Raw genomic sequence first — 115,343 nt, forward strand, 5'->3', positions numbered from 1 at the left:
TGCGAGGCCTGCATGCCGCCGCGGTGGTGCGGAGCGCCCGAGATGCCCGCGCCGATGTACAGGCGGGGCGCCACGGTGACGCCCGTCTGCCCGACGAACTGGTCGTGCCAGCCCTCGTAGACGGCGTCGCGCGTCGCGCCCACGGCGGCGCCGAGCGCGTCGGCGAGCTCGACCACGGGGCCGAAGTCGCCGTTCGTGCCACGGCCCCCGGCCACGACGATCGCGGCCTCCCCGAGCGCGGGGCGCCCCGCGCCCGCGGACGCGTCGACCGTGCGGGACACGACGCGCGCCGCGGTCGCCGCCGGCGTCAGCTCGACGCGCAGCGCCTCGACCTCGGTCGCGACGGCGGCGTCCGCCGGCTGCGGCACGACCGAGTTCGCGCGGAGCGTCAGCACCGCCGGGTCGGTGAGGATCTCGCTGCGCACGTCCCACGAGCCCGCGAAGACGCGCTTGTCGGCCACGAGGTGGGTGCCGTCGTCGTGCAGCGCGGAGGCGTCGACGACGAGGCCGGCGCCCGTGAGGAACGCGAGGCGCGCCGCGGCCTCCTTGTTCGGGAACGACGACGTCAGCAGGACGGCGTCGGCGTGCGACGCGCGCGCGGCGGCGGCGAGGACCTCGGCGACGACGGGCGTCAGGTGCAGCGCGTCGCCGGTGACGACCTCCCCGCCCGACGACGGCTCAGCCTGGCGCACGAGCGCGACGCCGTGCGCGCCGAGCTGGGCGAGGACGCCGACGCTCGGCGCCTCGAGCGCGACGGCCTCCACGCGCCCCAGCGCGCGGCCGAGGGTGATCAGCTCCAGCACGGGCGTCCGCAGCTCGGTGGCCGCGGAGTCGAGGAGGACGAGGACGGTACGGGCCCCGGGGGTGCTCATGTGCGGACGCCTCTCAGACCAGGTCGTTGCGGATGAGGAACTCGGCGAGGGCGCGGCCGCCCTCGCCCTTGTCGACGACGATCTCGGCGTCGGGGCGCGGCGGCCGCGGCGACGCGTCGAGCACGCGCGTGCGGGCTCCGGCGTCGCCGACGAGCGCGGCGTCGACGCCGAGGTCGGCGAGGCTCCACGCCTCCACGGGGCGCGTGCGCGCCGCCATGATGAGCTTGAAGTTGGGCATGCGCGGGTCGTTCGCGTGGTCGGTGACCGACACGACGGCGGGCAGCGGCGCCTCGAGGACCTCCTCGACGCCGTCGAGCTCGCGCGTGACGCGCGCGGTGCGCGCGCCCGGCTCGCCCTCGACCTCGAGCTTCCCGGCCAGCGTGAGCTGCGGCAGGCCGAGCTCGGCCGACAGGAGCGCCGGGACGACGGAGCCCAGGCCGTCGAGCGCGGCCATGCCCGTGACGACGACGTCCACCGGGGCCTCGTCCGCGAGGCGGCGCACCGCGGCGGCGAGCACGCGCGCGGTGCCGAAGTAGTCGGAGCCCGCGATCGCGTCGTCGCTCACGCGCACGCCGCGGTCCGCGCCGAGCTGGAACGAGCGGCGCACGGCGCCGTCGGCGTCCGGCCCCGCGACGGTGAGCACGACCACCTCGCTGGTCTCGCGCTCCGCCTCCGGCAGCGCCTCCTTGAGGCGCAGCGCGGCCTCGACCGCGTTCTCGTCGAGCTCGTTGAGCGTGCCCTCGTCGGCCCGGCGCACCACGCGGCCGTCCTCGAAGCCCCGGTCGGCGTGGATGTCCGGGACGTACTTCACGGCGACGACGATCCGCATCGGCTGCTCTCCCTGTGCGCTGGGCGGTCGGCCGGAGAGGTACCCGGCCCGCTCCGCCGAAGCCTACCGGCGGGCGACCGGAGGAGCCGGTGACACCCGCCACAATGGACGGGTGCACGAGCCGTCGCCCGACCCGAGACCCGCCCCGCCGACCGCGCCCGGGAGCGTCGACCGGCACGCCCTCGTCCCGCCGCTCGGGGTGCGCCCCGCCGGGGACGGCGTCGACGTCGCCGTGCTCGCGTCGCACGCGACCGCCGTCGAGCTGTGCCTCGTCGACGTCGTCGACCCGGCGCTGCCCGCGCAGGACCCGGCGCGCTACCGCGAGCGCCGGGTCCCGCTCGCCGGGCCGGCCTACGGCGTCTGGCACGCGCACGTCCCGGGCGTCCGCCCCGGCCAGCGCTACGGCTTCCGCGTCCACGGCCCGTGGGAGCCCGCGGCCGGGCTGCGCCACAACCCCGCGAAGCTGCTCGTCGACCCGTACGCGCGGGGCCTCGTCGGCGAGCTCGTCGACGACCCGGCGATCCGCGGCCAGGTCGGCGACGACCCGTACGGCCCGCCCGACCCCCGCGACTCGCTGCCGTTCGTCCCGCACTCGGTCGTGGTCGCCGAGCCGGCCGGGACGCTCGCTCCCCGCCCCCGCGTCCCGTGGCGCGACACGGTGGTCTACGAGGCGCACGTGCGCGGGCTCACGCAGCGCCTGGAGGCGCTGCCCGAGCGCCTGCGCGGCACGTACGCGGGCGTCGCGCACCCGGTGACGATCGAGCACCTGCGGAGCCTCGGCGTGACCACCGTCGAGCTGCTCCCCGTGCACGCCAACGTGCCGGAGCCGCACCTGCTCGCGAGCGGCCGCACGAACTACTGGGGCTACTCGACGCTCGGGTTCTTCGCGCCCCACGCCGCGTACGCGACGCGCGACGCGCAGGACGCCGGACCGGCCGCGGTCCTCGACGAGGTGCGCGGCATGGTGCACCTGCTGCACGAGGCGGGGATCGAGGTCCTGCTCGACGTCGTGCACAACCACACGTGCGAGGGCGGTGCCGACGGGTACCACCTGTCGTGGCGCGGCCTCGACAACGCCGGGTACTACCTGCACGACGGCGGCACGCCCGCGCGCCTCGCGGACGTCACCGGGACGGGCAACTCGCTCGACTTCCGCCGCCCCGCGGTCGTGCGGGCCGCGCTCGACTCGCTGCGGTACTGGGCCGAGGTCGTCGGGGTCGACGGCTTCCGGTTCGACCTCGCCGTGACGCTGGGCCGCGGCGCGACCGGGTTCGACCCGGACCACCCGTTCCTCGTCGCGCTCCAGACCGACCCGGTGCTGTGCGGGCTCAAGCTCGTCGCCGAGCCGTGGGACGTGGGCCCCGGGGGCTGGCGCACCGGCCAGTTCCCGCCGCCGCTCGCGGAGTGGAACGACCGGTTCCGCGACGCGGCCCGCCAGTTCTGGCTCGCGGACGCGCGCGAGGCGTCGCACGGGCGCCCGGGGCACGGCGTGCGCGACCTCGCGACGCGCCTCGCGGGGTCGGCCGACCTGTTCGGCCACTCGGACCCGCCGCTCGTGCGCGGGCCGGTCGCGTCGGTGAGCTACGTGACCGCGCACGACGGCTTCACGCTCGCCGACCTCGTGGCCTACGACCACAAGCACAACCTCGCGAACGGCGAGAACAACCGGGACGGCACGGACGACAACCGGTCCTGGAACCACGGGCTCGAGGGCCCGGTCACCCCGGACGCCACCGCGGGCGGCGTGCTCGACGGGCTCGGCGTCGAGATCGCCCCGCTGCGGCGCCGTTCGATCCGCAACCTCCTCGCGACGCTCGTGCTCGCCGCGGGCACCCCGATGATCACCGCGGGCGACGAGATGGGCCGCACCCAGCGCGGCAACAACAACGCCTACGTGCAGGACGACGAGACGTCCTGGGTGTCGTGGGACCTGTCCCCGTGGCGCAAGGACCTGCTCGCCACCGCGCGCCACCTCCTCGCGCTGCGGCGCGAGCACGCCGCGCTGCGCCCCGACGCGTTCTTCACCGGCCGCCCGCGCCCGGCGGCGCCGGACGGCCCCGGCGGCGCGGCGTCCGGTGCGGGGGCTGGTGCGGCAGCCGGCACGGGGACCGGTGGGGAAGGCGGCACCGAGGCGGGTGCGGCAGCCGGCACGGCGGCCGGTGGAGAGGGCGGCACCGGGGCGGGCACGGCGGCCGGCAGCGGCCAGGGCCCCCGCCCGACGGCGGTGCCCGACCTGGCGTGGTTCGACGCCGACGGCGGACCGCTGGACCACGGGGCGTGGCACGACCCGGGCGTCCGGACGCTCCAGATGCTGCGCACCGCCCCGGAGCCCGGCGACGCCGACGTGCTCGTCGTGCTCACCGGGGCGCTCGACCCGGTCGACGTGACCCTTCCCGGTCTGCGGGCCGCCGCGGGCGGCGAGCCCGAGCGCTGGGAGCTCGTGTGGGACTCCGACTGGGAGCACCCGGACGACCCGGACCGCGCCCCGGGCGAGAGCGCCGCCCGCCCGGGCGACGTCGTCGGGCTCGAGGCGCTGAGCCTGCGCGTGTACGTGTCCCCCACCCCGCAGAGGGAGAGCCCAGGTCTCCCGAGGTAGAGCCGTGGTCTCGCGAGGTAGAGCCGTGGTCGCCCCTGCCCGCCGAGGTCTGGACACGTGCTCTACTCTTCCCGCATGAGTGACAGCGCGGTCGACTCCTCCCCCACCTCTCCCACGATCGAGGACCCCGAGGTCGTCGTCGTGGGGGCCGGGCTCTCCGGTCTCGTCGCGGCGACCGAGCTCACGGCCGCGGGTCGCCGGGTGGTCCTGCTCGACCAGGAACCGGCGGCGAGCCTGGGCGGCCAGGCGTGGTGGTCGTTCGGCGGGCTCTTCCTCGTCGGCTCTCCCGAGCAGCGGCGCATGGGCGTTACGGACTCCGCCGAGCTCGCGTTCGACGACTGGCTCGGGTCCGCGCAGTTCGCGCCCGGCGCGGACCGCGGCGAGGGGCCCGACCGCCACGGCTACGCGTGGGCGCAGGGCTTCGTCGACTTCGCCGCCGGGGAGATGCGCGGCTGGCTGCACGACAAGGGCGTGCGGTGGTTCCCGCTCGTGCAGTGGGCGGAGCGCGGCGGGTACCCGGTGCGCTCGGGCGCCGACGGGTCCGCCGCCGGCGCGCACGGCAACTCCGTGCCCCGCTTCCACGTCACGTGGGGCACCGGCCCCGGCATCCTCGAGCCGTTCGTCCGCGCCGCCCTGGACGCGCGCGCCGCGGGCCTGCTCGACGTCCGGTTCCGGCACCGGGTCACGTCGCTCGTCGTGACCGACGGCGCGGTGACGGGCGTGCGCGCGCAGGTGCTCGCGCCGTCGGACGCCGGGCGCGGGGTGCCGTCCTCGCGCGACGTCGTCGGGGAGGTCGAGATCGCGGCGAGCGCCGTCGTCGTGACCTCGGGCGGCATCGGCGCGAACCACGAGCTCGTGCGCTCGCGCTGGCCGCAGACGGCGGGCCGGCTCCCCGCACGCATGCTCTCCGGAGTGCCCGACTCGACCGACGGGCTCATGATCGGCGTCGCCGCCGACGCGGGCGCGGCCCTCGTGCACGAGGACCGCATGTGGCACTACCCGGAGGGGATCGCGAACCACTCGCCGGTCTGGACCGACCACGGGATTCGCATCCTCCCCGGGCCGAGCTCGCTGTGGCTCGACGCCGACGGCAACCGGCTGCCCGCCCCGCTGTTCCCCGGCTTCGACGCCCTCGGCGCGCTCCAGCACGTCACCGAGCGCGGCGACGACCACTCCTGGTTCGTGCTCAACAAGGCGATCATGGAGTCGGAGTTCGCGCTGTCCGGCTCGGAGCAGAACCCCGACCTCACGGGCAAGGACGTGCGGCTCCTCGCCCAGCGGGTGCTGCCCGGCGCCGTCGGGCCGGTCGCACGGTTCGCCGAGCAGTCGCCGGAGTTCGTGTGGGCGGACACCCCCGAGGAGCTCGCCGCCCGGATGAACGCGCTCGTCGAGGCGACGCCGGGCTCGCGCGGGCACGTCGACCCGGCGGCCCTGGCGCGCGTCGTCCGCCTGCGCGACGAGCAGGTCCGCACGGGGCTGGGCAAGGACCCGCAGGTCGTCGCGACGGCGATGGCGCGCCGCTACCGCGTCGACCGGCTCATCCGCGTGTCGCCGCCACGACCCCTGACGACGCCGAAGGACGGGCCGCTGCTCGCCGTCCGCCTCTCCGTGCTGACGCGCAAGACGCTCGGCGGGCTGTGGACGGACACCTCCGCGCGGGTGCTGCGCGCGGACGGGTCCGTGCTGCCCGGGCTCTGGGCCGCGGGCGAGGCGGCCGGGTTCGGCGGGGGCGGCGTGCACGGCCACCGCGCGCTCGAGGGGACGTTCCTCGGCGGGTGCCTCTACTCCGGCCGTGTCGCGGGCCGCGCGGTCGCCGCCGACCTGGGCTGACCCGGGTAGGGTCGGCGACCATGACCGTGCCCGACGACGCGTCCCCGGCCCCCGCGCCCGGCGCCCCCGCGGCGGTCGACCACCTCGACGTCCCCGCGTGCGAGCGCCTGTTCCGCCGCAACGGTCTCCCGCTGCTCGTCGAGGGGCACTCGCTCGACCGCGACGTGTTCGGGCGGTCGGCGCCGTTCCTGCTCGTCGTGCTGCTTGCCGAGCTCTCCGGCGCGGTGCGCTCGGGCTGGCCCGCGTGGGCGAACGCGCTCGCGCTCCTCGGCGCCGCGGCCCTCGTCGCGGCCGCGTACGCGGGGCTCAACGTGGTGCGCGGTCGGCCGTGGTTCACGCTCCCCCAGTCCGTCGGCGTCCCTGAGCTCGCGTTCTTCGTGCTCGTGCCCGCCCTCCTGCGGGTCATGTTCGGCGGGCAGTGGGGCGACGCCCTGCTCACCGTCGTCGGCAACCTCGTGCTGCTCGGGGTCGTGCGGGTCGTCGTCGGGTACGGCGTGCTGTCGTCGCTGTGGTGGGGGCTCGCGCGCGTCACCGACGAGCTCGGCGCCGCCCTGCTGCGGCTCGTGCGCCTGCTGCCGCTGCTGCTCGTGTTCTCCCTCGTGCTCTTCTACAACGCCGAGGTGTGGCAGGTGTTCGACCGCACGCACGGCGTCGCCGACCTCGTGCTCGGCGCGTTCTTCGCGCTGCTCGTCGTGCTGTTCGTCGGGCTGCGCTCGCCCACGGAGGCGCGCGAGGCGCTCGCGGAGACCGCCGCGCGCCACCCCGGGCACGAGCGTGCGGCGCGCTTCAGCCGCGGCCAGACGGCGAACCTCGCGACGATGATCGCGACGAGTCAGCTCCTCCAGGTCCTCGTCGTGAGCCTCGGCATGGGCGTGTTCTTCATGGCGCTCGGGACGCTCACGGTGACCCCCGAGGTCATGGCGCTGTGGGACGTCGACGGCGGCACCTGGCAGCGCACGCTCTCGCTCGTCGGCGGGGGCGGCGTCGGCGGCGCGGACCTCGTCGTGACGCAGACGCTGCTGCGCGTCTCCGTCGCGATCGCGACCTTCACCGGCCTCTACTACGCGATCTCCGTGCAGGTCGACGCCGTGTACCGCGAGGAGTTCGTGGACGGCATCGAGACCCAGCTCGCCGACGTGCTGCGCGCGCGCTCGCGCTACCTCGACCTCCTCGCCCCACCCCCGTCCGCGAGATAGAGGCCAGGTGGGCCGAGGTAGAGGCCAGGTACGCCGGAGTGGAGGCCAGGTTCACGACCACGCCTCTACCTCGACGGACCAGGGCTCTACCTCGGCGAGGAAGGTCGCGAGCTGTCTGCGCGGCGTCGGAGCGCGAGGCGGAGTGACTCCGCGAGACGACAGCCGACCGCCACCGGGTCGCCCAGGTCCTCCCAGGTGAAGCGCACGACCGTCCAGCCCGCTGCCACGAGCGCCGCCTCGCGGACGTCCTGTGCGCGCCGGACCTCTGCCGGGTCCCCGTACTCCCCGCCGGAGTACTTCACCGCCCCGTCGAACTCGATCACCAGCCGGGCGTCGAGCCAGGCCAGGTCGACGACGTACGTCCCGCGCGACGTCAGGACCGGTACCTGCGGGCGAGGCGCGGGCAGACCGCCGAGCACGGCCGCGAGCCGCACGAGCGTCTCCCCCGGGGACTCCGACCTCGGGTCCGCGAGCTCGAGAGCACGCCGCGCCCGCACGACGCCCCGCTTGCCGCGCGACTCCTCGACGATCGAGTCGACCACGTCCCGGTCCGCACCCAGGCGCAACGCAGAGTCCACCACCACGAGGCTGCGCTCGAGCGGCAGCGACCGCGCACAGTCGACCAAGGTGCGCTCGAGGCTGGTGACAGGGACGCCGTCGAGGACCGCGCGGTCACGGACCGGTAGATCGGTCCAGTGCCGACGCACGGCTGCGTCCCGTTCTCTCGTCACGTTCGGGTGGCCGAGCTGGGTCAGGTGCGCGAACGGCGGGAGCCGCCAGGTCCAACAGCCCCAGAGCAGAGCCGCGGTGTCGTGGCTCACCCAGAACGGCGTCACGAGCCGGTCGACCAGTCCGCGCACCTCGCCGAGCAGCCACTCCTCGCGCTCCGACGGCGCGGAGTGCGCCGAGGGAAGGTAGACACCACGCCGTACCCGCACGAGCTCACCGGTGCGCGCACGCGCCGCCAGCTCCGCGCGGCGTCGACGTACGTAGGGCACAGCAGACGGAACCCTCCGAGGGCCGTTGCTGTCCGCGGTGTAGCGACCGGAGGGGCGGGTCGGGACCGGATTAGCCCCGAGCCTGCGCCGTGCTGTCGGGTCGTGGCCGGCCCGGGAGCTGCCCGTCGTCTCGTCCATCAACCCAGCGTGCCGGTCGCCACCCCGTCGCGGGGCGAGTACGGCAGATCTGTGGATGACGAAGTCGCCGCCCCTGCACGACGGTCCGCCGCCGTCGACCTCCGTCCATGGACGGACGAGCCGAGAGGGCCTGGCCGACGACGGCCAGGCCCTCTCGCACTCGCATGACGCATCCGCCTCACGCGACCACGCCTCGACCTCGCGTGACCGCACCTCTACCTCGCGCGACCAGGGCTCTACCTCGCGCGACCGCACCTCTGCCTCGCGCGACCAGGGTTCTACCTCGCGACCGGAGGCTCTACCTCGGCGGGGGTGTCAGGCGTTGGTGACGAGGCCCAGCTCGGCGACGCTCGGGAGGCCGTCGTGGGTCGGGACGACGCGGACGGTGTAGCCGAACGGTCCGGACGCGTCGAGCACGACCTCGCCCGCGAACGCGTAGCGGCCGGCCTCGTACGTCTCGGCGAGCGCGAGCGGCTCGGCCGTGAACTCCTCGATGACGTCGGCCTCGCTGACGCGACCGTGCACGACCTGCACCTGGACGTCCTCGGGGCGCAGGTCGCCGAGCGACACGTACGCGCGGACCGTGAGGCGGTCGCCGACCTGCGGCACCTCGCCGATGCCGGCCGAATCGACGTGGTCGACGCGCACGCGCGACCAGCCGTCGCGCACGGCGTGCTTCCACTGCGCGAGCTCCCGGGCGGGCGCGAGCCCGTCGGCGGCCAGCGCGCGCCCGGCCGCGGCGGCCGGGGCGTACAGGCGCGTGACGTACTCGCCGACCATGCGCGTCGCCTGGACCTTGGGGCCGAGCGTCGCGAGCGTGTGCCGCACCATCTCGAGCCACCGGCCGGGCACGCCGTCGGCGTCGCGGTCGTAGAACCGGGGCGCGACCTGCTGCTCGACGAGGTCGTAGAGCGCGGCGGCCTCGAGGTCGTCGCGACGGTCCGCGTCCTCGACGCCGTCGGCGGTCGGGATGGCCCAGCCGTTCTCGCCGTCGTACCACTCGTCCCACCACCCGTCGAGGATCGACAGGTTGAGGCCACCGTTGAGGGCCGACTTCATGCCCGACGTCCCGGACGCCTCGAGCGGGCGCAGCGGGTTGTTAAGCCAGACGTCGCAGCCCGGGTAGAGCGACTGCGCCATGGCGATGTCGTAGTTCGGCAGGAAGACGATGCGGTGCCGCACCTCGGGGTCGTCCGTGAAGCGCACGAGCTGCTGGATGAGCCGCTTGCCCTGGTCGTCGGCGGGGTGCGACTTGCCCGCCACGACGAGCTGGACCGGGCGCTCGGGGTGCAGCAGCAGCGCCTTGAGCCGCTCCGGGTCGCGGAGCATGAGCGTGAGCCGCTTGTACGTGGGGACGCGGCGCGCGAACCCGATGGTGAGAACGTCGGGCGAGAGCACGTCGTCGACCCAGCCGAGCTCCGCCGGGGTCGCACCGCGCTCGCGCCAGGACTTGCGCACGCGGCGGCGCGCCTCGTCGACGAGCCGGCCGCGCATCTCGCGGCGGATCGCCCAGAGCTCGCCGTCGCCGACGGCGCCCTCCCCGTCGCCGCGCAGCCAGCGCGACGACGCGTGCTCGGCCGTGAGCTCGTCGAGCCCGAGCCGCTCGGCCTCGAGGGCCGCGAGCGCCGGGTCGACCCACGTGGGCGAGTGGACGCCGTTCGTCACCGAGGTGATCGGGACCTCGCGGGCGTCGAAGCCCGGCCACAGGCCCTCGAACATGCCGCGCGACACCTCGCCGTGCAGGAGGGAGACGCCGTTCGCCCGTCCGCCGAGGCGCAGGCCCATGACGGCCATGTTGAACACGGTCGGGTCGCCGCCGTCGTAGTCCTCGGCCCCGAGGGCGAGGACGCGCTCGACGGGCAGGCCCTCGACCGCCATGTCGCCGCCGAAGTACTGCGTGACGAGGTCGCGGCCGAACCGGTCGATGCCGGCGGGCACGGGCGTGTGCGTCGTGAAGACCGTCGCGGCGCGGACGGCCTCGAGCGCCGCGTCGAACGTGAGGCCCTGCTCGACGAGCTCGCGGATGCGCTCGACGCCGAGGAACCCCGCGTGGCCCTCGTTGGTGTGGTAGACCTCGGGCTCCGGCGCGCCGGTGAGGCGCGACCACAGGCGCAGCGCGCGCACGCCGCCCACGCCGAGCAGCAGCTCCTGCTGGAGGCGGTGCTCGCCGCCGCCGCCGTAGAGGCGGTCGGTCACCTTGCGCGCGGCCTCGTCGTTGCCGGGCACGTTCGAGTCGAGCAGGAGCAGCGGCACGCGGCCGACGGCCGCGACCCACACGTGCGCGTGGAGCGCGCGACCCCCGGGCAGGGCGAGCGAGACGCGCGCGGGCGTGCCGTCGTCGTCGCGCAGGAGGGTGAGCGGCAGGCCGTCCGGGTCGAGGAGCGGGTACGTCTCGACCTGCCAGCCGTCGCGCGTGAGCGACTGCTTGAAGTAGCCGGCGCCGTAGAGGAGCCCGACGCCGACGATCGGCACGCCGAGGTCGCTCGCGCTCTTCAGGTGGTCGCCGGCGAGGATGCCGAGGCCGCCCGAGTACTGGGGCAGCACGGACGTGATGCCGAACTCGGGCGAGAAGTACGCGATCGCGGCCGGCAGGGAGCCACCGCCCTCCGACGCCTCCGCGGCACGCTGCTGGTACCACAGCGCGTCGTCGAGGTAGTGGCGCAGGTCGGCCGCCGCCGCCCGCACGCGCTCGACGAAGGCGCCGTCGGCGGCGAGCTCCGCGAGGCGCTCGGGACCGAGCGCACCGAGCAGCGCGACGGGGTCGCCGTGGACCGCCGCCCACGTCTCGGGGTCGATACCGGCGAACAGGTCGCGCGTGGGCGCGTGCCAGGACCAGCGCAGGTTGTGCGCGAGCTCGTCCAGGTCGCGCAGCTCGGCGGGCAGCAGGGTGCGGACGGTGAACCGTCGGATGGCTCTCACGGGGACGAGACTACGCAGCCTGACGCCGGTGCACACCCCCGCGCCGCAACCTGTGTGTAACGCTTGCATGAAATTTCACCCAGGTATCGTGCGCGACCCGTCCGCGACGCGCCGACCCCTCCCCCAGGTGCCTGGCCCCCGTGCCCCTCGATACGTTGTGCGTGTGACGTCGACCCCTCCGGCCCTCGCGCCGCACCGCCCCCGCGCCACCGGTGCCCCTCGCCCCCGAGGCGGCGCCCCCGCCCCCGCCCCCGCCGCACCCGTCGGCCGCATCCCCGTGCTCGAGGTGTCGCCCGTCGTCGAGGGCGGCCGGTGGCCTGCCAAGGCCGTCGTCGGCGAGATGGTGCCGATCGAGGCGACCGTCTTCAGGGAGGGCCACGACGCCGTCGCCGCGACCGCCGTCCTCGTCGCGCCCGACGGCACCGAGCGCACGGCACCCATGGTCGACGTCGCCCCCGGGCTCGACCGGTTCCGCGCCACGCTCCACCCGGACGCGGTCGGCGACTGGTCGCTGCGCGTCGAGGCGTGGAGCGACCCCTACGGCACGTGGGCGCACGACGCGACGGTCAAGGTCGCGGCGGGCGTCGACGTCGAGCTCATGCTCGCCGAGGGCGTGCGGCTCTTCGAACGCGTCCTCGCCGACGCCGTCCCCCTCCCCGGGCGCGACGGCACGCCCGGCCGCCGGACCCCCGCGGACGAGCGCACGCTCGCCGACGCGCTCGCCGCGCTCGCCGACGCGACCCGCCCCGCCGAGGCCCGGCTCGTCGCCGCGACGTCGCCCGAGGTGCGCGACGTCCTGGAGCGCGCCCCGCTGCGCGACCACGTCACGGCGTCGGCCACGTACCCGCTGCGCGTCGAGCGCCCGCTCGCGCTCGCGGGCGCGTGGTACGAGATGTTCCCGCGCTCCGAGGGCGCCCGGCGGCTCAAGGACGGGCGCTGGCGCTCGGGCACGTTCACCGCGGCCGCGCGCCGTCTGCCCGCGATCGCGGAGATGGGCTTCGACGTCGTCTACCTGACCCCCGTCCACCCCATCGGCACGACGCACCGCAAGGGCCGCAACAACTCCCTCACCGCGCTCCCCGGCGACCCGGGCAGCCCGTACGCCATCGGCTCGAAGGACGGCGGCCACGACGCGATCCACCCCGAGCTCGGCAGCGAGCGCACGTTCCGCGCGTTCGTCAAGGAGGCCCGGCGGCACGGGCTGGAGGTCGCGATCGACCTCGCGCTGCAGTGCTCGCCCGACCACCCGTGGGTCACCGAGCACCCCGAGTGGTTCACGACGCGCGCCGACGGCTCCATCGCCTACGCGGAGAACCCGCCGAAGAAGTACCAGGACATCTACCCGCTCAACTTCGACAACGACCCCGAGGGCATCTACGCCGAGGTTCTGCGCGTCGTGCGCGTGTGGATCGACCGCGGCGTCACCGCGTTCCGCGTCGACAACCCGCACACCAAGCCGCTCGACTTCTGGGAGTGGCTGCTCGCCGAGGTGCGCGCGACGAACCCCGAGGTCGTGTTCCTCTCCGAGGCGTTCACGAAGCCCGCGATGATGCACACCCTCGCGCGCATCGGGTTCCACCAGTCGTACACGTACTTCACGTGGCGCAACACGCGCGACGAGCTCGCGGAGTACCTCACCGAGGTCTCGGGCGAGGCCGGCGCCTACATGCGCCCGAGCTTCTGGCCCACGACCCACGACATCCTCCCGCCGTACCTCCAGCACGGCGGCGTGGCGGGCTTCGCCGTGCGCGCGGTGCTCGCCGCCCTCGGTGCCCCCACCTGGGGGATCTACTCCGGGTACGAGCTCGTCGAGAACGTGCCGCGCCCGGGCGTCGAGGAGCAGATCGACAACGAGAAGTACGAGTACAAGCCGCGCGACTGGGCGCTCGCCGACGAGATCGGGATCTCGACGCTGCTCGCGCGGCTCAACGAGATCCGTCGGGACCACCCCGCGCTGCGCCAGCTCCGGAACCTCACGGTGCACCCGACGACGAACGACCAGGTGCTCGCGTTCTCGCGCCACCTGCCGGCCGAGCACTCGCCGACCGGCGAGGCGGACACGGTCGTCGTCGTGGTGAACCTCGACCCCCACTCCCCGCAGGAGTCGAACGTGCACCTGGACCTCGCGGCCCTCGGCCTCCCCCCGCTCGCGGACGGCCAGGACCCCTGGGCGCCGTCGTTCGTCGCGCACGACGAGCTGACCGGCGAGAGCTACGGCTGGGGGCAGGACGTGTACGTGCGGCTCGAGCCGCTGCGCCAGGTCGCGCACGTCATCCACGTGAGGGCCTCGTGACGCTCCCCCGGGACGCGGCCCCGGTCCCCGTGCGGGGGCCCGCCGCCGGTCCCGTTCCCGTGCCCCCGCTCACCGCGCCCGTGCCCGTCGCGGCCCTCCCGCCGCGCCGTCAGCCGGCGCCGCCCGTCGAGACGCGCCCCGGGCTGTCCGACGACCCGGACTGGTACCGCACGGCGGTGTTCTACGAGGTGATCGTCCGCGCGTTCTCCGACTCCGACGGCAGCGGGACGGGCGACCTGCGCGGGCTCATCGACCGCCTCGACTACCTCCACTGGCTCGGCATCGACGCGCTGTGGCTGCCGCCGTTCTACCCGTCGCCCTTGCGCGACGGCGGCTACGACGTGTCCGACTACACCGCGATCGCGCCGCAGTACGGCTCGACGTCGGACTTCGCCGAGCTCGTGAGCGAGGCGCACGCGCGCGGGATGCGCGTCGTCATCGACCTCGTCATGAACCACACGAGCGACCAGCACCCGTGGTTCCAGGCGTCGCGCGCCGACCCGGAGGGCCCGTACGGCGACTTCTACGTGTGGAGCGACGACGACACGCGCTACCAGGACGCGCGCATCATCTTCGTCGACACGGAGACGTCCAACTGGACGTTCGACCCGGTGCGGCGCCAGTTCTTCTGGCACCGCTTCTTCTCCCACCAGCCCGACCTCAACTTCGAGAACCCGCGCGTCGCCGACGCGATGCTCGACGTCGCGCGGTTCTGGCTGCAGATGGGGGTCGACGGGTTCCGCCTCGACGCGGTGCCGTACCTCTACGAGGCCGAGGGCACCAACTGCGAGAACCTCCCGCAGACGCACGAGTTCCTGCGCCGCGTGCGGCGCATGGTGGACACCGAGTTCCCGGGCCGCATCCTCCTCGCCGAGGCGAACCAGTGGCCGCGCGACGTCGTGGACTACTTCGGCACCGAGGAGGAGCCGGAGTGCCACATGTGCTTCCACTTCCCCGTCATGCCGCGCATCTTCTACGCGATCCGCGACCAGCGCGCGAACCAGGTGCTGGAGATCCTTGCCGACACGCCCGACATCCCCGCGGGCGCGCAGTGGAGCACGTTCCTGCGCAACCACGACGAGCTCACGCTCGAGATGGTCTCGACGGAGGAGCGCGCGTCCATGTACGGGTGGTACGCGCCCGACCCGCGCATGCGCGCCAACGTCGGGATCCGCCGTCGGCTGGCGCCCTTGCTCGACAACTCGCGCAAGGAGGTCGAGCTCGCGCACGCGCTCCTGCTCTCGCTCCCGGGCAGCCCGTGCCTGTACTACGGCGACGAGATCGGCATGGGCGACAACATCTGGCTGCCCGACCGCGACGCCGTGCGCACGCCCATGCAGTGGACGCCCGACCGCAACGCCGGGTTCTCCACCGCGGACCCGGGCAAGGTGTACCTGCCGCTCGTGCAGTCGCTCGTGCACCACTACGGCTACGTCAACGTCGAGGCGCAGCTCGAGCAGTCGACGTCGCTGCTGCACTGGGTGCACGGCATGCTCAAGGTCCGGCGCCGCCACAAGGCGTTCGGCACCGGCGACTTCGTGGCGCTCGAGTGCGACAACGAGTCGATCCTCGCGTTCCTGCGGCGCACGCCCACGGAGACGATCCTGTGCGTCGCGAACCTCTCGGCGACCGCCCGGTCCGCGGCGGTGCACCTGCCGGGGCACGCGGGCGCGCCGCTCACCGACGTGTTCGGCGGCGCGCACTTCCCGGCGGTCGGGGACGACGGGCGCGTCGTCATGACGTGGGGGTCGCGCGACTTCTACTGGCTCGTCGTCGGGGGTCCCGAGGGCACGACCCCCTGACGCCCGGCGAGATCGGGCGCGTCGTGGTCGGATGGAGGCTGCCGCCGTCGTGACCCGACGGCGGGGCCCCCGGGGCACGACCTGCCGACGATCCGACGACCCAGCCACAGGGAGGCGCGCATGACGCTCCGACGGACGGACCTTCCCTCCTCGGAGCTCATGACGCTCCTCGACGCGTGGCTGCCGGAGCGCCGGTGGTACCCCGTCAAGGGCGTCGCGGTGCGGCACGTGCCGTGGCTGTCGTTCGCGCTCGACGTCCCGGCGACGGCCGGTCAGGACCCGGCGCGGGCCCCGCGCGTCGTCCTCCACCTGCTGCGGCTGCTCGGGGACGGCGTCGACCTCGTCGTGCAGGTGCCGCTCGTCCTCGAGCCGGTCGACGCGGCGCCCGCGGCCCCGGGCGACGTGCGCACCCCGGGCGGCGCGACCCCGTCCGCCGGTCCGGGGCGCGCGCCCGCCACGCCGCTCGGGACGGTGCACGACGCCGGGGGCGGCGCGACCGCCGGGACGGCCTGGCTCGTGCACGACGGCGCCGCGCACCCCGCGTGCTGGGCGGCGCTCCTGGCCGTCGCCGACTGGGAGACGACCCCCGCGGCCGGGGGCGCGGGCACCGATCCGCTCGACCTCGCGGGCGGACGCGCTCTGAGCGTCGAGCAGTCGAACAGCTCGGTGCTGCTGCCCGGCGTCGCCGGCGGCACGATGCTCAAGGTCCTGCGGGCCATCGCGATCGGCCCGAACCCGGACGTGACGATCCCGCGCGCGCTCGCCGCCCAGGGGTGGGCGGGCGTGCCGCGACCGCTCGCCTGGCTCGAGGTGGGCTGGGACGCGACCGACGACCCGGCCGCTCCCGGGCACGCGCCCGACCCGGCGTCGCCCCGGTCGGCGCACCTCGCGATCCTCAGCGAGTTCGTCGACGGCGCGCGCGACGGCTTCGACCTGGCGTGCGCCTACGCCGGGCAGGGTTCCTCGTTCGCCGACCTCGCCGCCGACCTCGGCCGGGTCCTCGCCGACCTCCACGCCGCGCTCCGGCGCGCGTTCGACGTGGGCTCCCCCGTCGACGCGCGCTGGCTCGTCGCCGACCTGCGGCGCCGTTCGGACGAGGCCGTCGCGTCGTCGAGCGCGCTCGGCCGGCGCGCGACCGAGATCGCCGCGTTCTGGGACCGCACGGCAGCACGGCTCGCGTCCGTCACGCGCGTCCCCGACGCCCTCCCGCGGCTCCAGACCGTCCACGGCGACCTGCACCTCGGGCAGGTGCTGCACGCCCGCCGGTTCGGCTGGAAGGTGCTCGACTTCGAGGGCGAGCCGCTGCGGCCGGTCGCGGAGCGCACCCGCCCCGACCTCGCCCTGCGCGACGTCGCCGGGATCGTGCGCTCGTTCGACTACGCGGCCGCCGTCGGGCGTGCTCCCGACGCCGCGTGGGCCGTCCAGGCGCGCGCCGCGTTCCTCGACGCGTACGAGCGCGCGGACACCGCGGGCGTCGACCACGCGACCTCGGAGGCGCTCGTCCGCGCGCTCACGCTCGACAAGGCGCTCTACGAGGTCGTCTACGAGTCGCGCAACCGTCCCGACTGGGAGCCCATCCCCCTCGCCGCCGTGGACCGCCTCCTCGCGGGCAACGCCTGACGTGCGCGGTCGCCCGGCCGCACGTACCGGACCGTCCGGCGAGCCCGTCCTGTGAGGGTGCGCGGGACGTGGAAAGGTTGCCCCATGACCGGGCCCGCCGCTTCCGCCACCCCGCCCCCCGTCGTCGTGCCGCAGGACGCGCTCGCCGCGGCCGCGGGCGGGCGCACGTTCGACCCGCACGCCGTGCTCGGCCCGCACCTCGCGGACGACGCCGCGGACGCGCGGGCCGTCGTCCGCGTCCTGCGCCCGCTCGCGGACGAGGTCGTCGTCGTCGCCGCCGACGGCGAGCACCCGGCGGTGCACGAGCAGGACGGGGTGTGGGCCGCCGTCGTGCCGGTGCACCAGGACGCCGACGGCACCCGGCACGCCCCCGACTACCGCGTCCGCGCCCGCTACGGGCACGAGTCCACGACCGTGGACGACCCCTACCGGTTCCTGCCCACGCTCGGCGACGTCGACCTGCACCTGATCCGCGAGGGCCGGCACGAGGAGCTGTGGCGCGCGCTCGGCGCGAACGTCCGCACCTACCCGAGCGCGCTCGGCGACACGACCGGCACGGCGTTCGCCGTCTGGGCGCCCAACGCGCGCGCGGTCCGCGTCATCGGCGACTTCAACGGCTGGGGCCCCACGCACCCGATGCGCTCGCTCGGGTCCACCGGGGTGTGGGAGCTCTTCGTCCCCGGCGTCGTCGCGGGCGCGCGCTACAAGTACGAGATCCTCGGGCCCGACGGCTCGTGGCGCCAGAAGGCCGACCCGCTCGCCAAGGCGGCCGAGGTGCCCCCGGCAACGGCGAGCGTCGTCGTCGAGTCCCGGTACGAGTGGTCCGACGACGCGTGGCTCGCCGAGCGCGCGGCGCACGACCCCCACACGCAGCCGCTCAGCATCTACGAGGTGCACCTCGGCTCGTGGCGCCAGGGCCTGTCCTACCGCGACCTCGCGGAGCAGCTCACGGCGTACGTCGTCGAGCAGGGGTTCACGCACGTCGAGCTCCTGCCCGTCGCCGAGCACCCGTTCGGCGGGTCGTGGGGCTACCAGGTCACGGGCTACTACGCCCCGACGTCCCGGTTCGGCCACCCCGACGACTTCCGCTACCTCGTCGACCGCCTGCACGCCGCGGGGATCGGCGTCGTCGTCGACTGGGTCCCCGCGCACTTCCCGCGCGACGAGTGGGCCCTCGCCCGCTTCGACGGCACGCCCTGCTACGAGCACGCCGACCCGCTGCGCGGCGAGCAGCCCGACTGGGGCACGTACGTCTTCGACTTCGGCCGCAACGAGGTCCGCAACTTCCTCGTCGCCAACGCGACGTACTGGCTCGAGGAGTTCCACGTCGACGCGCTGCGCGTCGACGCCGTCGCGTCCATCCTCTACCTCGACTACTCGCGCGGCCCCGGCCAGTGGCACCCCAACGTGCACGGGGGCCGCGAGAACCTCGAGGCCATCGCGTTCCTCCAGGAGGCCAACGCCACCGCGTACCGGCGCACGCCCGGCGTCATGATGATCGCCGAGGAGTCGACCGCGTGGCCGGGCGTCACCCGGCCCACCTCCGCGGGGGGCCTCGGGTTCGGGCTCAAGTGGAACATGGGCTGGATGAACGACTCCCTGCGCTACGTCGCCGAGGAGCCGATCAACCGCCGGTACCACCACCACGAGATCACGTTCTCCATGGTCTACGCGTACTCCGAGCAGTTCGTGCTCCCCATCAGCCACGACGAGGTCGTGCACGGCAAGGGCTCGCTCTACGGGAAGATGCCGGGCGACGACTGGCAGAAGCGCGCCGGCGTGCGCGCGTTCCTCGCCTACCAGTGGTCGCACCCCGGCAAGCAGCTCCTCTTCATGGGCAGCGAGATCGGCCAGCACTCCGAGTGGAACGAGGGCCGGTCGCTCGACTGGGACGGCCTCGCCGCCGACCCGGGCCGGCAGGGCGTGCAGCGTGTCGTGCGTGACCTCAACGCCCTGTACCGCGCGACCCCTGCTCTGTGGGAGCTCGACCACGACCCCGCGGGGTTCGAGTGGCTCGACGCCGACGACGCCGACCACAACGTCCTCGCCTACGTACGCCGCGGGCGCGACGGCAGCGAGGTCGCCGTCGTCGTGAACTTCGCCGGGACGCCGCACGAGGGCTACCGCGTCGCCCTGCCGTCGGGCGGCGCGTGGCGCGAGGTCCTCAACACCGACGCCGAGGTCTACGGCGGCTCCGGTGTCGGCAACCTCGGTGAGGTCGGGGCGGAGCCCGTCCCGTGGAAGGGGCGCGCGTACTCCGCGGTCCTGCGCGTGCCGCCGCTCGGCGCGCTGTACCTCGTCCCGTCGCCGAGGTAGAGGCCCGGTCCGCCGAGGCAGAGGCCTGGTCGCCGAGGTAGAGGCCTGGTCCCGCCGACGGCGAGTTGTCGTCACCCTGGGTGGTGGGTGGGGTGGTGGCGCCGGGTCTACCATCCGCCGCTCGTTCCTCGCGGCTCCCGCCAGGCCCGCCACGACCCGGCGCCACCACCCCACCCACCGAGTTCGTCGCACCCCCGGCGCTGCCTCCTCAGCGCGACGGCAGCCGGTCTCCTCGCGGTGACCTCCACGCACGACGGCGGCCGGTCACCTCACGGTGACCGGCCGCCGTCGTGCGTGACGCGGGTGCGTCGGTAGAGCGCGGGTGTGTCAGTACAGGCTGATCGCGAGGCGCTGGCGGGCCTTGCCGACGCGGGGGTCGGTGGGGCCCACGACCTCGAAGTAGTCGAGGAGGCGCACTCGGAGCTTCTCCTTGCCGTCCGCGTCGGCGCCGGGCAGCAGGTCGAGGAGCCGGTCGAGGGCGTCGTCCACGTGCCCGCCGAGCAGGTCGAGGTCGGCGATGGCGAGCTGGGCGTCGACGTCCTGCGGTGCGGCGGCGGCCGCGGCGCGGACCGTCGCGAGGTCGGCGTCGCGGGTGCGCTGGAGGAGGCGGACCTGCGCGAGCCCCGCGACGGCGAGCGCGTCGCGCGGGTCCTGCTTGATCGCCTTCTCGTAGGCCGCGACCGCGGCGTCGAGGTCGTCGCGCTCGATCGCGTCGTACGCCTCCTGGTGCAGCGGCGGGAGCTCGGGCTCCGGCTCGGCGGCGGGCTCCGCGGGGCGCTCGGGCTCGCCGTCGGCGCCCTGGGCGGGCGCACGACCGGTCACGCCGTTCGCCTCGGCCGCCTGGAGCACCTGGTCGAGCACGGCGCGCACCTGCTCGACGGGCGCGGCGCCCTGGAACAGCGGCACGGGCTGACCCTGCAGGATCGCGACGACGGTCGGCACGCCCTGGACCTGGAACGCGGCCGTGATCTGCGGGTACGCCTGGGCGTCGACGCGGGCCAGGAGGAAGCGGCCGGCGTACTCGTCGGCCAGCGCGCCGAGGTCGGTGCCGAGCTGCGCGTTCGCCTGGTCCGTCGGGATCCACAGGAGCACGACGACGGGGTACTGCGCCGAGTCCTGGACGAGCTGGCCGAACGTCTCGTCCGTGACGTCGACGACGTACCCGCCCGCGGCGGGCGCGCCGCCCTCCTCGCCGGGCGGGGGTGACTGCGGCCTGGTCAGCGCGGACAGGTCGACCGCGCCGCGCACGTCGAACGTGGGCTGGGTGGGTTCGCTCATGGTCGCAATCCTACGGAGCGTCAGGCGTTCGCGACCGACGTCGCGACGTGCTCGTTGCCCACCACGCGGATCTTCTCCTCCGAGCCCGCGGGCGGCACGTAGAGCGCGACGACGTCGACGTAGCCGACCTTGAGCACGTTCGTCGGAGTCTTGTCCCCGTACAGCGCCTTGATCGACTCCGTGTCGGGCGGCACCTGCGCGCCCTCCTCGGCCGTCATCGACTCCTGCGAGGTCATCGCACCGACCACGAGCGCGCCGCCGTCCGCGGTGCGGACCGCGCGCACGGGCTCGTCCGGGTTGGGCGTGAACGTCAGGGCGTAGGCGCCCGCGGCGGGCTGGAGCGCCGTCGTCCAGTCCTGCGCGCGCTTGGCGAGCAGGGTGCGGAACGAGTCCTCCTCGAAGGACCCCGCGAACCCGGAGCCCGTGCCGAGGTTGAGCACGTCGGCGTACTGCGCGACGGCGTCCGTCGGCGTGACGAGCAGGCTCGAGTCGTCGGGAGCGACGTCCTCGCTGCCGATGCTCGGGTCCGCGAAGCTCGGCATGGTGACGCCCGGCAGGAGGCGGACCCAGGCCCAGAGCTGGTAGTCGCCGCGCGCGGTGTCCTGCTCCAGGACGGACAGGCGCGGCGTCTGCAGGTTCTCGGGCTGCACGCTCACGGCGAACGACGTGCGCGGCCAGGTCTGCGTCGTCGGGATGACGACCTGCTGCGCCTCCGTCGGGAGCTCGGTCACGAGGTCGGCGTTGCCGCGCGCGGCGGCGACGGCGAGCTGGCTCGTGCGAATCGCGAGGGCCGGGCCCGTGACGCGGCCCTCGAGCTGGGCCGCGTCGTTGGTCTCGCTCGCCGCCGCGAGCGCGGCGGCGACCGCGTCGAGGACGGCGGTCTCCTGCGCCTCGGTGAGGACGGGCGCGGGCGGGTCCTGCGTGGGGTCGGGCTCGGGCGTCGGGAGGGGTGCGGAGCAGGCGGCGAGCAGGAGCGCGCCGACCAGTCCCCCGGCCACCCCGCCGAGGTGACGACGGGCGCGGCGGGCGCGGGCCGTGTCGCGGGCGGTGCTGGTCATCGGGTGCTGTCCTTCGTCTCGTCCGGGTCGCTCTCGGGTGCAGGCGCCGGGGCGCTCTCGTCGCTGCCGGGCGTGAAGCCCCACGCCCGGCGCCAGGCGTCTGCGCGCGTGCTCGCGCTGTCCTCCGTGGTCGGGTGCGCGCTCGCGTCGACGGTCGGCTGGGCCGCGGTGCGCGGGCGGCGCTCGCCGCGCGCGACGATCGGGATCTGGCCGGTGAGCCACGCGCGGCGCGGCTTCTGGGCGCGGGCCTGCTGCTGCGCGAGGCGGTCGGCCTCCTCGCGCTCGCGCAGCTCACGCCGCGTGAGCATGCGCACCTGGGCCGTGTCGGTCGGCACCTCGCCGTCGGGCGCGTCGGCGTCGTCCGACGACGTCCCCGCCGTCGTGCCGGCCGGCGCGACCGCCGGGGTCGCGGAGGTCGTGGTGCCGCCCGAGGGCCCGCGGCGGCGCGGGCGCAGGCTCGCCGCCCCGATGCCGAGACCGAGGAGGATGAGCACGGCACCGCCGATGACGCCGGGCCACAGGAACGGCGTCTCGACCTGGCGCGGCCACGAGAGCTCGACGGTCGGGGCGACGGCGTCCTCGCCCACGCCGGCGGCGAGGAGCTGCCAGCGGCCGGGCTGGTCGGACCAGCGCAGGCTCGCCGAGCCGGCGCCCGTCGCCTCCTCCAGCCACATGTCGGAGCCGGCGGGGTCGACGCCGACGACGGGGGCCTCCGCGGCCGCGTCGCCCTCCGCGGGCGTCTCGCCCTCGGCGGGCGTCTCGCCCTCGGCCGGGCTCTCGGCGTCGGCGGGTGCCTCGGCGTCGGCCGGACTCTCGCCCTCCGCGGGCGACTCCCCGTCCGCGGGCGTCTCGCCCTCCGCGGGCTCGTCCTCCGCGGCCGGCGCGTCGACGGCGCGCGTCGCGAGCGCGTCCCAGTCGGACAGGCCGGTGACCAGACCGTGCGGGTCCTCGCCGACCCACCCGGTCACGTCGGCCTCGCGGCCGATCGCGAGGGTGACCTGCTGCTCACCGGGTGCTGTCGCGCGGATCGTCACGTCCTCGGCGACGAGGTCGAGGACCCCGGGCGCGGTGACGAGCACCGTGCCGTCGCCGGTGTACGCCGTGGTCGCCACGACCGTGTCGCTGTCCCGCCAGACGGTGGCGGACGCGACACCGAGGCCGACGGCGACCAGCCCTCCCACGAGCAGGAGGGCGGCGATGATTCGTTGCAGCACCGAGGTTCCCTTCGTCGATCGACGTTCAAGGATAGGTGCGAAACCCCTCGTGGATCGACCGAGACGCCTCGCCTGTGGATCCTCACGAACCGTTCACGCGCCCCTCCCGGGACGGTCTCACCGCTCCCAGGGAACGTCGTGCCCGGCGGCCGAGAGGGCCGCCGTTCCCGCGAGGGAAGACCGCGCGCGCAGCACTGCGACCATCGTCTCACCCCCACCAATCCGGGTATTCAGGACAGCGTGATCCCCGTATCCTGGTCGGAGCACGGCGGGGCCGTGGCACGACCGCCGCGCCCTCCCTCCCCGGGAGGGGACGCCGACCGGCGGCGGAAGCCGCGACGACTCAGCACCGGAGGTCATCGACGTGTCCGACGAGCGCACGCTCTTCCCCATCACGATGCGCGGGTACGACCGCGTCCAGGTCGAGGCCCAGCTCGCGAGGCTGGAGAAGGCCGTGGAGGACGCGCGGGCGCGCGTCGAGGCGGCGGACGCCCGCGCCATGCAGCTCACGAGCGAGCTCAACGACGCCCAGCGCCAGCTCCGCGAGGCGGACCGGCCGTCGTACGCGGGGCTCGGGTCCCGCATCGAGCAGCTCCTGCGCTCGGCGGAGGAGCAGTCGGCGGACATCCTGTCGCAGGCCAACGCCCAGGCGGCCGACATCATGGCCCGCGCGAAGCTCTCGGCGGGCCAGGTCCGGTCCCGCGCCGAGAACGAGGTCGCCGAGCTGCTCAACAGCGCACGCCTGGAGTCGGAGGAGATCCGCTCCACGAGCGCGTCCGAGGCCGAGGGCACGCTGCTCAGCGCCCAGCGCCGCGCGGAGGAGCTGGTCGGCTCCGCGGAGCGCGAGGCCGCGCGCATCCACAGCGCGCTCGCCACGGAGGAGAGCGAGCGCCGCGCGTCGCTCGAGCGCGAGCTCGGCACGCTGCGTGCGACGGCGGAGCGCGAGACCACGGAGCTGCGCGTCACGACCGAGCGCGAGGCCGCGGAGCTCCGCGCGCGCGTCGCGGCGGAGACGGCGGCGCAGCGCGAGGCCGCGGAGCGCGAGTCGGCCGAGCTGCTGGAGAACGCGCGTCGCGAGGCGCAGCGCCAGGTGGACGAGGCGCAGCGCAAGGCGACCGAGGCGGCGAACGCCGTCACGTCCGAGATGGAGACGCTGCGCGACCAGGCCCGCACCGCCCTCGCGGACGCCGAGCTCGAGGTCGTGCGTCGCCGCGAGGAGGCGGAGCGCGAGAACGCCGAGCGCCACGCCGCCGCCAAGGCGGAGACGGAGAAGCTCGTCGCGACGGCCGAGGAGCACGCCGCGGAGGCGGAGAAGCGTGTCGCCCACGCGCTCCAGCAGGCGGAGAAGGTCCGCAGCGAGTCCGACGCGTACGTGAAGGACCTCTTGTCGACGGCGCGCCGGAACGCCGACCAGGTCGTCGCCGAGGCCCGGGCGTTCGCCGACCAGACGGTGAGCGACGCGAAGGCCGAGGCCGAGCAGCAGCGCAACGTCGCCCAGCGCCAGCTCGAGGACCTCACGCGCCAGCACGACTCGATCAACACCTACCTCGACGAGCTCCGTGGTCTCCTCGGTAGCGAGAGCGAGGCCACCAAGGCCCCCGCGAAGAAGGCGGTGCCTGCGGGGACGCCCGCCCAGCAGGCGCGCGCCGCGACGCTCATGACGGCCGAGTTCCCGGTCGTCCCGGAGGAGTCCGGGCAGCGGGTCGGGACGGTCGAGGCACCGGCGGAGCGTGGCTCCGCGGCGTCCGCCGACGCCCGGCCGAGCGAGACGAAGCCGACCGGCGCGAAGCCGGCCGGCACGAAGACGGCCGACGCGAAGACGGCCGACGCGAAGCCCGACGCCCCCGCCTCGGCCTGACGCCGTGCCGGCCACCGCGGGCCCGTCGGGTCCCTCGGGGTCCGCTGCCGACGACTGGCGTCGGCAGCGGACCGAGGCCGCCGCGCACCAGCAGCGCGAGCTCGACCGGCAGCGCGCCCGCGAGAGCGACGCGGCCCGGGCCCTGCTCGCCGACTTCGTCGCGCGGGCGCGCGACCGGGGCCTGGCTCCCGAGCCGCTCCGCGCCCGCGCGTTCGACGGCACCGCGACGTACCGCACCCCCCTCCGCGGGTGGTACCTGCGCCGCAACCACAGCGTCGCCGTCGGCGAGGACGGCGAGTTCTACGTGCTCTCGGTGCCCGGCGGCGTGCGCGCGCGCCTGCGGGGGGTCGCGGTCGAGCCGTCCGACCCGCCGCTCGTGCTGGGCAAGGGCGGCCGGGACGGCGAGTCCATCGACCTCGCCGACGCGCTCGCGCTCGTGCTCGACGGGCGCTGACGCGCGGTCAGCGGCTCAGACGGTCGCCCGCGCCAGGAGGTCCGCGAGCGCGTCGGCCACCGCGGCAGGGTCCTCGACCGCGCTCATGTGGCCCGCGCCCGTCACCTGCACGAGCTGCGCGGTCGGCGCCGCGGCGACCATGTGCTCCGCCTCCGCCACCGGCGTGACCTGGTCCTCCTCGCCCACGACCACCGCGATCGGCCCCGCGAAGCCCGCGAGGACGGACGTGCGGTCGGGGCGGGCCGCCATCGCCCGCTGCGACCACGCGACGCCGTCGGGCCGCTGCGCACGGATCCACTCCTCGAGCCGCGCGGTCAGGTGCGGGCGCGCGGCCTTGCTCGTCTCGCCGAGGAGCACCCCCGGCATGCCGAGGACGGGCTCGACGGTCTGCGAGCTCGCCGCCTCGTCGGCGATGCGCAGCCGGTTCGCGCGCGCGTCGTCGGAGTCCGCGGTGGACTTGGTGTCCACCAGCCCGAGCCCCGCAACCAGCTCCGGCCGGCGCTCCGCGAGCGCGAGGGCCACGTAGCCGCCCATCGACAGGCCCGCGACGACCGCGCGCGTGATCCCCGCCGCGGCGAGCGCGTCCGCGGTCGCGTCGGCCGCCGCCTCGATCGACGGCGGCTCGCCCCCCAGCGGGCTCGCGCCCAGGCCGGGGAGGTCGACCGCGACGACGGTGGGCTCGCCCGGCAGCGCCTCCGCGACGTCCGCCCACATCCGGTGGTCGAGCGGGAAGCCGTGCAGCAGCACGAGCGGTGTCCCGTACCCCTCGCGCAGCGTGAAGGTCTCGAGCGGTGCCGTCGTCACGTGGTCCTCCTCGGGTCGGTCGGGTGCGCGCGGCGCCGCGCGCCGCGGCGGGGGTCAGTCGACGACGCCGTCGGACCGGCTCGCGTCGTAGCTCGCCTGGTCCGAGTCGGCCGTGTCGCGGTCGGCCGTGCCGCTCGCGTCGCCGTCCCACGTGGTCGGCAGCGGGAGCGGGAAACCGGGACGCACGTGCCCCACGATCTCGTCGAGCACGCGCCGCACCGACGACTCCCCCACCCACAGGTGCTTGGCGCCCTCGACGCCGATCACCTCGGCGTTCCGCACGCGCGCGAAGCGTCGTCGCGCCTCGTCAGGGCGCAGGTAGTCGTCGAGCTCGGGCACGAGGACCACGAGCGGCTTGCCGAACGCGTCCCAGCGGTCGAGGTCGTCGTCCGTCGCGCGGTGCAGCGGGGGCGAGAGGAGGATCGCGCCCTCCACCGCCGGGTCCGCGCCGTGCTTGAGCGCGAGCTCCGTGCCGAACGACCACCCGACGAGCCACCGGTTCGGGAGGTCGTGGAACTCGGCGAACTCGATCGCCGCCGCGACGTCGAAGCGCTCGGCCTCGCCGCCGTCGAACGCGCCCTCGCTCGTTCCCCGCGGGGACGACGTGCCGCGCGTGTTGAACCGCAGCACGGCGAGGTCCGCGAGCGCCGGCAGACGCCACGCCGCCTTCCGGTAGACGTGCGAGTCCATGTACCCGCCGTGCGTCGGCAGGGGGTGCAGCGTGACGAGGGTCGCGACCGGGTCGCGGTCCGCGGGGAGCGCCAGCTCGCCGACGAGCGTGAGGCCGTCCGCGGTGTGCAGCTCGACGTCCTCGCGCCGCGCGGGCAGGACGCTGAGCGACCGGATGGGGGTCGGCTCCGTCGAGGCTCGGGCGGGATCGGGCGCGGTCTCGGGTGCGGTGCTCATCGTCCCGAGCCTAGTGCGTCTACCGCGGCCGACGGCGGTCGCGCGCCTCCCAGCACGACCTGTGCCAGTGACGACGGTGGTCGAGCGCGGTCTCGGCCCCGAAGAAGGAGTCGTCCTGCCACGCCACGACGTGCCCGGTGCCGGGCGGGATCTCCTGCTGGCAGCCCGGGCAGAGGTAGGTCTTCGCACCGCCGCGCACCGTGCGGACCTGCCACTCGCCGTCGGCTCCCGACTCCCGACGCGCACCGCCGAGGGCGCGGTCCAGGTCGAGGGGCGCGGGCTCCGCGCCCCAGGGTCGCTTGCGGGACGGTCGACGGGACGGCATGGGCCCATTCTCCCCCGCGGCACCGCCGGGGACCTCCCAGCGGGCGTCCAGCCGCGACCGCTAGAGTGTCCGGGCCGGTGCTGCACCCGGCGTCCGACCGCGAGGTGGCCCGTCCCCGGGCGCCGACGACCGCCGTCGTGCGGGTGCGGCCCAGACCCGACGGCCCCGCCGTCCCCCCGACCGAAGGACCCTCCTCGTGAAGCACCGCACCCTGCGCGGCGTCGCCGCGCTCACCCTGGGCGCCGCCCTCGTCCTCTCCGGCTGCTCGTCGGAGGGCGGCGGCGACGAGACGTCGTCGAGCCCGTCCGCCTCCGACGGCGCGACGTCGTCACCCGAGGACGTCGCGGCGCTCGAGGCCGTGACGGTCACGGGTGACCCCGGCAGCGAGCCGACCGTCGAGTTCGAGGCCCCGCTCGAGGTCTCGGGCCCGGTCGCGCTCTCGCTCGGGGACGGCGACGGCGACGAGATCGCGAAGGGCCAGGAGGTGACGCTGCACCAGGCCGCGTACTCCGGCACGGACGCGTCCAAGCTCGGCTCGACGTGGGAGGACGACTCGGCGCAGCAGATCGTCCTCGACGACCAGGTGTACCCCCAGCTGCTCGAGGCGCTGGTCGGCAAGAAGGTCGGCACGCGCTTCCTGTTCGCCGCCCCGGGGCAGGACGGCAGCGCCGTCCTCACCGTCGCCGAGGTCACCGAGGTCCGGGACGCCCCGGTCGCGCCGGACCCCGCCGACGTGCCGGACCGCGCCGAGGGCGAGGCCGTGACCCCGGCCGAGGGGCTGCCCGTCGTCACGCTCGACGACACGGGCAAGCCGTCCGTCGAGATCCCCGAGGGCTACACCGCGCCGACCGAGCTCGTCGTGCAGCCGCTCATCAAGGGCAGCGGCCCCGAGGTCACCGAGGACCAGACGGTCATCGCGCACTACACGGGCTGGAAGCTCGACGGCGAGCAGTTCGACTCGTCGTGGGACCGTGGTGAGCCCTCCACCTTCCCGCTGAGCGGCGTCGTCGCCGGCTGGACCCAGGGCCTCTCCGGCCAGACCGTCGGGAGCCAGGTGCTCCTCGTCATCCCGCCGTCGCTCGGCTACGGCGAGAAGAGCGACACGAACACGAACGAGCTCGCGGGCGAGACGCTCGTCTTCGTCGTGGACATCCTCGCGGCCTACTGACCTGCCGCCGCCTCACGGAGGGCCGCACCCCGCTCGGGGTGCGGCCCTCCGTGCGTCCGGGCGTGTCGGGCGGGGCGTGGGCGGGTCGTAGGCTCGACGCATGACGGACGCCTCCACGACCTCGGTCCCACCCGTGCCCGACGACGCCGCGACCCCCTTGACAGCCCCGCCCGAGCGCGAGGTGCTCACGTGGGAGACCTTCGGCGTCGCCGCGCGCGAGCTCGCCGAGCAGGTCGTCGCGAGCGGGTTCCGCCCGGAGGTCGTCGTCGCGGTCGCCCGCGGCGGACTCCTGCCCGGCGGCGCGGTCGCGTACGCACTCGGGACCAAGGGCGTGGGCACGCTCAACGTCGAGTTCTACACCGACATCGGCCAGACCCTCACCGACCCGCGGGTGCTGCCGCCCCTCATGGACACGTCCGACCTGCCGGGCGCGCACGTGCTCGTGGTCGACGACGTCGCCGACTCGGGCCGGACGCTCGCCCTGGTCATGGACATGCTCAGCACCCATGGGGCCGAGGCCCGCTCCGCGGTGCTCTACACGAAGCCGCGCACGATCATCCAGCCGGACTACTCGTGGAAGGACACCGACCTCTGGATCACGTTCCCGTGGTCGGCCGACCCTCCCGTCGAGGGTGCGCAGTCCCGGCCGAACGACTGACCGGACGGCCGTCGTCGGTCAGCAGGTCCGGAAGGGCGCGAGCGTCGCGCGGACGGCGTCCGCCGCAGCCCCGGTCGGGGTCGAACTGCGCGACGACGGCTAGGTGCTGCCGGAGCTGGACGACGGGCAGGCGCTCCCGCCAGTCGTCGTCGAGGCCGGTGAGCTCCGCGTAGAGCCCGAAGAAGGCACCTGCCTCGGGCGGGGGCGCGGTCGTCCACACGTGGGCCAGGTCGACCTCCGGCCACGTGTAGGAGACGGCCGGGTCGATCAAGGCCGGGCGTCCGTCGGCGGTCGCCATGACGTTCGACGCCCACAGGTCGCCGTGCGTCAGGCAGGCTGGACCTCCCGGCAGCACCTCCGGGAGCCGCGCGCACAGACGCTCGAGCGCGGCGCGGTCCGCGGCGTCGAGGGCGGCGTCGACCCGCGGCTCGTCGAGCCAGCGCAGCAGGCGGTGCTGCGCGAAGAAGTCGAACCCGTCCTCCGTCCAGGTGTTCACCTGTCGACGGCGGCCGAGCCAGCCGTCCCGGTGCCAGCCGAAGCGCTCGCTGCGGGTCGTGGTGTGCACGTGCGCCAGCGAACGGGCGAGGTCTTCCCAGAAGGCCGGCGTCGAGGGCCGCGGGGCGAGCGCGGACAGCACGAGCAGGTCCGGGCCCGCGTGGACGACGTCCGGGGTCTCCAGCCCGGCGGCGCGGAGCGCAGCCAGGCCCTCGGCCTCGACCGTGAAGACGTCGTCGCCCGGTGCGTCCGTGTCGAACGCCTTGACGAACAGCGGCGCGCCGTCGACGCGCCGGGCCAGCCCGGCTGTCGCGGCGAGCCCGCCGCTCACCGGCTCGACCGAGGTCACGTCGTCGAGCCCTGCGGCGCGCAGCCGCTCCCTGAGCATGCCCATGGCGGGACTATGCCAGTCGCCGAGGGCCCGGACCCGCGGCTCTGCGCGGACCCGGGCCCTCGGCGCGAAGGCGGACGAGGGTCAGAAGTCCCAGTCGTCGTCCTCGGTGTTCACGGCCTTGCCGATGACGTACGACGAGCCGGACCCGGAGAAGAAGTCGTGGTTCTCGTCGGCGTTCGGCGACAGCGCCGAGAGGATCGCCGGGTTGACGTCCGTCTCGTCCTTGGGGAAGAGCGCCTCGTAACCGAGGTTCATGAGCGCCTTGTTGGCGTTGTACCGCAGGAACTTCTTGACGTCCTCGGTCAGCCCGACGCCGTCGTAGAGGTCCTCCGTGTACTGCACCTCGTTCTCGTACAGCTCGAAGAGCAGCTCGAACGTGTACGCCTTGAGCTCGTCGCGCTCCTCCGGGGAGAGCTTCTCGAGACCCTTCTGGAACTTGTAGCCGATGTAGTACCCGTGCACGGCCTCGTCGCGGATGATGAGGCGGATGAGGTCGGCCGTGTTCGTCAGTTTGGCGCGCGACGACCAGTACATCGGCAGGTAGAAGCCGGAGTAGAAGAGGAACGACTCGAGCAGCGTGCTCGCGACCTTGCGCTTGAGCGGCGAGTCGCCCTTGTAGTACTCCATGACGATCTCGGCCTTGCGCTGGAGGTTCGGGTTCTCCTCCGACCAGCGGAACGCGTCGTCGATCTCACGAGTGGAGCACAGCGTCGAGAAGATCGACGAGTAGCTCTTGGCGTGCACCGACTCCATGAACGCGATGTTGGTGTACACCGCTTCCTCGTGCGGCGTGATCGCGTCGGGGATGAGCGACACCGCACCGACCGTGCCCTGGATCGTGTCCAGCAGCGTCAGGCCGGTGAACACGCGCATCGTGAGCTCCTGCTCCTGCGCGGTGAGCGTGTTCCACGACTGGATGTCGTTCGACACCGGCACCTTCTCGGGCAGCCAGAAGTTCCCGACGAGGCGGTCCCACACCTCGAGGTCCTTCTCGTCCTCGAGACGGTTCCAGTTGATCGCGCTCACGCGATCGATGAGCTTGAGCTTCCCCGTGGGCGACATCTGCCTTCTTCTCTCCTGCTGACCCCGGACCGACCGGGATGACTTCGTGGGACCGGACCCTGCGCCGTCGGCCACGCCTCTCCGAGAGGGTGGCCGACGGCACCGGGCATCGAGGCAACCGGTGGCTGCCTCAGGCGACTACAGCATGCAGCTGACGCAACCCTCGACCTCCGTGCCCTCCAGGGCCATCTGACGGAGGCGGATGTAGTAGAGCGTCTTGATGCCCTTGCGCCACGCGTAGATCTGCGCGCGGTTGACGTCGCGCGTCGTGACCGTGTCCTTGAAGAACAGCGTGAGGCTCAGACCCTGGTCGACGTGCTGCGTCGCGGCGGCGTACGTGTCGATGATCTTCTCGTAGCCGATCTCGTACGCGTCCTCGTAGTACTCGAGGTTGTCGTTCGTCAGGTAGGGCGCCGGGTAGTAGACGCGCCCGATCTTGCCCTCCTTGCGGATCTCGATCTTCGACGGCACCGGGTGGATCGAGGACGTCGAGTTGTTGATGTAGGAGATCGAGCCCGTCGGCGGGACGGCCTGGAGGTTCTGGTTGTAGATCCCGTGCTCCATGACCGAGGCCTTGAGAGCCGCCCAGTCGTCCTGGGTCGGGATGTGCACGCCGGCGTCGGCGAAGAGCCGGCGAACGCGCTCGGTCGCGGGCTCCCACACGCGGTCGGTGTACTTGTCGAAGTACTCCCCCGTCGCGTACTTCGAGTCCTCGAAGCCGCCGAACGCACGCCCGCGCTCGATCGCGAGGCGGTTCGACGCCGCGATCGCGTGGTAGGCGACCGTGTAGAAGTAGATGTTCGTGAAGTCGATGCCCTCCTCGGACCCGTAGTGGATCCGCTCGCGCGCGAGGTAGCCGTGGAGGTTCATCTGGCCGAGACCGATCGCGTGGCCGGACTCGTTGGCCCGCTTGACCGACGGCACCGACTCGATGCTCGTCTGGTCGGAGACGGCGGTGAGCGCGCGGATCGCGGTGTCGATCGTCTTCGCGAAGTCGGGCGAGTCCATCGTCTTGGCGATGTTCAGCGAGCCGAGGTTGCAGGAGATGTCGCGGCCGACGTGGTCGTACGAGAGGTCCTCGTTGAACGTCGACGGCGTCGAGACCTGGAGGATCTCCGAGCACAGGTTCGAGTGGGTGATGCGGCCCTTGATCGGGTTCGCCTTGTTCACCGTGTCCTCGAACATGATGTACGGGTAGCCGGACTCGAACTGGAGCTCGGCGATCGTCTGGAAGAAGTCGCGCGCCTTGATCTTCGTCTTGCGGATGCGCGAGTCGTCGACCATCTCGTCGTACTTCTCGGTGATCGAGATGTCGGCGAACGGCTTGCCGTAGACGCGCTCGACGTCGTACGGCGAGAAGAGGTACATGTCCTCGTTCTTCTTCGCGAGCTCGAACGTGATGTCCGGGATCACGACGCCGAGCGACAGCGTCTTGATGCGGATCTTCTCGTCCGCGTTCTCGCGCTTGGTGTCGAGGAACCGCATGATGTCGGGGTGGTGCGCGTGCAGGTACACGGCACCGGCGCCCTGGCGCGCGCCGAGCTGGTTCGCGTAGGAGAACGAGTCCTCGAGCAGCTTCATCACGGGGATGACGCCGGACGACTGGTTCTCGATGTGCTTGATGGGCGCGCCGTGCTCGCGGATGTTCGACAGGAGCAGGGCGACGCCGCCGCCACGCTTGGAGAGCTGCAGCGCGGAGTTGATGCCGCGCGCGATGGACTCCATGTTGTCCTCGATGCGCAGCAGGAAGCAGGACACGGGCTCGCCGCGCTGCGCCTTGCCGACGTTGAGGAACGTGGGGGTCGCGGGCTGGAAGCGGCCCGAGATGACCTCTTCGACGATGTCCAGCGCCGCCTGCTCGTTGCCGTCGGCGAGGCCGAGCGCGACCATGCAGACGCGGTCCTCGAAGCGCTCGAGGTAGCGCTTCCCGTCGAACGTCTTGAGCGTGTACGACGTGTAGTACTTGAAGGCGCCGAGGAACGTCTCGAAGCGGAACTTCTTCGCGTAGGCGAACTCGAACAACGACTTCACGAACTCGCGGTCGTACTTCGCGAGGACGGCCGGGTCGTAGTACTTGTTCTCGACGAGGTAGTCCAGCTTCTCCGCGAGGTCGTGGAAGAAGACGGTGTTCTGGTTGACGTGCTGCAGGAAGTACTGCCGCGCGGCCTCACGGTCCTTGTCGAACTGGATCTCGCCGTTCGGGCCGTAGAGGTTGAGCATCGCGTTGAGCGCGTGGAAGTCGAGCTGGGTGCTCGCGAGCGGCACCTCGGTGACGGTGCCACCACCTGCCACGCTCACGCCGGAATCCGTGACTGTCGTTGCCAAAATCGTCCCAATCCGTCGCGGACGCGCGCGGCGTCCTCGGTTGTTCCCAGGAGTTCGAAGGCGTACAGGTAGGGCACCTGGCACTTCGCGGAGATGATGTCGCCGGCGATGCAGTAGGCCTCGCCGAAGTTGGTGTTGCCGGCGGCGATGACGCCGCGGATCAACGACCGGTTGTGCACGTCGTTGAGGAACTTCACGACCTGGCGCGGGACGGCACCGCCCTCGTTGCCGCCCCCGTAGGTCGGGACCATGAGCACGTACGGTTCCTCGACGCGCAGGAAGCCCTCGGTCGGACGCAGCGGGATGCGCTGGACGTCCATGCCGAGGGCCGGCAGGTCGAGCCGCTGGACGAACCGGTGCGTGTTCTCGCTGACGCTGGAGAAGTACACGAGCGACCCCACGGGGACGCACCTCCGTCCTGCCCTGCTCCGCCTGCTTCCTTACGGGTTTCCGGGCGCTCTCGCGGCGCTCCGGGGAGGCCGGTCAGGCGACGACCGGCGAGACCTTCTGCGCGAGGGCGGTGATCTGGTCGGGGCGGAACCCGGACCAGTGCTCGTCCCCGGCGACGACCACGGGAGCCTGCAGGTAGCCGAGCCCGCGCACGAGCTCGAGCGCCTCGGCGTCCTGGGTGATGTCCACGACGGAGTACTCGATGCCCTTCTTGTCGAGAGCGCGGTACGTCGCGTCGCACTGGACGCAGGCCGGCTTGCTGTAGACCGTGACGCTCATGGGGGTGGCTCCTCGTCTCGCGCTCTCGTCCGGGACGGTCCTCGGGGAGGGAGAAACATCCCTGACCTCGAAGGACACCGGTGGAACTACGTCTGTGTGATTCGCCAGGAGGCCTCCGGCCCCCTGGGTGTGCAACCACTATACCTAGTGGTCGAGACCGTGCCACTGCACTAGATGTCGTGGTGGAACTTCACCCCGGCGGGTGTGCTAGCCGTCATGGATCCATGGTCCCAGGCCCCTCCGACACTCCCCCGGAGTGCTCGTCCACAGCCCGTCGTCCACCGATCTGACCGGCCCGGAACGGCGTCTTCCCGCGGACGGCACGACGCCGTCCACAGGGTGGGGACGACGTCGGTCCACACCCTGTGCGGAGCCGTCGAGGCCTTTCCACCAGCCTGCACCCGCCTTCCTGAGGATGCGCCACCGCCCGCGCGAATCAGCCCAATCCGGACACGACGGCCGGTGAACTCGTCGGCGTGTCGTGCTTCTTCGGCGTGTCGCACCGCGCGCCGCGCCCGTGCGACAAAGGTCACCCCTCGGTGACGGCCCCCCGACGACCGCGCTCGACCGGGGCCGTGGTCGCGGACGAGCGCACGAAGGCCCGCCCGGCGGACCGGGCGGGCCTGTGAGGGGCGAGACGGCTCAGGCGGTCTCGTCGACCGTGGGGAGCGCGTTCGACGTCGCGAGCCGGCGGTACCAGTGCGCGGAGTCCTTCCACGTGCGCTCGAGAGTGTCGTAGTCGACGCGGATGATCCCGAAGCGGCGCTCGTACCCGTAGCCCCACTCGAAGTTGTCGAGCAGGGACCACGCGAAGTACCCGCGCACGTCGGCGCCCGCGTCGATCGCGGCGCCCACGGCGTCGACGTGGTCGTGCAGGTAGGCGACGCGGCGGTCGTCGTGCACGCGGGGGGTGCCGTCGGCGTCGACCGTGACCTCGTCGGCGAACGCGGCGCCGTTCTCGGTGACCATCATCGGCTGGTGCGGGTACGTCGTCGCCACGGACACGAGCAGCTCGGTCATGCCGGCGGGCTCGATGTTCCAGCCCATGGCGGTGTACGGGCCGGGCTGCTGGACGAACTCCACGTCGTCGACGCCGATCCACGGGCTGTGGCTCGACGCGCCGTGACCGTCGTTCTCGGACCGCTCGCCCTCGCCGGAGAAGTGGCGCACGCGCACGGTCGAGTAGTAGTTGACGCCGAGGATCGACAGCGGCTGGCGCACCGTCTCGAGGTCGCCCTCCCGCACGAACGACCAGTCGCTCACGTGCGCGGTGTCGGCGAGCAGGTCGGCGGGGTACTGGCCGTCGAGCATGGGCGCGAGGAACGCGCGGTTGGCGAGCGCGTCGATCTTCCGCACCGCGTCGAGGTCCGCGGCCGACGACGGGTCGTCGGGCCGGATGACGTGCAGGTTGAGCGTGACGGACGTCTTCGCGTCCTCGCCGAGCTCGTCGCGGATCGCCTGGACGGCGAGGCCGTGCGCGAGGTTGAGGTGGTGCACGGCCGCGAGCGCCGCGGCGGGCTCGGTGCGGCCGGGCGCGTGCACGCCGGAACCGTAGCCGAGGTAGGCGGAGCACCACGGCTCGTTGAGGGTCGTCCAGGTGTCGATCCGGTCCCCGAGCTCGCGCGCCATGTGGCGGGCGTACTCGGCGAACGCGTACGCGGTGTCGCGGTTCGCCCAGCCCCCGGCGTCCTCCAGCTCCTGCGGGAGGTCCCAGTGGTAGAGCGTGACGACGGGCTTGACGCCCTTCTCGAGCAGCGCGTCGACGAGGCGCGAGTAGAACGCGACGCCCTCGGGGTTGAGCGGGCCGGTACCGCCCGGCTGCACGCGCGACCACGAGATGGAGAACCGGTACGCGCCGAGGCCGAGGTCGGCGATGTGCTGCACGTCCTCCTGCCAGCGGTGGTAGTGGTCGTCCGCGACGTCGCCCGTGTCGCCGTTGAGCGTGCGGCCCGGGGTGTGGGAGTACGTGTCCCAGATGGACGGCGTGCGGCCGCCCTCGGCGGCGGCGCCCTCGATCTGGTAGGCGGCGGTCGCGGAGCCCCAGAGGAAGTCGGTCGGGAACGTGCGGCGGCCCGACGACGCGGGCGCGGCCTGCGCGTCGACGGCGACGGGGGCGGTGGTGTCGGTGGTCACGAGGGTCCTCGCTGGTCGGTCGTCGGACGACGTGGTCCGCGACGGTGGTCGGGTCGGTGGCCGGCGCAACGACGCCGGGCGGACGCGTCATGGGAGCGCTTCCATGGTGCGTCCGCCCAGGATACGTCCTCAGCCGAGGTCGAGAGTCACGCGCGTCGCGCCGTGCGCCTCGGCCGTCGCCGCGCCGGCCCGCACGGACCAGGCCGCGGGGGCGTCGTCGGACGAGACGGTGAGGGTCGCGCCCGACCGGCGCACGCGGAACGTGGCCCCGGCCGCGCCGTCCGACGGCGGGACGACCACGAGCTCGTCGTACCCGTCGGGCAGCTCGAACGCGTGCAGCGTGACGCCGTCGGCCCAGTCGTAGTCCGGCCGGTCGGCGCGGGCGCCGACCGGCAGGACGGTGCCCGGGCGCACGAGCACCGGGAGCGAGTCGAACCCGTGCGTCTCGGTGACCCAGCGCGGGCCGGTCACGGTCTCGCTCAGGGCGGGGCCGTCGTCGGGCTGGACGAGACGGGTCCACGTGCCCTCCGGCACGTAGTACTCCGCGCGGCCGTCCGCGCGGAACACCGGCGCGACGAGGAGCGCGTCGCCCAGCAGGTACTGCGTGTCCGCGGTGTACCCGGCGCGGTCGTGCGGGAGCTCGAGCACGAGCGGCCGCATCATCGGCACGCCGTCGGTGTGCGCCTCCTCGGCCACCCGCCCGAGGTACGGCATGAGCGAGAGCTTGAGGTGCGTGAACTTGCGCGTCACGTCGACGGCCTCGTCGTCGAACGCCCACGGGACCCGGACCGAACCCGAGCCGTGCAGGCGCGAGTGCGACGACAGCAGGCCGAACGCCGTCCAGCGCTTGAACACACCCGGGTCCGGCGTGCCCTCGAAGCCGCCCATGTCGTGGCTCCAGTAGCCGAAGCCCGACATCGACATCGACAGGCCGCCGCGCAGCGACTCGGCCATCGACGCGTACGTCGAGTCGCAGTCGCCGCCCCAGTGCACGGGGAACTGCTGGCCGCCCGCCGTCGCGGACCGCGCGAACAGCACCGCCTCGCCCTCGCCGCGCTTGCGCTCGAGCAGCCGGAAGACCGCCTCGTTGTAGAGCTGGGCGTAGTAGTTGTGCATCTTGCGCGGGTCGGAGCCGTCGTGCCACGCGATGCCGTCGACGGGGATCCGCTCGCCGAAGTCGGTCTTGAAGCAGTCGACGCCCTGGTCGAGCAGGCCCTCGAGCTTGCCCACGTACCACGCGGTCGCGTCGGGGTTGGTGAAGTCCACCAGGCCCATGCCCGCCTGCCACAGGTCCCACTGCCACACGGACCCGTCCTCGCGCTGCACGAGGAAGCCCTGCTCCGCGGCCTCCGCGAAGAGGGGCGAGCGCTGCGCGACGTACGGGTTGATCCACACGCACACCTTGAGCCCGCGGTCGTGCAGGCGCCGGAGCATGCCCTCGGGGTCGGGGAACGTGCGCGGGTCCCACTCGAAGTCGACCCACTGGTACTCGCGCATCCAGAAGCAGTCGAAGTGGAACACCGACAGCGGCAGGTCGCGCTCGGCCATGCCGTCGATGAAGCCGTTCACGGTCTGCTCGTCGTAGCTCGTCGTGAACGAGGTCGTGAGCCACAGGCCGAACGACCACGCCGGCACGCGCGCGGGGCGGCCCGTCAGCGCCGTGTACCGGCGCAGCACGTCCTTGGGCGTCGGGCCCTGGATGACCAGGTACTCCAGCGACTGCCCCTCGACGGAGAACTGGACGCGCGTGTTCACCTCGGAGGCGACCTCGAACGAGACCTTCTCCGGGTGCTCGACGAACACCCCGTAGCCCTTGGTCGTGAGGTAGAGCGGCACGGACTTGTACGCCTGCTCGCTCGACGTGCCGCCGTCCTCGTTCCAGATGTCCACGACCTGGCCGTTCTTGACGAACGGGCCGAACCGCTCCCCCAGGCCGTACACGAGCTCGCCCGGCTCGAGCGCGAGCTGCTCGTGCGTCCACGCGCCGCCGTCGTCCGACGTGACGTGCCCGACCGACTTCGGCAGCGAGGAGGTCAGCACCTCGCCGTCCGCCTCGAAGTCCACGCGCCAGCGGTCGCCCCGGTGCACGCGCACCGCGAGGTCCTTGGACCGCAGGACGGCGACGTCGTCGTGCACCTCGACCTCGGGGCGGAACCCGGGCTCGCCGGTCACCTGGAACGCCGGGCCCCGGCGCACCGCGCCCTGGTGGTGCTCGACGCGCACGCGGATCACACCGGGTGCGGGCGAGGAGTACGTCGTCGTGAGCATCGGGCGGTTGAGCGTGTCGCCCCGGCCGCGGATCTTGGCCGTCGGCGCGTACACGGTGAGCGTGCCGGCCGCCTCGTCCGCGCGGACGTCGTCGACCTCGACCGCGTACAGCGGGTGCATGCCGGGTCGGACCTGCCAGTACCCGTCGGTGAACTTCATGGGTGGTGCTTCCTTCGTCGGTGCGTATCGGTGTCTCGGGGCGTCAGGCCGGAGGCCTCACTTGACGGCGCCGGCCGTCACGCCGCGGGTGAGGGTGCGCTGGAAGATGAGGAAGAAGATCAGCGCGGGGATCAGCGAGACGAGCGCGCCCGCGTTGGTCGTCGGGGCGTCCATCATCCGGTCGCCCTGGAGCGACGCGAGCGCGATGGGGATCGTCTGGGTGTCGTTGGTCGTGAGCATGACCAGCGGGATGAAGAACTCGTTCCACGTCCAGATGAAGAAGAAGATCATGAGGACGCCGAGCGTCGGCCGGACGATCGGGTACACGACCTGCCACAGGATGCGCCAGCGGCCGGCGCCGTCGAGCTGCGCCGCCTCGAGGAGCGCGGGCGGGAACGTCCCGAGCACGGACGAGAGCAGGTAGGTGCCGAACGCCGCCTGGATGACCGTGAAGATGATGATGATCGACCACTGCGAGTTCGACAGGCCGACCTTCTGCGCCATGTCGAACAGCGGGTAGATGAGCGCCTCCTGCGGCAGCATGTTCGCCACGAGGAACAGCGTGACGATCCACAGCCGGCCCTTGATGCGGCCGACGCCGATCGCGTACGCGCTGAGGAGCGACAGGAGCGTGCCGAACACGGCGACGAGCGCGGAGATGAAGACGGAGTTCCAGAGCTTCTGCGGGAAGTTCGTGCGCGTCCAGAAGTTCTGCACGCCGTCGAGGTAGAGCTCGCTCGGGAGGCTCAGCGGCCCGTCCTGGGAGTACTCGGCCGGGGACTTGAACGCGTTGAGCACCATGATGACGAACGGCGACAGCATGAGGAGCGCGACGAGCACCGCCGCGGCGAGCACGAACCAGCGGCCGATCCCGCGGCGGTAGCGCTCGTCCTGCCGCGTGGCGCGCAGGGCGCGGCGGGGGCGGCACGCGCGGGCGCCCGGCGCCACGGCGTCCGCGGGGGTGGTGGTGACGGTGGACATCAGCGGCCCTCCTGCTCACGACGCTCGGCGCGGCTCTGCAGCGCGAGGATCACGACGGCGACGACGATGATGACGAGGGTGAGCACGGTCGCCACCGCGGCGCCGTAGCCGACCTTCGACTTGTCGAAGAAGTTCAGGTACGAGTAGTAGCTCGGGACGAGCGTGGAGCTCTCGGGGCCGCCGCGCGTGAGCACGTAGATGGGCCCGAAGACCTTGAGCGCCGCGACGGTGCAGGTGAGCGTGACGACGAACGTCTCGGGACGGATCTGCGGGATCGTGATGGCCCCGAAGCGCCGCCACCAGCCGGCGCCGTCGAGCTCGGCGGCCTCGTAGAGCTCGGGGTCCACGCGCTGGAGCGCGGACATGAAGATGACGACCGGGTAGCCGATCTGCACCCAGATGAGCACGAGCATGACGCTCGGCAGCGCGGTCGAGGTGTCGCCCAGCCAGTTCGGCGGGTTCTCGACCCCGATCCCGCGCAGCATGACGTTGAGCGCGCCGGTCTGGGCGTTGAGGATCCAGTTCCACAGCACGCCGGCCACGGCGACCGGGAGGATCTGGGGCAGGTAGTACGTCGCGCGCAGGAACGCCGCGACACGGGGCCCGAACCGGCGGCCGAGGTAGTCGAACAGCACCGCGGCGAGCACGAGGCCGACGAGGGTCGGTACGACGACCATCGCGAGGATCATCGCGATGGAGTTCTGGAACGAGGTCCAGAACGCCGAGTCGTGCATCAGGTCGGCGTAGTTCCCCAGCCCGTACCAGCGCATCGGCGCCATGCCGCCACGCCACTTGAACAGGCTGTAGTAGACGTTCATCGCGAACGGGTAGCCGATCACGACGACGAACGCCACCGCGCCGGGCAGGAGGTAGGGCAGGTACGGGAGCCAGGCGGGCCGGCGACGACGGCGGCGTGCCGTGCTCGCGCGCGACGCCTCGGGCGCGGGTCCGGGCCCGGCCTCGGGCACGGTGTCGGTGCGGGTGGTCATGACGGTCTCTTTCGCGGGAGGTCCTCGGGCGGTGCTCGGGTGGTGCCCGGGCGGCCGGCCGACGCAGGTGCCGGCCGGCCGCCCGGGACGGGCGGTTCCGCTCAGCTGTCGAGCAGGTCCGCCTTGCCGTCCACGTAGGCGGACTCGAGGCCGTCGAGCACCTCGGTCGGCGACTTCGACTGGTTGATGAGCGACTGGAGCTCGCTGACGATCACGTCGTAGTAGCCGGGCACGGGCCAGTCGGGGTAGAACGCGAGGCCGTCGTCGTCGAGGATCGCCTGGAAGTTCTCGGTGAGCTGCTGCGTGCGCTCGTCCGTGATCACGGACGCGTCACCGGCGACGGGCAGGCCGCCCTTCTCCGCGAGGATGTTCTGCACCTCGGGGCGCAGCGTGACGTCGATGAACTCCTCGGCGAGGTCGGGCGAGTCCGCGTTCGCGGGGACGACCCACAGGTTGCCGGACGAGCCGACCTGGAGCGTGTTGCCGGGGAAGTTGAACTGGCCCCAGTCGGCGTCCATCTCCTCGACGATGCGGCCGAACCACCACGAGCCGGAGACCATCATCGGGTAGGTGCCGTTGATGAACGAGACGCCCATGTCCTCGGCGGTGAGCGCCGCGGAGTCGGACGCCACGTAGCCGTCCTTGATCCAGGAGTCGAGCTTCTCGGTCGCCTGCGTCATCTCGGGACCGTGGAAGTCGGGGTCGCCGTCGAAGAGCTGGTACTGGTCGATGAAGTCCCGGTCCGAGTTCGCGAGCACGAGCTCGTACCAGAGCTGGCCCATCGGGTACTCGGCACCGGCCTCGGCGAGCGGCGTCACGCCCTGGGCCTTGAAGGCCTGCATGACGGTCTCGAGCTCCTCAAGCGTCGTCGGCACCTCGAGCCCGTACTGGGCGAACATGTCCTTGTTGTAGTAGACCTGCACGAACTCGCCGTAGTTCGGGACGCCGTACCACTCGCCCGAGCCCATGAGGCCCTGGTCGTCGTAGGTCGCGGTCGTCTGGAGCGAGCCGCTGAGCTTCTCGTCCCAGCCGCGCTCGGTCGCCGCGTCGGTGAGCGGGGTCAGCAGGCCCTGCGCGGCGAGCTGGCCGGCGGTCGCGTTGCCCTTGTTGTACTCCATGACGTCCGGCACGTCGTCGCCGGTGAGGACGATCTTGGCGTTCTTCTGGATCTGCTCGAACGTCTGCTTCTCGACGACGACGTCGACGTCCGGGTTCTCCTCCTCGAAGATCTCGATCGCCTTGGCCCAGGCCTGGCCCATGGCCGAGTCCTCGTTCTCGTAGTGCCAGATCGTCAGGGTCTGGTCGTCGGACCCGCCGCTGCCGCCGGAGCTCCCGCACGCCCCGAGGGCGAGTGGGAGCGCTGCCACGGCAGCGACGAGCGAGATCTTCCGGGATCGCAGCATGTGCGTGTCCTCCTCATCGAGTTCCGGCGGGGGCCGGAGGGCGGCCGGGCGTCGCCCGGCCGGTCGGTGTTCAGCGAGCCGCGGGCTCGGGGTCGTCGTCCGGTGCCCGGCCGGCCGCGGGGGCGACGCTGCTGCCGGGCTCGAGGACGCACGGGATGAGCACGTTCGGTGTGCTCGGACGGGAGCCGTCCACGAGGGACAGCAGCTTGTGCACGCCCAGGCGGCCGAGCTCGGCCCCGGGGGCGTGCATGGTGGTGAGCGGCGGGTTGCTCATCTCCCCGACGCCGGGCGACGTGACGATCGACAGGATCGACATGTCGCCGGGGATCGCGACGCCGCGCTGCTGGAGCTCGGCTACGACGCCGAACGTCGCGATCTCGTTCATGGTGACGAACGCCGTGAGGCGGGGCTCACGCGCAAGCAGCGTCGCGACGGCGTCGCGGCCGGCGCTCGGCGACTCGTCGACGCGCAGCGCGACCGGCTCGAGCCCGCGACGGCGCATCGCCGCCTCGAAGCCCTCCTCGGCACGGAACGTCGGCGCGTAGCCGTCGTCCGCCGTCGCCTGCGAGTGGTTGACGAGCGCCACGTGCCGATGCCCCAGGTCGACGAGGTGCTGGACCGCGTCGTCCGTCGTGCGCTCGAAGTCGATGTCGACCGACGGCCGGTCGGAGACGTCCCGCGTCCGGCCGATCATCGTGTACGGGACGCCGGCCTCGTGCAGCACGTCGACCCGCGCGTCGTCGAGCGCGACCTCCATGAGCAGGACGCCGTCCGCCATCCCCTGGCGCACGAGGTCGCGGACCTCCGGCGCCTGGGTCGTGCGGAAGGGCCACAGGACCAGGTGGTAGCCGTTCTCGCGCGCGGTCTCCGCCGCCGACGAGACGAACTCCGCGACCGTGCCGCCGAGGCCCTTCTCCATCGCGGGGTAGATGAGGGCGAGCACGTGGCTGCGGCGGGACGCGAGGCCGCGGGCCATCGCGTTGGGCTGGTAGCCGAGCTCGGCCATGGCGTCCTCGATGCGCCGACGCGTGGCGTCGGAGACCGGACGCGTGCCGGACAGCGCGTACGAGACCGTGCTCAGCGAGACCTGCGCGCGTCGCGCCACGTCCTGCATCGTCGCCATCCTCACCACTCCCCTGTGGTCCGGTCCCGCACCTCGGCCGTCGAAGCGCTTCGTCGAAACGCGTCGTCGAAGCGCTTCGATGTTACGAGTATTGGTTGAACAAATGGGTGGAGTCAAGTCCGTCGTGCGAGAGCACGCTCTCTCGTTTCCGCGGGCGCGCCGACCTGCGAGGACGTCCGGACGCGCACGAGCCGCCGGGCGGCAGCACCGCCCGGCGGCTCGACCGGTCCCCGGTGGGCCCGGGGTCAGGCGGAGAGGTCGACGCTCTCTCCGCCGCGCAGCACCTCGCGCACGCGCAGGTCGCCGTCCGTCACGACGACGTCGGCACGCAGCCCCGCGACCAGCCCGCCGCGGTCGTCGAGACCGAGCACCCCGGCCGGGGTCCACGACGCCGCGCGGACCGCGTCGACGAGCGGCACGCCCGCCTCGACCGTCTCGCGCACGACGTCGAGCAGGTGGTAGGTGCCGCCGGCGATGGCCCCGCCGTCGGTGAGACGCGCGACGCCGTGCGCGACCGTGACGCGCATCGGGCCGAGCTCGTACGCGCCGTCCGCCATGCCCGCCGCGGCCATCGCGTCCGTGACGAGCGCGACGGCGTCGGGCCCGGCGACCGCGCCGTCCGCCCCCACGTGCGGGCCGACGAGCTCGACGACGCTGCGGATCGTGCCGTGCGCGAGGTGGGTGCCGTCGGCGACGAGCTCGACGACCATCTCGCCGCGCGCGGCCGCCGCGAGGCACGCGGCCACGGGCCCCGGCTCGCGGTGGTGCAGCGGGCGCATCCCGTTGAACAGGTGCGTCGCGGTCAGCCGCGCGCCCGGCCGGCCCGCCGCGGCGAAGGCCGCGACGCCCGCGGCGATCGCCGCCTCGGTCTGCTCGGTCGTCGCGTCCGTGTGCCCGATCGAGGGCACGGCGCCGACCTCGACGAGCGTCTCGATCACTCCCCCGGGCCCGACGACGCCCGGCACCTCGGGCGCGACCGTCATGGTGCGCAGGTGCCCGCGTGCCGCGGCGGCGATCGCGCGGACGAGCTCCGGGTCGCCGTCGAGCATGTCGTGCGGGTTCTGGGCGCCGCACCGTACCTCCGAGAGGAACGGGCCCTCGAGGTGGATGCCGACGATCTCGCCCGCCTCCGCGAGGTCGGCGAGCGTCGCCGCGCGGGCGAGCAGGACGTCGCGCGGCGCGGTCACGAGCGACGCGACGAGGCTCGTGGTGCCGTGCCGCAGGTGCTCGCGCGCCCCGCCGAGCGCCTCGGCCGCGCTCGTCGCGTCGGGGAAGCTCGACCCGCCGCCGCCGTGGTCGTGCACGTCCACGAGGCCCGGGAGCAGGGTCGCCCCGTCCCCGGCGGGCACCTCGGGGAACCCGACGGCCGCCGCCTCCGCGCGCGGGCCGACCCACGCGACGAGTCCGTCGCGGACGGCCACGACGCCGTCGTCGAGCACCCCGTCCGGGGTGACGACGCGACCCGCGAGGACGCGCGCGGTGCCGGGCTGCTGGTCGGGACGAGGGCTGCGGACGGCGTCGGTCATGGTGCCATTCTGGCGCACTTCGTACACCCGGCGTGCAAACCTCTCGGGTCAGCCGTCCGACGCCTCGAGGAGCCGTCGCGCGCCCCGCCCGAGGTGCAGGGCGAACAGCCGCTGGAACGTCGGCACGGCGAACGAGAACGGCCGCACCCACCACAGCACGGGACGGCTGAAGACGTCGATGCGCCACCACAGGTCGCCGGCGTCGTCGCGCTCGACGGCGAACCGCTCCTCCCCCACGAAGGCGTGGCCCGGGAGCGTCCCGTAGGCGAAACCCACGCGTCGCTCGGTGCGCTCGACCCACACGACCTCGCACGGCTCGTGCAGCCGCAGGCGCCCGACGCCGAGCAAGGTCGTGACCCGCACGCCCGGGGAGGCGACCGGGGCGTCCGTCTCGAGCCGCACGCGTGCCGCGGCGTGCACCTGCCACGTGAGGAGCTGCTCGCCCAGCCGGGCGAGGTCCTCGGGCGGCCGGGCGCGGTCGGTGAGGCGGCGCCGCACGTGCAGGTGCCGGTACCCGGCGGGCCAGCGGTCCGTGCGCGTCGCCCCGACCTCGGGGTAGGTGAACGTCATGCCGTGCTCCTCTCGGCCCCCGGGCGGGGGCTCGTCGGGTCCGGGTCCCCTGCCGGGGACGGGGTCGTGCCGTCACGGGCGAGCTGCCGGACGCCGAGCAGTGCGCACAGCACGAAGCCGAGCGCGTTCCCGACCCCGTGCGTCGCGGCCATGACGTCGAGGCTCGGGTGCGCGAACCCGAGGGCCTCGCCCCCCGCCCACCACAGCGCGAGCACCATCGACGCGCTCACGACGACGGCCGCCGTGCCGAGCAGCGCCCGGGCCGCGGCCGGCCGTCCGCCGGGGCGCGCGAGCGACCGCACGACGGCGGCCGCCGTCGCCCACAGCGCGAGCGTGAGGACGACCGCCCCGACGAGCTCGGCGACGTCGCCCACGAAGTACCCGACGAGGACGAGCGCCGTCCCGGCCGGGACGCCCCAGGCGCCCGCGGTCGCGAGCCGGTCGCCCGGGGCGAGCCGCGCGACCGCGCCGGCGACGAGCGCCGCCCCGAAGCCCGCGTAGAGCATGTGCGGCACCGTGAGGGCGAGGTACGTGCCCGAGAACCCGAGCAGACCCCACTCCGCGCGCTCAGCGACGAGTGCGCTCGCCCCGACCGCGGGCAGCACGAGCGCGGTGACGGTCGCGACCCGGACGGCGAGGTCGACGCGCGGCGCCAGGCCGCCCGCACGGTCACCCGGCACGACGGCGTGCGCGCGCCCCGGGCGGGCGGGAGGCGCCACGTCGCGCAGCGTGCGCACGGCGAGGCGGACGCCCGCCCCGAGCAGGACGGCGGACGCGAGGACGAAGGGCAGCGTCAGCACGACGGCCAGCCGGCTGTGCGGCAGCAGGAGGCTCACGACGGCGGCGGCGCCGGCGAGCGGCCACGCGGCGCTGCGCGGCGCCGGGACGACCTGCGGCCCGAGGAGCCGGAGACCGAGCGGGAGCACGACCACCGCGCCGAGCGCCACGAGCAGACCGACGACCGCCTCCCCCGCCGGGCTCACGACGACGCCCCCCGGGTCGGGGCCGGCGCCGAGACGTCCTGGACGAGGCGCAGGGCGTCGTCGACCACCCCGCGGGCGACCGGGAGGCGTGCCAGCCGGACGAGGCTGCCGACGAGCGCCGCACCGCCGTCGACGAGGCGGCGCGTGCGCGCGAACCCGGGCGAGGAGTCGTAGACCCAGAAGAGCGTGATGCCGAGCTGCGCCAGCCAGAGCAGCTCCGGCAGGCGCGCCCGGAGGTGCGCCGGGACGCGCGACGACGTCCCCGCCACGACCTCCTCGAAGAGGTCGCGCGAGAGGTCGCGCGCGTCGGTCGACGCTGCCGAGAACGGGCTCGCGTCGGAGCCCGGACGGATCGCGACCGAGACGAACTCCGCGCCGAAGGCGTGGAAGGGGGCGAACGCGTCGATCGCCGCGCCCCACACGCCGCGCAGCCGGTCGGCGAGCGACCCGCCCGCCGCGAGGACCGGCGCGGCGAGCACGGCGTGCTCGCGCTGCACGTCGAGGTAGAGCTCCTGGACGAGCGCGTCCTTGGACGGGAAGTGGTAGTACGCGTTCCCCGTGCTCACGCCCGCCTCCGCCGCGACGGCGCGCATCGTCGTGCGCTCGTAGCCGACGTCGCGCAGCATCCGGATCGCGACGTCGCGCAGGTGCGCGCGGGTCCGCTCGGACTTCGGCGTCGCGCTCATGCGTCAGGGCCTTTTTTGAACATGTTCAAAAACTACCACGGCACGGTCCTGGCGGGACGAGCAGGCGATGGTGGCTCGTCCGGGGGTCAGGACGGACCACGACCGCCCGCTCGGCGGTGGGACGAGCGTCAGAAGAGACGCGAGTCGACGTCGTCGACGCCGCGCATCGCGTCGTAGTCGAGCACGAGGCAGCCGATGCCGCGGTCCGTCGCGAGCACGCGCGCCTGCGGCTTGATCTCCTGCGCGGCGAACACGCCGCGCACGGGCGCGAGCAGCGGGTCGCGGTTGAGCAGCTCGAGGTAGCGCGTGAGCTGCTCGACGCCGTCGATGTCGCCCCGGCGCTTGATCTCGACCGCGACCGTCGCGCCGAGCGGGTCCTTGGCGAGGATGTCGACGGGACCGATCGCCGTCGGGTACTCGCGGCGCACGAGGGTGTGGCCCGAGCCGAGCAGCTCGATCTGCGCGGCCAGCATCTCCTGGAGGTGCGCCTCGACGCCGTCCTTGACGAGCCCCGGGTCGACGCCGAGCTCGTGCGAGCTGTCGTGCTGCACCTCGTGCAGCTCGATCTCCAGCCGGTCGTCGCTCTTCGCGTGCTGCACGGCCCAGACCTCCGTGACGCCGCGCTCGCGCGCCTCGTCGGAGGGCGCGCGCACCGCGAGCGAGCACGGCGGGCTCATCCAGTTCAGCGGCTTGTACGACCCGCCGTCCGAGTGCAGCAGCACGCTCCCGTCGGCCTTGACGATGAGCACGCGCGTCGCGAGCGGCAGGTGGGCGGACAGGCGGCCCGTGTAGCGGGCGGAGCAGCGGGCGACGACGAGGCGCATGAGGCGGGTCCTCCGGGTCGGTGGTGGGCGGTCCGGTCACGGCGTCTGCCCCCGGGGCGACGCCTCAGACGACGACGTCGCGCCGCCCCGGAGGCGCGGCCTCCAGCCAGGAGGCGAGGCCCTCGTAGGCGGCCCGCGACATCGTGAGCTCGAAGTCCTGGCCGCGGTAGCGGCAGCGGACGAGGTAGGTGTCGGACGCCTCGCCGGCGAGCGGCTCACGGCCCGCGATGACGAGGTCGTAGCGGGACCAGGTGCGGGCGGGCCGCAGCGACACGGACCACAGCCGCCACCAGTCGATGCGGCCGACGCCGTAGTGCGCGATGCCCGCGACCCACGGGGCCCCGGGGGCGCCCGCGCGCCGCGCGCCGCACTCGAACGAGCCGACGCGGTGCGACAGGGCGCGCAGACGCCACACCCCCAGCCCGATCGCGACAAGGACGAGGACGAGCAGTCCGAGCGCGATCCAGGCCAGGGGCGTCATGGTCGGGCGGAGGTCAGCGGGCCGGTACGGACTCGACGGAGTCCGCCACGATCGTGACCTGGTTCGAGTCGACGGAGAGGAACCCGCCGGAGACGCGGACCTCGAGGGACTCCCCCTCGCCCGCGATGCGTACCGAGCCCTCCTGCAGCACGGAGAGCAGCGGCGAGTGGTCCGCGAGGATGCCGATCTCGCCGTCCGCCGCGGGGGCCGTGACCCGCTGCGCGCGGCCCGACCAGATCTTGCGGTCCGCCGCCACGAGGTCGACGTTCAGCTGTGCCACGGGAACTCCTTCATGGGCGGTTCATGCCCGGTGTGCTGTCCGGGACGACGCCCGGTCCGCGTGCGGCGGACCGGGTCGGGAGCGACGCCCACGGGGCCGGACCGTACGGCCCGGCCCCGTGCGAGCGTCGGGTCAGGCGCCGTACTCCTTCTGGATGCGGGCCCAGTTGCGCTCGAGGTCCTCGAGGCCACCGATGTTGTAGAAGGCCTGCTCGGAGATGTGGTCGAACTCGCCGTCGGCGATCTTCTTGAACGCCTCGATGGTCTCGCTCAGCGGGACCGTCGAGCCCACGACGCCGGTGAACTTCTCCGCCATGTAGGTGTTCTGGGAGAGGAACTGCTGGATGCGGCGCGCGCGCGCGACGACCGTCTTGTCCTCCTCCGAGAGCTCGTCCACACCGAGGATCGCGATGATGTCCTGGAGCTCCTTGTTGCGCTGCAGGATCGACTTCACGCGCGTCGCGACGTCGTAGTGCTCCTGGCCCACGTAGCGCGGGTCGAGGATGCGGCTCGTCGAGGCGAGCGGGTCCACCGCGGGGTACAGACCGCGCGAGGCGATCTCACGGGAGAGCTCGGTCGTCGCGTCGAGGTGCGCGAACGTCGTCGCCGGCGCCGGGTCGGTGTAGTCGTCCGCAGGGACGTAGATCGCCTGGAGCGACGTGATCGAGTGACCACGCGTCGAGGTGATGCGCTCCTGGAGCAGACCCATCTCGTCGGCGAGGTTCGGCTGGTAACCGACCGCGGACGGCATGCGCCCGAGCAGCGTCGACACCTCGGAACCCGCCTGCGTGAAGCGGAAGATGTTGTCGATGAACAGGAGGACGTCCTGCTTCTTCACGTCACGGAAGTACTCCGCCATGGTCAGCGCGGAGAGCGCGACGCGAAGACGCGTGCCCGGGGGCTCGTCCATCTGGCCGAAGACGAGGGCGGTCTTGTCGAAGACGCCCGCGTCCTCCATCTCGTGGATGAGGTCGTTGCCCTCACGCGTGCGCTCGCCGACGCCGGCGAACACCGAGACACCGCCGTGGTCCTGCGCGACGCGCTGGATCATCTCCTGGATGAGGACCGTCTTGCCGACGCCCGCACCACCGAAGAGGCCGATCTTCCCACCCTGCACGTACGGGGTGAGGAGGTCGATGACCTTGATGCCCGTCTCGAACATCGTGGTCTTCGACTCGAGCTGGTCGAACGCCGGGGGCTTGCGGTGGATCGGCCAGCGCTCGGTGATCTCGATCGTCTCGCCGGGCTCGGCGTTGAGGACGTCGCCCGTGACGTTGAAGACCTTGCCCTTGGTGACGTCGCCGACGGGGACGCTGATCGGGGCGCCCGTGTCGGTGACCTGCGCGCCGCGGACGAGGCCGTCCGTCGGCTTGAGGGCGATCGCACGGATGAGCGAGTCGCCCAGGTGCTGGGCGACCTCGAGCGTGAGCGTGAACGACTTCTCGCCCTCGCCCTGCGACGACAGGTCGATGTCGACGGTCAGCGCGTTGTAGATGTCGGGGATGGCGTCCGCCGGGAACTCGATGTCCACGACGGGGCCGATCACACGAGCGACTCGGCCCACGCCGGGACCGCTGGAGTGCTCGACCTGTGCTTCCACGGTGGTGGCGGTCATTGCTGGCCTCGCTTCGCAGTGCCGGAGTGGTCCCCGGCGGGTTCGGTCAGGATGTCGGTGATGGTGCTGGCCGCGCGGGCCTCGCGGCCCGTCATGACGCCGCCAGGGCGTCGGCACCCGAGACGATCTCGCTGATCTCCTGGGTGATGTCCGCCTGGCGCGCCTGGTTCGCGAGCCGCGTGTAGTTGCGGATGAGGTCCTCCGCGTTGTCCGTCGCGGTGTGCATCGCCCGCTGCCGCGCCGCGAGCTCGGACGCCGCCGCCTCGAGGAGGCAGCTGAAGATCCGGCTGCGCACGTAGCGCGGGAGCAGCGCGTCGAGCACCGCCTCCGGCGAGGGCTCGAAGTCGTACAGCGGGAGCACGTCGTGCTTGCCGGCGGGGGCGACGCCCTCGACGACCTCGAGCGGGAGCATCCGCACGACGCGGGGGCGCTGCGTGACCATGTTGACGAACTGCGTGTAGACGATGTGCAGCTCGCTCACGCCACCCTCGGCGGCCGGCGCGAGGAACGCACCGAGCAGGGTCTCGGCGATCTCGCCCGCTACCTCCGCGTTGGGGGCGTCCGACCCGTACGACCACGTGCCCGCGAGCTCGCGCCCGCGGAACGTGTAGTACTGGATCGCCCGACGGCCAGCCGCGTAGAGCGCGACCTCCTTGCCCTCGGCGGTGAGCCGCTCCACGAGGCGCTCCGTCTCGCGGATGATCGACGCCGAGTAGGCGCCGGCCATGCCGCGGTCGGACGCGACGACGAGCACCGCGACACGGTTGGTGTCCGTGCGCTCGCTCGTCAGCGGGTGCTGCGTCGTCGTGTGCGTCGCGACGGCCGACACCGCCCGGGTGATCGCCCGGGCGTACGGCGCCGCGGCCGCGGTGCGGTCGCGGGCCTTGCCGATGCGCGACGCGGCGATGAGCTCCTGCGCGCGGAACATCTTCTTGAGCGACTGCGTCGACTTGATCCGCTGCTTGTAGACGCGCTGGGATCCGGCCATGCTCAGGCCCTCTTCTGCCGGACGATCTGCTCCTGCTCGATCTCCGTCTCGGTCTCGTCCTCGGTGTCGCCGCCGACGAGCGGCGTGCCGTCACCCTTGAGGAAGCCCGCACGGAAGGCGTCGACCGCCTCCGAGAGCTGCGCCTCGGTCGCGTCCTCGAGCTTGCCCGTCTCGACGATCGTCGAGAAGACGTCCGTGTTGCGGCGCAGGTGGTCGAGCATCTCGGACTCGAAGCGGCGCACGTCCTCGACGGGGACGTCGTCGAGCTTGCCCTTGGTGCCGGCCCAGATCGACGCGACCTGCTCCTCGACCGGGAACGGCGAGTACTGGCCCTGCTTGAGCAGCTCCATGAGGACCGCACCACGCTGGAGCTGGCCGCGCGACGCCGCGTCGAGGTCGGACGCGAACATCGCGAACGCCTCGAGCGAGCGGTACTGCGCGAGCTCGAGCTTCAGCGTGCCCGAGACCTTCTTCATCGCCTTGACCTGGGCGTCACCACCGACGCGGGACACCGAGATGCCGACGTCGACGGCCGGACGCTGATCCGCGTTGAAGAGGTCGGACTGGAGGAAGATCTGCCCGTCCGTGATGGAGATGACGTTCGTCGGGATGTACGCCGAGACGTCGTTCGCCTTCGTCTCGATGACCGGCAGACCCGTCATCGAGCCCGCGCCCAGCTCGTCCGAGAGCTTCGCGCAACGCTCGAGGAGGCGGGAGTGCAGGTAGAAGACGTCACCGGGGTACGCCTCGCGGCCCGGCGGGCGGCGCAGCAGCAGCGACACCGCGCGGTACGCCTCGGCCTGCTTCGACAGGTCGTCGAACACGATGAGGACGTGCTTGCCGCCGTACATCCAGTGCTGGCCGATGGCCGAGCCGGTGTAGGGGGCGAGGTACTTGAAGCCCGCCGGGTCGGACGCCGGAGCCGCGACGATCGTCGTGTACTCGAGCGCGCCGGCCTCCTCGAGGGCGCCGCGGACCGACGCGATCGTCGAGCCCTTCTGGCCGATGGCGACGTAGATGCAGCGGACCTGCTTGGTCGGGTCGCCCGACTCCCAGTTCGCCTTCTGGTTGATGATCGTGTCGATCGCGATCGCCGTCTTGCCCGTCTGGCGGTCACCGATGATCAGCTGACGCTGACCGCGGCCGATCGGGATCATCGAGTCGATCGCCTTGAGGCCCGTCTGGAGGGGCTCGTGGACCGACTTGCGCGCCATGACGCCGGGCGCCTGGAGCTCGAGGGCGCGGCGGCCCTCCGTCGCGACCTCGCCGAGGCCGTCGATCGGGTTGCCCAGCGGGTCGACGACGCGACCGAGGTAGCCGTCACCGACCGGGACGGAGAGGACCTCGCCCGTGCGACGGACCTCCTGCCCCTCCTCGATGCCGGTGAACTCGCCGAGCACGACGACACCGATCTCGCGGACGTCGAGGTTGAGGGCGAGACCGAGGGTCCCGTCCTCGAAGCGCAGCAGCTCGTTGGCCATCGCGCCCGGGAGACCCTCGACCTGGGCGATGCCGTCGGCGGCCAGGGTGACCCGGCCCACCTCCTCCGACACGGCGCCCTCGGGCTCGTAGGACTTCACGAAGCTGTCCAGAGCGGCCCGGATCTCCTCCGGCCGGATCGTCAGCTCAGCCATTGCTCTTCTCCTGTCGTGGCCGCACCTCGTGGTTCGGGTGCGGTCGAACGTTTGTCGGTTGTGCGGCCGGTGGCCGGCAGGACGGTCGTCGGTCGGAAGGGTGGGCCGGTCAGCTCACGAGACGTCGGCGCGCGTCGGCCAGCCGGGCCAGCACCGTGGAGTCCACGACGTCGGCACCGACCTGGACGCGCATCCCGCCGAGGACGGCGGGGTCGACCGTGACGTTGAGCTGCACGGCACGCCCGTAGGCCCGCTCGAGCAGCGCCGAGAGGCGGTCGAGCTGTGCCTGCGTGAGCACCGTCGCCGACGTCACGGAGGCGACGAGCCGCTGCCGACGCTCGGCCGCGACCTCACCGATCCAGCCCAGCGTCGGGACGAACCGGCGCCCGCGCAGCGCGCGCGTCGCGTGGACCGCGAGCACCTCGGTCGCACGGTCGGCCTTCCCGCCGAGCAGCGCGTGCACGAAGGCGGCGCGACGCTCGGGGTCGATCGTGTCGTCGGAGAGGATCTGCCGCGCCTCGCGCTGCCCGACGAGCGCGCGCGACGTCCGGAAGAGCTCGTCCTCGACCTGCTCGAGCGCACCACGGGACTGGGCGGACGCGAGGACCGCCTCCAGGCCGAGGCGCTCGGTCGCGTCCGCGAGGTCGCTCTCGCGCGACCACCGCGACCGGACGAGGCCGGCCATGAGGTCGACGACGCGCTCGTCGAAGCCCGACGCGAGGACGGCCGTGACCAGCGCCGCCTTGTCCGCACCGGAGCGGGACGGGTCCGCGAGCGAGCGCCGCAGCGGCGCCGACTCATCGAGCGCCGCCGTGACCGCGAAGAGCTGCTCGCCGAGCGCGAGCGCGCTCTCGCCCGCCGAGCGCAGGACCGGCTCGAACCGGTCCCGCGCCTGCGTCAGGGACTCGCCGCTCGTTCCGCGCATCAGCGCTCCTCGGTGCCGGGACCGGTGCCCGCCGCGCTCGCCGCCGCGGGACCCGCGGCCTCGAGCTCGTCGAGGAAGCGGTCGACGACGCGGCTCTGGCGTGCCGAGTCGGCGAGCGACTCGCCCACGATCTTGGAGGCGAGCTCCGTCGCGAGCAGACCGACGTCGTTGCGCAGCGAGACCGCGGCCTGCTGGCGCTCGGCCTCGATCTGGCGGTGCGCCGTCTCGACGATGCGCGCGGCGTCGTCGGACGCCTTGGCCCGCAGGTCGGAGACGATCGCCGAGCCCTCGGCGCGCGCCTCCTCACGGATCTTCGCCGCCTCGGTGCGTGCCTCCTGGAGCTGCTGGTGGTACTCCGCCAGCGCCGCCGCGGCCTCGGCCTGGGCGGACTCCGCCTTGGCCAGACCGCCCTCGATCTTCGCGGTGCGCTCGTCCAGGACCGCCTGGAACTTCGGCAGGACCGCCTTGTAGAAGACGACCGCGATGATGACGAGGACGACGGCCGACCACAGGATGTCGTAGCCGGCGGGGAGGAACAGGTCGATGCCTGCCGGCTCCTCGCCGGTCTCCGCCGCGAGGGTCAGCGCGGCGTCAGCCAGCGCCGTCATCACTGGAAGAGGAAGCCGGCGACGAGCCCGAGCAGCGCGAGCAGCTCGACGAACGCGACACCGAGGAACATGGTGGCGCGGAGCTGGCCGGCGACCTCAGGCTGGCGGGCCATGCCCTCGACGGTCTTGCCGATGAGGATGCCGAGGCCGATGCCCGGGCCGATCGCGGCGATGCCGTAGCCGATCGTGTTGATGCTGCCGGAGACCTCGGCGAGGGTGGTGACGTCCACGTGTGCTCGTTCCTTCCGTTGGGCGCCCGACCGGTCGGCCGGGCGTCACATTGAGTGGTGCGTGGTGGGAGAGGGTCGGTCGGGGCGCGCGGTGCGGCCTCGGGTCAGTGCTCCTCTTCGAGCGCGATGTTCAGGTACACCGACGCGAGGAGCGCGAAGATGTAGGCCTGCAGGGCCGCGACGAGGAGCTCGAAGAGCGTGAAGATCAGCCCGCCGGCGAGCGTCAGGACGCCGAAGGCCTTCATCGCGGGGACCGCCTCGAAGACGAAGTACTGCGTCGCGGCGAAGCACAGGACCAGCATGATGTGGCCGGCGACCATGTTGGCGACGAGACGGATCGCGAGCGAGGCCGGCCGGATGATGAGGATCTGGAGCAGCTCGATCGGGGTGACGATCAGGTAGATCGGCGCCGGGATCCCCGGGGGGAAGAGGCTGTTCTTGAGGTAGCCGCCGAGGCCGTGCGCCTTGATGCCCACGGCCCAGTAGGTGACGAGCACCCACAGCGCGAGCAGGAAGGGCAGGCCCATGCGGGCGGTACCGGCCATGTTGAGGCCGGGGATGATGCCCGTGAGGTTGAAGGCGAGGACCGCGAAGAAGATCGTCGTGATCATGGGGACGAAGCGCTTGGCGTGCTCCTTGCCCATGATCTCCTCGACGATCTGGACCCGGACGAAGTCCAGCATCATCTCGATCGCGTTCTGGAAGCGCCCGGGGACCAGGCGCGCCCGACGCGCGGCGACGACGAAGATCGCGAGGAGGACGATCGTGGCCACGATCCGGACGATCCAGATCCGGTCGATCTGGAAGATGGTGCCCTCGAAGAGGATCGCCGGCGGGAAGAAGTCGGCGATGGACGGCGCGTGGAAGCCACCTTCGCTCTCGGATGCAGCGAGGAGCACGGGGGTCGCAAGCGTGGACAGGGTGGACTCCCAATGGTCGTGTGGTCCGGGCAGCCGTCACCCGTGGGTGGGCACGCCGTCGGACCTGGCCGTCATGGATTCGCCAGTAGCCTAACGTATGGATCCGCGTGCTCTCGCCGTTCCCGGCCGCTTGTGACATTTTGCTCATGCTGCGGGACGAGGGTCCCTCCCCCCGCGCGGCGGCCCCGTGGTACGTCGGCGGCGCGCCGGTGGTACGTCAGCGCGCCGCAGGGTCGACGTACGGGATCCGTCCCCTGCTCACGGCCCGGTAGTCGAGCGCGGCGGAGCCGATCACACCGACGAGCAGCACCCCGGCGAACACCCACCGGTCGTAGAAGTCCATGCCGCGCAGCACGACGAGGACGGCGATCAGCACCACCATCTTGCCGAGCCAGCTCGCCATGACGATCGCGGCCGTCGTCGTCGGGCTGGAGTCGACGGTGCGCAGCATCGTCCAGACCGTGGTCGCGGAGAAGATCAGGGCGACGCCCACGCCCAGGAGCGCGCCCCAGACGCCCGGCAGCCCCGCGACGAGCGCACCGACCGCGACGCCGAGCACGGTCAGCGCGCCGAGCAGCACCAGCACGTCGCGCAGGGCGGTGCGGAACACCGCACGCACGGCGCGGCCGTGCGCGCCGATCGTCTGCTCGACGGGGCCCTCGGTCGCCGTGCTGCCCGACCTGCCGTCCACCGTGCCGTCCGGCCTGCCCTCCGGCCTGGCGTCCGGTCGGTCGTCCGGGCGGGCGGGCTCGGGCTGGCTCGTCGTCATCTCAGGGCTTCCTTCGGCGGGGTGGGGACGGCGGACGACGCGGCCGGGTCGCTGGACCCGGGCGCGGAGGAGGTGGGGGGCGCGAGGGCCGGCGGGACGTCGACCGCCGCGGCGGCGTCGTCGTCGAGGAACCGCCCGCGCGTGCGCAGCGGTCCGAGCGTGAGGAGCGCCGCGGCGACGACGGCCCCGGCGAGCCCTGCGGCCACGCCGTGCCAGTGCCACTGGACCAGCGCGACGGCGGCGAACGCGAACACGGCCGTCCACACGTAGAGGATGAGCACGGCGCGCCGGTGCGAGTGCCCGATCGCGAGCATCCGGTGGTGCAGGTGCATGCGGTCCGGGTGGAACGGGGACTTGCCGCGCGCGACGCGGCGCACGACCGCCATGGCCATGTCGAGCAGCGGCAGGAGGATCACCGCGAGCGGCAGGAGGAGCGGGATGAACGCCGGGATCTGCTGCGCCCCGGAGAGCGTGGTCGTGTCGACCCGTCCCGTCACGACGATCGCCGCGGCGGAGAACACGAGGCCGAGGACCATCGAGCCCGAGTCCCCCATGAAGATCCGGGCGGGATGGAAGTTGTGCGGCAGGAACCCGACGCAGATGCCGACGAGGGCTGCGATGACGAGGGTCGCGAGGCTCGAGTAGTCGTCGGCGCTCGCCTTCTGCGTGAGCACGTACGAGTAGACGAAGAACGCGGCGCCCCCGATCGCGACGAGGCCGGCCGCGAGGCCGTCGAGGCCGTCCACGAAGTTCACGGCGTTCATGGCCACCACGACCACGAGGATCGTGGCGACGAGCTGGAGGCGCGAGGACCAGATGAGCTGCTGCTCCCCGATGGGGATGGGCAGCGTGAACAGCACGACGCCCTGGCTCGCCATGAGCCCGGCCGCGAGCACCTGGCCCGCGAGCTTGGTCATCCAGTCGAGGTCCCAGATGTCGTCGGCGATGCCGAGCAGGCAGACGATCGCCGCGGCGCCGACGATCCCCCAGATCCGGGCGTCGGCGACCATCTGCCCCGCGACCTCGCCGACGAAGACGCTCTCGAGGAAGGGCATCTGCGACGCGAAGACGACCGCCACCACCAGCCCCAGCAGCATCGCGAGACCGCCGAGCCGGGGGGTCGGGATCGTGTGGACGTCGCGGTCGCGCACCGCCGTGATGGCGCCCGTGCGCAGCGCGACCCAGCGCGCGAAGGGTGTCGCGAGGAACGTCACCGCGGCGGCGACGAGCATCACGAGCAGGTAGACCCTCACCCGCCGTTCGCCTCCGGCTCCCCGGCGTCGCCGGAGCCTCGGGTCTCGGCGGGCGCGTCGGAGACGGCAGCCTCGACGGGCACCGTCTCCTGCGGCTCCGGGGCGGCGTCCGCGGCCGGCTCGTCGTCGGGGCCGAGGACGGGCGCGACCTCGCGCAGCTGCTCGAGCGTCACGGCCCCCTGCCGCACGACGCGCAGCGCGCCGGACGTCGCGTCGACGATCGTGGACGCCACTCCCCCGGGCGCCGTCCCGCCGTCGAGGTAGACGCCGACGGCGCTGCCGAGCTGCTCGCGCGCGTCGTCGACGTGCAGCGCGGCGGGGCGACCCGTCGCGTTCGCGGACGACACGGCGAGGGGCCCGGTGCGGCGCAGGAGCGCGAGCGCGGCCGGGTGGTCGGGCATGCGCAGCGCGACCGTGCCGTGCGTCTCGCCGAGGTCCCACGCGAGCGACGGCTGGGCCCGCAGGATGATCGTGAACCCGCCGGGCCAGAACGCCTCGACGAGGCGGCGCGCGTCGTCGGGCACGTCGGTGGCGAGGCCGTCGAGCGTGCGCGCGTCGGGGACGAGGACCGGGGGCGGCATGTGCCGCCCGCGGCCCTTCGCGGCGAGCAGCGCGGACACCGCCTCGGCGTCGAAGGCGTCGGCGCCGATGCCGTAGACGGTGTCGGTGGGCAGCACGACGAGGCCACCGCGGGAGATCGCGTTGACCGCCTCGTCGATGCCGGCGCCCCAGGTGTTCGGGTCGGTCACGGGGTGGACGGAGCTCACGGGTCCATCCTTCCACGCCCGTGCGGCGACCCCGGGTCACCGGCGGCACCGGCTCGTCGTGCCACGACCATGCGGTCGCGGCCCGTGAGGTCCGTCAGGGTGCGCACCTCGACGAACGCGTCCGCGGCGCGGGCGGCCGCGCGCACGTCGGCGGCCTGCACCTCCGCGTGCTCCATGACGAACAGGCCGCCGGGCCGCAGCAGGCGCGCTGCGGCGCGCACGACGGCGCGCGGCACCTCCAGCCCGTCGGCGCCGCGACCGTAGAGCGCCAGGTCGGGGTCGTGGTCGCGGACCTCGGGGTCGACCGGCACCGCGTCCGGCGGGATGTACGGCGGGTTCGACACGACGACGTCGACCGTCCCGTCGAGCTCGGCGAGCAGGGCCGGGTCGCCCACGTCGCCGACGAGCGTGCGCTGGGTGCCCGACCCCACGCGCGCGGCGTTCGCCGTCGTCGCGCGGACGGCGTCGGGCGAGAGGTCGACCGCGACGACGCGCGAGCCCGGCACCTCGACGTCGACGCTGATCCCGATGACGCCCGACCCGCAGCACAGGTCCACGACGAGCGGCGGCCGGTCCGCGCGACCCGGGTCGCCGAGGAGCCGTGCCGCCTCGTCGATCGCGACCTGCGCGACCGTCTCCGTCTCCGGGCGGGGCACGAAGACGTCGTCGAGCACCTCGACCGTGACGTGCCGGAACACGGTGTGCCCGACGATGCGCTGGAGCGGCTCACGCCCTCGTCGGCGCTCCACCGCGTCCGCGAAGTCGGCGAGGAAGCGGTCGGTCGCGCCCGTCGGGAGCGCGGGGGCGAGCGGGGCGTCGCCCGCGGGGAGCCGGTACCACTCGAGGCGCGGCAGGCCGAGGCTCCAGGCCGCGAGGGCCTCCGCGTCGTGGCGCGCGGACGGGACGCCGGCCTCCACGAGGATCCCCTCGGCGGCCCGCACCGCGCGCCGCAGGTCGTCCACGGTGAGCGCGGCGGGGACGGCGGGCACGGACTGCTCGGTGCGCGCGTCGCCCATCTCAGGCCTCGCCCGCGGCGGCGAGCCGGGCCGCCTCGTCCGCCTCCACGGCCGAGCGCACGACGGGGTCGAGGTCGCCGTCGAGCACCTGGTCGAGGTTGTACGCCTTGTACCCGGTGCGGTGGTCCGCGATGCGGTTCTCCGGGAAGTTGTAGGTGCGGATGCGCTCGGAGCGGTCGACCGTCCGCACCTGGGAGCGCCGCAGGTCCGCCGCCTCCGCGGCGGCCGCCTCCTGCTGCGCGGCGAGCAGGCGCGCGCGCAGCACGCGCATCGCCTGCTCCCGGTTCTGGAGCTGCGACTTCTCGTTCTGCATCGACACGGCGATCCCCGTCGGCAGGTGCGTGATGCGCACCGCGGAGTCGGTCGTGTTGACCGACTGCCCGCCCGGGCCCGACGAGCGGTAGACGTCGATGCGCAGGTCATTCGGGTCGATCTCGACCTCGCCCGCGTCCTCGACCTCGGGGAACACGAGCACCCCGGCGGCAGACGTGTGGATGCGGCCCTGCGACTCCGTCACGGGCACGCGCTGGACGCGGTGCACGCCGCCCTCGTACTTGAGGTTGGCCCAGACGCCCTCGGCCGGGTCGGACGGCGTGCTGCGCGCCTTCACCGCGACCTGGACGTCCTTGTAGCCGCCGAGGTCGGAGTCGGTCGACTCGAGGACCTCCGTCTTCCAGCCGCGGCGCTCGGCGTACCGCAGGTACATGCGCAGCAGGTCGCCGGCGAACAGGGCCGACTCCTCGCCGCCCTCCCCCGCCTTGATCTCGAGGATGACGTCGCGGCCGTCGTCGGGGTCGCGCGGGACGAGCACGCGGCGCAGGCGCTCGCGCGCCTCCTCCTCGGTGGCGCGCAGGCCCGGGAGCTCGTCGGCGAACGCGTCGCCGTCGTCGCCGCCCAGGGCGGCGAGCTCGGCCGCGGCCTCGGCGTCGTCGCTCGCCTCGCGCCACGCCCGGTACGCGCCCACGACCTGGTTGAGCTCGGCGTAGCGCCGCCCGAGCGTGCGGGCGCGGCCCGCGTCGGCGTGGACGGCCGGGTCGGCGAGCTGCGCCTCGATCTCGGCGTGCTCGGCCAGCAACGGCACGACGGCGGCGAACGACTCGGTCACGGACGGCTCCTCGGGCGGTACGGCGGTGCGGGACGGCGGTCGCGGCGCGGCGCGCGGGCGCCGGGCGTGCGGTCGCACGCGGGCGCGTCACCGGGTCCGGCGCTCCGACCGGCCCCCGACAACGCGACAGCGCCGGTGGTCCGAGCGCACCGACTGCCCCTGGAGAGGTTGTCGGGCTCGGACCACCGGCGCTGCGGTGCTGCTACTTGTCGGCGTCCTTCTTGCCGTAGCGCGCCTGGAAGCGGGCCACGCGGCCACCGGTGTCGAGGATCTTCTGCTTGCCCGTGTAGAACGGGTGGCAGGCGCTGCACACGTCGGAGCTGATCTTGCCCGACGCCTCGGTGCTGCGCGTCACGAACGTGTTCCCGCAGGTGCACGTCACCTCGGTGACGACGTACTCGGGGTGGATACCAGACTTCACGGTTTTCTCCTTGGGGTGACGTCTCCGGGTCAGGTGCGGCTACCGCACCTGTGAACCGGCGACAGGCGGCCTGACGAGCGCAGGCCGACGAACCATTGTGCCAGAACGCGCGGGGGCCCCGAGAACTTCCCGGGGCCACCCGCCGTCGGTGACCGGGCGACGCGTCAGATCGTGCGGCCGACGTTGTCGTCGTCGGCCAGCCCGCCGGGCGTCGTCTTCTGGACGTGCAGCAGGAACTCGACGTTCGTCTGCGTCTTCTTGAGCTGGCCGAGCAGCAGCTCGATCGCCTGCTGCTGGTCGAGGGCGCCCATGACGCGGCGGAGCTTGTAGATGATCTTCAGCTCGTCCTGCGACATGAGGATCTCCTCGCGGCGCGTGCCGGACGCGTTGACGTCCACGGCCGGGAAGATGCGCTTGTCCGCGAGGTTGCGGGACAGGCGGAGCTCCATGTTCCCCGTGCCCTTGAACTCCTCGAAGATGACCTCGTCCATCTTCGAGCCCGTCTCCACGAGCGCCGAGGCGAGGATCGTCAGGGAGCCGCCGTTCTCGATGTTGCGCGCCGCGCCGAAGAACCGCTTCGGCGGGTAGAGCGCGGACGCGTCCACACCACCGGACAGGATGCGGCCCGAGGCCGGCGCCGCGAGGTTGTACGCGCGCGACAGGCGGGTGAGCGAGTCGAGGAGCACCACGACGTCCTGACCGAGCTCGACCAGGCGCTTCGCGCGCTCGATCGCGAGCTCGGCGACGATCGTGTGGTCCGACGCGGGGCGGTCGAACGTCGAGGCGATGACCTCGCCGCGGACCGTCCGCTCCATGTCGGTGACCTCTTCGGGCCGCTCGTCCACGAGCACCACCATGAGGTGGACCTCGGGGTTGTTCGCGGCGATCGCGTTGGCGATCTGCTGCATGATGATCGTCTTGCCGGCCTTGGGCGGCGCGACGATGAGACCGCGCTGGCCCTTGCCGATCGGCGCGACGATGTCGATGACGCGCGGCGTGAGGCGCGTGGCCTCGGAGTTCTCGAGGCGCAGGCGCTCCTGCGGGTACAGCGGCGTGAGCCGGTTGAACTCCGGACGCTCGCGCGCCTCCTCGGGCGACATGCCGTTGACCGTGTCGAGGCGGACGAGCGCGTTGAACTTCTGGCGCGCGGTGTTGCCCTGGTTCTCGCCCTCGCGCGGCTGGCGCACGGCGCCCGTCACGGCGTCGCCGCGGCGCAGCCCGGCCTTCTTCACCTGGCCGAGCGACACGTAGACGTCGTTGTTGCCCGGCAGGTAGCCGCTGGTGCGGACGAACGCGTAGTTGTCGAGGATGTCGAGGATGCCCGCGACGGGGAGCAGGACGTCGTCCTCGTTGACCTCGATGTCGTCGAGGCCCGAGAGGTCCGGTCCCTGGCGGTTGCGGCCGCGCTTGCGGTCGCGGTCGCGACCGCGGTCGCGGCCCCGACGGCGGCGCCCGCCGCGCTCGTCGTCCAGGAGCTGGCGGTCGTCACGACGGTCGCCCTGACGCTCGCCCCGGCCCTGCTGGCCGGACTGCTGGCCGGACTGCTTCTCCGGCTGCTGCTCGCGCTGGCGCTCGCCGCCCTGCCCGTCACGCTGGCGGTCGGCGCGCGGTGCGTCGCCGTCGCCCTCGCCCGTGCGCGGGGCACCGGCACCGCGGCCCGCACGACGCGAGCCGCGCTCGCCCGTGACCAGGCCGACGGCGGCCGCGGCGCGCGCAGCACGCTCGTCGGGCGACTCGTTCGCGGTGTCGCGCGTGCGCACGCCCTCGCCGAGGGCCTCGGCGACCGCGGCCGCGGCCTCCGAGCGCGCGTCGCGGCGGCCGTCGCGGCGCTCGCCGCGCTGCTCCGTGCGCTGCTCGTCGGCGCGCACCGGGAGGTCGAGCACGGGAGCGGCGGTGCGCTCCTCGCGGCTCGCGGCCGACGGCGCGTCCTGACGCGTCGCCGGGGAGTCGCTGCCGGCCGCGGGGCTCGCCGCAGGCCGCTCGGCGCGGCGGCTGCGGCCACGCCCCGAGGCGACGGGCGCCTCGTTCGTCTCACGCGACGCGGCGGGCGCCGCGTCGGTGTCGCGCCGGGACGCGGCGGGGCGCTCGGAAGCACCCTGCTCGCCCGTGCGGGCGCGGATGACGTCCACGAGATCGCCCTTGCGCATCTTGGACGTGCCCTTGACCCCGAGCTGCGACGCGAGCGCCTGCAGCTCCGGGAGGCGCAGGGTGGAGAGCGCGCCGTTCCGGGCGGTACCGCCGGCAGCGGTCGCGCTGCTCGTGGCGGTGTCGATGGTGTCTGTCACGAAGGACCCTTCCCCCTCGTTTGCGTCCGTCTCTCAGAGGGCGGACCGCGGGTGGTCGACGCCCGGCCGTGACGGCCGGTGCGCAGGTGTCACCACGCGTCAGTGGTACGACGACGTCATCTGACGCGGGCTGGATTGCCTTCTCTCGGACGGGCTCTGTCGCGGCACTTCCGCGCTGGAGAACGCTCGACTGCTGATGCGAGAGCGTGACCGAAGGCTGAAACCATCCTAGCACCGGCAGGACAGCGGTCAGAGCCGTTCGGCGACGACCCCGCGCGTGTCGACGTCGAGGCGGCGGACCGACCAGTCCGCGCTCCCCCCGACGAGCTCGTCCGCGACGCCCGCGACCTCGTCGAGGCGCTCCGCGGCGGACAGGACGAGGACCGTGGGGCCCGCACCCGACACCGTCGCCGCGAGCCCCCGCGCGCGCAGCGCGCGGACGAGCTCCGACGTGGTCGGCATGACGCCGGCGCGGTACCCCTGGTGGAGCCGGTCGTCGGTCGCGTCGAGGAGCAGGTCGGGACGCCGCGTGAGCGCCTCGACGAGCAGCGCCGACCGCCCCGCGTTGAACGCCGCGTCGGCGTGCGGCACCTGCGCCGGGAGCACCCCGCGCGCGCGGCTCGTCGCGAGCCGGGCCGAGGGGACCAGCACCGTCGCCCGCAGGTCGGGGTGCACGTCGAGCCGGACGGCACGCGCCCCGGCCCCGGGCGTACCGCTCTCCCACGCGACGGTCGCGCCGCCGAGCAGCGCGGGCGCCGCGTTGTCCGGGTGGCCCTCGATCGCGGTCGCGAGGCCGAGCGCGACGTCGTCGTCGAGGACCGACGGGTCGGCGACGAGCGCGCGCGCCGCCACGATGCCCGCGACGACGGCCGCGGCAGACGAGCCGAGGCCCCGCCCGTGGGGGACGCGGTTGACGCACGTCAGGTGCAGGCCCGTCTGCGGCGCACCCGCCACGTCGAGCGCGGCCCGCAGGGCCCGCACCACGAGGTGGGACTCGTCGCCGGGCACCTCTCCGGCGCCCTCGCCCTCGACGTCGACCACGACGTCGTCGCTCGCGAGCGCGCGCACGTCGAGCACGTCGTGGAGCGCGAGCGCGAGGCCCAGCGCGTCGAAGCCGGGGCCGAGGTTCGCGCTCGTCGCGGGGACGCGCACCCGCACGTGGTCCGCGCCGAGCTGCATCAGTCGAGCCCGAGGGCGTCGGCGATGGACACCACGTCGGCGGTCACGCGCGTCGGCTCGACCTCGGTGCCGTCGAGCGTGCGCAGCGCCCACTGCGGGTCCTTGAGCCCGTGACCGGTGACCGTGACGACGATGCGCGCGCCCGCGGGCACGAGCCCGCGCTCGGCGCGCGCGAGGATCCCGGCGACGCCGGCGGCCGACGCGGGCTCGACGAAAACGCCGACCTCGCTCGACAGCACGCGGTGCGCCGCGAGGATCTGCTCGTCGGACACGGCCTCGATGACGCCGCCCGACTCGTCGCGCGCTGCCTCGGCGAGCTCCCACGACGCGGGGTTGCCGATGCGGATGGCGGTCGCGACGGTCTCGGGCTCCGTGATCGGGTGGCCCGCGACGATCGGCGCGGCGCCCGCCGCCTGGAAGCCCCACATCTGCGGCGTGCGCGTCGCGACGGCCGGCAGGCCCTCCCCCGCGTGCCCCGCGACGCCCTGGCCGGCGTACTCGCGGAAGCCCTTCCAGTACGCGGTGATGTTCCCCGCGTTGCCGACGGGCAGCGCGTGGATGTCCGGGGCGTCTCCGAGCGCGTCGACGATCTCGAAGGCGCCCGTCTTCTGGCCCTCGATGCGGTCGGGGTTGACCGAGTTCACGAGCTCGACCGGGTACGCCTCGGCGAGCTTGCGCGCCGCGACGAGGCAGTCGTCGAAGTTGCCGTCGACCTGGAGCAGGCGCGCGCCGTGGGCGATCGCCTGGCTCAGCTTGCCCATCGCGATCTTGCCGTCCGGGACGAGCACCGCGCACGTCATGCCCGCGCGCACGGCGTAGGCGGCCGCCGACGCCGACGTGTTGCCCGTGGACGCGCACACGACCGCCTGCGCGCCGCGCCCGGCGGCCGCGGAGATCGCCGTCGTCATGCCGCGGTCCTTGAACGACCCCGTCGGGTTCATGCCCTCGACCTTGACGAAGACCTGGGCACCCGTGCGCGCCGACAGGGCCGGCGCCTCGACGAGCGGCGTGCCTCCCTCACCGAGCGTGACGATGCGCTCGGACACGTGCGCGGGCAGCCGGTCACGGTACTCGGCGATGATGCCTTGCCACTGGTGGGCCATCTCGTGGGCCATCAGGCTCCCTCGACTCTCAGGACGGACGTGATCGTGCGGACGGGCTCGAGCTCGGCGACCGCCGCGACGGTGGCCGACAGCGCCGACTCCGGCGCCGCGTGCGTGGTGATGAGGAGCTCCGCGACGCCCGGCTCGGCGACGTCGGCCGCGCCGCGCGCCGTCGGCTGGCGGACCGCCTCGATGGACACGCCGTGCTCGGCGAGCGCGTGCGCGACCTGCGCGAGCACGCCCGGGCGGTCCTCGACGTCGAGGCGCACCTGGTAGCGCGTGACCGCGGCGCTCGCCGGGAGGATCGGGAGCTCGGCGTACGTGGACTCCTGCGGCCCCTTGCCCCCGAGCACGCGGTGGCGGGCGGCGGAGACGACGTCGCCCAGGACGGCGGACGCCGTCGGGGCGCCGCCCGCGCCGCGCCCGTAGAACATGAGCTCGCCCGCGGACTCCGCCTCGACGAACACCGCGTTGAACGAGCCGCGCACGTTCGCGAGCGGGTGCGAGGTCGGCACGAGCGCGGGGTGCACGCGCACGGACACGCCCGCCTCCGCGCCGGTGGCGTCGCCGTCGCGCCGCTCGGCGATGGCGAGGAGCTTGATGACGTGGCCCGTCTGCGCGGCCCACGCGACGTCGTCGGCCGTGACGGCCAGGATGCCCTCGCGCGCGACGTCGTCGAGGGACACGCGCGTGTGGAACGCGAGGCTCGCGAGGATCGCCGCCTTGGCCGCGGCGTCGTACCCCTCGACGTCCGCCGTCGGGTCCGCCTCCGCGTAGCCGAGGTCCTGCGCCTCGCGGACGGCCTCGTCGAGGCCCCTGCCCGTCGAGGCCATCTGGTCGAGCACGTAGTTGGTCGTCCCGTTGACGATGCCGAGCACGCGCCGCACGCGGTCGCCCGCGAGCGACTCGCGCACCGGGCGGACGATGGGGATCGCGCCCGCGACGGCGGCCTCGAAGTAGATGTCCACCCCGGCGGCGTCGGCCGCCTTGTAGAGCGTGGGGCCGTCCTCGGCGAGCAGCGCCTTGTTCGCCGTCACGACGGCGGCGCCGGCCTCGATCGCGCGCAGCAGCAGCGACCGCGCGGGCTCGGTGCCGCCCATCACCTCGACGACGATGTCGGCACGCTCGACGAGGCCCGCCGCGTCCTCCGTGAGCAGCGACCGGTCCACCGCGGCGTCGCGCGGCGCGGACGCGTCCCGGACCGCGATCCCGACGAGCTCCAGGGGTGCCCCGACCCGGGACGCGAGGTCGTCGGCCTGCTCCGTGAGCAGCCGCGCGACCTGGGTGCCGACGACGCCGCACCCCAGCAGGGCGACGCGCAGGGGCGGGTGGGACTCGGCGGCAGACGGCACGACGGACCTTCCTCGGGTGGTCAGGACGGGTGCGGCACCGCGCACGGTCCGGGTCGTGCCCGGGTGGCGCGGGAGCCGCAGGCACAGGATACGGCGACGGGTCCGCCCGCCCGGGGCGTGCCCACAGGTCGGATGCCGACCGGCGGGCACGACCCGGTGAGGTCAGCCCTCGTCGAGCGCGAGCAGGTCCTCGACGGTCTCGCGCCGCACGAGCACGCGGCTCGCGCCGTCGTGCACGGCGACCACGGGCGGACGCGTCAGCAGGTTGTAGTTCGACGCCATCGAGCGGCCGTACGCCCCCGTGGCGGGCACCGCGAGCAGGTCGCCCGCCCGCACGTCGCCGGGGAGCAGCACCTCGTGCACGACGATGTCGCCGCTCTCGCAGTGCTTGCCCACGACGCGCGCGAGCACGGGCCCGGCCTCGGACGCCCGCCCGACGACCTCCGCGTGGTACTGCGCCGCGTAGAGCGCGGGGCGGATGTTGTCGCTCATGCCGCCGTCCACCGACACGTACGTGCGCACGCGCCCGTCGTCGAGGGTCACGGGCTTCACGGTGCCGACCGTGTAGAGCGTGAGACCGGCCGGCCCGACGATCGCGCGCCCCGGCTCGATCGAGAACCGCGGCAGCGGAGTGCCGAGCTCCGCGGCCACCGCCTCGACCGCGCGCGCGACGTCCTTCGCGACGCGCTCCGGGTCGAGCGCGACGTCGCCCGGGAGGTACGCGATGCCGTAGCCGCCGCCGATGTCGACCTCGTCGACGAGCACGCCCGAGCGGTCCGCGAGCCGCGCCCGCAGCTCCAGCACGGCGCGCGCCGCGACCTCGAAGCCCGAGGGGTCGAGGATCTGGGAGCCGATGTGCGAGTGGATCCCGAGCAGGTGCAGCTCGGGGCGCGCGACGACGTCGAGCAGCGCGGTCATCGCCGGGGAGTCGCCGGCCGGTCTGCCGTCCGCGGGGCGCGACGACGCGACCGACAGCCCGAACTTCTGGTCCTCGTGCGCGGTCGAGATGTACTCGTGCCCGCCCGCGTGGACGCCCGTCGTCACGCGGACCATGACGGGCGCGACGACGCCGCGCTCCCCCGCGAGGCGTGCGACCCTCTCGACCTCGACGAGCGAGTCGACGATGATCCGACCCACGCCCTCGTCGAGCGCGCGCCCGATCTCGGCGTCGGACTTGTTGTTGCCGTGCAGGCCGATCTCGGGACCGGGGACGCCGGCGCGCAGCGCGACGGCGAGCTCTCCCCCGCTCGCGGTGTCGACGCGCAGGCCCTCCTCGCGCGCCCAGCGCGCGACGGCGACCGTGAGCAGCGCCTTGCCCGCGTAGTACACGTCGACGTCCGACCCGACGGCGCGGAACGCCGTCTCGAACGCCGTGCGGTACGCGCGCGCCCGGGCGCGGAAGTCCGCCTCGTCGAGCACGTACGCGGGCGTCCCGTGCTCGGCCGCGAGCGTGCGGACGTCGACGCCCGCGACCTCGACGACGCCGTCGTCCCGGCGCCGCACGCCGCGCGACCACGGCTCGCCGGGGTGACCCGGCAGGCTCGTGCTCACATGCGCTCCGGCGCGGTCACGCCGAGCAGCCCCAGGCCGTTGGCGAGGACCTGGCGCACCGCGTCGTTGAGCCACAGGCGCGTGCGGTGCGTGTCCGTGACCTCCTCGTCCGGGTAGGGCAGGACGCGCTGCGACTTCTGCTGGTACCACGTGTGGTAGTCGCCGGCCAGGGCCTCGAGGTAGCGCGCGACGCGGTGCGGCTCGCGCAGCTCGGCCGCCTGGGCGACGATGCGCGGGAACTCGGTGAGGCGGCCGACGAGCGCCGCCTCGCTCGGGTGGTCGAGCAGCGCGGGCTCGAACCCGTCGGCGCGCGCGACGCCGCGGTCGGCCGCGTTGCGGTCCACCGCCGCGGTGCGCGAGTGCGCGTACTGCACGTAGTAGACCGGGTTCTCGTTCGTCGCCCGCGCGAGCAGGTCGAGGTCGAGGTCGATGTTCTGGTCCGCGGACGAGCGCGCGAGGGAGTAGCGCGCGGCGTCGACGCCGACGGCGTCCACGAGGTCCTCGAGGGTCACCACGTTCCCGGCGCGCTTGGCCATGCGCACCGGCTTGCCGTCCTTGACGAGGTTGACCATCTGCCCGATGAGGAGCTGGAGGTTCTTCCCCGGAGTGTCGCCGAACGCGGCGCACACGGCCATCATGCGGCCCACGTACCCGTGGTGGTCGGCGCCGAGCATGATGATGACCTCGTCGAAGCCGCGCTCGCGCTTGTCGAGGTAGTAGGCGATGTCGCCCGCGATGTAGGCCGCCTCGCCGTCGGACTTGATGACGACGCGGTCCTTGTCGTCACCGAAGTCGGTCGTGCGCAGCCAGGTCGCGCCGTCCTTCTCGAACATGTGACCGGACGCGCGCAGGCGCTCGACGGCGCGCTCGACGGCGCCCGACTCGTGCAGCGAGTCCTCGTGGAAGTAGACGTCGAAGTCGACGCCGAAGTCGTGGAGCGACGACTTGATCTCGCCGAACATGCGCTCGACGCCGCGCGACCGGAAGACCTCCTGCGCCTCCGCGTCGGGCAGCGTCCGCGGGTCGGGGTCGCCGGCGGCGAGCGCGTCGGCGATCACCGCGTCCGCGATCTCGGTGATGTACTCGCCGCCGTACCCGTCCTCGGGCGCCTCCAGGCCGCGGGCGCGGGCGAGGAGCGAGCGCGCGAACCGGTCGATCTGCGCGCCGTGGTCGTTGAAGTAGTACTCGCGCGTCACGTCCGCGCCGCTCGCCTCGAGCACGCGCGCGAGCGAGTCGCCGACGGCGGCCCAGCGGACCCCGCCGATGTGGATGGGCCCGGTCGGGTTCGCGGAGACGAACTCGAGGTTGACCTTCTTGCCCGCCTCGGAGTCGCCGCGCCCGTACGCCGGGCCGGCCTCGACGATGGTGCGCGCGAGCTCGCCCGCGGCGGCCGCGTCGAGGGTGATGTTGAGGAAGCCGGGGCCCGCGACGTCCACGGCCCGGATGCCCGGGTGCGCGGCGAGGCGGCGCGCGAGGTCCTCGGCGAGCGCGCGCGGCGTCGTGCCCGCCTTCTTCGCGAGCTGCAGCGCGACGTTCGTGGCCCAGTCGCCGTGCTCGCGCTGCCGGGGTCGCTCGACGTGGACGCGCTCGGGGACCGCGGTCGGGTCCAGGTCGAGGGTGCCGTCGGCGACGGCGGCGGCCAGGGCAGCGCTCAGCGCTTCGGAGAGCTCGTCGGGGGTCACCGGGCGATTCTACCGAGGCGCGGGGGCCGTCCGTCGCGCCATTTCACCGCCGCCCGTCCCGCCGCGCCGGCGGCCGGGCCCGCTCCCCCGCGTCTCCGCGCCGGGCCGGAGCACCGGGGCGGCGCACCCGGTCGGCGCGCCCGGTCGGCAGCCGACCGCGGCCGGGTCCGCGCACCCCCTGCGGGCTGGTAGTCTCGTGCATCGCGTCGGCGGTCACCGTCGGCGCTCGCCCTCGTAGCTCAGTGGATAGAGCGTCTGCCTCCGGAGCAGAAGGTCGTAGGTTCGAATCCTATCGAGGGCACCCGCACCGCTCCCACGAGCCCGGCCCGCCTCGCGCGGCCGGGCTCGCGCCGTCTCCGGGCCCGCTGCGCGAGGTCCCGCCACGACCCGCGCGCTCCCGCTACGGTGGGCCCATGACCGACGGCGGCTACGGGGACTTCGAGTTCGAGCGCCGGTTCCTCGTGCGCGAGCTGCCCGAGGACCTGCGCGACGCGCCCGCGCTCATCGTGCAGAGCTACTACCTGGCCGACGAGGGCTACGCGCTGCGGCTGCGCGCCAAGGTGCCCACGGTCGACGCGACGATGGACGCCACGACCGACCCGGTCCGGCTCCTCGACCGCTACGCCCCCGCCGTCGACCTGTGCACGCTCACCGTCAAGGGTCCGATGGCCGGCGGCACGCGCTACGAGGCGGAGCGCGAGGTCGACGTGGCGGTGGGCGTCCAGATGATCCGCCGCGGCGGTGCGCGCGTCGTCAAGACCCGCTACTCCGTGTGGGTCGGGGCCGACGGCTGGGTCGTCGACGTGTTCGGCGGGGCGAACCACCCGCTCGTCGTCGCGGAGTGCGAGCGGACCGGTCCCGTCACGGACCTGCAGATCCCCGCGTTCTGCGTCACCGAGCTCACGGACGACCCCCGGTTCTCCAACGACGCGCTCGCGGGCCGCCCCTACGGCGCGTGGCGCGAGGAGTTCGAGGCCGAGCTCGCCGCGTCCGGCCCGCGGTTCCTCCAGGACTTCGGCCGCAACGAGCGGCTCTCCGGCCCGTAGGCACCGCGCGGGCACGCGCCCGGCCGCGGGCCCTCGGGTCAGCGCAGCGCGTCCGCCGCGGCGCACACCGCGGCGACGTCGAACCGGACCGTGCGCCCGTCGACCGGCACCCACCCGGGCTCGTGCCCGAACAGGACCGCCCACGGCAGCGCGCCGGGCGACACGTGCTCGCGCGCCCGGTCGTGCGCGCGCGCCTCCGCGACCTCGCGCTCGACGGCGTCCTCCAACGCGACGAGGTCGGCCCGCACCGCGTCGCCCTTCTCCGTGAGCCGGCGCGACCGCCCCGCCTCCAGGTAGCCGTCGTGGCGGGCGCTGCGCACGACCTGGCGCGCGGCGTCGTGCACCCGGTGGCGCAGGGCGTCGTCGGCCGGGTCGAGCGCGACGCGCGCGCCCTCGCCCGCCGTCCCGCCGAAGAGGGTCGACAGCGCGAGGTGCTCGCGCTCGGAGGCACGCGACGCGTCGAGGAGGACGAGGACGGGAGGCTCGCCGGGCGCCGTCGGCTCCACGCGGACGAGGCCGCCCACGGCGAGGCTCAGCACCTGCGCGGCGAGCGCGTGCTCGGGACGGCGCAGGACGACCGCGGCGAGGAGCAGGTCGGCCACGGTCCGACGATACGGCGCGGGGCGGCCGCGCGCGGGGCGACCGGCCGGGGGCGCGTCAGGAGTTCTGGATCTCCTCGACGCCCTGGACGAACTCGAAGTGCCAGGGCTCGTAGGCGCCGCTGCCGCCGCGCTTGGCCCACGCCGGGTTCGCCCAGCCGTACGTGGCGCCGTTCTGGTTGATCCACGCGTAGACCTCGCGCGAGCCGGTCTCCACGGAGCAGAGGTCGATCGCGAGCCCCCACCCGTGCATGGACCAGCCGGGGGGCGCCGCGAAGGCGCCGCGGGAGGACTTGAGCGAGACCTGCGTCGAGAGCGTGCGGTACGACGACACGAGGCAGAGGTCCCGGCCGAAGGTGGCCCGGAAGGCCTCGTTCATCGCGGAGAGCGCGACGGCCGCGTCGGGTCGCAGGTGCTCGTCCGCCTGCCACAGCTCGCACAGGGCGTGCTCGTCGAGGTTGCCGTTCGTGCCCTCGGGCCGGACGGTCGGGTCGCAGCCCGGCAGCGGGTCGCGGGCGGCGGAGCGGGAGGCCGCCTCGCGGCGCACCTCGACGCGGGGTGCGGCGGCGACGCTCGGGGAGACGGCGGGTGCGGTCGCGGCGGCGGTCGCGAGGTCGAGCGCGCTCGGGCCGACGGGGCGGGTCTCCGGCTCGAAGGGCGACCCGCTGCCGAGCGCGTCGTCGGCGCCCGCGGAGAGCGGCATCGCGATGGTCGCGGCGGCGAGCGTCCCGAGGACGGCGACGCGCGGCACCCAGCGGTGCTGGCTGGAGACCTGTGCCTGGGGGCGGCGACGCCGGGAGCCCTGCTCCGCCTCGCGCCGGGCCCGTCGTGAGTCGAGGGCGGGTGCGCCGTGCTGCGACTCCACCCGCCACCTGCCTCTCACGTCGTCGGGGTGGCTCCGAGCCACCGATGACCGATCAATCACGGAACAGTAACGAAGGGCTCCGGCGATGCCAAGTCCCCTGCTCAGAGCCTCGGCGGAGCGCCCTCGGGCACCCTCGCGCCGGCCGGGCCGCCGGCCTAGGGCCGGCGCTGCATCGCGTCGCGCACCTCGCCGACGAGCTCCTCGAGAATGTCCTCGAGGAAGACCACCCCGAGCGCGCCCCCGCCCTCGGGACCGTCGACGCGCGCCAGGTGCGCCCCCGAGCGCTGCATGGCGCGCAGCGCGTCCTCCACCTCGTCGTCGGGCGCGGCGGCCGCGAGCGCCCGCACGCGCCACGACGGGACCGGGGCCTCGCGCGTCGTCTCGTCCGCGTAGAGCACGTCCTTGACGTGCAGGTAGCCCACGAGGTCGCCCGTGACGTCCGCGACGGCGAACCGCGAGAAGCCGGTCTTGGCGACCAGGCGCTCGACCTCGTCGGGCGTGCAGCCCTCGGTGACGGTGACGAGGTCCGCGACGGGGACCATGACGTCCTGCGCGGTGCGCTCGGAGAACTCGATGGCTCCCGAGAGCAGCCCCTGCTCGTCGCGCAGGACCCCCTCGGCCTGGGAGTGCTCGACGATGGACTGCACCTCCTCGGCGGTGAACGCCGACGCCACCTCGTCCTTCGGCTCGACGCCCGTGGCGCGGACCGCGTGGTTCGCGAGCCAGTTGAGCGCGACGATGACGGGGCGCAGCACGCGCCCGATCCACACGAGCGGCGGGCCGAACCACATGACGGCCGTCTCGGGCCCGGAGACCGCGAGGTTCTTCGGGACCATCTCGCCGAGCACCACGTGCAGGTAGACGACGATCGCGAGCGCCACGACGAACGCGATCGGGTGCGCGAGCGCGGTGCTCACGCCGAGCGCGTGCAGCGGGTCCTCGATGAGGTGCGCGATGGCCGGCTCCGCGACGACGCCCAGACCCGTGGAGCAGACGGTCACGCCGAGCTGGGCGCACGCGAGCATGAGCGACACGTGCTCCATCGCCCACAGGACCGTCTGGGCGCGGCGGTTGCCCTGCGCGGCGAGCGGCTCGATCGCCGAGCGGCGCGCGGAGATCACCGCGAACTCGGCGCCGACGAAGAACGCGTTGCCGGCGAGCAGGAGGAGCGCGACGAGGAGCGCGGTGGTCGAGCTCATGCGTCCCCCTCCGTCGGTGTCGCGCGAACCGAGAGCCGCTCGACGCGCCGCCCCTCCATCGCCTCCACGCGCAGCACCACGCGGTGCCGGCCCTCGCCCGCGGCGATCTCGTCGCCGGGCTCGGGGACGCGGCCGAGGCGGGCCATGACGAGGCCGCCGAGCGTCTCGTAGGCGCCGTCCTCGGGGACGCGCAGCCCGGTGACCTCCGTGAGCTCGTCGGGCCGCATGACGCCGGGCACGAGCCACGAGCCGTCCGCACGGCGGGCCGCGCCGGAGCGCCGGGGGTCGTGCTCGTCCGCGACGTCGCCCACGAGCTCCTCGACGACGTCCTCGAGCGTGACGACGCCCGAGGTGCCGCCGTACTCGTCGACGACGACCGCCATCTGGAGCCCGAAGCCGCGCAGCTCGACCAGGAGCGGGCCGAGCCGCACCGTCTCGGGCACGCGCGGGGCGTCGGCCATGAGGGCCGCCGCGGGGACCTCGTGGCGCCGCTCGTAGGGGACGGCGACGGCGCGGCGCAGGTGGACGAGGCCGACGACGTCGTCCCGGTCCTCGCCGATGACGGGGAACCGCGAGTGCCCGGTGCGCCGGGCGGCGTCGACGACGTCCGCGGCGGTCGCGTCCCGGTCCACGACGACCATGCGCATGCGGTCGGTCATGACGTCGACGGCGCTCAGCTCGTCGAGCTCGATCGAGTTGGTGAGGAGGGTCGCGACGGAGACGTCGAGCGTGCCCTCCTGCGCGGAGCGGCGCACGAGGGCGGCGAGCTCGGACGCCGATCGGGCGCCCGACAGCTCCTCGCGCGGCTCGACGCCGACGCGGCGCAGGATCGCGTTCGCCGAGCCGTTGAGCACGGCGATGACCGGCCGGAACAGCTTGGTGAACTGCCGCTGCACGGGCACGACCTGCCGCGCGGTCGCGTAGGGCGCGCTGAGCGCGAAGTTCTTGGGGATGAGCTCGCCGAAGAGCATCGAGACGAAGTTCACGACGAGCAGCGCGAGCACGCCCGCGAGGACCGCGGAGGCCGCGTGGCCGAGCGGCGTCGAGCTCAGGGCGTCCCCGAAGAGCGCGAGGAGCGCGGGCTGCGCGGTGTACCCGAGGAGGATGGTCGTGAGGGTGATGCCGACCTGCGCCGAGGAGAGCTCGGTCGACAGGTGCTTGAGCCCGGCCCGGACGCTGCGGTCGCGGCGGTCGGGGCCGCCCGTCCCGCCCGACGGCGGGGAGCCGCGTCTGTCGCCCTCCTGGTCGGCGTCGTCCCCGGCGGGGAGGACGGCGGGGTCGAGGGTGACCAGGGAGAACTCGCTGGCCACGAAGACGGCGGTACCTGCGGTGAGGAGCACCCCGAGCGCGACCATGACCCAGTCGCCTACCACGAGGTGCTCCACCGATATCGGGAGGTGCTCTTCATCGTGCCGACGATGTTAGCGCTCGCCCGTCGCGCGTCGCCCGGGAGGGACGGCCCGGCGGCCCCCGGGCGGCACCGCACGAGCGCGCGACCTGGTCCCCCGACGACGACGAAATCCGGCCGACCTGGGCCGACGTGTGCCACGCTGTATCCCATGGCAGATCCGAGGGCAGCGAGCGCAGCACCGACCGGCGCGGGGGCCGGTCCCGTCCCCGGCCGCGGGCCCGTGCCCACGACCGCCCCGGTGGCCGGCGGCGGCACCCCGCAGCAGGCGGCCACGGTCCTCGTCGTCGAGGACGAGCCCGCGATCGCGACCGCCATCGCGCAGCGGCTGAGCGCGGAGGGCTGGCGCGTCGAGGTCGCGCGCGACGGCCTGTCCGCCGTCGACGCCGCGGCGCGCCTGCGCCCGGACGCGATCGTCCTCGACGTCATGCTCCCCGGCATCGACGGCCTCGAGGTCACGCGCCGCATCCAGGCGGAGCAGCCCGTGCCGATCCTCATGCTCACCGCGCGCGACGACGAGACCGACATGCTCATCGGGCTCGGCGTCGGCGCGGACGACTACATGACGAAGCCGTTCTCCATGCGCGAGCTCGTCGCGCGCATCAAGGCGCTGCTGCGCCGCGTCGACCGCGCCACGCAGGCTGCGAGCTCCGCCCCGAGCGACCCGCCCATGACGGTGGGCGACGTGACGATCGACAAGGCCCAGCGCCGCGTCTACCGCGCGGGCGAGGAGGTCCACCTCACGCCCACCGAGTTCGAGCTGCTCGTCATGCTCGCGAGCTCGCCGAAGACGGTCCTCACGCGCGAGCGCCTGCTCGCCGAGGTGTGGGACTGGGCCGACGCCAGCGGGACGCGCACCGTCGACTCCCACATCAAGGCGCTGCGCCGCAAGCTCGGTGCGGACCTCATCCGCACGGTCCACGGCGTCGGCTACGCGTTCGAGCCGCCCGCCGGATGACCTCCTCCCCCGCCGACCCCGCCGGCGGCACGGACCCGGGGCAGGCGCAGGCCCCCGGCCCGGCGCGGCCGGGACCGCACCGGGCCCACACGATCCGGCCGCACCTCCCGGACGTCCGGCCGCTCGACTCGTTCCGCTCGCTGAAGATCAAGCTCGGCGTGCTGGTCGCCGCGACGGTGACGCTCGCCGTCCTCATCACGTGGATCGGGCTGCAGAACCAGCTCGGGCCGTCACGCACGTTCCCGCTCGCGATCGTGCTGTCGCTGCTGCTCACGCAGCTCCTCGCGCGCGGTATGACGTCCCCCCTGCGCGAGATGACCGCCGCCGCCCGGGCGATGGCCGACGGCGACTACACGCGGCGCGTGCGCGCCACGAGCCGCGACGAGGTGGGCCAGCTCGCGGTGGCGTTCAACGTCATGGCGGAGGACCTCGCGACGAGCGACCAGGTGCGCCGCGAGCTCATCGCGAACGTCTCGCACGAGCTGCGCACCCCGATCGCGGCTCTCCAGGCCCAGCTCGAGAACGTCGTGGACGGGGTGACGCCCCCGACGCCCGCGACGATGGAGATGTCGCTCGCGCAGACCGAGCGCCTCACGCGGCTCGTCGCGTACCTCCTGGACCTGTCGCGCATCGAGGCGGGGGCGGCGGCGCTCAACATCACCCAGATCGACGTCGGCGACTTCCTCGAGGAGAACGCCGAGGCCGTGTCGATGGTCGAGGCGGGCAAGCAGCTGCGCTACGTCGTCGACGTCACGCCCCCGGACCTCGTGCTCGAGGCGGACCGCGAGCGGCTGCACCAGGTCGTGACCAACCTCCTGCAGAACGCGATCCGGCACTCGCCGCAGGGCGGGGAGATCCGGCTCGAGGCGTACCCGGTGGACGACGACGTCGTGCTGGAGGTCGTCGACGAGGGCCCGGGGATCGCCAAGGAGGACCGCGAGCGGATCTTCGAGCGGTTCGCCCGGGCCAGCGCGACGGGCGCGCACACGACGACGGGCGGCTCGACGGGCGGCACGGGGATCGGGCTCGCGATCGTGCGCTGGGCGGTGGACCTGCACGGCGGCCGGATCGAGGTCGCGGACTCGCGCCGGGGGGCGACGATGCGCGTCACGCTGCCCGCGCACGCGGGCTCCGCGCCGTTCCCGCCCAAGGACGGGGACGCGTCGTACACGGCGCACCCCGACGTGCGGTGACTCCGTCCTGACAGCGCGCGCACCCGCCCGCGCTCCGGCGTGAGATGCGTCACATCGCCCCGCGGAGATACCTCGGGATGGCGTGGAATTCCGCGATCTTGCCCTCCGACGAGGTGCGCGTGGGGTCACGTTTGCCTGGCCCAGACACGGCGTGAAGAACCCGCGAACAGGCCGCGCCGGAACGCTCGGCCCAACGCCCGAGGCCGACGACGAGGGCCTAGGCTGGAGTGGTCCGGAACCCGGACGAGCCCGTGCCGACGTCGGGGCGCCGCAGCAGCGGTGCGCCGTCGTGCCACGGTCGCGGGCTGTGACCGACAGCGACCTGTGTGTGAAAGTGGGCGATCCTCGCGTGTCCCCGAAGGCTGAGTCAGAGGCGATCAGCGACGCAAGCTCCGTGTTCGGAGCGAACGAGTGGCTCGTCGACGAGCTGTACGAGCAGTACCTCCAGGACAAGAACGCGGTAGACCCCGCGTGGTGGGACTTCTTCGAGGACTACCGCCCTGCGGAGCGCTCGGACGCCGACACCACGAGCGACGCCCCGGCGGCGCCCTCGAACGGGTCCGTCCCGGCCGCGGCACCCGCGAACGGGTCCCGCCCGGCCGCGGCGAACGGCTCGCCCGCTCCGGCGGCGCCCACCGCGCCGGCACCCGCGGCGCCGACCGCCGTGACGGACGGCTCGGCCGCCGCCGAGGCCGCGCAGCGCGTCAAGCCGCCGAAGCTCCCGGCCGACCCGGCGGTCAACGCCGCGGTCGAGGCCGTGCACGCGTCGCGCCCCGTCGCGACCGCCCAGCCCGCGACGGCGCCGTACGCCCAGGTGCCCGCGCGCAAGGTCGCCGGCGCCCCCGCGCCCGAGGACCAGGCCACGGACGACGTGCAGAAGCTCCGCGGCCCGGCCGCGCGCGTCGTGACGAACATGGAGGCCAGCATCCAGGTGCCGACGGCGACGTCGGTGCGCGCGGTGCCGGCCAAGCTCATGGTCGACAACCGCATCGTCATCAACAACCACCTCGCGCGCGGTCGCGGCGGCAAGATCTCGTTCACGCACCTCATCGGCTTCGCGCTCGTCGAGGCGCTGGCCGACATGCCGGTGATGAACGCGAGCTACACGCAGATCGAGGGCAAGCCCGCGATCAACCAGCCCGCGCACGTGAACTTCGGGCTCGCGATCGACCTGGCGAAGCCCGACGGCTCGCGCCAGCTCCTCGTGCCGAGCATCAAGAAGGCCGAGACGATGGACTTCGCCCAGTTCTGGGCGGCCTACGAGGACCTCGTGCGCCGTGCGCGCGGCGGCAAGCTCGGCGTCGACGACTTCGCGGGCACCACGATCTCGCTCACCAACCCGGGCGGCATCGGCACCGTGCACTCCGTGCCCCGCCTCATGCAGGGCCAGGGCACGATCATCGGCGTCGGCGCGATGGACTACCCCGCGGAGTTCGCGGGCGCCTCGACCGAGCGGCTCGCCCGCCTGGGCATCTCGAAGGTCCTGACGATCACGTCGACCTACGACCACCGCATCATCCAGGGCGCGCAGTCGGGCGAGTTCCTGCGCATCCTGTCGCAGAAGCTCCTCGGCGAGGACGGCTTCTACGACCGCGTGTTCGCCGCGCTGCGCATCCCCTACGAGCCGGTGCGCTGGGTCCGCGACAACACGACGGACGCCGAGATCGAGGCGGCCAAGCCCGCCAAGATCGCCGAGCTGGTGCACTCCTACCGCTCGCGCGGCCACCTCATGGCCGACACCGACCCGCTCGCGTACCGCCAGCGCAAGCACGGCGACCTCGACATCCAGAACCACGGCATGACGCTGTGGGACCTCGACCGCACGTTCCCCACGGGCGGGTTCGGCGGCCGCACCAAGTCGACGCTGCGCGACATCCTCGGCCTGCTGCGCGACTCCTACTGCCGCACCGTCGGCGTGGAGTACATGCACCTCGCCGACCGCACGCAGCGCAAGTGGCTCCAGGAGCGCCTCGAGTCCGGGTACGCGCGCACGCCGCGCGAGGACCAGCTCCGCATCCTGCGCCGCCTCAACTCCGCCGAGGCGTTCGAGACGTTCCTGCAGACGAAGTTCGTCGGGCAGAAGCGCTTCTCGCTCGAGGGCGGCGAGGCGCTCATCCCGCTGCTCGACGCGATCCTGTCGAAGGCCGCCGAGAACGGCCTCGACGAGGTCGGCATCGGCATGGCGCACCGCGGGCGGCTCAACGTGCTCGCCAACATCGCGGGCAAGAGCTACGCGCAGATCTTCGCGGAGTTCGAGGGCAACCTCGACCCGAAGAGCGTCCAGGGCTCGGGCGACGTGAAGTACCACCTCGGCACCGAGGGCGTCTTCACGGCCGAGACCGGCGCGACGACCAAGGTCTACCTCGCGGCGAACCCCTCGCACCTCGAGGCGGTCGACCCGGTGCTCGAGGGCATCGTGCGCGCCAAGCAGGACCGCATCGACCTGGGCGGCGACGGCTTCTCCGTGCTGCCGATCCTCATCCACGGCGACGCGGCCTTCGCGGGCCAGGGCGTCGTGCCCGAGGTGCTCAACCTCGCGCAGCTGCGCGGCTACCGCACCGGCGGCACCGTGCACGTCATCATCAACAACCAGGTCGGCTTCACCACGGGCCCGTCGTCGTCGCGCTCGACGACGTACGCGACCGACGTCGCCAAGGGCTACCAGGTCCCGATCTTCCACGTGAACGGCGACGACCCCGAGGCGTGCGTGCGCGTCGCCGAGCTCGCCTTCGCGTTCCGCGAGCAGTTCGACCGCGACGTGATCATCGACATGATCTGCTACCGCCGCCGCGGTCACAACGAGGGCGACGACCCCTCGATGACGCAGCCGCTCATGTACAACCTCATCGAGGCGAAGCGCTCGGTGCGCAAGCTGTACACCGAGAACCTCGTCGCGCGCGGGGACATCACGCTCGAGGAGGCCGAGCACGTCCTCCAGGACTACCAGGCCCAGCTCGAGCGCGTCTTCACCGAGACCAAGGAGGGCGGCTTCACGCCCGCCGCGGACCGCGAGCCGGTCGCCGGTCTCGAGCGCCCGGAGTCCCAGCTCGAGGACGCCGGCACCATGGTCGGCTGGAAGACGGCGATCGACCGCTCGGTCCTCGAGCGCGTCGGCCAGGTGCACGTCGCGCCGCCGGAGGGCTTCACCGTCCACCCGAAGCTCGCGCAGCTCCTCGAGAAGCGCCGGCAGATGTCCGTCGAGGGCAACATCGACTGGGGCTTCGGCGAGCTCGCCGCGTTCGGCTCGCTCCTCGTCGAGGGCACCCCGGTGCGCCTCGCCGGCCAGGACTCGCGCCGTGGCACGTTCGTGCAGCGTCACGCCGTCCTGCACGACCGCGAGACGGGCGCCGAGTGGACGCCGCTGCTGTACCTGTCGGCGGACCAGGCGAAGTTCTGGGTCTACGACTCGTCGCTCTCGGAGTACGCCGCGCTCGGGTTCGAGTACGGCTACTCGGTCGAGCGCCCCGACGCGCTCGTGCTCTGGGAGGCGCAGTTCGGCGACTTCGTCAACGGCGCCCAGACGGTGATCGACGAGTTCATCTCGTCCGCCGAGCAGAAGTGGGGCCAGTACTCGTCGGTCGTCATGCTCCTCCCCCACGGCTACGAGGGCCAGGGGCCGGACCACTCGTCCGCGCGCATCGAGCGCTTCCTCCAGCTCGCTGCCGAGGACAACATGACGGTCGCGCAGCCGTCCACGCCGGCGTCGTACTTCCACCTGCTCCGCCGGCAGGCGTACGCGCGCCCGCGCCGTCCGCTCATCGTCTTCACGCCGAAGCAGCTGCTGCGCCTCAAGGCCGCCGCGTCGAGCGTCGAGGACTTCACGACCGGCACGTTCCGCCCGGTGATCCCGGACGCGTCGGCCGACCCGGCGAAGGTCGACCGCGTGCTCCTGTGCACGGGCCGCGTCTACTACGACCTGCTCGCCGAGCGCGCCAAGCGCGGCGACGAGGGCGTGGCGCTGGTCCGCCTCGAGCAGCTGTACCCGCTCGACGTCGACGGCATCCGGGCCGAGCTCGCGAAGTACCCCGGCGCCGAGGTCGTCTGGGTCCAGGACGAGCCCGAGAACCAGGGCGCCTGGTCGTTCGTGCACATCAACCTGCCCGAGGACCTGCCGCGCGTGAGCGTCGTCTCGCGCCCGGCGTCGGCCTCCACGGCCGCCGGCACGGCGAAGAAGCACCAGGCGCAGCAGGCCGTGCTGCTGGAGCAGGCGTTCGCCCGCTGACCGGCCCGCACGACCCGCGCACGACGAAGGCCCCCTCCGCACGGAGGGGGCCTTCGTCGTCGGTGCGTCCGTCGCCTGCCGGCGCGGCTCGCGTGGGCCACGACGGGGAGCGGCGAGATCGACCCGAGCGCCCGAGATCGGCCCTCAGGAGGCCGACGTGGCGACGCGCGGGTCGATCTCGCGGGACTACCAGCGGTCGTGGATCTTCTCGCGCAGGTAGCGGTCGTAGATCTCGCGCACGCCGGAGGTGAAGAGCGGGCCGAGGACGTCGGCGTCGCCCGCGGCGGCGTTCGACCGCGCCTGCTCGACGTTGCGCGCGCCGGGGATGACGGTCGACACGCCCGGCTGCTGCCAGACCCACGCGATGGCCACCTGGGCCGGGGTGAGGTCCTGCCCGACGACGTCGTGCACGAGCGTGGTGAACTCGGCCGCCGCCTGGACGCCGGTCTCGAAGTCGACGCCCGAGAACGTCTCGCCGACGTCGAACGCGCTGCCGTCGCGGTTGTACGTGCGGTGGTCGTCCGCGGCGAACGTCGTGTCCTTCGTGTACTTCCCGGACAGCAGCCCGGACGCGAGCGGGACGCGCGCGATGACGCCGACGCCGGCGTCGGACGCCGCGGGCAGCACCGCGTCGAGCGGCTTGAGCCGGAACGCGTTGAGGATGATCTGCACCGTGGCGACGTGGGGGCGCGCGATGGCCGTGAGGGCCTCGTCCACGGTCTCGACGCTCACGCCGTAGCTCGCGATCGCACCCTCGGCGACGAGCGTGTCGAGGCCGTCGTAGACCTCGTCGCGCGAGTAGACGGCGGTCGGCGGGCAGTGCAGCTGCACGAGGTCCAGCCGGTCGGTCCGCAGGTTGCGGCGCGAGCGGTCGACCCACTCGCGGAACTTGGCGAGCGTGTAGTTGTCGGCGTCCTGCGGCTCCCGGCGGCCCATCTTCGTGGCGACCGTGATCCCGTGGCCGGGGTTGTCGGCGAGGTAGGAGCCGATGATCTGCTCGCTGCGCCCGTCGCCGTAGACGTCCGCGGTGTCGAAGAACGTCACGCCGGCCTGCGCGGAGGCGTCGAGGACGGCGCGCGCGTCGTCCTCGCTCACGTCGCCCCAGTCGGCGCCGAGCTGCCAGGTTCCCAGTCCGACGACCGAGACGAGCCGTCCCGTCCGCCCGAGCACCTGTCGTTCCATCGTTCCTCCTCGTGCTGCGTCGGGTGCGCCGGAAGACACACCCGGGCACCGAGTCTGACGGGCGTGGGCGCATCGCGCACCCGCGCACGCCGAGTACCGTATGTGAGCGTGAACACCCATGCCCCCTCAGGAGCCCAGGTCCGCATCGCCCACGGCGACCACGCAGCGACGATCACCGAGGTCGGAGCGGCCGTCCGCGAGTACGCGGTGGGGGGCCGGCCGGTCTTCACGCCCTTCGGCGAGGACGAGGTGTCGCCCGCGTTCAACGGCGCCGTCCTGCTCCCCTGGCCCAACCGGCTGCGCGACGGGCAGTACACGGTCGACGGCACGACGTACCAGGTCCCGATCTCGGAACCGGACCGCGGGACCGCGCTGCACGGCCTCGCGTGCTGGCAGCGCTGGACGGTCGTCGAGCACGAGGCCGCGCGCGCGACGCTCGAGCTGCACCTGCCGCCGTCCCCCGGCTACCCGTTCGACCTCGTCGCGCGCGTGACGTACTCGCTCGACGACGCGGGGCTGCGCGTCCACGTCCGCACGACGAACGTCGGCACGGCGACCGCGCCGTACGGCGTCGGCTTCCACCCGTGGCTCTCGGCGGACGGCGCGGACCTCGACGCGTGCACGCTGCGCCTGGACGCCGCGACGCGTGTCACGACCGACGAGCGGCTCCTGCCGACCGGCACCGAGCCCGCCGCCGGCACGTTCGACCTGCGCGAGCCGCGCCTGCTCGCGGGCGTCGACCTCGACGACGCGTACGTCGACGTCCTGCGCGACGAGGACGGGCTGTCCTGGATCCGCCTCACCGCGCCCGACGGCCGCACGGCCGCCGTGTGGATGGACGGCTCGATGGACACGTGGCAGGTCTGCACGGGCGACCACGTCGGCGACGTCGCGTTCCGCCGCACCGGCGTCGCCGCCGAGCCGATGAGCTGCGTCGCGGACGCGTTCCGCACGGGTGAGCGCCTCGTCCGGCTCGAGCCCGGGGCGTCCCACGAGGTGACCTGGGGAGCGACGCTGGCCTGAGGCGTCCGGGCGCCGCGGCGACCCCCGCGCGGGTCGACACGCCGTCCGCACCGGCTCGGATCGACCCGCGCGGCCCGCGTCGGGGAGAATGGCGCTCGTGGAAGACGCGGTGAGTCGTGAGGTACGGATCTGCGTCGTCGGCGACGAGCTGAGCGCCGGCGTCGGCGACGCGAAGGCCCTGGGGTGGGCGGGGCGCGTCGTCGCGCGCACGCGCTTCCCCCAGCCGGCGTACGTGTTCCCGCTCGCCATCCCCGGCGAGACGACGACGGCGCTCAGCCAGCGCTGGGAGGCGGAGACCGCGCGCCGGTTCTCCCCCGAGCCGGACGTCGACAACCGCCTCGTCATCGGCCTCGGCCGCCACGACCTCGACGCGGGGCTGTCGGTCGCGCGCTCGCGCCTCAACCTCGCGAACGTGCTCGACGTCGCGGAGTCCCACCGCCTGCCGACGTTCGTCGTCGGGCCGCCGCCGGGCCACGCGCAGGACGCGGAGCGCCTCGCGGAGCTGTCCCACGCGTTCTCGGACGTCGCGAACCGGCGCCGCGTCCCCTACGTCGACACGTTCAGCCCGCTCGTCACGCACGAGCAGTGGCTCGCCGACCTCGCGCAGAGCGGGAACGGCTTCCCCGGCCAGGCGGGCTACGGGCTCATGGCGTGGCTCGTGCTGCACACCGGCTGGCACGCGTGGCTCGGGCTGCCCGACGACACCGTCTGAGCCCGCGCAGGGACGCACGAGCGAGGGGGAGGCGTGGTCGCGGACCACGCCTCCCCCTCGCCGTCGGGGCGGTACCGCTCAGCCGCGCGAGACCGTGAGGTCGCCCGAGACGGTGCTCGCCGACACGTAGGCGCCGCCCGCGCCGTGCTGGTCGACGTGGTCGACGGACGTCGTGCGCTGCGCGCTGGAGTCGAGCCGCACGCCGTCGAGCACGGCCTTGCCGGTGACGCTGCGGGCCTTGAGGTTCACGGCCGAGCCGGCGCCGAGGCGCACGGCCACGTCGCCCGAGACCGTGCGCGCGTCGACGAGCGGGGTGCTCTCGCGCGCGACGACCTCGACGCCGCTCGTCACGGTGCTGACCGACACGCGCCCGAGCGTGCCGCCGAGCGTGACGGTGCCGGACGCGGTGGTCACGTGGACGTCGCCGACGTGCTCGCCGACGTCGACGGAGCCGGTGGCCGTGCGGACCGACGCCGTGCCCGAGACGCCCTGGACGCGGACGGCGCCGGTCCCGGTCGTGACGGACACGTCCGCCCGCGTCCCGACGACGGTCGCCGCGGCGCGCGCGGTCGTCACCTTGAGCGGGACGCTCGCGGGCACGGTGACCCGCACGACGGCGCGGTCCTTGTCGCGCAGGCCCCTCGCGCGGTCGACGAGGCCCTCGATGCCGGCGAAGTCGTACCCGACGCGCAGCTCGCCGTCGTGCACGCTCACCTGCAGCGGGCGCTCGGACACCTCGCTCACGTCGAGGTGCGCCCCGCTCTCGCGGCCGGGGTCGGCGACGACGTCGACCGACCCGTCCGTGAGCTGGACGACGACGCGCCGGACGTCCGCGACGTCGACGCTCCGGGGGGCGTTGATGACCCAGGACTCGGTGCTCATGCGCTTCTCCTCGTTCGGTTCTCTGGTGCGTGGTCGGTGGTCTCGGGACGTCAGGGCAGGGTGGACCGCACGGCCCGGCGCGCGCTGTCGAGCACGGTGCGCAGCGTGTCGACCGTCAGCTCGGGCACCCCGCCGGTCGCGTCCGCCCGGCGCAGGTCCGCGCGGAGCTCGTCGCGGAAGCGCTGCAGCACGGCCTCCGCCTCGGCTCGGCGCGCGGTCGACTCGCGACGGCGGGTGTCGTGCTCGCCGTCGCGCGGGCGGGCGCGCGCCGTCTGGGCGGCGGCGGCGAGCTCGGCGCGCAGCCCCCGCAGGGAGCCCTGTACGTCGGCGCGCAGCGCCTCGGCGCGCTGGCGCACCGTCTCGGCGATGCCGTGCTCGAGCGCCGCGACGTCCGCGCGCCGCGCCTCGATCTCGGCGCGCCCCGCGGGGGTCAGCTCGTACGTCGTCTTGCGCCCGTCGGCGCTGCGGTGGACCAGGCCCTCGTCCTCGAGCCGCGCGAGGCGCGGGTAGATCGTCCCGGCGCTCGGGCGGTACGTGCCCCCGAACCGCTCGGAGAGCTCGGTGATGAGCTCGTACCCGTGCTTGGGGCCGGACGCGAGGAGCGCGAGCAGGTAGAGCCGGAGCTGGCCGTGGGCGAAGACGGTGGCCATCAGCGGTCCACCGGGCCGCTCGTGGAGGCCGGTCGCCCGGCGGGCGCACCGGGGCTGCCCCACGCCGGGGCGTCCGGGGCCGCGTCCTGCACCGGGGGCGCATCGACCGGGGCGGACGACGTCCCGGCCGTCCCCCGCAGGACCGTGACGTCGCCCGAGACGGCCGAGACGCGGACGGGCGCGCCCGCGCCGAGCCGCGCCGCGCGGTGGAAGGGGCGCGCGGACCCGCGCTGCTCCTCGCCGTCGACGACGAGCCGGCCGCTGAGGCAGCGCACGGCGTAGTCCATCGCGTCCGGGTCGGGCAGGCGCACGAGCACGTCGGCGGAGACGGCGCTCACCGTGATCTCGTCCGGCGTCGTGCGCGTGTCCACGGTCACGGAGCCGGAGACCGAGTCGAGCCGCAGCGAGCGCAGGGCACCCGTCGCGGTGAGGCCGCCGGAGACGGACTCCATCCGGACCGGGCCGTCGTGCTCGCTCGCGGCGACCTCGCCGGAGACGGTGTCGACGCGCAGCGGGCCGCGGGTCCGGCTCGTCATGACGGCGCCGGACACGGTCGCGAGCCGCACGCCCTCGCGGGCGCCCGCGACGAGCGCCTCGCCCTGCACGGTCGCGACCTCGACCTGCGCGCCCGCCGGGACGGCGACGTGGACCTCCGCGGCGTCCTTGCCGGTGTACGTGCGGAAGCGCTCGAGGAAGCCCTTCCAGCCCGCCTCGAACGGGCCGTAGCCCACCCGGAGCGTCGCCCCGTCGAGCCGCACCTCGAGCGCGCGCCCGCTCACCGAGTGCACCTCGACGCGCGCGTCGGTCCGTGCCGGGTCCTCGTGCGCGACGACGTCGATGCGCCCGCCGATCATCGTCGCGTCGAGCCGGCGCACGAGCGCGAGGTCGATGGCCTGCGGACCGGTGAGGGTCCAGAGCCCCTGCGTCATCCCGCGCTCCGTCCTGGTCGCCGCGCGCGCCGGGTCGACCAGGACGGCCGGGCAGGCACTCGCGATATATCTCGTTCCGCCAGACACGATATATCGCGTGCTCGACCGTGACAAGGGGTCGCGTGTGGGACCATGGGAGACGGACTGGACACGCCGAGACCGGTCGTTCCACGTCGACACCCGTCGAGAACCGCCGAGACCGGCAGCACTCCCCGACCGTCAGGAGAACACCATGAGCAAGCGCGGACGCAAGCGTCGCAGCCGCAAGGGCAACGCCGCGAACCACGGCAAGCGCCCCAACGCCTGAGACGGCGCAGCCCCCGCGAGGGGGAGCACGGGAGAGGGCCCGGACCGACGTCGTCGGTCCGGGCCCTCTCTCGTGCGCGCAGACCCTCGGGGCTGGCCCAAGGGCCCGGTTCAGCGGGTCTCGACGACCGTCGTCGTCGTGACCATCACGGTGAGTTGCGTGTGGATGCGCTCCCGCAGCCCTGCCGGCGCCTTCTCGTGGCACGAGCGGCGCACGAGCTGCTTGACGAGCTCCTCGACGCTCAGCTCGGCCAGGCACGGCGAGCAGTGCGCGACGTGCTGGCGCATGCGCAGCTCGTCGTCGGGCGTCATCTCGGAGTCCAGGTACTCGTACAGGTGCGTGAGCGCGTGCTCGCACTCGGACTCGCCCGCGGTCGAGTGCGGGATCGGGGTCACCGGCTCCTCGACCGGACCCCGTCCGGGCTCACGGGTCTCTGACGTGCTCACGACTCACCTCCGGGGCTCTTCGCGCCCACCAGTCCTCGCCTCGCGGCGTAGTCGGCCAGCAGCTCGCGCAGCTGGCGCCTGCCTCGGTGCAGGCGGGACATGACCGTGCCGATCGGTGTCCCCATGATCTCCGCGATCTCCTTGTACGGGAAGCCCTCGACGTCGGCGTAGTACACGACCATGCGCCGGTCCTCGGGGAGCTCCTGGAGCGCGCGCTTGACATCCGAGTCCGGCAGGCGGTCGAGCGCCTCCGCCTCGGCCGAGCGCAGGCCCTGCGACGTGTGCGACGCCGCGCGCGCGATCTGCCAGTCCTCGACGTCGTCCGTCTGCGCCTGCTGCGGCTCGCGCTGCTTCTTGCGGTACGTGTTGATGAACGTGTTCGTGAGGATCCGGTACAGCCACGCCTTGAGGTTCGTGCCCGGGCGGTACTGGTGGAACGCCGCGAACGCCTTCGCGAACGTCTCCTGCACCAGGTCCTCGGCGTCCGAGGGGTTGCGCGTCATCCGCAGCGCGGCGGAGTACAGCTGGTCGAGGTACTGCAGGGCGTCCCGCTCGAACCGGGCGGCGCGCGCGGCGTCGCTCTCGGCCTCCGGGGCCCGGTTCGTGTCCTCGGCGTCCGTCGCGTCGGCGGGCAGCGTCGTGCCGGCGGGCGCACCGTCGTCCGGCGTCGTTCCCGACGTCGTCGCAGGGCTGCCGGAGACGTCGCTGCCGGAGATTCGCTCTGTCATCAACAACGAGCCTAGTCCCCCGTTCGTCTGGGTGTTCGATGAGGCGCCCCGCGCACGGCCCGGCACCGACCACGCGGCGGCGAACGCGGCGTCCGGCGCCGGAGACCCCGGGGTCGGCGACGCGACCCGGGCGGCGGGTGCAGGAGTCTGGAGCAGGGCGGTCACGAGGGGTGCAACCCGCGAGCGCCCCCGGGCATTCCCGGCCCGGGCACCGCCGCGGGTGGCGCCGTCCCGGGGGGCGCGGCAGGCTGGGACCCACCGGAGGACGCCCGCCCAGGGCACCGGCGAGTCACCAGCGATGAGGAGAGAACCGATGCTGCTGCGTCACCTCGCGAGGCCCATGCTGGCCTCGTGGTTCGTCTACGACGGGGTCCAGGCCGCGCTCAAGCCGGCGGAGCACGTGCGGGCCGCGCGCGCGGGCGTCGAGCTCGTCGAGAAGCGCGTCGGCATCGAGGCCACCCTGAGCGAGCGGCAGGTGACGACGCTCGTGCGCGCCCACGGCGCGGCGACGGCGGTCGCGGGCCTGTGCCTCGCCGTCGGCAAGGCGCCCCGGACCGCCGCGCTCACGCTCGCCGCGCTCACGGTCCCGCTCGCCGTCGTCAACCAGCCGTTCACGGGCGGCGAGGCCACGCGCACCGAGCGGACGCGGAAGTTCGTCGCGAACGTCGGGGCCATCGGGGCCGCGCTCATCGCGGGCGCCGACTACGAGGGCCGCCCGGGCGTCCAGTGGCGTCTCGAGCGGGCGCGGCACGACCTCGCGCTCGCCAAGCAGGCGAAGCAGGAGGCCGTCGTCGCGGGAGCGAAGAGCACGGCGAAGGACGTGTCGCGCTCGGCTCGCCGCGCCGCGAAGGCCGCCCAGGACGCCGCGCAGCACGCCGCGAGCAGCACCGCGGGCGCCGTGCACGACGCCGGGGCCGCCGTCCGCGCCAAGGTCGCCTGACGCGTCGCACCGCACGGCCGCGCCCGTCCGCCCGGCGGGACCGGCCGCCGTCGGGCGGCGACGCTCCACTAGCCTGGACGCCATGACGACGCAGCCCTCCGCGCCCACTGACGCACCGTCCCCCGCCCCGGCCGACGCCTGGGTCGCGCCCACGGCGCGGGGGCCGCTCGACGCGACGGTCGAGGTCCCGGGGTCGAAGTCGCTGACGAACCGGCTGCTCGTGCTCGCCGCGCTCGCCGACGGCCCCGGGACGCTGCGCGGCGCGCTGCGCAGCCGCGACGCCGACCTCATGATCGCGGCGCTGCGCGCGCTGGGCGTCGGGATCGAGGAGGGCGCGTCGCCGACCGAGCTGCACGTGACGCCCGGCGCCCTGCGCGGACCGGTCGACGTCGACTGCGGCCTCGCCGGGACGGTCATGCGCTTCCTCCCGCCGGTCGCGGCGCTGGCGGACGGCGCGGTGCGGTTCGACGGCGACGAGGGCGCGCGGGTGCGGCCCATGGGCCCGGTCGTGGCGGCGCTCAGCGCGCTGGACGTCCCGGTCGCGGGCGACGACGGCCCCAGCCTGCCCACGACGCTCCCGTTCACCGTGCGCGGGCGCGGCCGGGTCCGCGGCGGGTCCGTCGACATCGACGCGTCGGCGTCGAGCCAGTTCGTCTCCGGGCTGCTCCTCGCGGCGGCGCGCTACGACCAGGGCCTCACGGTCCGGCACGTCGGGCACACGCTGCCGAGCATGCCCCACATCGAGATGACGGTGGAGGTCCTGCGGGAGGTCGGGGTCGTCGTCGACGACTCGCGCCCGGCGATCTGGCGCGTCGAGCCGGGGCCGATCGCGGCGCGCGACGTGCAGGTCGAGCCCGACCTGTCGAACGCCGCGCCGTTCCTCGCGGCCGCGCTCGTCGCCGGGGGCACCGTGCGCGTCACCGGCTGGCCGACGGCGACCACGCAGCCCGGCGCGATGGTCCCCGAGCTGCTCGAGACCATGGGCGCCACGTCGTCCCTCGACGGCGACGTGCTCACCGTGACGGGCACGGGCGAGGTGCGCGGCGTCGACGTGGACCTGCACGCCGCCGGCGAGCTCGCCCCCACGATCGCCGCTCTCGCGGCCCTCGCCGACGGGCCCAGCCGCCTGCGCGGCATCGCGCACCTGCGCGGGCACGAGACCGACCGCCTGGCCGCGCTCGCGGCCGAGATCACGCGCCTCGGCGGGCAGGCCGAGGAGACGCGCGACGGGCTCGTCGTCACGCCGCGCCCCCTGCACGGCGCCGTCTTCCGCACCTACCACGACCACCGGATGGCGACCTCGGCCGCCGTGATCGGGCTGCGCGTGCCGGGCGTCGGCGTCGAGAACGTCGCGACGACGGCCAAGACGCTCCCCGGCTTCGCGGGCATGTGGGAGCGGATGCTCGGCGGCTCGGGGGCGGCGGCCCGCTGATGGCCCGCGTCCCGGACGAGTCCGACTTCCGCTCGCGCCCCGGCAAGCGCGGCAGCCGCCCGCGCACCAAGCAGCGCCCCGAGCACGCGGACGCGGTGACCGGGTTCGTCACGGGCGTGGACCGGGGCCGGTACACGCTGCTCGTGGGCGGGACCGACGACGGGACGGTCGTCGGCGCCGAGGACGAGCGCACGGTCCTCGCGATGAAGGCGCGCGAGCTCGGGCGCACGCGGATCGTGTGCGGGGACCGCGTCGACCTCGTCGGCGACGTCACCGGGGACGACGGCTCGCTCGCGCGCATCGTCCGCATCCAGGAGCGGTCGTCGGTGCTGCGTCGCACCGCCGACGACACCGACCCGTACGAGCGCGTCATCGTCGCGAACGCGGACCAGCTCGTCGTCGTCACCGCCCTCGCCGAGCCGGAGCCGCGCACGCGCATGATCGACCGGTGCGTCGTCGCCGCGTACGACGCCGGCATGGACGTCCTGCTGTGCCTCACCAAGGCGGACCTCGCCGACCCGGCGCCGCTGCGCGCGCTGTACGAGCCGCTCGGCGTCTCCGTCGTCGTCACGCGGCGCGCGCCCGACGGCCTTGCGCCGGACGGCTGGGCCATCGAGCCGCTCGACGCCGTCCGCGAGGCGCTGACCGGTCGCACGTCGGTGTTCGTCGGGCACTCGGGCGTCGGCAAGTCGACGCTCGTCAACGCGCTCGTGCCCGACGCCCGGCGCGCGACGGGGCACGTCAACGACGTCACGGGGCGCGGCCGGCACACGTCGACCTCGGCGGTCGCGCTGCGCCTGCCGGGCGGCGGGTGGGTCATCGACACGCCCGGCGTGCGGTCCTTCGGGCTCGCGCACGTGCAGGTCGACCACCTGCTGCGCGCGTTCGAGGACCTCGACGCCGTAGCCGCCGCGTGCCCGCGCGGGTGCACCCACCTCGACGACGCGCCGGACTGCGCGCTCGACGACTGGGTGGCGGACTCCCCCGACGACGCCACCCGCGACGCCCGCGCGGCGCGGCTCGAGTCGTTCCGGCGCGTGCTCGCCTCGCGCACCGGCGCCGCCTGAGCCCGCACCCCGCGCGGCGCCTCCCCCGGCCCGTGCGCGCACCGCTACGGTGTGAGCCATGACGCCCCCCTCGACGCGCGGCTACGACGACGACCTGCGCCTCGCCCACGTGATCGCCGACCAGGTCGACGCCCACACCCTGTCGCGCTTCAAGGCGCTCGACCTGCACGTCGAGTCCAAGCCCGACTCGACGCCCGTGAGCGACGCGGACCGGACGGCCGAGGAGATCATCCGCGGCCAGCTCGGCCGGGCCCGCGGCCGCGACGCGATCGTGGGCGAGGAGTACGGCGAGACCGGCCACGGCGCCCGCCGCTGGATCGTCGACCCGATCGACGGGACGAAGAACTTCGTGCGCGGCGTGCCCGTGTGGGCCACGCTCATCGCGCTCGCCGACGGCGACGAGGTCGTCGTCGGGCTGGTGTCCGCGCCCGCGCTCGGCCGCCGCTGGTGGGCTGCGAAGGGCACCGGCGCGTGGACGGGCAAGTCGCTCGCCGCCGCGTCGCGCCTGCACGTCTCGGGCGTCTCGTCGTGGTCCGACGCGTCGCTCGCCTACGCGTCGCTCGACGGCTGGGAGGAGCGCGGGAAGCTCGAGCCGTTCCTCGACCTCATGCGCGGCGCGTGGCGCACGCGCGGCTACGGCGACTTCTGGTCGTACATGCTCGTCGCCGAGGGCGCGGTCGACGCGGCCGCCGAGCCCGAGCTCGAGCTCTACGACATGGCCGCGCTCGTGCCGATCGTCACCGAGGCGGGCGGGCGGTTCACGTCGCTCGACGGCGCCGACGGCCCGTGGGGCGGGAACGCCGTCGCGACGAACGGCCTGCTGCACGACGAGGTGCTGGGCCGCCTGGGCTGACGGGGCCCGTCACCCCTGCGGCGTCCCAGGTTCGGTCCGCCCCGGGTTCGCCCCGGTCTCAGCCGCGCGGCACCTCCTTGAGCTCGGACCAGTCGTACCAGAGCAGGTCGCGCTCGCCCACGCGCTCGATGGCCGCGTCGAGCGCCGCGTCCGCGTCGGGACCGTCGTCGTCCGCCGCGGCGAGCACGGCCTCGACGTCCGCGACCGCCTCCGGCTCGTCGACGTGCACGCACACGATCGCGACGTCGGGCACCGTGCGCAGCACCTCGACGGCGCTCGGGGCGGGCGCGTCCTCGTCGTCGGAGTCCTCGGCCCCCACGACCTGGACCGCGCCGTCGGGCACCTCGAGCGTGACGACGAGCCGCTGCCGCGGCGCGTCCGGGCGTGATGCGACGAGCGCGAGCGAGTCGTCCGCCGCCTCGAGCGCCGCCGCGTACTCGAGGCCCTCCTCGTCCTCGTCGGGCAGCGCACGCGTCAGCGCGGCGGTCACGGCGTGGGCGCCGCGCGGGGCGACGGTCCAGCGGGCGGCGTCGGCGGTCACGGTGACGGCGTCGAGCTCGTCGAGCGTCGCGGGGAGATAGATGCGCATGGGTTCAGTGTGCCGCCTCGAGCACCGGACCGGGCGCCGCACCACGCCCGGACGGGGCGGCCTCCCGCACCGCCTCCGCGAGCCGGGCCAGCGCGCGCCGGGCAGGGCTCGCCGGGGTGGTCTCGCCGAGCGTCCTCCCTTCCCGGAGGGCCACGTCGACGGCGGTGTCCTCCGGGACGACGTGCAGGTCCTCGACGCCGGCGTACCGCGCCATCGCGTCGCGCACCGCGCGCTCGGGCCGTGGCCCGACGACGCTCGCCCGCGCCCGGTTCACGACGACGACCCGGGCCGCGGCGACCGCCGCCCCGGAGTCTCCCAGCTCGTCGAGCGCGCGGACGAGGCGCTGCAGCCCGACCGGGTCCCCGCCGCCCACGACCACGACGACGTCCGCGGCGCCCAGCGCGCTGAGCGTCGCGTCGTGGCGCTGCGGGGCGCGGGTGTCGTAGCTGAGCAGCTCATCCTGCTCGATGCCGAAGCCGCAGTCGACGACGGTCCAGTCCGCGACCGACCGCGCCACCTGCCACACCGCGTCGAGCGACGGGCCCGGCAGCTCGGGCCAGCGCGCCGCCCGGGCGAGGCCCGTGAGGACGCGGACCCGGGGCACGAGCACCGGGGCCAGCGCGCGGAGGCCCGCGGCGTCGAGCACGCCCTGACCGGCGCTGCGGGCCGCGGCGGCGAGCCCCGGGGACTCGTCGAGCAGCCCGAGGCGCTGCGCGACCGTCCCGCCGTACGTGTCCGCGTCGACGAGCAGCACCTCGGCCGGAGGCCCGACGGCGGCCGTGGCAGTCGCGTCGACCTCTCGCGCGCGGCGTGCGGCGCGGTGCCGCCGGGGCCGCCCCGCGGGTGCCGGGCCCGCGAGCTCGACCGCGAGGTTCGTCGCGACGGTCGTGCGGCCCGGCGCCCCGGTCGGGCCCCAGACGGCGACGGTCCGGCCGTCGCGCCGGTCGCCCTCGCCGTCGGCCGGCACGGGCGCCGGGACGCGGGCGGGCGCTCCGGGCGGGCCCGCGTGCCCGGTGCGCGCCGGCACGACCGCCCGGACTGCTTCGCACAGGGTGCCCGGGGACCGGTCCACGTCCACCACGGTGTCCACCCCGTGGGCCCGCAGCCGGTCCTCCTCCCACGTGCCCCCGGGGGCGAGCGCGACGACCCGGACGTCGTGCGCGTGCAGGTCGGCCACGGCCTGCCGGTCCAGCGCCGGGAGGTCGTGCGAGACGACGGCGACCCGCCCGGCCCCCGCGGCCGCCGCGGCGAGCAGCTCGACGACGTCCGCGCAGCGCCGCGTCACCCGCAGCCCGGACGCGTCGAGCGTCGTGACGACCTCCGCCTCGCGCGCCCCGCGGACCGCGCACAGGACCGTCGTGACCGTGGTCGCGCCGCTCACCCCGCACCGCCGACCGGGACCAGCGCGAGGGTGCCCTCCCCCGCGACGGCGGCGAGCACGGCGGGGAGGTCATCGACCTCGACGAGCAGGTGCACCGTCGTCGGCCCGCCGACCACGAGCGTGCCCTCGCCCTCGTCGACCTGCGCGACCGTGACGCCGCCGACGAGCATCTCCGGCACGGCACCCGGTCCGTCCGGGGCGTCCTGCGCGACGTCCCGGGACGGTGCGGCGGCGGCCTCCGGGACGTGCCAGAGGTCGACGTCGGCGCCGGCCACGATCCGCTCCGAGAGGCCCGACGTCACGGGCACCGCGACCGCCCGCACCGCGAGGTCGGTGGCGGCGCCGAGCGCCGTCGCCGGGACGAGCTCGCCCGCGGACACCGTCCGCAGGACGACCGCCTCGTCCGGGAGCCCGTCCTCGACGAGCAGGTAGCGGTCGGTCTGCGCGCCGAGCCGCACCTCGACTGTGCGCAGCTCGGCCGCACCGACGGTGGTGCCGGGCGTCAGCGGCGTCCCGGCCGCGTACACCGCGACCGTCCGGCTCGCGCTGCTCACGGCCCAGGACCCCAGCGCGACCGACAGCGCCACCACGACGACCCCCACGAGCAGCCGCGGGTCCTTCCAGCCCGGCCGCCGCAGCCGCGCGGCGGACGGGGGCGTCGCGGCCCCCGGGACGGGTCGTTCCACGGTCGTCGTCATCCATCTCCCCCTCGGTGGTCGGCACGTCGCCCGTGCCGCGGCTTCATGATCCCTGGTCGGCGGGGCGCGTGGCAGCGCCTGTGGACGAGCACCTCGACGGGGCGCGCGCGTGCCAGACTGACGCCATGCCCCAGCGGTTCCTCACCCTCGCCGACGTCACGGACGAGCTCAACATCTCGGCGGCGCAGGCGTACGCGCTCGTCCGGTCGGGAGAGCTGCCCGCGATCCAGGTGGGCGGTCGCGGCCAGTGGCGGGTCGAGGTGAGCGAGCTCGAGGCGTACATCCAGCGCATGTACGCGCAGACGCGCCAGCGCATCGAGGCGGGCGACTTCGACGGCTGACGGCACGCCGTCGCGCCTCCGCCGACCCGTGCCGCGTCCCCACGCCGTCGTGCGACGGCGTCCCTGCTCCCCCGGCTCCCCCTGCCGCGCGCTCACCTCGGTACGTACCCCGTCTCCGCCTCGCTGACGCACACGACGGCCGACCAGCGGACCACCCGGGCGCCGTGAGTGCTGCCGGGCGACGGCTCGAGGTCGAGATGGTCCTTCCCCACCCGGGCGACCCACCCGGAGTAGGACCCGGCGGCCGTCCGCACCTGGACCGGTCTCCGGTCCCGCTGGAGCGCGCGCAGCGCGTGCCCGAGGCCGAGCGTCGCCGACCGGGACGAGCGCGGCGGGTCGGCGTGCCGCCCGAGACCCCGCACCGCGACCACGGCGTCCAGGGGGACGAGGTGCTGCCGGCGGCCGTCGACGACCAGCGCCCACTCCTGCGCGACCTCCCGCACCTCGCCGGTCACCGCCGACGCGTCGCGGAGCTCGAGCGTCACGGGCCCCGGCGCGGCGCGCAGCCGCTCGGTGAGGAGCACCGTCGCGTGCTCCGCCCGGGTCAGGTCGGCGACCGCGGCGACGCGGTCCTGCGACTCCGCCGCGGCGAGCTGCGCCGCGAGGTCGTCGAACAGGGCGTCCCATCGCATCGGCACACCGTAGCGGGGTGCCACCGCACCCGACCCTCCGTCGTCCACATCACGGGACGGGCCTGGACAGGCGTCGATCCTGCACGCTTAGATCAATGTGTCGCCATCAAACGACACCAAACGACACCAAACGCTGTCGAGCGCGCGACGGCAGGCAGGGGGCAACGATGGACCGGGGTACTGCTGGATCCCGACGAGCCGGGGGTCTGCTCGCCCTCCTTGCGCTCGTCCTCGTCCTGGGCGGCGCGACGACCGTCCTGTCGCTCCGGGCGCTGCACCTCGTCGACGCGCTCCCGACGCACCGCGTCGAGTCCTGGGTGGAGCTCGGCGCGGTGTCGGTGGGCGCGCTGGTCGCCCTCTGGGTCGCGCTCAGCGCGCTCGTCGCGCTGGCCTGCGTGGCTGCCGAGGCCGCCGGACGGTCCTGGACGACGGGAGAACGCCTCCTGCGCCGCGCGGCGCCGGCCGTCGTCCGGCACGCGGCGCGCGCCGCCGTCGGCGCCACCGTCGGCGCGGGCCTGCTCGTCGCCGGCGGGACGGCGCACGCGGCCGCCCCGGCGGACGACCCGGGCGTCGTCGCCGTCGATCTCGGGTGGCGACCCAGCGGTGCCGTCGCCGGGGGCGAGGGCACGGCGTCGGGGAACGGCGCGTCGGAGAGGGCAGCTTCGACGTCCCGGGCGACCCCCGGCGCCTCGTCCGCCACGGCGGACGGCTCCACGACGGGCTCCGGCGGTCCGTCGCGCACCCGGGCGGACGCCGCGCCAGGCCAGCCCGCGCCGGTCACCTCGGTGCTGCCGTCTTCGGTGCCGCCCTCCGGGGTGCTGGGGGACGCCGGCACGTCGCCGGACCCCCACCGCTCGCAGGGTGCCACCTCCGCGGCGACCGTCGCGCCGCCGTCGACCAGCGCCGAAAGCGCTGATGCGGGAGACCCCGCGGGCTCCGGAGGGTCGCACGCCCCCGGGGCGGGCGTCGTCGGCCAGGGAACGGAGGCCTCCGGCGCCGCGGGACCGACGGTCGCCGCGGAGGGGGCCTCGTCGGACGCCGCCCGCCAGCGCGACGCGGCGCTGGCCGTGACGCGCGACGTGCCCGGTCCGGAGACCGCGCCGGAGGTGGTCGTCGTGCGCGGCGACTCGCTGTGGTCGATCGCCGCCCGGCACCTGCCCGCGGGGTCCACCGACGGGCAGGTCGCGGAGGCGGTGGAGCGCTGGTACGCCACGAACGCCCACGTCGTGGGCGCGGACCCCGACCTCGTCCGGCCGGGCCAGGTCCTCGTCGCGCCGTCCGCCTGACCCCAGCCGACCTCGAAGGAGCCCCACCATGACCGCTCCCCTGCTGGCCGGCGCGCACGCCCCGGTCGCCACAGTGACACCCGCGGCCGCACCGACGGCCCCTCCCACGAGCGGGGCCACGCTCCGCCCGCTCCGCTCGACGAGCGTCCCGTTCGCCCCACCGGCGCGGCTCCTCCGGTGCCTCGGCGACCCGACCGTCGCCACGGTCGACGTGACCGACCCGACCACGGCCCGCGCGCCGCAGCACGTCGTCCGGGGTCGCCCCCTCGGGCGCCCGACGACGCCCGTGCCGCTGCCGGACCCGACCGCGCTGTGCTGCGCCGTGGTCCGGGCTGCGGTCGAGGTCGTCCGGGGCGAGCGCACGGTCGGACAGCTCGCGCGGTGGGTGTCGCCGGAGATCTACGAGGCGCTCGCCCGGCGCGCCCGGCTCGTCGCAGACGGCCCCGGCGAGACCCCGGCCCGCCCGGTCACCGTCCGCCGCGCACGGGTCCTGCGGATCGGCGACGGCGTCGCCGAGGGGACGGTCGTCGTCCAGGACGGGGACCGGGTCCGCGCCGCCGCGGCGCGGCTGGAGGCGCGCCGCGGAGCCTGGCGCGTGGTCGCGCTCGAGATCGGCTGAGCCCTTCCCGGACCGGGCACGACGACGCCCTTCCGGACCCGACACCCCCGACGGCCTTCCTGGCCGGGTACGACGACGGCGAGGCGCCCACCCGCAGGTGGACGCCTCGCCGTCGTCGTCAGGGCACCCGGCGGACGGGTGCCCGGTCAGGCCTCGTTCTGGCCGTGGCAGACCTTGTACTTCTTGCCGGAGCCGCACGGGCACTGCGCGTTGCGGGGCGTGCCCGGGAAGGTCCGGCCGTCGCTCTCGACCGCCGCCGCCTCGCCGTGCAGCGCGCGGCGCGAGCGTCGGCCCGCGTCGCCCGACACCACGGCCTGACCCGTGCCGTCCTCGCTCGGGGCGGTGTACGACAGCGGGACCTGGCGGTCGGGGCCGTCGAGGCCCTTCGCGATGAGCGTGCCGGGGCGGTCGCCGCCCGGGCCCTCGGCCGCGGCACGTGCCGCCACCGGCTCCGGCGCGACCGGCGCGTCCTCGACGGGCGCGTCCTCCACGGAGGCGTCCTCGACCGGCTCGTCCGCGACGGGGGCGCCGTCGACGGGCGCGTCCTGCGTCGGAGCCGCGTCGCGCTGCGCCGCCGCCGCGAGACCGGCCGCCGCACCCGCCGACGCGGCACCCGCCGCGCCGCCGAGCGCCTGACCCGCGGCCGACTGCGCGGCCTGCGCCGCACCCGCGACGGAGATCGCCGGCGCCTGGCCCGTGGCCGCGCCCGGCTCGGCGACCTTGACCTCGAGGTTGAAGAGGTACCCGACCGTCTCCTCCTTGATGGCCTCGGTCATCGCCTGGAAGAGCTGGAAGCCCTCGCGCTGGTACTCGACCAGCGGGTCGCGCTGCGCCATCGCGCGCAGCCCGATGCCCTCCTTGAGGTAGTCCATCTCGTAGAGGTGCTCGCGCCACTTGCGGTCGAGGACCGAGAGCGTCACGCGACGCTCGAGCTGGCGCATGTTCGCCGCGCCGAGCTGCTCCTCGCGGTTGTGGTAGGCGATGCGGGCGTCCGAGAGGATCTCCTCGAGCAGCATCTCGCTCGTGAGTCGCGTCTCGCCGCCGGCCTGCTCCACGACCTCGTCCACCGTGATGGAGATGGGGAACACCGCCTTGAGCGCAGTCCACAGCCCCTCGAGGTCCCAGCTCTCCGGGTTCCCCTCGGCCGTGGCGCCCTCGACGTACGCGGTGACCACGTCGGTGAGGAAGTGCTGCACCTGCTCCTGCAGGTCCTCGCCCTCGAGCACGCGGCGGCGCTCGTCGTAGATGACGGTGCGCTGGCGCGAGAGGACGTCGTCGTACTTGAGGACGTTCTTGCGGATCTCGAAGTTGCGCGACTCGACCTGGCCCTGCGCGCTCGCGATGCCGCGCGTGACCATCTTCGACTCGAGCGGCACGTCGTCGGGGAACCCGGCGCGGTTCATCATCGACTCGGCGAGCGTCGAGTTGAACAGGCGCATGAGGTCGTCCTGCATGGACAGGTAGAACCGGGACTCGCCCGGGTCGCCCTGACGGCCGGAACGACCACGGAGCTGGTTGTCGATACGGCGCGACTCGTGCCGCTCCGTGCCGAGGACGTAGAGACCGCCGAGCTCGCGGACCTCGTCGTGCTCTGCGGCGACCGCGGCCTTCGCCTTCTCCAGCGCGTCGGGCCAGGCGGCCTCGTACTCCTCCGGGTTCTCCGCCGCGTCCAGGCCGCGCGCCGCGAGGTCCGCGACCGCCATGAACTCGGCGTTGCCGCCGAGCATGATGTCCGTACCGCGGCCGGCCATGTTCGTCGCGACCGTCACGGCGCCCTTGCGGCCCGCGAGCGCGACGATCGCCGCCTCACGCTCGTGCTGCTTCGCGTTGAGGACCTCGTGCGGGACGCCCTGCTTCTTCAGCTTGGACGACAGGAGCTCCGACTTCTCGACGCTCGTCGTGCCGACGAGCACCGGCTGGCCCTGGGCGTGGCGCTCGACGATGTCCGCGACGACGGCGTCGAACTTGCCCTCCTCGTTCTTGTAGACGAGGTCGGGCTGGTCGACGCGCTGCATCGGGCGGTTCGTCGGGATCGGCACGACGCCGAGCTTGTAGGTGCCCTGGAACTCGGCCGCCTCGGTGTCGGCGGTACCGGTCATGCCCGCGAGCTTGGAGTACAGGCGGAAGTAGTTCTGGAGCGTGATCGTGGCGAGCGTCTGGTTCTCCGCCTTGATCTGCACGCCCTCCTTGGCCTCGATGGCCTGGTGCATGCCCTCGTTGTACCGGCGGCCGGGCAGGATGCGGCCCGTGTGCTCGTCGACGATCATGACCTCGCCGTTGAGCACGACGTAGTCCTTGTCGCGCTTGAAGAGCTCCTTCGCCTTGATGGCGTTGTTGAGGAACCCGATGAGCGGCGTGTTGAGCGACTCGTACAGGTTGTCGATGCCGAGGTAGTCCTCGACCTTCTCGATGCCGGGCTCGAGCACGCCGACCGTGCGCTTCTTCTCGTCGACCTCGTAGTCCGTCCCGGGGTTGAGACGGCGCACGACCTTGGCGAACTCGCCGAACCAGCGGTTCGTGTCGCCCGAGGCCGGGCCCGAGATGATGAGCGGCGTGCGCGCCTCGTCGATGAGGATCGAGTCGACCTCGTCGACGATCGCGAAGTTGTGGCCGCGCTGCACGAGGTCGTCCGTGGACCACGCCATGTTGTCGCGCAGGTAGTCGAAGCCGAACTCGTTGTTCGTCCCGTACGTGATGTCGGCGGCGTACTGCTCGCGCCGCTGCGCCGGCGTCTGGCCGGACAGGATGACGCCGGTCGACAGGCCGAGGAAGCGGTACACGCGGCCCATGAGCTCGGACTGGTACTTCGCCAGGTAGTCGTTCACCGTGACGACGTGGACACCCTTGCCCTCGAGCGCGTTGAGGTACGCGGCCGTCGTCGCGACGAGGGTCTTGCCCTCACCGGTCTTCATCTCGGCGATGTTGCCGAGGTGCAGCGCCGCGCCGCCCATGAGCTGGACGTCGAAGTGCCGCTGGCCGAGCGTGCGTCGCGATGCCTCGCGCACCGCGGCGAACGCCTCGGGGAGCAGGTCGTCGAGGGTCTCGCCCGCCTCGAGGCGCGCCTTGAAGCGGTCGGTCTCCTCCCGCAGCTCCTCGTCGGTGAGATCCTCGAAGCCGGGCTCGAGCTTGTTCACCTGGTCGGCGATGCCGGACAGCTTCTTGAGGATCCGGCCCTCGCCGATGCGAAGGACCTTGTCGAGGATCGAAGGCACGCAGGACTCCCGTATCGATCGGTGCCCGGGCCGGCTGGTCCGGGAGCAGAGCCGACGCTCTGCCGCGCGGGCGCGCACGGCAGCGGACGTCGGCAACGTCACACAACATCGTAGGGGAGTCGGGGCCGCGCCGGTCCCGTCCGGGTTTCGCCGACGACGAACCTCTCCCCCGCGACGTCGTCCGCCAGCCTACGGCGAGGGCCACCCGGGCCGGGCGCCTCGTCCACCGCCGACGAGGCGGTCGGGACGACCGCGGCGGCGGCGACGCCAGCGACGACGTCAGTGCGCCGCGACCTCGGCGGCGAGCGCGGGCGCCAGGTCCCCCACCGGGGCGACGTCGACCTCCGGCACCCCGAGCCACCGGCCCAGCACGTGCAGCTCGGCGGCGAGGCGCGCCGCCGTCTGCGGCCCGGCCGCCTGCTCGCGGTGCGCCGACTGCACCCGCAGCACCCCGGCCCGACGGTCGGCCTTGAGGTCGACGCGCGCGGTGAGCGCCTCGCCCTCGAGGAAGGGCAGGACGTAGTAGCCGTGGACCCGCTTCGCCGCGGGCACGTAGATCTCGATCCGGTAGTGCACGTCGAACAGCCGCTCGAGGCGGGTCCGCTCGAACACGAGCGGGTCGAACGGGTTGAGCAGCGTCGTCCCCGTCGCGCGCCGCGGGAGCGCCGCGTCCGCGTGCAGGTAGGTCGGCTCGTCCCAGCCCCGCACGGTCACCGGGCGCAGGGTGCCCGCCTCGACGAGCTCGTCGAGCGCCGTCCGCACCGCGGGCCCCTTGAGCCGGAAGTAGTCGCGGAAGCAGCGCAGCGTCCCGACCCCGTGCGCGCGGGCGCCGATCTCCAGCAGCGCCCGGACGGCGTCGGCGTCCGCGACCGGCGGTGCCGCGACGACCTCCGGCGGGAGCACGCGCTCCGTGAGGTCGTAGCACCGCTCGAACGCGCCGTTGCGCCGCGCGGACGTGATCTCCCCCGTGAAGAAGAGGAACTCGAGCGCGCGCTTCGCGACCGTCCAGTTCCAGCCCCACTGCGAGCGGTCGCGCGGGTGCGCCCGCCCCTCGGTCTCGAGGATCTCGTGCACCTCGCTCGCGGTGATCGGGCCGCGCTCCGTGACGAGCCGCCGCACGTCCTGGACCGCCTCGGAGTGGCTCATCTCGACCGCGCTGATGGTGCCCCACGCCTCCGTGCGGTACCGACGGCGGCGCCACTCGAGCAGCGGCCACGTGCTGGGCGGCACGTAGGACGCGACGTGCGCCCACGTCTCCACGAGCCGACGCGGCGCACGGCCCGCCGCGCGGTCGAGCAGCGCCGTGTCGTACGGGCCGAGCCGCGCGTACAGTGGCATGAGGTGCGCCCGCGCGAGCACGTTGACCGAGTCGATCTGGAGGAGCCCCAGGCGGTCGATGACGCCCTGGACCTGCCGCATCGTCGGTGCACGGCCCCCGGACCCGGCACGCGCGCCGCCGTCCGGGCGCTCCCGGTGCAGCCCTTGCGCGGCGAGCGCGACACGGCGCGCCTGGGACAGGGACATCGACTCGGACCTCGACGGCGTGGCGACCACCCTCCGATCCTGCCCGCCCCCACCCACACGCCGACCCGTTGCCCGCCCGCCCACCCACCCGCTCCCCCCGAGCAGGCGGTCCTGGCGCGTCCCGGCGGCCGGACCCGCCACGACCACCTGCTCGGCCGACCGGGATCGCCTGGTCGGCGGCGGGCGGCGGGCGGCGGGCGGCGGCCGGCAGCGGGCGGCGGGGTCGGTCAGCGGGCGGCGGGGTCGGTCAGCGGGCGACGGGCCCGGACAGCACGACGCGCCCGGACCCTCGAGGGTCCGGGCGCGTCAGGTGCGGTCAGGCGCTCTTCTCGACCGAGGCGTCGGCGCAGTCGCAGGACGTGTCGAGCGCGACGACGCCGTACGTCCAGCCGCGGCGGCGGTAGGCGACGGACGGGCGCGACGTCTCGATGTCGACGAAGAGGAAGAAGTCGTGGCCGACCATCTCCATCTCGTACAGCGCGTCGTCCACCGTCATGGGCTCCGCGGTGTGCAGCTTCTGCCGGATGACGACGGGCGAGTCGCCGAGCGTCGTCTCGACGGCCTCCCCGGGCGCGGTCGGCGCGGTCGGCGCCGGCGGCGGGGGTGCCTCGTGCGTGGCCGGGTCGTAGGGACGCACGTCGACGGGCGGCACGACGGTGTGGTTGCGGTGGTCCTTGCGACGGTCGCGGGCGCGGCGCAGCCGTTCCGCGAGCTTGTCCATCGCGAGGTCGAGGGCGCCGAACCGGTCGTCGGCCGCGGCCTCGGCGCGGACGACGGGTCCCTTGGCCCGCACGGTGAGCTCGACGCGTTCGCGGACCCCCGAGAGCCTCGGGTTGTTCTCGTGGGTGACCTCGACGTCCACGCGCTGCGCCGTGGGCGCGAGCTGCTGGACCTTGGCGAGCTTGTCCTCCACGTGCCGGCGGAAGCGGTCTGCCACTTCCGTGTGCCTGCCGACGACGACGATCTCCATGTGAGCCTCCGCGAGGATCTAGTGCGACGCCCGGCCCGGTGCGTCCGGGCGCCTCGTTCGGATTCGGTAGGAGCACCCGCTGCCGGGTGCGGTGGGCTACCACCTCCTTGCGGCGCAGGGCCGCGCGCTCGGTACGCTCGCGCGGCGGCGCACGTGTCCTGCACGTCCGTCGTCCGCGGCGACTGGCCCTCAGCCTAACCCCGGGCCCGGGGTGTCGGCAGCACCAACGGAAGGTGAACGAGGGGACCTTCGACCCGCGCGGCGCGGACCTCACGGAGGCTGCCCGGCGGACCGCCGTCGTTCGCCCGGCGACGGGGTCGCGGCGAGCGCGACGGCGCCCAGCACGAGAGCGCCCGCGCTGGTCAGAGCCCTCTCGCACGCGGCGAGGGTGGCTCCCGTGGTGACGACGTCGTCGACGAGGAGGCACGCCACGACCGATGCCGGTGCACCGGTCGACGGGCGCCGCCCGGGCCGTCCTCGACGCGCTCCGGCGGACGGTCCGACGAGCGGTCGGACGAGCCCTCCGGCACCGGCCCCGAGGAGCTTCCCGGGGGCGACGGCGACCGTGCCGAGACGGGCCCCGCGCGCCCGCGAGCCGAGCCCGACCTGGTCCCGGGCGCGCCCGCGGTGCACGAGGAGCGCGGCGCTCCGGGCGGGGGTTCCCGAGGTGTCGAGTCCGGCGGCGACCGCACGCGCGAGCAGGGCGACGGGGTCGCGCCCGCGGGCGCGACGCGCGGCCCGCGTCGTCGGTGCCGGGACGACGAGGACCGGGCACCCCCGGGACCCCTCCCCCGGGACCGCCCCGACCCCAGACCCGAGCGCGGGACCGAGCGCGGTGCCGCGCCCCTGCCCGAGCACGGCTCCGAGCACCGGCCCCAGCGCGGTGCCCGCGCGCCACGCGGCGTCCGCGAGCGGCCGGTCGAGGTCCGCCCTGCCGCGGTCCTTCCAGGCGACGACGACGCCGCGCACGGGCCCCGTGTACGCCGCCGGCGCCCACACCGGCAGGGGCGCGACGCCGTCGAGCCGGTCGAGGCGGGGCGCCCCACGCTCGCGCCGCCGGAGCGGGGCGCGCAGCGGCGCGAGGCAGGGCGCGCACCACCGGACGTCGGGCGCGTCGCAGCCGGGGCACGCGACGGGCAGGACGAGGCGGGCGACGTCGTCGAGGGCGGAGAGGAGCACCGGGTCAGCGTGCCCGGTGGCGCGAGCGTCCGGCACCGGCGGACCGGCCACCTGTGGACGACGCGCGCACCGCTGGCTCCCGACCCGCGCCGTCCGGGAGCCTGTGGTCGCCCGGCGCGCCGCGCGCCGCCGGGCGCGCGGCGTCTCAGCCGGGGTACGTGGGCAGCCGGACCTCGGTGGCGATCTTGGTCCAGAGGCTCGACGTGCCCGCGGCGTACAGGCTGCTGTCGCTCGTCCCGACGAGCGTCGTCCCGACGCCCGTGGCCGACGCGAGCGAGACGGCGCCCTCGACGGGCGAGGCGGCGACCGTCGGCCCCCCGACGGGCACCCGCTGGACGACGACCTCGGACTCCCCGGACGCCCGGCCGAGCACGCCGAGGAGCGCGCGGTCGACCCACGTCACCTGTGTCGCGGCGGCGATCGGCTGCCCGACCCGGACCGGTGCGGAGAGCTGGGTCGGCCGACCGGTCTCGTCGCGGACGATGCCCGCGACGTGGACCTGCGCCCCGGATCCCGAGTCGCTGACGACGGCCACCCGGGCGCCGTCGGGCGCGACCCGCAGCGACATCACGGTGCGCCCGTCGAGCCACGGCGCGGCCACCTCGGAGACCGCCGCGTCGCTGCCGGCCTCCCGCAGGTCCACGACCTGCAACGACCCTGCCTGCACCTGCGGGCCGCTCCACACGTACTGGAACCGGTCGATCGACGGCGCGACGAGGCTCGTCCCGGTGAGGAGCGTGACGGGCCCGGCCTCGGCCGTCGGCGCCGTGACGAGCCGCCCTGCGCCGTCCCGCACGACGTACGTGGCGTCGTCGGCCCGGCCGCGGAAGGCGAGCGCGGTGGGCTGGAGCCCGGCGAGCGGGGCGGCCGACGTCACCGCCCGCGTCGTGCGCCCCTCCAGGCTCATGACCTGGTCGCCCGAGAGCACGACCGGCTCATCGGGCGTGGTGGCGACGCCGATGGTCGGGACGTCGTCGGCCGAGAGCTCCGAGCCGCCGACGCCCACCGTGATGTCGACGGGCACGCCGAGCGAGGCCTGGAGCTGCGCGATGAGCATCGCGCGGTCGGCCGGCGACGCCGCGGTCACCGGGTCGGTGAGGGGCACCGCGACCCTGCCCTCCACCGGCGGCACGGAGTCGATGCTCAGCGAGGTGCCCTCGGGCGCGACCGTCGCGACGGACCCTGCGAGCCAGTCCGCCGGTCCGCGCAGCGTCTCGCGGACCGCGAGCGCCTGCCAGTTCCGGCTCGGGAACCAGCGGGCGTCGGGCACGAGGTAGGCCCGGTCGAGGGTCGGGAAGTAGAGGTTGGCCTGCTTGAAGGTGCGGGCGAAGTTCGTGGCCGTGATCGTCAGCCCGTCGTCGACCACGTCGATGCGCCACTGGTCGTCGGCGTCGCGGACGAGGCCGTAGGAGACCTCGGTGGTCCGGCCGGGCGCCTGCTCCGTGTAGACGCCGCGCTCGTCCACGGTGCCCACGACGTCGGCGGTGGCGCGGACCGTCGTCGTGCCGCCCTCGATCGCGGCCTCGTCGACGTCGAGCTGCGGCACGTCCTCGAGGATCGCGACCTGGGAGACGGGCGACCAGTCGTCCTGCGCGTCACGCGTGAGGAACTCGGACGCGACGTCGAACGAGCCGCGCGCGCCCTGGGCCTGGGCGGCCAGGAAGCCGCGGACGATCTGGTCCGGCGAGGCGTCGCGGCGGGGCGAGGCGGCGCTGACGAACGGCTGGCCCGGGTCCTCCGGCGTCGCCTCGCCCTCGACGACCGGCCCGGACGTGGGGATCGAGGCGCACGCCGCGAGAGCGGCGACCCCCGCGGCCGCGATCCCGGCCGCGAGCGCGCGCCCGACCCGGCGCCGCAGGTTCGCCTGCCCCGTGGTCGGACGCCGCACGGTCCCCGTCGTGGTCATCGCCCCTCCTGGACGTCGTCGGGGCCGGCGGCCGGACCGCCGCCGGAGCCGGGCACCGTCGCCCGGCCGGGCTGGGGCGCGTGGTCGCGCGGGATGACGACGGGGATGCCGCCCGTGACCGACGGCAGGTCGGCGGGGCCCGCCGTCCCCTCGACGTCCTCGACGACCGGCGTCCGCACGCTCCACTCCGCGGGCAGCCCGCGGCCGGTGGCCGCCTCGGAGACGAGCGGCAGGGGGGACGACTGGAGCCGGATCCCGGCGCGCCGCGGGAGCGTGAGCCGGAAGCTCGCGCCCCGGCCGGGGCGGCCCCACGCCTCGAGCCACCCGCCGTGCAGGTGCGCGTCCTCCAGGGAGATCGCGAGCCCGAGGCCGGTGCCGCCGGTCGTGCGGGCGCGAGCGGGGTCCGCGCGCCAGAAGCGGTCGAACACGTGCTGGACCTCGTCGGTCGTCATCCCGACCCCGTGGTCGCGGACCGTCACCGCGACGGCGTGCCCGTCGCCGTCGACCGTGATCTCGACCGGCCGCTCCTCGGCGTGCTCGATCGCGTTGACGACGAGGTTGCGCACGATGCGCTCGACCCGCCGCGGGTCGATGTCGGCCGTGACGGGCTCGTCGCCGAGGTGGACCGACAGCCACACGCCCTTGCGCTCGGCGAGCGGGGCGGCGTGGTCGACGGCGGCGTTCACCACGTCGCGCAGGTCGCGCCGCTCGGCGTCGAGGACCGCGGCGCCGGCGTCGAACCGGCTGATCTCGAGCAGGTCGGCGAGCAGGTCCTCGAACCGGTCGAGCTGGGCCTGCAGGAGCTCGGTCGAGCGTCGCGAGACCGGGTCGAAGTCCTCGCGCGACGCGTGCAGCACCTCGGAGGCCATGCGGATCGTGGTGAGCGGCGTGCGCAGCTCGTGGGACACGTCCGAGACGAACCGGCGCTGGAGCATCGACAGCTCCTCCATGCGCCCGATCTGCTCCTGGAGGCTCTGGGCCATCTCGTTGAACGAGTGCGCGAGGGACGCCATCTCGTCGTGGCCCTTGACCGGGAGCCGCTCGTCGAGGCGGCCGTCCGCGAGCCGTTCCGCGACGCTCGCGGCCTGGCGCACCGGGAGCACCGCCTGGCGCGTGACGAGCGCCGTGATCCCGACGAGCAGGGCGAGCAGCACGAGGGCCCCCACGAGCAGGACCGACTGGAGGAAGCGCAGCGTCTCCTGGTCGGCCTCGAGGTCGTAGAGGTAGTAGAGCTCGTACGTGCCCGCGACCGGCACCTCGACGGTCGAGCCCACGACGATGCCGGGCACCACCCCCGACGACTCCGGGTGCGCCGGGTCGACCGGGATCGCCACCGACTGGAGGTACTGCTCGCCGTCCGCCGCGACGGTCGCCGCGCGCATCTCGGGCGACACGAGGCCGTCGAGCTGCTGGTCGGTCGACTGGTCGAGGAAGCCGACCGTGCCCGACCCGCCGGACTGCCAGAGGAAGACGTCGCGCGACGACCCGGTGGTCTGGAGCATGGAGAAGAGGTCGAAGAGGAGCGACTGGGCCTCGGTCGGCGTCGACGCGGGCGACGCGTCGAGCGTGCGGCGCGCCTGCTGCGTGGACTGGGCGCTCTCCTGGTCGAGCTCGGCGGCACGCCGCTCGTAGAGGCCGTCGCGCATGGCGTCGGTGAGGTAGGCGCCGAGCGCCCCGACGGTCAGCACGCCGACGACGAGCGCCGACGTGACGACACGGAGCTGCATCGACGAGCGCCAGCGCCACACCACGCGGCGGACGGTCGCGCGCGCCCGGCGCCGGACGCGGCGCCAGAGCCCTCGCCCGCGCCCGTCGGCGGAGCCGGCCGTCGTGCTCACGTGCGGGTCGCGCCCGCCTTGTAGCCGACGCCGCGCACGGTGAGGACGATCTCCGGGTTCTCCGGGTCGTGCTCGATCTTCGAGCGCAGGCGCTGCACGTGGACGTTGACGAGCCGCGTGTCCGCCGCGTGCCGGTAGCCCCAGACCTTCTCGAGGAGCACCTCGCGCGTGAAGACCTGCCACGGCTTGCGCGCGAGCGCGACGAGGAGGTCGAACTCGAGCGGGGTCAGCGACACCTGCTCGCCGCCGCGCGACACGCGGTGCCCCGTGACGTCGATCTCGACGTCGCCGATGGACAGGTGCTCGGGGGCGGGCTCCTCCGTGCGGCGCAGGCGCGCCCGGATGCGGGCGACGAGCTCCTTGGGCTTGAACGGCTTGGAGATGTAGTCGTCGGCACCCGACTCGAGGCCGAGCACGACGTCGACCGTGTCGCTCTTCGCGGTGAGCATGATGATCGGGACGCCCGACTCCGCCCGGATGAGGCGGCACACCTCCGTGCCGTCCTTGCCCGGGAGCATGAGGTCGAGCAGGACCAGGTCCGGCTGCGTGGTGCGGAACGTCTCGAGCGCGAGGTCGCCGTCCGCGCAGAACACCGGTTCGAAGCCCTCGGAGCGCAGGACGATGCCGATCATCTCGGCCAGGGCGGTGTCGTCGTCCACCACGAGCACACGAACCTTCATGCGGACATCTTGCCATCGACGGGCCCGACGTCGGGGCGGCCGGGCCCCGCGGCGAGGGTGAACCCGCGGGCGGGGCGCACCCGGCGGCGCGAGCCGGTCGGCCGCCGCGCAGGGCCGCGTACTAGGGTGGCCTCGCCGCCGTTGCCGATCCTCGCCCGGCGGCCTGGACCGACGCCCGAGCCGATCGCGGGGGACCACGAGCACATGAGCACACCCGACACCTCCGGCACGCCGGACGGTGCCACGCCCGACCCGACGGCGGCCCCCGGACCCACGCCGCCCGCCGCGCCCGGTCCGGGCGGCGACGCGAGCGGCTGGGGCGCGCCCTCGTACGGCGCCCCCGGCTACGGTGCGCACGGCTCGTCGGCGCCCCAGCCGCGGTACGGCCAGTACGCGCCCGGCCAGGAGCCCGGTCAGCACCCCCCGACGGACCAGCCGCCCGCACCCGGCGCGTGGGGTGCGCCCGGCGCCGCTCCCGGACAGCCGGGCTACGGCCAGCCGGGCTACGGCCAGCAGCCGGGGTACGGCCAGCAGCAGCCGGGGTACGGCCAGCCCGGATACGGCCAGCAGCCGGGGGACGGCCAACCCGGATACGGCCAGCAGCCCGGTTACGGCCAGCAGCAGTTCGGGCAGGGCCAGTACGGGCAGCAGCAGTACGGCGCGCCGGGCTACGGCCCGCCGCCCGGCCTCGCGGGCGCGCCCTACGCGCCGGCCGCGGCGAAGCCCGGCATCATCCCGCTGCGCCCGCTGTCGCTCGGCGAGATCTTCGACGGCGCGTTCGGCGCGATCCGCCACAACCCCCGGGTCGTGCTCGGCATGAGCGCGCTCGTCGTCGTGGTGGCGACGCTGCTCGGCACCTTCCTGGGCTGGGCGTTCTCCGGCTACGTCGCCCAGTACTTCGACGTCGTGCTGGACGAGGCCACCTTCCCCGGCTTCGACGAGAGCTTCGCCACGACGCTCGCGAGCTCCCTCGGCATCCAGGTGACCACGTTCTTCGCCGCGCCGATCATCGCGGGTCTCCTCACGGTCTCCGTCGGCCAGTCCGCGATCGGGCGCAAGGCCGGTGTCGGCGAGGTCTGGTCCCAGGTCGGACGGCGCACGTGGTTCCTCATCGCGTTCCCCCTGCTGACCGGCCTGGCTGCGTCCGTGGCGCTCGGCCTGGCCACGCTCCTCGTCGTCGCGGGCTTCGCGGTCTCCGAGGGGCTCGGCGCGTTCCTCATCGTCGTCGCCCTGCTCGCCTGGCCCGTGCTCCTCGTCTGGGTCGGGACGCGGACCGGCCTCGTGCCTCCCGCCCTGGCGCTGGAGGGGCAGCCGTTCTGGCGGACCGTCAAGCGGGCGTGGCTGCTCACCCGCGGCAGCTTCTGGCGCCTGTTCGGCATCTACCTGCTCGCCCTCGTGGCGATGAGCTTCGTCTCCGGCATCGTCGCGTACCCCGCGAGCCTCGCCGCGTCGTTCCTGCTCATGGCGGGCCAGACCTTCCTGTACCACCTCGTGCAGGCGATCGGCGTCGCGCTCTCGATGATCCTCACCTCGGTCTTCCTGGGCTGCATCGTCGCCCTGCTCTACATCGACGTGCGCATGCGCCGCGAGGGCCTGGACGTCGAGCTCGCCGCGGCGGCGAGCGAGCAGCCGCCCGCATGACCGTGCGGTCGCTCGCGGCCGACGTGCCCGTGCAGCCCGGCGCCGACGAGGCCCGGCGGTGGCTCGTCGGCGAGCTCGCCGGGCCGGAGTACCGCACGGACCCGTCGCTCCTGCAGCGGTTCCTCGAGTGGCTCCAGGGACTGTTCGACGGCGCGCCCACGCTCGACCTCGGCGGCCCGCTGACGGCGGTGGTCGTCGTCGTGGCGGTCGCCCTCGTCGCGGCGGTGGCCTACTGGGTCGCCGGCCCGGTGCGCCTGTCGCGCCGGGCGAAGGCCTCGGTGGTCGTGCTCGACGACGACGCGCGCACCGCGGCCGAGATGCGGGCCGCGGCCGACGCCGCCGCGGCGCGCGCCGACTGGGCGACCGCCGCGCTCGAACGCTTCCGCGCCGTCGTGCGCTCGCTGGAGGAGCGCGCGGTCCTCGACCCGCGTCCCGGACGGACCGCGTGGGAGGCCGCGCGGACGGCGGGCGAGCGCCTGCCCGACGTCGCCGACGGGCTCGAGCGCGGCGCGCACCTGTTCGACGACGTCGCGTACGGCGCCGTGACCGTCGGCCCGGAGGCGGACGCCTTCCTGCGCGCGCTCGACGAGCGGACGCTCGCGACGCGCCCCGCGCTCCGTGCGGAGCTCGCCGCGTCCGCGCCCGGTGACGGCGCATGAGCGCCCCGACGACGTCCTCCGTCCCGCCCGGTGCGGCGCCCTCCGCGGGCGCGTCGGGCGACCCGCGAGCCGTGACGACCGCCTACGTGCCCGTCGTCGGCGACGGCACGACCGCCCGCTCGCGGGCCCGCAGCCGCTGGCGCCGGGCGCGCTGGCCCGTCGCCGTCGTCGGCGCGCTGCTGCTGCTCGCCGGGCTGACGGCGCTCGCGCGCCCCGCGACGTCGGCCACGCCGCTCGCACCCGACAACCCGGGCCCCGCCGGGGCGCGCGCGGTCGCGCAGGTGCTGGGCGACCAGGGCGTCGAGGTCACCTACGTGCGCACGGTCGCCGACGCGGTGCGCGCCGCCGAGGAGGGCGGCACGCTCCTCGTCGCGCAGGGCGACTACCTGCTCGACGAGCAGGTGGACGCGCTCGTCGGGACCCCCACGGACCTCGTGCTCGTCGCGCCGCCCGACCACCTGCTCGCCGCCGCGACCGACGGCGGCGCGGAGCTCGCGTACGACTGGGGCTCCGGCGGGTCGGCACGACCGGCGCGCTGCGCGGACCCGGCCGCGCAGGCCGCGGGCTCGATCCGCTCCGACGGCGTCGGCTTCGTCGCGCTCGACGACGCGACCGTCCTCTGCTTCCCCTCCCCCGACGACCCGTCCCTGGGCGCCTACCTCGTGCACGAGGCCGACGGGCGCACGGTGCGCGCGGTGGACACGCCCGCCGTCCTGCGCAACGACTCGGTCACCGAGGACGGCAACGCCGCGCTCGCGCTCTGGACGCTCGGCGCGCACGACCGTCTCGTGTGGCTCGTGCCCGACCCGTTCGACACGTCGCTCGCCGACGACGGGAGCACGACCCCCGGGCTGTCCCTGCCGCCGTGGTTCGGCGTCGTCGCCCTCCAGGCGCTCGTCGTGCTGCTCGTGGTCGTGCTGTGGCGCGGCCGCCGGCTGGGCCCCCTCGTCACGGAGGACCTGCCGGTGATCGTGCGCGCCGCCGAGACGACGCGCGGCCGCGGCCGCCTCTACCGACGCGCCGGGGCGCGCGGCCACGCCGCCGCAGGGCTGCGCGCGAGCGCCGCCGACCGTCTCGCGCACCGCCTCGGCCTGCCCCGCTCGGCCGACGCCCCCACCGTCGTCGACGCCGTCGCCCGCGCGACGGGTCGGCCGGGCGACCAGGTCGCCCAGCTCCTGTACGGACCACCACCCGCCGACGACGCGGCGCTGCTCGAGCTCGCGCGTCACCTTGACCGGATCGAGAGCGAGGTCTACCACTCGTGACGCACCACCCCGACGGCTCCGTGCCGCAGCCCGACCGCTACGCGCCGCCCGCCCAGGACCCGGGCGCCGCCGACCGCGTGAGCGCGGCCGCCGGCCAGCCCGCGCACCGGCCCGGACCGCAGGCACCCGCCCCGCAGGCGCCGTACGCCCAGGGCCATGCGCCCGCCACGCCGGCCCCGACCCCGACCCCCGCACCGGTGCACGACGCCCCGCCCGCGCCGTCGCCCGAGCTGCGGCAGGCGCTCGCCGCCGTCCGCAGCGAGGTCGGCAAGGCCGTCGTCGGGCAGGACGGCGCCGTGACGAGCCTGCTCATCGCGCTGCTCTGCAAGGGCCACGTGCTGCTCGAGGGCGTGCCCGGCGTCGCCAAGACGCTGCTCGTGCGCACGCTCGCCGCGTCGCTCGACCTCGGCACGAAGCGCGTGCAGTTCACGCCCGACCTCATGCCCGGCGACGTCACGGGCTCGCTCGTGTACGACGCGCGGACCGCCGAGTTCTCGTTCCGCGAGGGCCCGGTCTTCACGAACCTCCTGCTCGCCGACGAGATCAACCGCACGCCCCCCAAGACCCAGGCGTCGCTCCTGGAGGCCATGGAGGAGCGGCAGGTCTCGGTCGACGGGACGCCGCGCCCGCTGCCCGACCCCTTCCTCGTCATCGCGACGCAGAACCCCGTCGAGTACGAGGGCACGTACCCGCTGCCCGAGGCGCAGCTCGACCGCTTCCTGCTCAAGGTCGTGCTGCCGCTGCCGGAGCGCGAGCAGGAGGTCGAGGTGCTCGCGCGGCACGCCGCCGGCTTCAACCCGCGCGACCTCGCGGGCGCCGGGGTGCGCGCCGTCGCCGGGCGCGACGTGCTCGACCGCGCCCGCGCGGAGGTCGCGCGCGTCCAGGTCGCGCGCGAGGTGCTCGGCTACGCCGTCGACGTGTGCCGCGCGACGCGCCACTCCCCCTCGCTGTCCCTCGGCGTGTCCCCGCGCGGTGCGACGGCGCTGCTCGCCACGTCGCGCGCGTGGGCGTGGCTCTCGGGCCGCTCCTACGTGACGCCGGACGACGTCAAGGCCCTCGCGCACCCCACGCTGCGCCACCGCGTGCAGCTGCGGCCCGAGGCCGAGCTGGAGGGCGTGACGGCCGAGAGCGTGCTCGACACCGTGCTCGCGTCCGTCCCCGTCCCCCGCTGAGGCGTCGCTCGTGGCCCTGACGTGGCGCGCCGTCGTGCTGGCGGCGCTCGGGATCGTCCCCGTGCTGCTCGTCCCCGTGCCGGGGACGGTGCTCGTGTGGACGCTGCTCGTCGTCGCGCTGTGCGCGCTCGACGCGGCCCTCGCGGCGTCCCCGCGGCGTGTCGCGATCGAGCGGCGCGTCGCGGGCTCCGTGCGGCTCACCGACGCGACGGCGTCCCGGCTCACGCTGACGAACCTCGCCCCGCGGCGGCTGCGCGCGCTCGTGCGCGACGCGTGGCCGCCGTCCGCGGGGACCCAGGTCAACCGGCACGACGTCGATCTGCCGCCCGGCGAGGCGACGCGCGTGACGACCGTGCTCGTCCCGACGCGCCGCGGCGAGCGCGTCGCGGACCGCGTGACGATCCGCTCGTTCGGCCCGCTGCGGCTCGCCGCGCGCCAGGCGTCGATCCCCGTGCCCGGGCGGCTGCGCGTGCTCCCCGAGTTCGCGTCGCGACGCCACCTCCCGAGCCGCCTCGCGCGCCTGCGCGAGATGGACGGGCGCGCCGCGGTGCAGGTGCGCGGCGAGGGCACCGAGTTCGACTCGCTGCGCGAGTACGTGCTCGGCGACGACGTCCGCTCGATCGACTGGCGCGCGTCGGCGCGCGGCCGGGACATGGTCGTGCGCACGTGGCGGCCCGAGCGCGACCGCCGCGTGCTCATCGTCGTCGACACGTCCCGCACGTCCGCGGCGCGCGTCGGGGACGCGCCGCGCCTCGACGCGAGCATCGAGGCGGCGCTCCTGCTCGCCGCGCTCGCGGGGCGCGCCGGGGACCGCGTCGAGCTCGTCGCCTACGACCGCACCGTGCGCTCGCGCGTCGCGGGGGCCGCCGGGCCGCGCCTCATGCCCGCCATGGCGGACGCCCTCGCGCCGCTCGAGCCCGCGCTCCTCGAGACCGACTGGCCCGGCCTCGTCGGCACCGTCCACGAGCGCCTGTCGCAGCGCGCGCTCGTCGTGCTCCTGTCGACGCTCGACGCCGCCGCCGTCGAGTCCGGCCTGCTGCCCGTCGTCGGGCAGCTCACGGCCAAGCACCAGGTCGTGCTCGCCGCGGCGGGCGACCCCGAGGTCGCCGCCCTGCGCGACGACCGCACCGGGACCGCCGAGGTGTACGACGCCGCGGCCGCCGCG

Annotated in this window: 98 protein-coding genes, 1 tRNA gene and 1 pseudogene (2 of these 100 cut by a window edge); 31 read left to right on the forward strand and 69 right to left on the reverse strand. The window is 74.3% G+C overall.

The features are described 5' to 3' along the window. A protein-coding gene (locus ACI769_RS10680; protein WP_085387578.1) for an electron transfer flavoprotein subunit alpha/FixB family protein crosses the window boundary here: on the reverse strand, window positions 1-872 show its 5' portion. It extends 136 nt beyond the left edge of the window; the window shows 872 of its 1,008 coding nt (coding positions 1-872); the start codon lies at window positions 870-872; its stop codon lies off the left edge, out of view. Window positions 873-885: 13 nt separating this feature from the next. Beyond that, a complete protein-coding gene (locus ACI769_RS10685) occupies window positions 886-1,701 on the reverse strand; it encodes an electron transfer flavoprotein subunit beta/FixA family protein (protein ID WP_034655378.1) in 816 nt (271 codons plus the stop codon). A 112-nt stretch (window positions 1,702-1,813) separates the two neighbouring features. Between ACI769_RS10685 and glgX the strand changes: the two genes are divergently transcribed. The 3 genes from glgX (at window position 1,814) to ACI769_RS10700 (ending at window position 7,323) form a co-directional block, all read left to right on the forward strand. Continuing rightward, window positions 1,814-4,297 (forward strand): glycogen debranching protein GlgX, encoded by a 2,484-nt coding sequence (glgX, locus tag ACI769_RS10690; RefSeq protein WP_409141568.1) that lies wholly within the window; start codon window positions 1,814-1,816, stop codon window positions 4,295-4,297. 75 nt (window positions 4,298-4,372) lie between these two features. After that, window positions 4,373-6,127, forward strand: a complete 1,755-nt coding sequence (locus ACI769_RS10695) for an FAD-binding dehydrogenase (RefSeq protein ID WP_144681017.1) — start codon at window positions 4,373-4,375, stop codon at window positions 6,125-6,127. 20 nt (window positions 6,128-6,147) lie between these two features. After that, the gene (locus ACI769_RS10700; RefSeq protein WP_085387574.1) at window positions 6,148-7,323 is read left to right on the forward strand and encodes a hypothetical protein; all 1,176 of its coding nucleotides are present in this window, start codon (window positions 6,148-6,150) and stop codon (window positions 7,321-7,323) included. An 86-nt stretch (window positions 7,324-7,409) separates the two neighbouring features. Here ACI769_RS10700 and ACI769_RS10705 read toward each other — a convergent pair whose 3' ends face one another. Both ACI769_RS10705 and glgP read right to left on the reverse strand, forming a co-directional pair. Beyond that, complete coding sequence (locus ACI769_RS10705) at window positions 7,410-8,321, reverse strand: DUF559 domain-containing protein (RefSeq protein ID WP_186381280.1); 912 nt, start codon at window positions 8,319-8,321, stop codon at window positions 7,410-7,412. Window positions 8,322-8,774: 453 nt separating this feature from the next. Beyond that, a complete protein-coding gene (gene glgP, locus ACI769_RS10710; protein WP_409141569.1) occupies window positions 8,775-11,378 on the reverse strand; it encodes an alpha-glucan family phosphorylase in 2,604 nt (867 codons plus the stop codon). 67 nt (window positions 11,379-11,445) lie between these two features. Between glgP and ACI769_RS10715 the strand changes: the two genes are divergently transcribed. The 4 genes from ACI769_RS10715 to glgB all read left to right on the forward strand — a co-directional run bounded on the left by ACI769_RS10715 (window position 11,446) and on the right by glgB (window position 19,409). Further along, the gene (locus tag ACI769_RS10715; protein ID WP_085387571.1) at window positions 11,446-13,671 is read left to right on the forward strand and encodes an alpha-1,4-glucan--maltose-1-phosphate maltosyltransferase; all 2,226 of its coding nucleotides are present in this window, start codon (window positions 11,446-11,448) and stop codon (window positions 13,669-13,671) included. A 59-nt stretch (window positions 13,672-13,730) separates the two neighbouring features. Next, window positions 13,731-15,473 (forward strand): maltose alpha-D-glucosyltransferase, encoded by a 1,743-nt coding sequence (treS, locus tag ACI769_RS10720; RefSeq protein ID WP_369824957.1) that lies wholly within the window; start codon window positions 13,731-13,733, stop codon window positions 15,471-15,473. Window positions 15,474-15,593: 120 nt separating this feature from the next. Continuing rightward, window positions 15,594-17,093 carry a hypothetical protein gene (locus ACI769_RS10725; protein ID WP_085387570.1) on the forward strand — a complete coding sequence of 500 codons (1,500 nt, stop codon included), beginning with the start codon at window positions 15,594-15,596 and terminating at the stop codon, window positions 17,091-17,093. A gap of 84 nt (window positions 17,094-17,177) precedes the next feature. Then, window positions 17,178-19,409 carry a 1,4-alpha-glucan branching protein GlgB gene (glgB, locus tag ACI769_RS10730; protein ID WP_409141570.1) on the forward strand — a complete coding sequence of 744 codons (2,232 nt, stop codon included), beginning with the start codon at window positions 17,178-17,180 and terminating at the stop codon, window positions 19,407-19,409. 327 nt (window positions 19,410-19,736) lie between these two features. On the opposite strand, the gene ACI769_RS10735 is transcribed toward glgB, so the two are convergent. From ACI769_RS10735 to ACI769_RS10745, 3 genes are read right to left on the reverse strand one after another with little or no spacing between them, the layout of a single operon-like run. Then, on the reverse strand, window positions 19,737-20,687 hold the full coding sequence (locus ACI769_RS10735) for a tetratricopeptide repeat protein (protein ID WP_034653561.1): 951 nt from the start codon (window positions 20,685-20,687) through the stop codon (window positions 19,737-19,739). A gap of 20 nt (window positions 20,688-20,707) precedes the next feature. Further along, complete coding sequence (locus tag ACI769_RS10740; protein ID WP_085387568.1) at window positions 20,708-21,745, reverse strand: hypothetical protein; 1,038 nt, start codon at window positions 21,743-21,745, stop codon at window positions 20,708-20,710. Beyond that, window positions 21,742-22,959, reverse strand: a complete 1,218-nt coding sequence (locus ACI769_RS10745) for a hypothetical protein (RefSeq protein WP_043653203.1) — start codon at window positions 22,957-22,959, stop codon at window positions 21,742-21,744. The genes ACI769_RS10740 and ACI769_RS10745 overlap by 4 nt, the downstream gene beginning before the upstream one ends. Before the next feature lie 364 nt (window positions 22,960-23,323). Between ACI769_RS10745 and ACI769_RS10750 the strand changes: the two genes are divergently transcribed. Both ACI769_RS10750 and ACI769_RS10755 read left to right on the forward strand, forming a co-directional pair. Next, window positions 23,324-24,817: a hypothetical protein gene (locus tag ACI769_RS10750; protein WP_085387567.1), complete on the forward strand. Its 1,494-nt coding sequence runs from the start codon at window positions 23,324-23,326 to the stop codon at window positions 24,815-24,817. Between the two features lie 4 nt (window positions 24,818-24,821). Continuing rightward, window positions 24,822-25,271: a hypothetical protein gene (locus ACI769_RS10755; protein WP_085387566.1), complete on the forward strand. Its 450-nt coding sequence runs from the start codon at window positions 24,822-24,824 to the stop codon at window positions 25,269-25,271. A 15-nt stretch (window positions 25,272-25,286) separates the two neighbouring features. Here the strand turns inward: ACI769_RS10755 and ACI769_RS10760 are convergent, their stop codons facing one another. From ACI769_RS10760 to ACI769_RS10770, 3 genes are read right to left on the reverse strand one after another with little or no spacing between them, the layout of a single operon-like run. Then, a complete protein-coding gene (locus tag ACI769_RS10760; protein WP_085387565.1) occupies window positions 25,287-26,075 on the reverse strand; it encodes an alpha/beta fold hydrolase in 789 nt (262 codons plus the stop codon). A gap of 54 nt (window positions 26,076-26,129) precedes the next feature. After that, complete coding sequence (locus ACI769_RS10765; RefSeq protein WP_021483594.1) at window positions 26,130-26,981, reverse strand: alpha/beta hydrolase; 852 nt, start codon at window positions 26,979-26,981, stop codon at window positions 26,130-26,132. A 19-nt stretch (window positions 26,982-27,000) separates the two neighbouring features. Continuing rightward, entirely contained in the window at window positions 27,001-27,306 is a 306-nt protein-coding gene (locus ACI769_RS10770) for a hypothetical protein (RefSeq protein WP_034653528.1), read from the reverse strand. Between the two features lie 196 nt (window positions 27,307-27,502). Here ACI769_RS10770 and ACI769_RS10775 point away from each other — a divergent pair, with 196 nt between their 5' ends. Continuing rightward, window positions 27,503-28,474, forward strand: a complete 972-nt coding sequence (locus tag ACI769_RS10775; protein WP_391516339.1) for an FKBP-type peptidyl-prolyl cis-trans isomerase — start codon at window positions 27,503-27,505, stop codon at window positions 28,472-28,474. A 100-nt stretch (window positions 28,475-28,574) separates the two neighbouring features. After that, complete coding sequence (locus ACI769_RS10780) at window positions 28,575-29,132, forward strand: phosphoribosyltransferase (RefSeq protein ID WP_085387563.1); 558 nt, start codon at window positions 28,575-28,577, stop codon at window positions 29,130-29,132. On the opposite strand, the gene ACI769_RS10785 is transcribed toward ACI769_RS10780, so the two are convergent. The 37 genes from ACI769_RS10785 to argS all read right to left on the reverse strand — a co-directional run bounded on the left by ACI769_RS10785 (window position 29,071) and on the right by argS (window position 69,945). Beyond that, window positions 29,071-30,021 carry a fructosamine kinase family protein gene (locus ACI769_RS10785; protein ID WP_232322746.1) on the reverse strand — a complete coding sequence of 317 codons (951 nt, stop codon included), beginning with the start codon at window positions 30,019-30,021 and terminating at the stop codon, window positions 29,071-29,073. The genes ACI769_RS10780 and ACI769_RS10785 overlap by 62 nt on opposite strands. An 81-nt stretch (window positions 30,022-30,102) precedes the next feature. Next, window positions 30,103-31,083 (reverse strand): class 1b ribonucleoside-diphosphate reductase subunit beta, encoded by a 981-nt coding sequence (gene nrdF, locus ACI769_RS10790; protein ID WP_021480852.1) that lies wholly within the window; start codon window positions 31,081-31,083, stop codon window positions 30,103-30,105. Window positions 31,084-31,221: 138 nt separating this feature from the next. After that, complete coding sequence (nrdE, locus tag ACI769_RS10795; protein ID WP_076406009.1) at window positions 31,222-33,408, reverse strand: class 1b ribonucleoside-diphosphate reductase subunit alpha; 2,187 nt, start codon at window positions 33,406-33,408, stop codon at window positions 31,222-31,224. After that, entirely contained in the window at window positions 33,378-33,809 is a 432-nt protein-coding gene (gene nrdI, locus ACI769_RS10800) for a class Ib ribonucleoside-diphosphate reductase assembly flavoprotein NrdI (RefSeq protein WP_043653197.1), read from the reverse strand. Before nrdI ends, nrdE begins: the two co-directional genes overlap by 31 nt. A gap of 82 nt (window positions 33,810-33,891) precedes the next feature. Continuing rightward, window positions 33,892-34,137 (reverse strand): glutaredoxin-like protein NrdH, encoded by a 246-nt coding sequence (nrdH, locus tag ACI769_RS10805; protein WP_021480849.1) that lies wholly within the window; start codon window positions 34,135-34,137, stop codon window positions 33,892-33,894. 642 nt (window positions 34,138-34,779) lie between these two features. Continuing rightward, entirely contained in the window at window positions 34,780-36,270 is a 1,491-nt protein-coding gene (locus tag ACI769_RS10810) for a GH1 family beta-glucosidase (RefSeq protein WP_051027856.1), read from the reverse strand. 129 nt (window positions 36,271-36,399) lie between these two features. Then, window positions 36,400-38,697, reverse strand: coding sequence for an alpha-xylosidase (gene yicI / locus ACI769_RS10815; RefSeq protein WP_409141571.1), 2,298 nt, complete (start codon window positions 38,695-38,697; stop codon window positions 36,400-36,402). Between the two features lie 57 nt (window positions 38,698-38,754). Beyond that, entirely contained in the window at window positions 38,755-39,678 is a 924-nt protein-coding gene (locus tag ACI769_RS10820) for a carbohydrate ABC transporter permease (protein WP_409141572.1), read from the reverse strand. After that, on the reverse strand, window positions 39,678-40,667 hold the full coding sequence (locus tag ACI769_RS10825) for a carbohydrate ABC transporter permease (RefSeq protein ID WP_081895893.1): 990 nt from the start codon (window positions 40,665-40,667) through the stop codon (window positions 39,678-39,680). The genes ACI769_RS10820 and ACI769_RS10825 overlap by 1 nt, the downstream gene beginning before the upstream one ends. A gap of 101 nt (window positions 40,668-40,768) precedes the next feature. Beyond that, entirely contained in the window at window positions 40,769-42,070 is a 1,302-nt protein-coding gene (locus tag ACI769_RS10830; protein ID WP_043653192.1) for an ABC transporter substrate-binding protein, read from the reverse strand. A 70-nt stretch (window positions 42,071-42,140) separates the two neighbouring features. Next, entirely contained in the window at window positions 42,141-43,193 is a 1,053-nt protein-coding gene (locus ACI769_RS10835) for a LacI family DNA-binding transcriptional regulator (protein WP_137281218.1), read from the reverse strand. A gap of 245 nt (window positions 43,194-43,438) precedes the next feature. After that, window positions 43,439-44,719, reverse strand: coding sequence for an N-acetylglucosamine-6-phosphate deacetylase (locus tag ACI769_RS10840; RefSeq protein ID WP_409141573.1), 1,281 nt, complete (start codon window positions 44,717-44,719; stop codon window positions 43,439-43,441). Window positions 44,720-44,767: 48 nt separating this feature from the next. Next, entirely contained in the window at window positions 44,768-45,289 is a 522-nt protein-coding gene (locus ACI769_RS10845; RefSeq protein ID WP_114554274.1) for a DUF1990 family protein, read from the reverse strand. Next, window positions 45,286-46,272, reverse strand: a complete 987-nt coding sequence (locus tag ACI769_RS10850; RefSeq protein ID WP_409141574.1) for a YndJ family transporter — start codon at window positions 46,270-46,272, stop codon at window positions 45,286-45,288. The genes ACI769_RS10845 and ACI769_RS10850 overlap by 4 nt, the downstream gene beginning before the upstream one ends. Continuing rightward, window positions 46,269-46,958: a TetR/AcrR family transcriptional regulator gene (locus ACI769_RS10855; protein WP_043655654.1), complete on the reverse strand. Its 690-nt coding sequence runs from the start codon at window positions 46,956-46,958 to the stop codon at window positions 46,269-46,271. Before ACI769_RS10855 ends, ACI769_RS10850 begins: the two co-directional genes overlap by 4 nt. Before the next feature lie 128 nt (window positions 46,959-47,086). Then, window positions 47,087-47,782 carry an endonuclease NucS gene (gene nucS, locus ACI769_RS10860; protein WP_021480889.1) on the reverse strand — a complete coding sequence of 232 codons (696 nt, stop codon included), beginning with the start codon at window positions 47,780-47,782 and terminating at the stop codon, window positions 47,087-47,089. A gap of 64 nt (window positions 47,783-47,846) precedes the next feature. Next, window positions 47,847-48,263 (reverse strand): DUF2550 domain-containing protein, encoded by a 417-nt coding sequence (locus ACI769_RS10865; RefSeq protein WP_034653511.1) that lies wholly within the window; start codon window positions 48,261-48,263, stop codon window positions 47,847-47,849. Between the two features lie 13 nt (window positions 48,264-48,276). After that, on the reverse strand, window positions 48,277-48,543 hold the full coding sequence (locus ACI769_RS10870; RefSeq protein WP_021480887.1) for a F0F1 ATP synthase subunit epsilon: 267 nt from the start codon (window positions 48,541-48,543) through the stop codon (window positions 48,277-48,279). A gap of 132 nt (window positions 48,544-48,675) precedes the next feature. Next, entirely contained in the window at window positions 48,676-50,157 is a 1,482-nt protein-coding gene (gene atpD, locus ACI769_RS10875; protein WP_021480886.1) for a F0F1 ATP synthase subunit beta, read from the reverse strand. A gap of 91 nt (window positions 50,158-50,248) precedes the next feature. Continuing rightward, a complete protein-coding gene (locus ACI769_RS10880) occupies window positions 50,249-51,145 on the reverse strand; it encodes a F0F1 ATP synthase subunit gamma (protein ID WP_043655657.1) in 897 nt (298 codons plus the stop codon). Between the two features lie 2 nt (window positions 51,146-51,147). Beyond that, a complete protein-coding gene (atpA, locus tag ACI769_RS10885; RefSeq protein WP_034653508.1) occupies window positions 51,148-52,779 on the reverse strand; it encodes a F0F1 ATP synthase subunit alpha in 1,632 nt (543 codons plus the stop codon). Between the two features lie 109 nt (window positions 52,780-52,888). Then, window positions 52,889-53,704 (reverse strand): F0F1 ATP synthase subunit delta, encoded by an 816-nt coding sequence (locus ACI769_RS10890; protein WP_043655661.1) that lies wholly within the window; start codon window positions 53,702-53,704, stop codon window positions 52,889-52,891. Further along, a complete protein-coding gene (locus tag ACI769_RS10895) occupies window positions 53,704-54,312 on the reverse strand; it encodes a F0F1 ATP synthase subunit B (protein WP_034653505.1) in 609 nt (202 codons plus the stop codon). The genes ACI769_RS10890 and ACI769_RS10895 overlap by 1 nt, the downstream gene beginning before the upstream one ends. Beyond that, a complete protein-coding gene (locus ACI769_RS10900; protein WP_021482769.1) occupies window positions 54,312-54,542 on the reverse strand; it encodes an ATP synthase F0 subunit C in 231 nt (76 codons plus the stop codon). Before ACI769_RS10900 ends, ACI769_RS10895 begins: the two co-directional genes overlap by 1 nt. Window positions 54,543-54,646: 104 nt before the next feature. Then, window positions 54,647-55,441 carry a F0F1 ATP synthase subunit A gene (gene atpB / locus ACI769_RS10905; RefSeq protein ID WP_021482770.1) on the reverse strand — a complete coding sequence of 265 codons (795 nt, stop codon included), beginning with the start codon at window positions 55,439-55,441 and terminating at the stop codon, window positions 54,647-54,649. Window positions 55,442-55,679: 238 nt separating this feature from the next. After that, complete coding sequence (locus tag ACI769_RS10910; RefSeq protein WP_253705644.1) at window positions 55,680-56,231, reverse strand: hypothetical protein; 552 nt, start codon at window positions 56,229-56,231, stop codon at window positions 55,680-55,682. Further along, entirely contained in the window at window positions 56,228-57,484 is a 1,257-nt protein-coding gene (locus ACI769_RS10915) for a glycosyltransferase family 4 protein (RefSeq protein WP_081600065.1), read from the reverse strand. The genes ACI769_RS10910 and ACI769_RS10915 overlap by 4 nt, the downstream gene beginning before the upstream one ends. Then, on the reverse strand, window positions 57,481-58,251 hold the full coding sequence (locus ACI769_RS10920; protein ID WP_409141575.1) for an L-threonylcarbamoyladenylate synthase: 771 nt from the start codon (window positions 58,249-58,251) through the stop codon (window positions 57,481-57,483). The genes ACI769_RS10915 and ACI769_RS10920 overlap by 4 nt, the downstream gene beginning before the upstream one ends. After that, window positions 58,248-59,267 carry a peptide chain release factor N(5)-glutamine methyltransferase gene (gene prmC, locus ACI769_RS10925; protein WP_409141576.1) on the reverse strand — a complete coding sequence of 340 codons (1,020 nt, stop codon included), beginning with the start codon at window positions 59,265-59,267 and terminating at the stop codon, window positions 58,248-58,250. The genes ACI769_RS10920 and prmC overlap by 4 nt, the downstream gene beginning before the upstream one ends. Before the next feature lies 1 nt (window position 59,268). After that, window positions 59,269-60,372 carry a peptide chain release factor 1 gene (prfA, locus tag ACI769_RS10930; RefSeq protein WP_409141577.1) on the reverse strand — a complete coding sequence of 368 codons (1,104 nt, stop codon included), beginning with the start codon at window positions 60,370-60,372 and terminating at the stop codon, window positions 59,269-59,271. A 202-nt stretch (window positions 60,373-60,574) separates the two neighbouring features. Beyond that, entirely contained in the window at window positions 60,575-60,793 is a 219-nt protein-coding gene (gene rpmE / locus ACI769_RS10935; RefSeq protein ID WP_021483241.1) for a 50S ribosomal protein L31, read from the reverse strand. Between the two features lie 164 nt (window positions 60,794-60,957). Continuing rightward, entirely contained in the window at window positions 60,958-63,078 is a 2,121-nt protein-coding gene (rho, locus tag ACI769_RS10940) for a transcription termination factor Rho (RefSeq protein WP_171468196.1), read from the reverse strand. Window positions 63,079-63,327: 249 nt separating this feature from the next. Further along, window positions 63,328-64,257: a homoserine kinase gene (gene thrB, locus ACI769_RS10945; protein ID WP_043658744.1), complete on the reverse strand. Its 930-nt coding sequence runs from the start codon at window positions 64,255-64,257 to the stop codon at window positions 63,328-63,330. Then, window positions 64,257-65,360, reverse strand: coding sequence for a threonine synthase (gene thrC, locus ACI769_RS10950; RefSeq protein ID WP_085388701.1), 1,104 nt, complete (start codon window positions 65,358-65,360; stop codon window positions 64,257-64,259). The genes thrB and thrC overlap by 1 nt, the downstream gene beginning before the upstream one ends. An 11-nt stretch (window positions 65,361-65,371) precedes the next feature. Then, complete coding sequence (locus ACI769_RS10955) at window positions 65,372-66,712, reverse strand: homoserine dehydrogenase (RefSeq protein ID WP_409141578.1); 1,341 nt, start codon at window positions 66,710-66,712, stop codon at window positions 65,372-65,374. Window positions 66,713-66,874: 162 nt separating this feature from the next. After that, window positions 66,875-68,263: a diaminopimelate decarboxylase gene (gene lysA / locus ACI769_RS10960; RefSeq protein WP_085387551.1), complete on the reverse strand. Its 1,389-nt coding sequence runs from the start codon at window positions 68,261-68,263 to the stop codon at window positions 66,875-66,877. Then, window positions 68,260-69,945, reverse strand: coding sequence for an arginine--tRNA ligase (gene argS / locus ACI769_RS10965; protein WP_114553492.1), 1,686 nt, complete (start codon window positions 69,943-69,945; stop codon window positions 68,260-68,262). The genes lysA and argS overlap by 4 nt, the downstream gene beginning before the upstream one ends. Before the next feature lie 228 nt (window positions 69,946-70,173). Between argS and ACI769_RS10970 the strand changes: the two genes are divergently transcribed. Together ACI769_RS10970 and ACI769_RS10975 are read left to right on the forward strand one after the other, a co-directional pair. Continuing rightward, window positions 70,174-70,246, forward strand: a tRNA-Arg gene (locus ACI769_RS10970). Window positions 70,247-70,358: 112 nt separating this feature from the next. Continuing rightward, entirely contained in the window at window positions 70,359-70,991 is a 633-nt protein-coding gene (locus ACI769_RS10975) for a CYTH domain-containing protein (RefSeq protein WP_034655122.1), read from the forward strand. A gap of 38 nt (window positions 70,992-71,029) precedes the next feature. On the opposite strand, the gene ACI769_RS10980 is transcribed toward ACI769_RS10975, so the two are convergent. The 4 genes from ACI769_RS10980 to ACI769_RS10995 form a co-directional block, all read right to left on the reverse strand. Further along, window positions 71,030-71,593: a hypothetical protein gene (locus ACI769_RS10980; RefSeq protein WP_076405976.1), complete on the reverse strand. Its 564-nt coding sequence runs from the start codon at window positions 71,591-71,593 to the stop codon at window positions 71,030-71,032. Window positions 71,594-71,648: 55 nt separating this feature from the next. After that, complete coding sequence (locus tag ACI769_RS10985) at window positions 71,649-72,455, reverse strand: D-alanyl-D-alanine carboxypeptidase family protein (protein WP_034655110.1); 807 nt, start codon at window positions 72,453-72,455, stop codon at window positions 71,649-71,651. A 155-nt stretch (window positions 72,456-72,610) separates the two neighbouring features. Further along, on the reverse strand, window positions 72,611-73,654 hold the full coding sequence (locus ACI769_RS10990) for a hemolysin family protein (protein ID WP_034655108.1): 1,044 nt from the start codon (window positions 73,652-73,654) through the stop codon (window positions 72,611-72,613). After that, window positions 73,651-75,027 carry a hemolysin family protein gene (locus ACI769_RS10995; protein WP_043658600.1) on the reverse strand — a complete coding sequence of 459 codons (1,377 nt, stop codon included), beginning with the start codon at window positions 75,025-75,027 and terminating at the stop codon, window positions 73,651-73,653. Before ACI769_RS10995 ends, ACI769_RS10990 begins: the two co-directional genes overlap by 4 nt. A 186-nt stretch (window positions 75,028-75,213) precedes the next feature. Here ACI769_RS10995 and ACI769_RS11000 point away from each other — a divergent pair, with 186 nt between their 5' ends. From ACI769_RS11000 to ACI769_RS11010, 3 genes are all read left to right on the forward strand, one after another. Then, window positions 75,214-76,020 (forward strand): response regulator transcription factor, encoded by an 807-nt coding sequence (locus ACI769_RS11000; protein ID WP_228075110.1) that lies wholly within the window; start codon window positions 75,214-75,216, stop codon window positions 76,018-76,020. Continuing rightward, window positions 76,017-77,213, forward strand: coding sequence for a sensor histidine kinase (locus tag ACI769_RS11005; protein ID WP_409141579.1), 1,197 nt, complete (start codon window positions 76,017-76,019; stop codon window positions 77,211-77,213). The genes ACI769_RS11000 and ACI769_RS11005 overlap by 4 nt, the downstream gene beginning before the upstream one ends. Window positions 77,214-77,607: 394 nt before the next feature. Beyond that, entirely contained in the window at window positions 77,608-81,435 is a 3,828-nt protein-coding gene (locus ACI769_RS11010) for a multifunctional oxoglutarate decarboxylase/oxoglutarate dehydrogenase thiamine pyrophosphate-binding subunit/dihydrolipoyllysine-residue succinyltransferase subunit (protein ID WP_409141580.1), read from the forward strand. 186 nt (window positions 81,436-81,621) lie between these two features. Here ACI769_RS11010 and ACI769_RS11015 read toward each other — a convergent pair whose 3' ends face one another. After that, on the reverse strand, window positions 81,622-82,617 hold the full coding sequence (locus ACI769_RS11015; RefSeq protein ID WP_043655897.1) for an aldo/keto reductase: 996 nt from the start codon (window positions 82,615-82,617) through the stop codon (window positions 81,622-81,624). A 108-nt stretch (window positions 82,618-82,725) separates the two neighbouring features. On the opposite strand from ACI769_RS11015, the gene ACI769_RS11020 reads away from it, so the two are divergent. Further along, window positions 82,726-83,640, forward strand: a complete 915-nt coding sequence (locus ACI769_RS11020; RefSeq protein ID WP_409141581.1) for an aldose 1-epimerase family protein — start codon at window positions 82,726-82,728, stop codon at window positions 83,638-83,640. A gap of 88 nt (window positions 83,641-83,728) precedes the next feature. Next, window positions 83,729-84,352: a GDSL-type esterase/lipase family protein gene (locus ACI769_RS11025; RefSeq protein WP_031316757.1), complete on the forward strand. Its 624-nt coding sequence runs from the start codon at window positions 83,729-83,731 to the stop codon at window positions 84,350-84,352. 78 nt (window positions 84,353-84,430) lie between these two features. On the opposite strand, the gene ACI769_RS11030 is transcribed toward ACI769_RS11025, so the two are convergent. Genes ACI769_RS11030 through ACI769_RS11040 form a run of 3 tightly spaced genes read right to left on the reverse strand, consistent with a single transcriptional unit; the run spans window position 84,431 to window position 86,813 of the window. Next, window positions 84,431-85,234 carry a hypothetical protein gene (locus ACI769_RS11030; protein WP_137281205.1) on the reverse strand — a complete coding sequence of 268 codons (804 nt, stop codon included), beginning with the start codon at window positions 85,232-85,234 and terminating at the stop codon, window positions 84,431-84,433. Between the two features lie 50 nt (window positions 85,235-85,284). Then, entirely contained in the window at window positions 85,285-85,884 is a 600-nt protein-coding gene (locus ACI769_RS11035; RefSeq protein ID WP_076405974.1) for a PadR family transcriptional regulator, read from the reverse strand. After that, a complete protein-coding gene (locus ACI769_RS11040) occupies window positions 85,884-86,813 on the reverse strand; it encodes a DUF4097 family beta strand repeat-containing protein (RefSeq protein ID WP_137281204.1) in 930 nt (309 codons plus the stop codon). The genes ACI769_RS11035 and ACI769_RS11040 overlap by 1 nt, the downstream gene beginning before the upstream one ends. A gap of 232 nt (window positions 86,814-87,045) precedes the next feature. Between ACI769_RS11040 and ACI769_RS11045 the strand changes: the two genes are divergently transcribed. After that, window positions 87,046-87,120, forward strand: a complete 75-nt coding sequence (locus tag ACI769_RS11045) for a 50S ribosomal protein bL37 (RefSeq protein WP_099052597.1) — start codon at window positions 87,046-87,048, stop codon at window positions 87,118-87,120. Window positions 87,121-87,230: 110 nt separating this feature from the next. Here ACI769_RS11045 and rsrA read toward each other — a convergent pair whose 3' ends face one another. Next, complete coding sequence (gene rsrA, locus ACI769_RS11050) at window positions 87,231-87,566, reverse strand: mycothiol system anti-sigma-R factor (RefSeq protein WP_021483111.1); 336 nt, start codon at window positions 87,564-87,566, stop codon at window positions 87,231-87,233. Continuing rightward, window positions 87,563-88,294 (reverse strand): sigma-70 family RNA polymerase sigma factor, encoded by a 732-nt coding sequence (locus ACI769_RS11055; RefSeq protein ID WP_082774795.1) that lies wholly within the window; start codon window positions 88,292-88,294, stop codon window positions 87,563-87,565. Before ACI769_RS11055 ends, rsrA begins: the two co-directional genes overlap by 4 nt. A gap of 313 nt (window positions 88,295-88,607) precedes the next feature. On the opposite strand from ACI769_RS11055, the gene ACI769_RS11060 reads away from it, so the two are divergent. The 4 genes from ACI769_RS11060 to hisN all read left to right on the forward strand — a co-directional run bounded on the left by ACI769_RS11060 (window position 88,608) and on the right by hisN (window position 92,586). Then, the gene (locus ACI769_RS11060; protein ID WP_061269166.1) at window positions 88,608-89,234 is read left to right on the forward strand and encodes a DoxX family membrane protein; all 627 of its coding nucleotides are present in this window, start codon (window positions 88,608-88,610) and stop codon (window positions 89,232-89,234) included. An 82-nt stretch (window positions 89,235-89,316) separates the two neighbouring features. Continuing rightward, on the forward strand, window positions 89,317-90,666 hold the full coding sequence (gene aroA / locus ACI769_RS11065) for a 3-phosphoshikimate 1-carboxyvinyltransferase (RefSeq protein WP_137281203.1): 1,350 nt from the start codon (window positions 89,317-89,319) through the stop codon (window positions 90,664-90,666). Then, on the forward strand, window positions 90,666-91,733 hold the full coding sequence (gene rsgA, locus ACI769_RS11070) for a ribosome small subunit-dependent GTPase A (RefSeq protein ID WP_114553729.1): 1,068 nt from the start codon (window positions 90,666-90,668) through the stop codon (window positions 91,731-91,733). The genes aroA and rsgA overlap by 1 nt, the downstream gene beginning before the upstream one ends. Window positions 91,734-91,791: 58 nt before the next feature. Continuing rightward, a complete protein-coding gene (hisN, locus tag ACI769_RS11075; RefSeq protein WP_137281202.1) occupies window positions 91,792-92,586 on the forward strand; it encodes a histidinol-phosphatase in 795 nt (264 codons plus the stop codon). 58 nt (window positions 92,587-92,644) lie between these two features. Here hisN and ACI769_RS11080 read toward each other — a convergent pair whose 3' ends face one another. From ACI769_RS11080 to ACI769_RS11090, 3 genes are read right to left on the reverse strand one after another with little or no spacing between them, the layout of a single operon-like run. Continuing rightward, window positions 92,645-93,175 (reverse strand): DUF6912 family protein, encoded by a 531-nt coding sequence (locus ACI769_RS11080; RefSeq protein ID WP_409141582.1) that lies wholly within the window; start codon window positions 93,173-93,175, stop codon window positions 92,645-92,647. Between the two features lie 4 nt (window positions 93,176-93,179). After that, the gene (locus ACI769_RS11085; protein WP_409141583.1) at window positions 93,180-94,556 is read right to left on the reverse strand and encodes a CpaE family protein; all 1,377 of its coding nucleotides are present in this window, start codon (window positions 94,554-94,556) and stop codon (window positions 93,180-93,182) included. After that, window positions 94,553-95,254, reverse strand: coding sequence for a hypothetical protein (locus ACI769_RS11090; protein ID WP_409141584.1), 702 nt, complete (start codon window positions 95,252-95,254; stop codon window positions 94,553-94,555). Before ACI769_RS11090 ends, ACI769_RS11085 begins: the two co-directional genes overlap by 4 nt. Before the next feature lie 125 nt (window positions 95,255-95,379). On the opposite strand from ACI769_RS11090, the gene ACI769_RS11095 reads away from it, so the two are divergent. Further along, the gene (locus tag ACI769_RS11095) at window positions 95,380-95,595 is read left to right on the forward strand and encodes a helix-turn-helix domain-containing protein (protein WP_061269161.1); all 216 of its coding nucleotides are present in this window, start codon (window positions 95,380-95,382) and stop codon (window positions 95,593-95,595) included. Between the two features lie 92 nt (window positions 95,596-95,687). Here ACI769_RS11095 and ACI769_RS11100 read toward each other — a convergent pair whose 3' ends face one another. Continuing rightward, the gene (locus ACI769_RS11100) at window positions 95,688-96,227 is read right to left on the reverse strand and encodes a hypothetical protein (protein WP_085388697.1); all 540 of its coding nucleotides are present in this window, start codon (window positions 96,225-96,227) and stop codon (window positions 95,688-95,690) included. A 167-nt stretch (window positions 96,228-96,394) separates the two neighbouring features. Between ACI769_RS11100 and ACI769_RS11105 the strand changes: the two genes are divergently transcribed. Both ACI769_RS11105 and ACI769_RS11110 read left to right on the forward strand, forming a co-directional pair. After that, a complete protein-coding gene (locus tag ACI769_RS11105; protein ID WP_409141585.1) occupies window positions 96,395-97,513 on the forward strand; it encodes a LysM peptidoglycan-binding domain-containing protein in 1,119 nt (372 codons plus the stop codon). A 28-nt stretch (window positions 97,514-97,541) separates the two neighbouring features. Next, on the forward strand, window positions 97,542-98,132 hold the full coding sequence (locus ACI769_RS11110; protein ID WP_409141586.1) for an Rv3235 family protein: 591 nt from the start codon (window positions 97,542-97,544) through the stop codon (window positions 98,130-98,132). Window positions 98,133-98,278: 146 nt separating this feature from the next. On the opposite strand, the gene ACI769_RS11115 is transcribed toward ACI769_RS11110, so the two are convergent. From ACI769_RS11115 to mtrA, 8 genes and pseudogenes are all read right to left on the reverse strand, one after another. Beyond that, complete coding sequence (locus tag ACI769_RS11115; protein ID WP_409141619.1) at window positions 98,279-98,623, reverse strand: SEC-C metal-binding domain-containing protein; 345 nt, start codon at window positions 98,621-98,623, stop codon at window positions 98,279-98,281. Window positions 98,624-98,847: 224 nt separating this feature from the next. Then, window positions 98,848-101,344, reverse strand: a pseudogene (gene secA / locus ACI769_RS11120) (preprotein translocase subunit SecA); the annotation flags it as partial. A 279-nt stretch (window positions 101,345-101,623) separates the two neighbouring features. Beyond that, window positions 101,624-102,868, reverse strand: a complete 1,245-nt coding sequence (locus ACI769_RS11125; RefSeq protein ID WP_409141587.1) for a winged helix-turn-helix domain-containing protein — start codon at window positions 102,866-102,868, stop codon at window positions 101,624-101,626. 316 nt (window positions 102,869-103,184) lie between these two features. Beyond that, window positions 103,185-103,838, reverse strand: coding sequence for a ribosome hibernation-promoting factor, HPF/YfiA family (gene hpf, locus ACI769_RS11130; protein WP_021482087.1), 654 nt, complete (start codon window positions 103,836-103,838; stop codon window positions 103,185-103,187). A 270-nt stretch (window positions 103,839-104,108) separates the two neighbouring features. After that, window positions 104,109-105,017, reverse strand: coding sequence for a ComF family protein (locus tag ACI769_RS11135; RefSeq protein ID WP_409141588.1), 909 nt, complete (start codon window positions 105,015-105,017; stop codon window positions 104,109-104,111). Between the two features lie 145 nt (window positions 105,018-105,162). Further along, window positions 105,163-106,923 carry an LpqB family beta-propeller domain-containing protein gene (locus ACI769_RS11140; RefSeq protein ID WP_409141589.1) on the reverse strand — a complete coding sequence of 587 codons (1,761 nt, stop codon included), beginning with the start codon at window positions 106,921-106,923 and terminating at the stop codon, window positions 105,163-105,165. Beyond that, window positions 106,920-108,761 (reverse strand): MtrAB system histidine kinase MtrB, encoded by a 1,842-nt coding sequence (gene mtrB, locus ACI769_RS11145; RefSeq protein ID WP_319946716.1) that lies wholly within the window; start codon window positions 108,759-108,761, stop codon window positions 106,920-106,922. The genes ACI769_RS11140 and mtrB overlap by 4 nt, the downstream gene beginning before the upstream one ends. Further along, entirely contained in the window at window positions 108,758-109,441 is a 684-nt protein-coding gene (gene mtrA, locus ACI769_RS11150) for an MtrAB system response regulator MtrA (protein ID WP_034655451.1), read from the reverse strand. The genes mtrB and mtrA overlap by 4 nt, the downstream gene beginning before the upstream one ends. Before the next feature lie 204 nt (window positions 109,442-109,645). On the opposite strand from mtrA, the gene ACI769_RS11155 reads away from it, so the two are divergent. The 5 genes from ACI769_RS11155 to ACI769_RS11175 all read left to right on the forward strand — a co-directional run. Beyond that, window positions 109,646-111,082, forward strand: coding sequence for a hypothetical protein (locus ACI769_RS11155; RefSeq protein ID WP_144722714.1), 1,437 nt, complete (start codon window positions 109,646-109,648; stop codon window positions 111,080-111,082). Continuing rightward, the gene (locus ACI769_RS11160) at window positions 111,079-111,741 is read left to right on the forward strand and encodes a DUF4129 domain-containing protein (protein WP_144722715.1); all 663 of its coding nucleotides are present in this window, start codon (window positions 111,079-111,081) and stop codon (window positions 111,739-111,741) included. The genes ACI769_RS11155 and ACI769_RS11160 overlap by 4 nt, the downstream gene beginning before the upstream one ends. Beyond that, window positions 111,738-113,006, forward strand: a complete 1,269-nt coding sequence (locus tag ACI769_RS11165) for a DUF4350 domain-containing protein (RefSeq protein ID WP_253705646.1) — start codon at window positions 111,738-111,740, stop codon at window positions 113,004-113,006. The genes ACI769_RS11160 and ACI769_RS11165 overlap by 4 nt, the downstream gene beginning before the upstream one ends. A 197-nt stretch (window positions 113,007-113,203) precedes the next feature. Further along, window positions 113,204-114,178 (forward strand): MoxR family ATPase, encoded by a 975-nt coding sequence (locus ACI769_RS11170; RefSeq protein WP_034656053.1) that lies wholly within the window; start codon window positions 113,204-113,206, stop codon window positions 114,176-114,178. Between the two features lie 10 nt (window positions 114,179-114,188). Further along, window positions 114,189-115,343, forward strand: partial view of a DUF58 domain-containing protein gene (locus ACI769_RS11175; protein ID WP_085387531.1) — the 5' portion only. 138 nt of this gene lie beyond the right edge of the window; only the first 1,155 of its 1,293 coding nucleotides appear in the window; it begins with the start codon at window positions 114,189-114,191; its stop codon lies beyond the right edge, outside the window.

The organism is Cellulosimicrobium sp. RS, from assembly GCF_046159675.1.
Taxonomy (GTDB): Bacteria; Actinomycetota; Actinomycetes; order Actinomycetales; family Cellulomonadaceae; genus Cellulosimicrobium; species Cellulosimicrobium funkei.

Excerpts from the sequence above, each read along its gene's own strand:
- aroA (WP_137281203.1), top strand. The coding sequence starts at position 89,317 with ATGACGACGCAGCCCTCCGCGCCCACTGACGCACCGTCCCCCGCCCCG.
- ACI769_RS11080 (WP_409141582.1), bottom strand. The coding sequence starts at position 93,175 with ATGCGCATCTATCTCCCCGCGACGCTCGACGAGCTCGACGCCGTCACC.
- ACI769_RS11110 (WP_409141586.1), top strand. The coding sequence starts at position 97,542 with ATGACCGCTCCCCTGCTGGCCGGCGCGCACGCCCCGGTCGCCACAGTG.
- ACI769_RS10735 (WP_034653561.1), bottom strand. The coding sequence starts at position 20,687 with ATGAGCGAACCCACCCAGCCCACGTTCGACGTGCGCGGCGCGGTCGAC.
- ACI769_RS10975 (WP_034655122.1), top strand. The coding sequence starts at position 70,359 with ATGACCGACGGCGGCTACGGGGACTTCGAGTTCGAGCGCCGGTTCCTC.
- yicI (WP_409141571.1), bottom strand. The coding sequence starts at position 38,697 with ATGAAGTTCACCGACGGGTACTGGCAGGTCCGACCCGGCATGCACCCG.
- atpD (WP_021480886.1), bottom strand. The coding sequence starts at position 50,157 with ATGACCGCCACCACCGTGGAAGCACAGGTCGAGCACTCCAGCGGTCCC.
- ACI769_RS11125 (WP_409141587.1), bottom strand. The coding sequence starts at position 102,868 with ATGTCCCTGTCCCAGGCGCGCCGTGTCGCGCTCGCCGCGCAAGGGCTG.
- ACI769_RS11160 (WP_144722715.1), top strand. The coding sequence starts at position 111,079 with ATGACCGTGCGGTCGCTCGCGGCCGACGTGCCCGTGCAGCCCGGCGCC.
- ACI769_RS10715 (WP_085387571.1), top strand. The coding sequence starts at position 11,446 with ATGAAATTTCACCCAGGTATCGTGCGCGACCCGTCCGCGACGCGCCGA.
- ACI769_RS11155 (WP_144722714.1), top strand. The coding sequence starts at position 109,646 with ATGAGCACACCCGACACCTCCGGCACGCCGGACGGTGCCACGCCCGAC.
- ACI769_RS10695 (WP_144681017.1), top strand. The coding sequence starts at position 4,373 with ATGAGTGACAGCGCGGTCGACTCCTCCCCCACCTCTCCCACGATCGAG.
- hisN (WP_137281202.1), top strand. The coding sequence starts at position 91,792 with ATGACGCCCCCCTCGACGCGCGGCTACGACGACGACCTGCGCCTCGCC.
- nrdF (WP_021480852.1), bottom strand. The coding sequence starts at position 31,083 with ATGTCGCCCACGGGGAAGCTCAAGCTCATCGATCGCGTGAGCGCGATC.
- ACI769_RS11040 (WP_137281204.1), bottom strand. The coding sequence starts at position 86,813 with ATGACGCAGGGGCTCTGGACCCTCACCGGTCCGCAGGCCATCGACCTC.
- mtrA (WP_034655451.1), bottom strand. The coding sequence starts at position 109,441 with ATGAAGGTTCGTGTGCTCGTGGTGGACGACGACACCGCCCTGGCCGAG.
- ACI769_RS11015 (WP_043655897.1), bottom strand. The coding sequence starts at position 82,617 with ATGGAACGACAGGTGCTCGGGCGGACGGGACGGCTCGTCTCGGTCGTC.
- ACI769_RS10865 (WP_034653511.1), bottom strand. The coding sequence starts at position 48,263 with ATGACGCCCCTGGCCTGGATCGCGCTCGGACTGCTCGTCCTCGTCCTT.
- ACI769_RS10770 (WP_034653528.1), bottom strand. The coding sequence starts at position 27,306 with ATGCCGTCCCGTCGACCGTCCCGCAAGCGACCCTGGGGCGCGGAGCCC.
- ACI769_RS11165 (WP_253705646.1), top strand. The coding sequence starts at position 111,738 with ATGAGCGCCCCGACGACGTCCTCCGTCCCGCCCGGTGCGGCGCCCTCC.
- ACI769_RS11095 (WP_061269161.1), top strand. The coding sequence starts at position 95,380 with ATGCCCCAGCGGTTCCTCACCCTCGCCGACGTCACGGACGAGCTCAAC.
- ACI769_RS10830 (WP_043653192.1), bottom strand. The coding sequence starts at position 42,070 with ATGCTGCGATCCCGGAAGATCTCGCTCGTCGCTGCCGTGGCAGCGCTC.
- thrC (WP_085388701.1), bottom strand. The coding sequence starts at position 65,360 with ATGGCCCACCAGTGGCAAGGCATCATCGCCGAGTACCGTGACCGGCTG.
- ACI769_RS11005 (WP_409141579.1), top strand. The coding sequence starts at position 76,017 with ATGACCTCCTCCCCCGCCGACCCCGCCGGCGGCACGGACCCGGGGCAG.
- thrB (WP_043658744.1), bottom strand. The coding sequence starts at position 64,257 with ATGCAGCTCGGCGCGGACCACGTGCGGGTGCGCGTCCCCGCGACGAGC.
- rsgA (WP_114553729.1), top strand. The coding sequence starts at position 90,666 with ATGGCCCGCGTCCCGGACGAGTCCGACTTCCGCTCGCGCCCCGGCAAG.
- ACI769_RS10820 (WP_409141572.1), bottom strand. The coding sequence starts at position 39,678 with ATGTCCACCGTCACCACCACCCCCGCGGACGCCGTGGCGCCGGGCGCC.
- ACI769_RS10835 (WP_137281218.1), bottom strand. The coding sequence starts at position 43,193 with ATGGCGACGATGCAGGACGTGGCGCGACGCGCGCAGGTCTCGCTGAGC.
- ACI769_RS10700 (WP_085387574.1), top strand. The coding sequence starts at position 6,148 with ATGACCGTGCCCGACGACGCGTCCCCGGCCCCCGCGCCCGGCGCCCCC.
- ACI769_RS10880 (WP_043655657.1), bottom strand. The coding sequence starts at position 51,145 with ATGGCCGGATCCCAGCGCGTCTACAAGCAGCGGATCAAGTCGACGCAG.
- prmC (WP_409141576.1), bottom strand. The coding sequence starts at position 59,267 with ATGGGCGACGCGCGCACCGAGCAGTCCGTGCCCGCCGTCCCCGCCGCG.
- ACI769_RS11035 (WP_076405974.1), bottom strand. The coding sequence starts at position 85,884 with ATGGCCACCGTCTTCGCCCACGGCCAGCTCCGGCTCTACCTGCTCGCG.
- glgB (WP_409141570.1), top strand. The coding sequence starts at position 17,178 with ATGACCGGGCCCGCCGCTTCCGCCACCCCGCCCCCCGTCGTCGTGCCG.
- ACI769_RS11025 (WP_031316757.1), top strand. The coding sequence starts at position 83,729 with ATGGCGCTCGTGGAAGACGCGGTGAGTCGTGAGGTACGGATCTGCGTC.
- ACI769_RS10725 (WP_085387570.1), top strand. The coding sequence starts at position 15,594 with ATGACGCTCCGACGGACGGACCTTCCCTCCTCGGAGCTCATGACGCTC.
- ACI769_RS11060 (WP_061269166.1), top strand. The coding sequence starts at position 88,608 with ATGCTGCTGCGTCACCTCGCGAGGCCCATGCTGGCCTCGTGGTTCGTC.
- ACI769_RS10685 (WP_034655378.1), bottom strand. The coding sequence starts at position 1,701 with ATGCGGATCGTCGTCGCCGTGAAGTACGTCCCGGACATCCACGCCGAC.
- nrdH (WP_021480849.1), bottom strand. The coding sequence starts at position 34,137 with ATGAGCGTCACGGTCTACAGCAAGCCGGCCTGCGTCCAGTGCGACGCG.
- nucS (WP_021480889.1), bottom strand. The coding sequence starts at position 47,782 with ATGCGCCTCGTCGTCGCCCGCTGCTCCGCCCGCTACACGGGCCGCCTG.
- ACI769_RS10895 (WP_034653505.1), bottom strand. The coding sequence starts at position 54,312 with ATGACGGCGCTGGCTGACGCCGCGCTGACCCTCGCGGCGGAGACCGGC.
- ACI769_RS11055 (WP_082774795.1), bottom strand. The coding sequence starts at position 88,294 with ATGACAGAGCGAATCTCCGGCAGCGACGTCTCCGGCAGCCCTGCGACG.
- ACI769_RS11105 (WP_409141585.1), top strand. The coding sequence starts at position 96,395 with ATGGACCGGGGTACTGCTGGATCCCGACGAGCCGGGGGTCTGCTCGCC.
- ACI769_RS10845 (WP_114554274.1), bottom strand. The coding sequence starts at position 45,289 with ATGACGTTCACCTACCCCGAGGTCGGGGCGACGCGCACGGACCGCTGG.
- ACI769_RS10825 (WP_081895893.1), bottom strand. The coding sequence starts at position 40,667 with ATGACCACCCGCACCGACACCGTGCCCGAGGCCGGGCCCGGACCCGCG.
- ACI769_RS10840 (WP_409141573.1), bottom strand. The coding sequence starts at position 44,719 with ATGACCGACGCCGTCCGCAGCCCTCGTCCCGACCAGCAGCCCGGCACC.
- ACI769_RS11090 (WP_409141584.1), bottom strand. The coding sequence starts at position 95,254 with ATGACGACGACCGTGGAACGACCCGTCCCGGGGGCCGCGACGCCCCCG.
- ACI769_RS10780 (WP_085387563.1), top strand. The coding sequence starts at position 28,575 with ATGACGGACGCCTCCACGACCTCGGTCCCACCCGTGCCCGACGACGCC.
- ACI769_RS10910 (WP_253705644.1), bottom strand. The coding sequence starts at position 56,231 with ATGACGACGAGCCAGCCCGAGCCCGCCCGCCCGGACGACCGACCGGAC.
- ACI769_RS10855 (WP_043655654.1), bottom strand. The coding sequence starts at position 46,958 with ATGAGCGCGACGCCGAAGTCCGAGCGGACCCGCGCGCACCTGCGCGAC.
- ACI769_RS11030 (WP_137281205.1), bottom strand. The coding sequence starts at position 85,234 with ATGAGCACCGAGTCCTGGGTCATCAACGCCCCCCGGAGCGTCGACGTC.
- ACI769_RS10765 (WP_021483594.1), bottom strand. The coding sequence starts at position 26,981 with ATGAGCACCGCACCCGAGACCGCGCCCGATCCCGCCCGAGCCTCGACG.
- atpA (WP_034653508.1), bottom strand. The coding sequence starts at position 52,779 with ATGGCTGAGCTGACGATCCGGCCGGAGGAGATCCGGGCCGCTCTGGAC.
- hpf (WP_021482087.1), bottom strand. The coding sequence starts at position 103,838 with ATGGAGATCGTCGTCGTCGGCAGGCACACGGAAGTGGCAGACCGCTTC.
- ACI769_RS11140 (WP_409141589.1), bottom strand. The coding sequence starts at position 106,923 with ATGACCACGACGGGGACCGTGCGGCGTCCGACCACGGGGCAGGCGAAC.
- ACI769_RS10990 (WP_034655108.1), bottom strand. The coding sequence starts at position 73,654 with ATGAGCTCGACCACCGCGCTCCTCGTCGCGCTCCTCCTGCTCGCCGGC.
- ACI769_RS11000 (WP_228075110.1), top strand. The coding sequence starts at position 75,214 with ATGGCAGATCCGAGGGCAGCGAGCGCAGCACCGACCGGCGCGGGGGCC.
- ACI769_RS10740 (WP_085387568.1), bottom strand. The coding sequence starts at position 21,745 with ATGACCAGCACCGCCCGCGACACGGCCCGCGCCCGCCGCGCCCGTCGT.
- ACI769_RS11100 (WP_085388697.1), bottom strand. The coding sequence starts at position 96,227 with ATGCGATGGGACGCCCTGTTCGACGACCTCGCGGCGCAGCTCGCCGCG.
- ACI769_RS10785 (WP_232322746.1), bottom strand. The coding sequence starts at position 30,021 with ATGGGCATGCTCAGGGAGCGGCTGCGCGCCGCAGGGCTCGACGACGTG.
- ACI769_RS10890 (WP_043655661.1), bottom strand. The coding sequence starts at position 53,704 with ATGCGCGGAACGAGCGGCGAGTCCCTGACGCAGGCGCGGGACCGGTTC.